The organism is uncultured Pseudomonas sp. (assembly GCF_913774235.1).
Lineage (GTDB): Bacteria > Pseudomonadota > Gammaproteobacteria > Pseudomonadales > Pseudomonadaceae > Chryseomonas.
Window position 1 is genome coordinate 1 of sequence record NZ_CAJYDW010000020.1, and the last position, 114006, is coordinate 114006.

Annotated in this window: 103 protein-coding genes and 1 tRNA gene (1 of these 104 only partly in view); 52 read left to right on the forward strand and 52 right to left on the reverse strand. The window is 65.7% G+C overall.

Annotated elements, in window-relative coordinates:
* Nucleotides 1-483: 483 nt before the first annotated feature.
* The 4 genes from pssA to QZ471_RS23180 all read right to left on the reverse strand — a co-directional run bounded on the left by pssA (nt 484) and on the right by QZ471_RS23180 (nt 4757).
* On the reverse strand, nt 484-1332 hold the full coding sequence (gene pssA / locus QZ471_RS23165; protein ID WP_295468326.1) for a CDP-diacylglycerol--serine O-phosphatidyltransferase: 849 nt from the start codon (nt 1330-1332) through the stop codon (nt 484-486).
* Between the two features lie 163 nt (nt 1333-1495).
* Complete coding sequence (gene ilvC / locus QZ471_RS23170; protein ID WP_007159689.1) at nt 1496-2512, reverse strand: ketol-acid reductoisomerase; 1017 nt, start codon at nt 2510-2512, stop codon at nt 1496-1498.
* 26 nt (nt 2513-2538) lie between these two features.
* A complete protein-coding gene (ilvN, locus tag QZ471_RS23175; RefSeq protein WP_007159690.1) occupies nt 2539-3030 on the reverse strand; it encodes an acetolactate synthase small subunit in 492 nt (163 codons plus the stop codon).
* Between the two features lie 2 nt (nt 3031-3032).
* Nucleotides 3033-4757, reverse strand: a complete 1725-nt coding sequence (locus QZ471_RS23180) for an acetolactate synthase 3 large subunit (RefSeq protein ID WP_295468329.1) — start codon at nt 4755-4757, stop codon at nt 3033-3035.
* Between the two features lie 396 nt (nt 4758-5153).
* On the opposite strand from QZ471_RS23180, the gene QZ471_RS23185 reads away from it, so the two are divergent.
* On the forward strand, nt 5154-5618 hold the full coding sequence (locus QZ471_RS23185) for a DUF4124 domain-containing protein (protein WP_295468331.1): 465 nt from the start codon (nt 5154-5156) through the stop codon (nt 5616-5618).
* A 1-nt stretch (nt 5619) separates the two neighbouring features.
* Here the strand turns inward: QZ471_RS23185 and QZ471_RS23190 are convergent, their stop codons facing one another.
* Genes QZ471_RS23190 through mrcB form a run of 3 tightly spaced genes read right to left on the reverse strand, consistent with a single transcriptional unit; the run spans nt 5620 to nt 9076 of the window.
* Nucleotides 5620-5946: a YqcC family protein gene (locus QZ471_RS23190; RefSeq protein WP_295468333.1), complete on the reverse strand. Its 327-nt coding sequence runs from the start codon at nt 5944-5946 to the stop codon at nt 5620-5622.
* The gene (locus QZ471_RS23195; RefSeq protein WP_295469197.1) at nt 5946-6698 is read right to left on the reverse strand and encodes a tetratricopeptide repeat protein; all 753 of its coding nucleotides are present in this window, start codon (nt 6696-6698) and stop codon (nt 5946-5948) included. The genes QZ471_RS23190 and QZ471_RS23195 overlap by 1 nt, the downstream gene beginning before the upstream one ends.
* 35 nt (nt 6699-6733) lie before the next feature.
* Nucleotides 6734-9076: a penicillin-binding protein 1B gene (gene mrcB, locus QZ471_RS23200; protein ID WP_295468335.1), complete on the reverse strand. Its 2343-nt coding sequence runs from the start codon at nt 9074-9076 to the stop codon at nt 6734-6736.
* Nucleotides 9077-9228: 152 nt separating this feature from the next.
* Here mrcB and QZ471_RS23205 point away from each other — a divergent pair, with 152 nt between their 5' ends.
* Nucleotides 9229-10776: a bifunctional aminoglycoside phosphotransferase/ATP-binding protein gene (locus QZ471_RS23205; protein ID WP_295468337.1), complete on the forward strand. Its 1548-nt coding sequence runs from the start codon at nt 9229-9231 to the stop codon at nt 10774-10776.
* A 130-nt stretch (nt 10777-10906) separates the two neighbouring features.
* Complete coding sequence (locus QZ471_RS23210) at nt 10907-11719, forward strand: cyclic nucleotide-binding domain-containing protein (protein WP_295468339.1); 813 nt, start codon at nt 10907-10909, stop codon at nt 11717-11719.
* A gap of 180 nt (nt 11720-11899) precedes the next feature.
* On the opposite strand, the gene deoA is transcribed toward QZ471_RS23210, so the two are convergent.
* The 6 genes from deoA to QZ471_RS23240 form a co-directional block, all read right to left on the reverse strand.
* Nucleotides 11900-13210 (reverse strand): thymidine phosphorylase, encoded by a 1311-nt coding sequence (gene deoA, locus QZ471_RS23215; protein ID WP_295468341.1) that lies wholly within the window; start codon nt 13208-13210, stop codon nt 11900-11902.
* A gap of 11 nt (nt 13211-13221) precedes the next feature.
* Entirely contained in the window at nt 13222-13635 is a 414-nt protein-coding gene (locus tag QZ471_RS23220; protein WP_295468342.1) for a cytidine deaminase, read from the reverse strand.
* A gap of 13 nt (nt 13636-13648) precedes the next feature.
* The gene (locus QZ471_RS23225; RefSeq protein WP_295468344.1) at nt 13649-14584 is read right to left on the reverse strand and encodes a nucleoside-specific channel-forming protein Tsx; all 936 of its coding nucleotides are present in this window, start codon (nt 14582-14584) and stop codon (nt 13649-13651) included.
* Between the two features lie 152 nt (nt 14585-14736).
* Nucleotides 14737-15999 carry a NupC/NupG family nucleoside CNT transporter gene (locus tag QZ471_RS23230; RefSeq protein WP_295468347.1) on the reverse strand — a complete coding sequence of 421 codons (1263 nt, stop codon included), beginning with the start codon at nt 15997-15999 and terminating at the stop codon, nt 14737-14739.
* A gap of 106 nt (nt 16000-16105) precedes the next feature.
* On the reverse strand, nt 16106-16813 hold the full coding sequence (gene sfsA / locus QZ471_RS23235) for a DNA/RNA nuclease SfsA (RefSeq protein ID WP_295468349.1): 708 nt from the start codon (nt 16811-16813) through the stop codon (nt 16106-16108).
* Nucleotides 16810-17985 carry a pyridoxal phosphate-dependent aminotransferase gene (locus QZ471_RS23240; RefSeq protein ID WP_295468351.1) on the reverse strand — a complete coding sequence of 392 codons (1176 nt, stop codon included), beginning with the start codon at nt 17983-17985 and terminating at the stop codon, nt 16810-16812. The genes sfsA and QZ471_RS23240 overlap by 4 nt, the downstream gene beginning before the upstream one ends.
* Nucleotides 17986-18276: 291 nt before the next feature.
* Here QZ471_RS23240 and dksA point away from each other — a divergent pair, with 291 nt between their 5' ends.
* Both dksA and gluQRS read left to right on the forward strand, forming a co-directional pair.
* A complete protein-coding gene (gene dksA / locus QZ471_RS23245) occupies nt 18277-18720 on the forward strand; it encodes an RNA polymerase-binding protein DksA (RefSeq protein WP_058763290.1) in 444 nt (147 codons plus the stop codon).
* Between the two features lie 68 nt (nt 18721-18788).
* Nucleotides 18789-19682: a tRNA glutamyl-Q(34) synthetase GluQRS gene (gene gluQRS, locus QZ471_RS23250; protein WP_295468354.1), complete on the forward strand. Its 894-nt coding sequence runs from the start codon at nt 18789-18791 to the stop codon at nt 19680-19682.
* On the opposite strand, the gene QZ471_RS23255 is transcribed toward gluQRS, so the two are convergent.
* Nucleotides 19676-20092 carry a VOC family protein gene (locus QZ471_RS23255; protein WP_295468357.1) on the reverse strand — a complete coding sequence of 139 codons (417 nt, stop codon included), beginning with the start codon at nt 20090-20092 and terminating at the stop codon, nt 19676-19678. The two genes, gluQRS and QZ471_RS23255, sit on opposite strands and share 7 nt — an antisense overlap.
* A gap of 103 nt (nt 20093-20195) precedes the next feature.
* On the opposite strand from QZ471_RS23255, the gene QZ471_RS23260 reads away from it, so the two are divergent.
* The 9 genes from QZ471_RS23260 to acs all read left to right on the forward strand — a co-directional run bounded on the left by QZ471_RS23260 (nt 20196) and on the right by acs (nt 33127).
* Nucleotides 20196-20372: a hypothetical protein gene (locus QZ471_RS23260; protein ID WP_007159707.1), complete on the forward strand. Its 177-nt coding sequence runs from the start codon at nt 20196-20198 to the stop codon at nt 20370-20372.
* Nucleotides 20356-23304, forward strand: a complete 2949-nt coding sequence (locus tag QZ471_RS23265) for a sensor histidine kinase (protein WP_295468360.1) — start codon at nt 20356-20358, stop codon at nt 23302-23304. The genes QZ471_RS23260 and QZ471_RS23265 overlap by 17 nt, the downstream gene beginning before the upstream one ends.
* 115 nt (nt 23305-23419) lie before the next feature.
* Nucleotides 23420-24835, forward strand: coding sequence for a sigma-54 dependent transcriptional regulator (locus QZ471_RS23270; protein WP_295468362.1), 1416 nt, complete (start codon nt 23420-23422; stop codon nt 24833-24835).
* Nucleotides 24836-25537: 702 nt separating this feature from the next.
* A complete protein-coding gene (locus tag QZ471_RS23275) occupies nt 25538-26929 on the forward strand; it encodes a polynucleotide adenylyltransferase PcnB (RefSeq protein ID WP_295468364.1) in 1392 nt (463 codons plus the stop codon).
* Nucleotides 26926-27429 (forward strand): 2-amino-4-hydroxy-6-hydroxymethyldihydropteridine diphosphokinase, encoded by a 504-nt coding sequence (gene folK / locus QZ471_RS23280; RefSeq protein ID WP_295468366.1) that lies wholly within the window; start codon nt 26926-26928, stop codon nt 27427-27429. The genes QZ471_RS23275 and folK (QZ471_RS23280) overlap by 4 nt, the downstream gene beginning before the upstream one ends.
* Before the next feature lie 128 nt (nt 27430-27557).
* Entirely contained in the window at nt 27558-28358 is an 801-nt protein-coding gene (gene panB / locus QZ471_RS23285; RefSeq protein ID WP_295468368.1) for a 3-methyl-2-oxobutanoate hydroxymethyltransferase, read from the forward strand.
* Entirely contained in the window at nt 28355-29212 is an 858-nt protein-coding gene (panC, locus tag QZ471_RS23290) for a pantoate--beta-alanine ligase (protein WP_295468370.1), read from the forward strand. The genes panB and panC overlap by 4 nt, the downstream gene beginning before the upstream one ends.
* Nucleotides 29213-29393: 181 nt before the next feature.
* Nucleotides 29394-31058 carry a glucose-6-phosphate isomerase gene (gene pgi, locus QZ471_RS23295; protein WP_295468372.1) on the forward strand — a complete coding sequence of 555 codons (1665 nt, stop codon included), beginning with the start codon at nt 29394-29396 and terminating at the stop codon, nt 31056-31058.
* A gap of 125 nt (nt 31059-31183) precedes the next feature.
* Nucleotides 31184-33127, forward strand: coding sequence for an acetate--CoA ligase (gene acs / locus QZ471_RS23300; protein WP_295468374.1), 1944 nt, complete (start codon nt 31184-31186; stop codon nt 33125-33127).
* Between the two features lie 369 nt (nt 33128-33496).
* Here acs and QZ471_RS23305 read toward each other — a convergent pair whose 3' ends face one another.
* Complete coding sequence (locus tag QZ471_RS23305; protein ID WP_295468376.1) at nt 33497-33949, reverse strand: PA2169 family four-helix-bundle protein; 453 nt, start codon at nt 33947-33949, stop codon at nt 33497-33499.
* A 63-nt stretch (nt 33950-34012) separates the two neighbouring features.
* Nucleotides 34013-34372 (reverse strand): BON domain-containing protein, encoded by a 360-nt coding sequence (locus QZ471_RS23310; protein ID WP_007159717.1) that lies wholly within the window; start codon nt 34370-34372, stop codon nt 34013-34015.
* 369 nt (nt 34373-34741) lie between these two features.
* On the opposite strand from QZ471_RS23310, the gene QZ471_RS23315 reads away from it, so the two are divergent.
* The 3 genes from QZ471_RS23315 (at nt 34742) to QZ471_RS23325 (ending at nt 39981) form a co-directional block, all read left to right on the forward strand.
* The gene (locus tag QZ471_RS23315; RefSeq protein ID WP_295468379.1) at nt 34742-38248 is read left to right on the forward strand and encodes an EAL domain-containing protein; all 3507 of its coding nucleotides are present in this window, start codon (nt 34742-34744) and stop codon (nt 38246-38248) included.
* Between the two features lie 87 nt (nt 38249-38335).
* A complete protein-coding gene (locus tag QZ471_RS23320; RefSeq protein WP_295468381.1) occupies nt 38336-38527 on the forward strand; it encodes a hypothetical protein in 192 nt (63 codons plus the stop codon).
* A gap of 194 nt (nt 38528-38721) precedes the next feature.
* Entirely contained in the window at nt 38722-39981 is a 1260-nt protein-coding gene (locus QZ471_RS23325; RefSeq protein ID WP_295468382.1) for a sodium:proton antiporter, read from the forward strand.
* A gap of 57 nt (nt 39982-40038) precedes the next feature.
* Here QZ471_RS23325 and speD read toward each other — a convergent pair whose 3' ends face one another.
* Together speD and QZ471_RS23335 are read right to left on the reverse strand one after the other, a co-directional pair.
* Nucleotides 40039-40833: an adenosylmethionine decarboxylase gene (gene speD / locus QZ471_RS23330; RefSeq protein ID WP_295468384.1), complete on the reverse strand. Its 795-nt coding sequence runs from the start codon at nt 40831-40833 to the stop codon at nt 40039-40041.
* Between the two features lie 313 nt (nt 40834-41146).
* Nucleotides 41147-41569 carry an OsmC family protein gene (locus tag QZ471_RS23335; RefSeq protein WP_059231974.1) on the reverse strand — a complete coding sequence of 141 codons (423 nt, stop codon included), beginning with the start codon at nt 41567-41569 and terminating at the stop codon, nt 41147-41149.
* Nucleotides 41570-41779: 210 nt separating this feature from the next.
* Between QZ471_RS23335 and crp the strand changes: the two genes are divergently transcribed.
* Entirely contained in the window at nt 41780-42424 is a 645-nt protein-coding gene (gene crp / locus QZ471_RS23340; protein WP_295468387.1) for a cAMP-activated global transcriptional regulator CRP, read from the forward strand.
* A 76-nt stretch (nt 42425-42500) separates the two neighbouring features.
* Here the strand turns inward: crp and trpC are convergent, their stop codons facing one another.
* From trpC to QZ471_RS23360, 4 genes are all read right to left on the reverse strand, one after another.
* On the reverse strand, nt 42501-43325 hold the full coding sequence (gene trpC, locus QZ471_RS23345) for an indole-3-glycerol phosphate synthase TrpC (RefSeq protein ID WP_295468389.1): 825 nt from the start codon (nt 43323-43325) through the stop codon (nt 42501-42503).
* Nucleotides 43322-44371 carry an anthranilate phosphoribosyltransferase gene (trpD, locus tag QZ471_RS23350; protein WP_295468391.1) on the reverse strand — a complete coding sequence of 350 codons (1050 nt, stop codon included), beginning with the start codon at nt 44369-44371 and terminating at the stop codon, nt 43322-43324. The genes trpC and trpD overlap by 4 nt, the downstream gene beginning before the upstream one ends.
* The gene (locus QZ471_RS23355; RefSeq protein ID WP_295468393.1) at nt 44372-44965 is read right to left on the reverse strand and encodes an aminodeoxychorismate/anthranilate synthase component II; all 594 of its coding nucleotides are present in this window, start codon (nt 44963-44965) and stop codon (nt 44372-44374) included.
* Nucleotides 44966-45224: 259 nt separating this feature from the next.
* Nucleotides 45225-45887, reverse strand: a complete 663-nt coding sequence (locus tag QZ471_RS23360) for a GntR family transcriptional regulator (RefSeq protein ID WP_295468395.1) — start codon at nt 45885-45887, stop codon at nt 45225-45227.
* A 254-nt stretch (nt 45888-46141) separates the two neighbouring features.
* Here QZ471_RS23360 and QZ471_RS23365 point away from each other — a divergent pair, with 254 nt between their 5' ends.
* Genes QZ471_RS23365 through QZ471_RS23385 form a run of 5 tightly spaced genes read left to right on the forward strand, consistent with a single transcriptional unit; the run spans nt 46142 to nt 52307 of the window.
* Nucleotides 46142-47383, forward strand: coding sequence for an NRAMP family divalent metal transporter (locus tag QZ471_RS23365; protein WP_295468397.1), 1242 nt, complete (start codon nt 46142-46144; stop codon nt 47381-47383).
* A gap of 15 nt (nt 47384-47398) precedes the next feature.
* A complete protein-coding gene (locus QZ471_RS23370; protein ID WP_295468399.1) occupies nt 47399-48169 on the forward strand; it encodes a 5-oxoprolinase subunit PxpA in 771 nt (256 codons plus the stop codon).
* On the forward strand, nt 48166-48972 hold the full coding sequence (locus QZ471_RS23375; protein ID WP_295468401.1) for a putative hydro-lyase: 807 nt from the start codon (nt 48166-48168) through the stop codon (nt 48970-48972). The genes QZ471_RS23370 and QZ471_RS23375 overlap by 4 nt, the downstream gene beginning before the upstream one ends.
* Before the next feature lie 9 nt (nt 48973-48981).
* A complete protein-coding gene (locus QZ471_RS23380) occupies nt 48982-50586 on the forward strand; it encodes a 5-oxoprolinase/urea amidolyase family protein (RefSeq protein ID WP_295468403.1) in 1605 nt (534 codons plus the stop codon).
* Nucleotides 50583-52307: a biotin carboxylase N-terminal domain-containing protein gene (locus QZ471_RS23385; RefSeq protein WP_295468405.1), complete on the forward strand. Its 1725-nt coding sequence runs from the start codon at nt 50583-50585 to the stop codon at nt 52305-52307. Before QZ471_RS23380 ends, QZ471_RS23385 begins: the two co-directional genes overlap by 4 nt.
* A gap of 138 nt (nt 52308-52445) precedes the next feature.
* Here the strand turns inward: QZ471_RS23385 and trpE are convergent, their stop codons facing one another.
* The 3 genes from trpE to rpe all read right to left on the reverse strand — a co-directional run bounded on the left by trpE (nt 52446) and on the right by rpe (nt 55513).
* Nucleotides 52446-53924 carry an anthranilate synthase component I gene (gene trpE / locus QZ471_RS23390; protein WP_295468406.1) on the reverse strand — a complete coding sequence of 493 codons (1479 nt, stop codon included), beginning with the start codon at nt 53922-53924 and terminating at the stop codon, nt 52446-52448.
* Between the two features lie 234 nt (nt 53925-54158).
* A complete protein-coding gene (locus tag QZ471_RS23395; protein WP_295468408.1) occupies nt 54159-54839 on the reverse strand; it encodes a phosphoglycolate phosphatase in 681 nt (226 codons plus the stop codon).
* On the reverse strand, nt 54836-55513 hold the full coding sequence (rpe, locus tag QZ471_RS23400) for a ribulose-phosphate 3-epimerase (protein WP_007159730.1): 678 nt from the start codon (nt 55511-55513) through the stop codon (nt 54836-54838). The genes QZ471_RS23395 and rpe overlap by 4 nt, the downstream gene beginning before the upstream one ends.
* Before the next feature lie 152 nt (nt 55514-55665).
* On the opposite strand from rpe, the gene QZ471_RS23405 reads away from it, so the two are divergent.
* A complete protein-coding gene (locus QZ471_RS23405; protein ID WP_295468410.1) occupies nt 55666-56694 on the forward strand; it encodes a DUF3530 family protein in 1029 nt (342 codons plus the stop codon).
* Here the strand turns inward: QZ471_RS23405 and QZ471_RS23410 are convergent.
* Genes QZ471_RS23410 through QZ471_RS23420 form a run of 3 tightly spaced genes read right to left on the reverse strand, consistent with a single transcriptional unit; the run spans nt 56669 to nt 59114 of the window.
* Nucleotides 56669-57433, reverse strand: a complete 765-nt coding sequence (locus tag QZ471_RS23410) for a DnaJ domain-containing protein (protein WP_295468412.1) — start codon at nt 57431-57433, stop codon at nt 56669-56671. The genes QZ471_RS23405 and QZ471_RS23410 overlap by 26 nt on opposite strands.
* Complete coding sequence (murU, locus tag QZ471_RS23415; protein ID WP_295468415.1) at nt 57430-58095, reverse strand: N-acetylmuramate alpha-1-phosphate uridylyltransferase MurU; 666 nt, start codon at nt 58093-58095, stop codon at nt 57430-57432. The genes QZ471_RS23410 and murU overlap by 4 nt, the downstream gene beginning before the upstream one ends.
* Nucleotides 58092-59114 carry a phosphotransferase gene (locus tag QZ471_RS23420; protein WP_295468417.1) on the reverse strand — a complete coding sequence of 341 codons (1023 nt, stop codon included), beginning with the start codon at nt 59112-59114 and terminating at the stop codon, nt 58092-58094. Before QZ471_RS23420 ends, murU begins: the two co-directional genes overlap by 4 nt.
* 119 nt (nt 59115-59233) lie before the next feature.
* Here QZ471_RS23420 and QZ471_RS23425 point away from each other — a divergent pair, with 119 nt between their 5' ends.
* From QZ471_RS23425 to QZ471_RS23475, 11 genes are all read left to right on the forward strand, one after another.
* Nucleotides 59234-61963 carry an LPS-assembly protein LptD gene (locus tag QZ471_RS23425; RefSeq protein WP_295468419.1) on the forward strand — a complete coding sequence of 910 codons (2730 nt, stop codon included), beginning with the start codon at nt 59234-59236 and terminating at the stop codon, nt 61961-61963.
* Nucleotides 61944-63239 (forward strand): peptidylprolyl isomerase, encoded by a 1296-nt coding sequence (locus QZ471_RS23430; RefSeq protein WP_059231939.1) that lies wholly within the window; start codon nt 61944-61946, stop codon nt 63237-63239. Before QZ471_RS23425 ends, QZ471_RS23430 begins: the two co-directional genes overlap by 20 nt.
* Nucleotides 63240-63289: 50 nt before the next feature.
* The gene (gene pdxA / locus QZ471_RS23435; protein ID WP_295468421.1) at nt 63290-64285 is read left to right on the forward strand and encodes a 4-hydroxythreonine-4-phosphate dehydrogenase PdxA; all 996 of its coding nucleotides are present in this window, start codon (nt 63290-63292) and stop codon (nt 64283-64285) included.
* Between the two features lie 87 nt (nt 64286-64372).
* Nucleotides 64373-65164 (forward strand): 16S rRNA (adenine(1518)-N(6)/adenine(1519)-N(6))-dimethyltransferase RsmA, encoded by a 792-nt coding sequence (gene rsmA / locus QZ471_RS23440; protein ID WP_295468423.1) that lies wholly within the window; start codon nt 64373-64375, stop codon nt 65162-65164.
* A gap of 28 nt (nt 65165-65192) precedes the next feature.
* Nucleotides 65193-65579, forward strand: coding sequence for a Co2+/Mg2+ efflux protein ApaG (gene apaG, locus QZ471_RS23445; protein WP_295468425.1), 387 nt, complete (start codon nt 65193-65195; stop codon nt 65577-65579).
* 8 nt (nt 65580-65587) lie between these two features.
* Nucleotides 65588-66409 carry a symmetrical bis(5'-nucleosyl)-tetraphosphatase gene (locus QZ471_RS23450; protein ID WP_295468427.1) on the forward strand — a complete coding sequence of 274 codons (822 nt, stop codon included), beginning with the start codon at nt 65588-65590 and terminating at the stop codon, nt 66407-66409.
* On the forward strand, nt 66406-66732 hold the full coding sequence (glpE, locus tag QZ471_RS23455) for a thiosulfate sulfurtransferase GlpE (protein WP_295468429.1): 327 nt from the start codon (nt 66406-66408) through the stop codon (nt 66730-66732). Before QZ471_RS23450 ends, glpE begins: the two co-directional genes overlap by 4 nt.
* Nucleotides 66733-67334: 602 nt before the next feature.
* On the forward strand, nt 67335-69257 hold the full coding sequence (locus tag QZ471_RS23460; RefSeq protein WP_295468431.1) for a PrkA family serine protein kinase: 1923 nt from the start codon (nt 67335-67337) through the stop codon (nt 69255-69257).
* A 76-nt stretch (nt 69258-69333) separates the two neighbouring features.
* On the forward strand, nt 69334-70605 hold the full coding sequence (locus QZ471_RS23465; protein WP_295468433.1) for a YeaH/YhbH family protein: 1272 nt from the start codon (nt 69334-69336) through the stop codon (nt 70603-70605).
* Nucleotides 70602-72143: a SpoVR family protein gene (locus QZ471_RS23470; protein ID WP_295468435.1), complete on the forward strand. Its 1542-nt coding sequence runs from the start codon at nt 70602-70604 to the stop codon at nt 72141-72143. The genes QZ471_RS23465 and QZ471_RS23470 overlap by 4 nt, the downstream gene beginning before the upstream one ends.
* Nucleotides 72144-72194: 51 nt before the next feature.
* Complete coding sequence (locus QZ471_RS23475; protein WP_295468437.1) at nt 72195-73313, forward strand: multifunctional CCA addition/repair protein; 1119 nt, start codon at nt 72195-72197, stop codon at nt 73311-73313.
* Nucleotides 73314-73628: 315 nt separating this feature from the next.
* Here the strand turns inward: QZ471_RS23475 and folK (QZ471_RS23480) are convergent, their stop codons facing one another.
* Together folK (QZ471_RS23480) and folB are read right to left on the reverse strand one after the other, a co-directional pair.
* Nucleotides 73629-74162: a 2-amino-4-hydroxy-6-hydroxymethyldihydropteridine diphosphokinase gene (folK, locus tag QZ471_RS23480; protein WP_295468439.1), complete on the reverse strand. Its 534-nt coding sequence runs from the start codon at nt 74160-74162 to the stop codon at nt 73629-73631.
* On the reverse strand, nt 74159-74512 hold the full coding sequence (folB, locus tag QZ471_RS23485; protein WP_295468441.1) for a dihydroneopterin aldolase: 354 nt from the start codon (nt 74510-74512) through the stop codon (nt 74159-74161). The genes folK (QZ471_RS23480) and folB overlap by 4 nt, the downstream gene beginning before the upstream one ends.
* 109 nt (nt 74513-74621) lie before the next feature.
* On the opposite strand from folB, the gene plsY reads away from it, so the two are divergent.
* Nucleotides 74622-75191, forward strand: a complete 570-nt coding sequence (gene plsY / locus QZ471_RS23490; protein WP_295468443.1) for a glycerol-3-phosphate 1-O-acyltransferase PlsY — start codon at nt 74622-74624, stop codon at nt 75189-75191.
* A 45-nt stretch (nt 75192-75236) separates the two neighbouring features.
* Here plsY and tsaD read toward each other — a convergent pair whose 3' ends face one another.
* Nucleotides 75237-76262, reverse strand: coding sequence for a tRNA (adenosine(37)-N6)-threonylcarbamoyltransferase complex transferase subunit TsaD (gene tsaD, locus QZ471_RS23495; RefSeq protein WP_295468445.1), 1026 nt, complete (start codon nt 76260-76262; stop codon nt 75237-75239).
* 205 nt (nt 76263-76467) lie between these two features.
* On the opposite strand from tsaD, the gene rpsU reads away from it, so the two are divergent.
* The 4 genes from rpsU to QZ471_RS23515 all read left to right on the forward strand — a co-directional run bounded on the left by rpsU (nt 76468) and on the right by QZ471_RS23515 (nt 80853).
* The gene (gene rpsU / locus QZ471_RS23500) at nt 76468-76683 is read left to right on the forward strand and encodes a 30S ribosomal protein S21 (RefSeq protein ID WP_007159750.1); all 216 of its coding nucleotides are present in this window, start codon (nt 76468-76470) and stop codon (nt 76681-76683) included.
* Nucleotides 76684-76833: 150 nt separating this feature from the next.
* Nucleotides 76834-78741, forward strand: a complete 1908-nt coding sequence (gene dnaG / locus QZ471_RS23505; protein ID WP_295468448.1) for a DNA primase — start codon at nt 76834-76836, stop codon at nt 78739-78741.
* Between the two features lie 77 nt (nt 78742-78818).
* Nucleotides 78819-80672 (forward strand): RNA polymerase sigma factor RpoD, encoded by a 1854-nt coding sequence (gene rpoD, locus QZ471_RS23510; RefSeq protein ID WP_150340532.1) that lies wholly within the window; start codon nt 78819-78821, stop codon nt 80670-80672.
* Nucleotides 80673-80776: 104 nt separating this feature from the next.
* A tRNA-Ile gene (locus QZ471_RS23515) sits at nt 80777-80853 on the forward strand.
* Nucleotides 80854-81086: 233 nt separating this feature from the next.
* Here the strand turns inward: QZ471_RS23515 and QZ471_RS23520 are convergent.
* The 13 genes from QZ471_RS23520 to QZ471_RS23580 all read right to left on the reverse strand — a co-directional run bounded on the left by QZ471_RS23520 (nt 81087) and on the right by QZ471_RS23580 (nt 96417).
* On the reverse strand, nt 81087-81338 hold the full coding sequence (locus tag QZ471_RS23520) for a helix-turn-helix domain-containing protein (RefSeq protein ID WP_295468451.1): 252 nt from the start codon (nt 81336-81338) through the stop codon (nt 81087-81089).
* 143 nt (nt 81339-81481) lie between these two features.
* Entirely contained in the window at nt 81482-82063 is a 582-nt protein-coding gene (locus tag QZ471_RS23525; protein ID WP_295468453.1) for a DUF4337 domain-containing protein, read from the reverse strand.
* A 58-nt stretch (nt 82064-82121) separates the two neighbouring features.
* A complete protein-coding gene (locus QZ471_RS23530; protein ID WP_295468454.1) occupies nt 82122-83381 on the reverse strand; it encodes an acyltransferase in 1260 nt (419 codons plus the stop codon).
* A 134-nt stretch (nt 83382-83515) separates the two neighbouring features.
* Entirely contained in the window at nt 83516-84394 is an 879-nt protein-coding gene (locus QZ471_RS23535; protein WP_295468456.1) for an SMP-30/gluconolactonase/LRE family protein, read from the reverse strand.
* A gap of 10 nt (nt 84395-84404) precedes the next feature.
* Nucleotides 84405-85223: an NAD(P)-dependent oxidoreductase gene (locus tag QZ471_RS23540; protein WP_295468457.1), complete on the reverse strand. Its 819-nt coding sequence runs from the start codon at nt 85221-85223 to the stop codon at nt 84405-84407.
* Between the two features lie 95 nt (nt 85224-85318).
* Nucleotides 85319-86515 (reverse strand): hybrid sensor histidine kinase/response regulator, encoded by a 1197-nt coding sequence (locus tag QZ471_RS23545; protein WP_295468459.1) that lies wholly within the window; start codon nt 86513-86515, stop codon nt 85319-85321.
* Nucleotides 86508-87095, reverse strand: a complete 588-nt coding sequence (locus QZ471_RS23550; RefSeq protein WP_295468462.1) for a chemotaxis protein CheB — start codon at nt 87093-87095, stop codon at nt 86508-86510. Before QZ471_RS23550 ends, QZ471_RS23545 begins: the two co-directional genes overlap by 8 nt.
* Nucleotide 87096: 1 nt before the next feature.
* Nucleotides 87097-87915, reverse strand: a complete 819-nt coding sequence (locus QZ471_RS23555) for a protein-glutamate O-methyltransferase CheR (RefSeq protein ID WP_295468464.1) — start codon at nt 87913-87915, stop codon at nt 87097-87099.
* A 3-nt stretch (nt 87916-87918) separates the two neighbouring features.
* A complete protein-coding gene (locus QZ471_RS23560; RefSeq protein WP_295468466.1) occupies nt 87919-91449 on the reverse strand; it encodes a response regulator in 3531 nt (1176 codons plus the stop codon).
* Nucleotides 91450-91710: 261 nt separating this feature from the next.
* Nucleotides 91711-91869 (reverse strand): YqaE/Pmp3 family membrane protein, encoded by a 159-nt coding sequence (locus tag QZ471_RS23565; RefSeq protein WP_007159763.1) that lies wholly within the window; start codon nt 91867-91869, stop codon nt 91711-91713.
* A 359-nt stretch (nt 91870-92228) separates the two neighbouring features.
* Entirely contained in the window at nt 92229-93998 is a 1770-nt protein-coding gene (locus QZ471_RS23570) for an acyl-CoA dehydrogenase C-terminal domain-containing protein (protein WP_295468469.1), read from the reverse strand.
* A gap of 167 nt (nt 93999-94165) precedes the next feature.
* Entirely contained in the window at nt 94166-95971 is a 1806-nt protein-coding gene (locus QZ471_RS23575; protein ID WP_295468471.1) for a phenylacyl-CoA dehydrogenase, read from the reverse strand.
* A 122-nt stretch (nt 95972-96093) separates the two neighbouring features.
* Nucleotides 96094-96417 carry a thioredoxin family protein gene (locus QZ471_RS23580; RefSeq protein ID WP_295468473.1) on the reverse strand — a complete coding sequence of 108 codons (324 nt, stop codon included), beginning with the start codon at nt 96415-96417 and terminating at the stop codon, nt 96094-96096.
* 163 nt (nt 96418-96580) lie between these two features.
* On the opposite strand from QZ471_RS23580, the gene QZ471_RS23585 reads away from it, so the two are divergent.
* Nucleotides 96581-97915, forward strand: coding sequence for an MFS transporter (locus QZ471_RS23585; protein WP_295468475.1), 1335 nt, complete (start codon nt 96581-96583; stop codon nt 97913-97915).
* A gap of 71 nt (nt 97916-97986) precedes the next feature.
* A complete protein-coding gene (locus QZ471_RS23590; protein WP_295468477.1) occupies nt 97987-98409 on the forward strand; it encodes a DUF1810 domain-containing protein in 423 nt (140 codons plus the stop codon).
* Here the strand turns inward: QZ471_RS23590 and QZ471_RS23595 are convergent.
* Nucleotides 98406-98981 (reverse strand): cupin domain-containing protein, encoded by a 576-nt coding sequence (locus QZ471_RS23595; RefSeq protein ID WP_295468479.1) that lies wholly within the window; start codon nt 98979-98981, stop codon nt 98406-98408. The genes QZ471_RS23590 and QZ471_RS23595 overlap by 4 nt on opposite strands.
* Nucleotides 98982-99101: 120 nt before the next feature.
* Between QZ471_RS23595 and QZ471_RS23600 the strand changes: the two genes are divergently transcribed.
* Nucleotides 99102-99935: an isocitrate lyase/phosphoenolpyruvate mutase family protein gene (locus tag QZ471_RS23600; RefSeq protein ID WP_295469201.1), complete on the forward strand. Its 834-nt coding sequence runs from the start codon at nt 99102-99104 to the stop codon at nt 99933-99935.
* Here QZ471_RS23600 and QZ471_RS23605 read toward each other — a convergent pair.
* On the reverse strand, nt 99932-100633 hold the full coding sequence (locus QZ471_RS23605) for an alpha/beta hydrolase (RefSeq protein ID WP_295468481.1): 702 nt from the start codon (nt 100631-100633) through the stop codon (nt 99932-99934). The two genes, QZ471_RS23600 and QZ471_RS23605, sit on opposite strands and share 4 nt — an antisense overlap.
* Before the next feature lie 113 nt (nt 100634-100746).
* Between QZ471_RS23605 and QZ471_RS23610 the strand changes: the two genes are divergently transcribed.
* The 5 genes from QZ471_RS23610 (at nt 100747) to rarD (ending at nt 106051) form a co-directional block, all read left to right on the forward strand.
* Entirely contained in the window at nt 100747-101043 is a 297-nt protein-coding gene (locus QZ471_RS23610; protein ID WP_059228193.1) for a hypothetical protein, read from the forward strand.
* A gap of 59 nt (nt 101044-101102) precedes the next feature.
* The gene (locus QZ471_RS23615) at nt 101103-101840 is read left to right on the forward strand and encodes a ComF family protein (RefSeq protein ID WP_295468484.1); all 738 of its coding nucleotides are present in this window, start codon (nt 101103-101105) and stop codon (nt 101838-101840) included.
* Nucleotides 101841-101905: 65 nt separating this feature from the next.
* Nucleotides 101906-103795, forward strand: coding sequence for a PhoX family phosphatase (locus QZ471_RS23620; protein ID WP_295468486.1), 1890 nt, complete (start codon nt 101906-101908; stop codon nt 103793-103795).
* 110 nt (nt 103796-103905) lie between these two features.
* Nucleotides 103906-104880, forward strand: coding sequence for a serine/threonine protein kinase (locus QZ471_RS23625; protein ID WP_295468488.1), 975 nt, complete (start codon nt 103906-103908; stop codon nt 104878-104880).
* Nucleotides 104881-105163: 283 nt separating this feature from the next.
* Nucleotides 105164-106051, forward strand: coding sequence for an EamA family transporter RarD (gene rarD / locus QZ471_RS23630; RefSeq protein WP_295468490.1), 888 nt, complete (start codon nt 105164-105166; stop codon nt 106049-106051).
* Nucleotides 106052-106095: 44 nt separating this feature from the next.
* On the opposite strand, the gene secB is transcribed toward rarD, so the two are convergent.
* Genes secB through QZ471_RS23645 form a run of 3 tightly spaced genes read right to left on the reverse strand, consistent with a single transcriptional unit; the run spans nt 106096 to nt 107307 of the window.
* Nucleotides 106096-106560, reverse strand: a complete 465-nt coding sequence (gene secB / locus QZ471_RS23635; protein WP_059228201.1) for a protein-export chaperone SecB — start codon at nt 106558-106560, stop codon at nt 106096-106098.
* Nucleotides 106561-106592: 32 nt separating this feature from the next.
* Nucleotides 106593-106847 (reverse strand): glutaredoxin 3, encoded by a 255-nt coding sequence (gene grxC, locus QZ471_RS23640; protein ID WP_295468493.1) that lies wholly within the window; start codon nt 106845-106847, stop codon nt 106593-106595.
* Between the two features lie 40 nt (nt 106848-106887).
* Nucleotides 106888-107307: a rhodanese-like domain-containing protein gene (locus QZ471_RS23645; protein WP_295468495.1), complete on the reverse strand. Its 420-nt coding sequence runs from the start codon at nt 107305-107307 to the stop codon at nt 106888-106890.
* Nucleotides 107308-107487: 180 nt separating this feature from the next.
* On the opposite strand from QZ471_RS23645, the gene QZ471_RS23650 reads away from it, so the two are divergent.
* The 4 genes from QZ471_RS23650 (at nt 107488) to QZ471_RS23665 (ending at nt 111644) form a co-directional block, all read left to right on the forward strand.
* Entirely contained in the window at nt 107488-108099 is a 612-nt protein-coding gene (locus QZ471_RS23650; protein ID WP_295468497.1) for an NAD(P)-dependent oxidoreductase, read from the forward strand.
* 133 nt (nt 108100-108232) lie between these two features.
* The gene (locus QZ471_RS23655; RefSeq protein WP_295468498.1) at nt 108233-109516 is read left to right on the forward strand and encodes a peptidoglycan DD-metalloendopeptidase family protein; all 1284 of its coding nucleotides are present in this window, start codon (nt 108233-108235) and stop codon (nt 109514-109516) included.
* 29 nt (nt 109517-109545) lie between these two features.
* Entirely contained in the window at nt 109546-110889 is a 1344-nt protein-coding gene (locus QZ471_RS23660) for a S41 family peptidase (RefSeq protein WP_295468500.1), read from the forward strand.
* Complete coding sequence (locus QZ471_RS23665) at nt 110886-111644, forward strand: divergent polysaccharide deacetylase family protein (RefSeq protein WP_295468502.1); 759 nt, start codon at nt 110886-110888, stop codon at nt 111642-111644. Before QZ471_RS23660 ends, QZ471_RS23665 begins: the two co-directional genes overlap by 4 nt.
* Nucleotides 111645-111647: 3 nt before the next feature.
* On the opposite strand, the gene QZ471_RS23670 is transcribed toward QZ471_RS23665, so the two are convergent.
* From QZ471_RS23670 to QZ471_RS23680, 3 genes are all read right to left on the reverse strand, one after another.
* On the reverse strand, nt 111648-112409 hold the full coding sequence (locus QZ471_RS23670) for an ABC transporter substrate-binding protein (protein WP_295468504.1): 762 nt from the start codon (nt 112407-112409) through the stop codon (nt 111648-111650).
* Between the two features lie 255 nt (nt 112410-112664).
* On the reverse strand, nt 112665-113426 hold the full coding sequence (locus QZ471_RS23675) for a transporter substrate-binding domain-containing protein (RefSeq protein WP_295468507.1): 762 nt from the start codon (nt 113424-113426) through the stop codon (nt 112665-112667).
* 52 nt (nt 113427-113478) lie between these two features.
* Nucleotides 113479-114006, reverse strand: the 3' portion of a protein-coding gene (locus QZ471_RS23680; protein ID WP_295468509.1) for an ABC transporter substrate-binding protein. Its footprint extends 231 nt past the window's final position; 528 of the gene's 759 nt are visible here — the last part of the coding sequence; its start codon lies beyond the right edge, outside the window — the gene reads right to left on this strand; the stop codon is at nt 113479-113481.

Below are 114006 nucleotides of genomic sequence, written 5' to 3' on the forward strand. Positions count from 1 at the left end.
TGTGTTGCTGATAATCTTGCGACATCAGACTTATCTCACAAGCACCCACACGAATTGCTTGATTCAACTTGTTAAAGAGCAGTTGGTTGCGACCGTAGCCGCTAACCGAGGCGCGCATTCTACGCTAGCCTCACATCCTGTCAAGCGTTGATTTGAACTTTTTCGTTTCAACTCAACCACTTGCGCCTGCCTGACCAGATCAACCGATCGCGGCAGCGGGAGGCGAATCCTACAGCATCCCAAGACGCTGTCAACCCCTCCCCTTCATTTCGTCGCCACCCGAAGGTGAAGGCTCAAATGGCGAGGACTCCGCAGACCCCTCGCCCGACTCAGACCTAAGTGCTTGATTTTCAAGCCGCTTCAGCGTCTGCGCCGGAAGTGGGGCGCATTATAGGGGAGTTTCAGGACAGGTCAACAGGTTATTTTTCAAAAAGGCAAAAAAGAAGGGGCTGCTTGCGCAGCCCCTTCTTTAGAGACCCAGGCTCAACCGGTGCGACGACCGCGCCAAAGCGTCATCACAGGACCGGAGACGGCGTAGGCCAAGAAGCCCAGCAGCAGGACGCGTGGCGGATCGGTGAAGATGACGGCGAAGATGAGTACGGCGATCAGGATGACTACGAAAGGTACCCGCCCTTTCAGCCCCAGGGTTTTGAAGCTCCAATACTTGAAGTTGCTGACCATGAGCATGCCGGCCGCGGCCACCATCAGGGCAACGAGCAAGGACAGCTTGGAGCCGAGGATGCCGAAGTCACTGAAGCACCAGACGGTACCGGCTACCAGAGCGGCAGCCGAAGGACTGGCCAGGCCAATGAAGTAGCGCTTATCCACCGAGCCAATCTGGGTGTTGAAGCGGGCCAGACGCAAGGCGGCGCCGGCCACATAGATGAAGGCGACGGCCCAGCCGACGTTACCCAGGCCGCTAAGCGCCCACTGATAAGCCAGGATCGCCGGGGCGACACCGAAGGCGACCATGTCGGACAGCGAATCGTATTGTTCGCCGAAGGCACTCTGGGTATTGGTCATGCGGGCGACGCGACCATCCAGGCCATCGAGGACCATGGCAATGAAGATCGCCGCGGCCGCAGCCGAGAAGCCGGCGGAGGCGACGTCGTATTGCCCCTGGGTGAAGGCGGTCTGGGCAGCGACGCCCTTGATGATGGAATAGAGGCCGGCGAAGAGCGCCGCGGTGGTGAAAAGGTTGGGCAACAGGTACACGCCACGGCGTCTGATCTTGCGCCCCTGGGCGTCCTGGGTTTCCTCGATGTGCTCATCCACAGGGATGAGGCCGTCGGTGGTGGAAGGGGACGGGGTTTCTTCGGGACGCTCGCTCATGGATTTTCCTTGGGCATTACCTGACGGGTTGGACTGACCCCATGCGGGCAGGGTTCAGCCTAACCTCCCATGCTAAGGCATTGCCGTGGTCGTGGGCAGTGCAATAAAAAACGCGGCCGAGGCCGCGTCTTTACCGTTCGTTACAGGGCAGCGCCCTGCCCGATCAGTTCTTGGTCTTGTCGACGATCTTGTTCGACGCGATCCAGGGCATCATGGCCCGCAGCTTCTCGCCGACCTGCTCGATGGGGTGAGCAGCGTTGTTGCGGCGGTAGGCGGTCATGGAGGCGTAGTTGGACGCACCCTCGGCCACGAACATCTTGGCGTACTCGCCATTCTGGATGCGCTTGAGCGCATTCTTCATGGCGGCGCGGGACTCGGCGTTGATCACCTCGGGGCCGGTCACGTACTCGCCGTACTCGGCGTTGTTGGAGATCGAGTAGTTCATGTTGGCGATGCCGCCTTCGTACATGAGGTCGACGATCAGCTTGAGTTCGTGCAGGCACTCGAAGTAGGCCATTTCCGGCGCGTAGCCAGCTTCGACCAGGGTTTCGAAACCGGCCTTGACCAGCTCGACCGCACCACCGCACAGCACGGCCTGCTCGCCGAACAGGTCGGTTTCGGTCTCGTCCTTGAAGGTGGTTTCGATGATGCCGGTACGGCCGCCGCCGACGCCGCAGGCGTAGGACAGGGCAACGTTCTTGGCATTGCCGGAAGCGTCCTGGTGAACGGCGACCAGGTCAGGGATGCCGCCACCCTTGACGAACTCGGAGCGCACGGTGTGACCCGGAGCCTTGGGAGCGATCATGATGACGTCCAGGTCAGCGCGGGGCACGACCTGGTTATAGTGGATGGCGAAGCCGTGGGCGAAGGCCAGGGTAGCGCCCTGCTTCAGGTTCGGCTCGATCTCGTCCTTGTACAGCTTGGACTGGAATTCGTCGGGGGTCAGGATCATGACCACGTCGGCGGAGGCGACGGCGTCCTTCACCGGCTTGACGGTCAGGCCATGGGCTTCGGCCTTGGCCACGGTGGCGGAGCCGCTACGCAGACCGACGACGACGTCGACGCCGGAGTCTTTCAGGTTGCAGGCGTGGGCGTGGCCCTGGGAGCCGTAGCCGATGATGGCGACCTTCTTGCCCTGGATGATGGAAAGGTCACAGTCTTTGTCGTAGTAAACGCGCATTGCAGGTTCTCCTGGAAAAGGGGGTATCAGATGCTCAGGGCTTTGTCGCCACGGGATATTCCGGTCACGCCGCTACGCACCACCTCGAGGATGGACGCGGCGCCGATCGCCTGGATGAAGCTGTCGATCTTCTCGCTGGTGCCCGCCAGCTGAATGGTATACACGCTGCTGCCGACGTCCACGATCTGGCCGCGGAAGATGTCGGTGGTGCGCTTGACCTCGGCGCGTTGGGCGCCGGTGGCCTTGACCTTGATCAGCAGGAGTTCGCGCTCGATGTGGGCGCTCTCGGACAGATTGACCAGTTTCACCACCTCGATGAGCTTGTTGAGGTTCTTGGTGATCTGCTCGACCGTCTCTTCCTGGCCGATGGTGGTCAGGGTCAGGCGCGACAGGGTCGGGTCCTCGGTCGCGGCGACCGTGAGGCTCTCGATGTTGTAGTTGCGCTGGGAGAACAGGCCGACCACGCGGGACAGGGCGCCGGGCTCGTTTTCCAGCAGCAGGGAGATGATGTGTCTCATGGTCAGGTCCGCTCCGTCTTGCTCAGCCACATGTCGCGCATCGCGCCATCCTTGATCTGCATCGGGTAGACGTGCTCGGTGTTGTCCACGGCGATGTCGAGGAAGACCAGGCGATCCTTCATGGCGAAGGCTTCGGCCATCATCGGCTTGAGGTCTTCCAGACGCTGGATGCGCATGCCGACGTGGCCATAGGCCTCGGCCAGCTTGACGAAGTCCGGCAGGGATTCCATGTAGGAGTGGGAGTAGCGGCTGCTGTACTGCATGTCCTGCCATTGGCGGACCATGCCCAGGGCACCGTTGTTGAGGCAGACGATCTTCACCGGCAGGTCGTACTGCATGCAGGTGGAGAGTTCCTGGATGTTCATCTGCACACTGCCTTCGCCGGTGACGCAGGCGACGTCGGCATCGGGGAAGTTGAGCTTGACGCCCATGGCCGCCGGGAAGCCGAAGCCCATGGTGCCCAGGCCGCCGGAGTTGATCCAGCGATTGGGCTTGTCATAGCGGTAGTACTGGGCAGCGAACATCTGGTGCTGACCCACGTCGGAGGTGATGTAGGCATCGCCCGCGGTGACGTCGTACAGGGTCTCGATGACGGTTTGCGGCTTGATGATGCTGCCGTCGCCCTTGTTGTAGGGGAACATCTCGCGACCGCCACGCCATTCCTCGATCTGCTTCCACCAGGCGGCCTGGCTTTCGGCGTGGGGCTTCTCGCTCAGCTCGCGGACCACGGCGACCATCTCGGCGAGGACGCTGTCCACCGGTCCGACGATGGGCACGTCGGCCTTGATGGTCTTGGAGATGGAGGCCGGGTCGATATCGACGTGGATGATCTTGGCGTTCGGGCAGAAGCGCTTGGCGCCGTTGATGACGCGGTCATCGAAACGGGCACCCACGGCGAGGATGACGTCGCTGTGGTGCATGGCCAGGTTGGCCTGGTAGCTGCCATGCATGCCGAGCATGCCGAGGAACTGGCGATCGCTGCCGGGATAGCTACCCAAACCCATCAGGGTGTTGGTGACCGGCAGGTTGAGCAGGCGGGCCAGCTCGGTGAGGGCACTGGAGGCACCACCGAGGATGACACCACCGCCCGCATAGAGGATCGGCCGCTTGGCCGCGACCAGCATCTCGATGGCCTTGCGGATCTGGCCGGAGTGACCGCGTTGCGCCGGGTTGTAGGAGCGCAGCTTGACCTTCTTCGGATAGACGTATTCGTACTTCTTGGTCGGATCACCCATGTCCTTGGGGATGTCCACCACCACCGGGCCGGGACGGCCGGACTCGGCGAGGTAGAAGGCCTTCTTGAGGACTTCAGGGATCTCGGAAGGATGCTTGATGATGAAGCTGTGCTTCACGATCGGCCGGGAGATGCCGACCATGTCGGTTTCCTGGAAGGCATCGGTGCCGACCATGTTGCTCGGCACCTGGCCGGATAGGACCACCATGGGGATGGAGTCCATGTAGGCGGTGGCGATACCGGTGATGGCATTGGTCGCGCCGGGACCGGAGGTCACCAGGACCACGCCGGCCTTGCCGGTAGCGCGGGCGTAGCCGTCGGCCATGTGGGTGGCGGCTTGTTCGTGACGAACCAGGATGTGGTTGAGCGCCGGTTCCTTGAACAGGGCGTCATAGATGTGCAGCAGGGCACCACCCGGGTACCCGTAGATGTGTTTCACGCCCTCGTCGCGCAAGAAGCGGACGACCATCTCAGCGCCAGTTAATAGCTCCACGTATCACCTCATTCCACGCGTGGCGAACGCCCATCTGGGACGTTCAAGGTTCGGTTGACTGCAAGGCAGAGCACGGGCGACGGTGATCACCGACGATTCAGCTGCCTAGAAAGCCTTGTTGGAAGATTCCGATGAATGCTGGAGCTTCCACCCGACGCGAGGTAACGCGGTGCAGGGTATTTGACTGTGGCGGCGCGGGTAGGCACCTCATGGTCTGCCGAGGAGTCAGCTTTGGGCCGATTCGCTACAGCGAACTTTGGATTGTTCGCATTCGTCCGACGCAAGTCAAGCCGAAAGGTGCGGTTGCCCACAATCGGCGGCCGGTGGTCGGCCCTGGTGAAATGGTCGACGCCAACTCTTATAGTGGGGCCTTGCCCTTCCGCCTATAGGATTCCCATGCGCTCGATCTTCTGGCTTCCTGCCCTGGTTTTCGTCTGCAGCCTGTCCGCCCAGGCCGCCCAGGTCTACAAGTGGACCGACGACAAGGGCGTTACCCACTTCAGTGCCCAGCCGCCCGAGGGCCAGAAGGCCAATGAGGTGGACGTGAAGGTGGCACCCCAGATCAATGGCGGTGGCAGTGCGCCCACCTACAAGCTGCCCAACGGTGCCCAGCAGCCATCGGTCTCCAACGACGCCCAGCAGCAGGAACTCGAGCGCAAGGTGAAGGCGCAGGTGCGCGAGGATCAGGCCAAGGTACAGGCGTACTGCGACCAGTCACGCCAGAATCTGGCCCAGCTGCGCAACAATCCCCGCGTCATGGTGCAGTCGGGTCGGGGCGAAACCCGCCGCCTGACCGAGGAAGAGCGCGAGCAGCGGGCCGCGGAGATCCAGCTGTCGATCGAGCAGAATTGCGGCAAGTGACTCAGGCGCTTTCGATGAGCCGATCGAATTCGGCCAGGGAGGCCAGCAGGGGCAGCACGGGATCGAGGTCGCCCTGGTAGACGACCTCGGCCATCGGCCGGATACCCGAGCGTACCGGTAGCGTGCCGTCGCTCTCGATGATCAGTTTCATCCGTGGCAGGAAAATCCACTGCAGCCACTGGGCGAAGCTCAGGGTGTCGACGCAGAAGGGCTCCTGGCTGGCCAGGGCTTCGGCACTGGGCGCGTGCACCGACCACCAGCCGAGCAGGCGCAATTCACGCTCGATCTGCAGCAACTGATCGGCCAGGGCGGGCAGGCGCTCGTCCATCAGGTGCCCGCCTGGGCTTTCTGCCGTGCCAGGGCGGCGCCGGACGCATCGCCCTGGGCTTCGCGGGCCTGGGCGATCAGTTGCCAGAGACTCGCTTGCAGCGCCGGCCGACCGTTGGCATAGGTAAGGGCACGGCGAGCCAGTTGCTCGCCCTGGGCGGGATCGTTCTGTGCCAGACGCACCTGCGCCAGCCGATAGAGCACCTGGGGCTCCCGTGGCGCGATGCGCATGGCCCGCTCCAGACTCGAGGAGGCACCGTTGAGGTCGCCACCGGTCTGCTGTTGCTGCGCAGTGGTGAGCAGCGCCAGGACCGGCCCGTCCAGCTGTTCGTCGGCGGCCAGACCGCCACCGGTGGCGGCGCCCGCAGACGGAATGCCCGAAGGGGCACTGCTGGCGGCGCCGTAGCCGGTCTGATTGGCCGGCGGATAGACCGGTTGGGAGTAGCTGGGCTGCGCCGGCGCCTGGGCGGCAGGCGCGCTGGGACTGGACGAGGTGATCAGCGGCGCGGACGCGGCCGGGGCGGCATAGGTCTCCAGGGGTGCGGAACTGCCGCTCGGCACCATGACGGTCACCCCGGAGTCGGCCGGCGCACTGGGCGCAGTGGCGACCGGCGCCTGGCGCTGGACCGGCATGGGCCGGTTGTTGCCCTGGCGATAGAGTTCGCCATTGGAGACGGGGCCACCGGAGTCGACCACGGGAATGGCGCCACGCTGCGGCGTGGCGCAACCGGCGAGAAGAACGCCGGCGATCATCACCGGCCAGACTGCTTTCGTCACCTTGGGACCTCTCAATTCAACCAACCCTTGACCCAATCCATGACCGGATTGCCGCCGTTGCCGCTCTGCCCGGCGGCGGGTGCGGCCGGCGCGCCACAGGAGGCACCCGGCGGCGGCTCACTGCCGCGAATATAAGGCATCTGCACGGCATTGGGACACGAGGGGTCGGTGCCGCGACCGGTCGTGGCATCCACCCAGGCCTGGACCACGTTGTCGGGCACCGGCATGTCCAGCGAGACCGGATCGGCGCGGCGCATGAAGTTGCTCCACACCTGCAGGGCGCCGGTCGCGCCGGTCAGGGGGGTTTTGCCGTTGTCGTCGCGACCCAGCCAGACCACCGCGAGCAGGTCCTGGCTGAAGCCGGAGAACCAGCTGTCGCGGGAGTCGTTGGTGGTACCGGTCTTGCCCGCCAGGTTCACGCTGGTGGGAATCTGGTTGTAGACCGAGCGCCCGGTACCTTCGCGCATGACACGCTGCATGGCGTACTGCACCAGGTAGATGGCGCCGGTGTCGAAGCGCTGTTCGATCTGGAAGGGATAGCGCTTGAGCGGCTCGCCATTGGCGTCGAGCACGCTGCGGATGCTGCGCAACGGGGTGTTGAAACCGCCGTTGGCCAGCGTCTGGTACATGGTCGCCACTTCCATGGGCGTCAGGGCGCCAGCACCGAGCAGGGTCGCCGGATAAGGAGGCAGGGCACGGCTCACGCCCAGGCGCTGGACGGTCTTGAGCACCTCGGGCACGCCCAGGTCGAGGCCCAGGCGCGCGGTGGACAGGTTGTAGGAGTGCGCCAGCCCCTGGTAGAGGAAGATGGTGCCGTGGGCCTTGTGCTCGTAGTTCTGCGGCCGCCAGACCTGACCGTCGGCACCCTTGACCGAGAAGGGTTCGTCCTGGATCAGGGTGGTCAGGGTGTACTTGCTGGGCCGCTCCAGGGCAGTGAGGTAGACCGCCGGCTTGATCAGCGAGCCGACCTGACGGACCGCATCGAGGGCGCGGTTGTAGCCGGCGAAGCGCGGATCGCGACCGCCGAGCAGGGCTTGGACCTCACCGGTTTCCGGGTTGGTCACCACCATGGCCGACTCGACGTTTTCCGCGCCCTTGCGGCCATCGATGCGCTTCAAGGCCTCGGCCATGGCGGCCTCGGCCTTGGTCTGCAGGATCGGATCGAAGCTGGTGAAGATGCGCAGGCCTTCCTCGGTAAGGTCTTCGTCGCGGTAATCCTGCTTCAGCTGGCGCTTGACCAGATCGACGAACGCCGGGAAGGAGCTGTTGGTCAGGCTGCCGGCCTTGGTGATACCCAGCGGCCGGGCCTTGGCAGCCTCGGCTTCGGTGGGACTGACCACGCCCTGCTCGGCCATGAGGTCGAGCACCAGATTGCGGCGCGCCATCGCACGCTCGGGATAGCGACGCGGATTGTAGTAGGAGGGTCCCTTCACCAGACCGATCAGCAAGGCCACCTGGTGCAGCTTCAGTTCGCTGAAGGGCTGGCCGAAGAAGTACTGGGCAGCCAGACCGAAACCGTGGATGGCGCGGGAGCCGTCTTGACCGAGGAAAACCTCGTTGAGGTAGGCCTCGAGGATTTCCTGCTTGCTGTAGTGCAGCTCCAGCAGCAGCGCCATGAGCGCTTCGGTGCCCTTGCGGGTGATGCTGCGCTCGTTGGTGAGGTAGAAGTTCTTCACCAGCTGCTGGGTCAGGGTACTGCCGCCCTGGCGAACCTGGCCGCTGGTGGCGTTGACCCAGACGGCGCGGGCGATGGACTTGGGCGAGACGCCGTGGTGATGCCAGAACTCACGGTCTTCGACCGCCACCAGGCCATCGACCAGGTGCGGCGGCGCCTGGTCCAGCTTGATGAGGATGCGGTCTTCATTGTGCGCCGGATAGATGCCGCCGATCATCAGCGGCTCGAGGCGGGCTACGGCGAGGTTGCTGCCATCCAGGGCGCTGACGCCCGACACGGTGCCGCCGGCGAAGCGCACGCGGATCGCCCGGGGCGGCTCGACACCCTCGTAGAACTGGAAGCCGCGGGTATTCAGATCGACCGTGGAGGCACCCACGGCGACGCTGCCGGGACCGTCCACGGTCTTTTCGCGGCGATAGCCGAGGGCATCGAGCTCGGTGAGGAAGTCGTCGCGGCTCAGCTTGACGCCGTTGAACAATTCCAGCGGCCGGGCATAGACCTTGGCCGGGATGGTCCAGCGCTTGCCGGAGAATTTTTCCTGGACCACGGCATCGAGATAGATGCACAGGCCGGCCAGGCCAACCAGCGCGACCAGGCCGAGCTTGATTGCCCAGCCGGAGAGACGGCGCCAGTCGAAGGTCTTGCGCTTGCGGGAACGGGAGGATCGGGGTCGCTTCATGGCGGCGGATTATACGCAGGTTGCCCAGCGCTCGGCACCGGTCGACCAACGCTTCGTCAGCTCTCGTTCATGGCCTCCATGAAGGGCGCGCGGCTTGCGTGGGGAGCTTTGGCAGGGATAATGCCGGCATCCATTTCTATTAAGGATCGCCCGTGAGCCAGCTCCTGATTTCCGCCCTGCAGAACCCGGCGCTCTATCCCCACCCGACGTCGGCGTTTCGGGTCATCGAAACCCACATTTCCTGGGTCGTGCTGACGGGCGAAGTCGCCTACAAGATCAAGAAGCCGGTGAACTTCGGCTTTCTCGACTTCACCGAGCTGGAGGCGCGCGGCCATTTCTGCCGTGAGGAGCTGCGCCTCAACCAGCGCCTGACCCGCGATCTCTATCAAGACGTGGTGGCCATCACTGGCAGCGAAAACGCGCCGCAACTGGGTGGCGACGGTCCCGTGATCGAGTACGCCCTGCGCATGCGGGAATTTCCCCAAAGTCAGTTGCTCAGCGAGGTGCAGCAACGCGGCGAACTGACCGAGGCGCACATCGACGCCCTGGCCGAGCAGATCGCCCGCTTCCATCTGGCGGCGCCACGAGTGGCACCGGAGCATCCGCTGTGCACGCCGAACGCCGCCATGGCGCCGGTACGGCAGAACTTCGAGCAGATCCGTGCCATGCTCGACGAGGCCGCCGATCTCAGGCAACTCGATCAGCTCGAAGCCTGGGCCGAGGCCAGCTACGCCCGCCTGCTACCACTGTTCGAGGCGCGTTGCCGCGAGGGCTACATCCGCGAATGCCACGGCGACATCCACCTGGCCAACGCCACCCTGCTCGATGGCGAGGTGGTGCTGTTCGACTGCATCGAATTCAACGAACCCTTCCGCCTGACCGATACCCTGGGCGACGCCGGCTTCCTGGCCATGGACCTGGAGGACCGCGGCCTTGGGGCGCTGAGCAACAGATTCGTCAATGCCTACTTCGAGGCGACCGGCGATTACCAGGGGCTGGCCCTGCTCGACTTCTACAAGGCCTATCGCGCCATGGTGCGCGCCAAGATCGCCCTGTTCCGCCTAGGCCAGGCCGAGGATGCGGCGCTGCGCGCCGAGATCCTCGCCGCCTATCGCAGCTACACTGCGCTGGCCGAAGGCTACACCCGGGTGCCCCAGCCCTTCGTGGCGGTGATGCATGGCGTGTCGGGCATCGGCAAGAGCACCGTGGCCCTGGCGCTGGTGGAGGCGCTTGGCGCCATTCGCCTAAGATCCGACGTCGAGCGCCAGCGGCTCTATGCCGACAGCGACGAAGCCACGCGCTACAGCGCCGCGGCCGGCGAGGCGACCTATGCTCGGCTGCACGAACTGGGCGCCCAGGTGCTGGCGGCCGGCTATCCGCTGGTACTCGACGCCACCTATCTCAAGCAGAGCCAGCGCGAGGCCGCCCAGACCCTGGCCGAAGCCCAGGCGGCGCCCCTGCTGATCATCGACTGCCAGGCGGACGACGAACTCATCGCCCGCTGGCTGCAGGAGCGCCAGGCCGCGGGGACCGATCCGTCCGAGGCTACCCTTGCCGTGGTGGCGGCGCAGCGCCAGGCGCAGGACAGCCTGACGCCGGCCGAGCAGGATCTCGCCCTGGTGGTGGAATTGGGCCGCACCGGACAGTTGGAGGCCCTGCCCGCTCGCATCAGCCGCCGGCTGGGCCGCATTCAGCCATGAGCGTAACCTCTCGGAGGACAGAACAAGCGTTCCGTCACAGCGCGTAGGGTTGCGGATTTACCGTCGCCGACGAGCGGCTTATCGTGCGATCCACGTCACAACCTCTGCGTAACAAGAAGGAATTGGCACCATGTACCTCATCGGCGATCAGCCTCCCTATGTCGATCAGTTGCGCCAGGCGCTGCAGGCCCTTCCCGCGCAACTGCTCAGTGGCGTGACGCCGAGTCGGCAGCCCCTGTACCTGAGTCCGGCCGAGCTGCTGCAGGACTGGATGCGTGACGACGAGGTCTATCTGATCCAGCAGGGCCCCTTGCGGGTGGTGCTGGATCAGCGGGCACTGTTCCAGCTCGACGAGGGCGACCTGATCGGCCTGGGCCAGACGCTCGACCTGCCCAGCCTCGGCTACGAGAGCGAGGCCGAGGTGCTGATCCAGCCCTATGGCCGCGAAGCCTTCCTGGCGGCGGCGACCGCCACCCCTGCCCAGCGCGACGCCTTGCTGCGCTATCTGCTGGGCCAGCAGGCGCTGCTGGCCCAGGCACTGATCCGCCTCAAGCCACCGATGACCCAGCCGGCCACGGGCTTTCGCCGCTATGCAGCGGGCGACGAGATCATCCGCCAGGGCGATTCCGCCGAGCACGTCTTCGTCATCACCGAGGGCCACGCCGAGGCCTGGGTCGACGGCTGCAAGGTCGGAGAGGTTTGCCAGGATGAGATCGTCGGCGCCCTGGCGGTCTTCACCCATACGCCGCGCACGGCCAGCGTGATCGCCAAGACCGCCTGCACGGTGCTGGTGATCCCCCAGGACCAGTTCGTCGCACTGATGGAGACCACCCCGCGGATCGCCCACAGCCTGATCGAGAACATGGCGCGCCATATCGACTCGCTGAACAAGGAAGTGACCCGCCTGCGGGGCATCCCGGAACGACCTTCCGGAAGCAATTAAGAAATATTCTCGAATACGCTTGACGCTGGAATGAGAATTGTTATTATTCAACTCAGCCGGTCGCGAGACTGGTCGATAACTGAAGGTCCAGCAGTTGGTCTTTCGGGTTATCTCCTCATCAGGCTAATCACGGTTTTGGACCCGGCTCTGCCGGGTCTTTTTTTGTCTGCGATTCCTGAATCAGCGCCGGTCGAATACCGGCGGAGCGAACCCCACCGGCCGGTAGTCGGTGAGCTCATAGGCGGCCCTTAGCTGAGCGTCGGCCTGAGCTGCGGCTGCGTCGTCCCGGGCATGGATGAGGCCCAAGGGTCGTCCCTCGCCCACCCACTCGCCTGGTAGGGCCAGCTCGGCAAGGCCTACGGCGGGATCTATGGCGTCTTCCGGGCGCTGTCGTCCTCCGCCGAGCGTCACCACCAGCAGCCCCAGGGCACGGGTATCGATCCGCCGTACCCACGCCGGACTCGACGGCTGGACGGCGCGCACCACCGGCGCCCGCGACAGGTGCTGCCAGGGAGACGTCGTCAGGCCAGGGGGACCACCCAAGGCCTGGTTCATGGCGGCGAAGCGCTCCAAGGCCGCGCCGCTGTGCCAAGCTGCGAGCAACTGGCGCCTGGCCGCCATGGCATCTGCTGCCAGTCCAGCCAGTTGCAAGGCCTCTTCGGCCAGCGCCAGGACCACCTGCCAGAGGCGCTCGCTGCGGACCTCCCCAGCCAGCAAGGCGATGGCCTCCGCCACCTCCAAGGCATTGCCGGCGCTGCGGGCCAGAGGCTGCTCCATATCGGTGACCAGGGCGCGGGTGCGTACGCCAGCGGCCTCGGCGACCTGGACGATGCTGTCGGCCAGGCGCTGCGCCGCCTCCGTCTCGGCCATGAAGGCGCCGCCGCCGGTCTTGACGTCCATGACCAGTACGTCGAGGCCGGCAGCGAGTTTCTTCGCCAGGATGGAGGCGGTGATGAGGTCGACGGATTCCACCGTGGCCGTGACGTCGCGGATGGCATAGAGCCGACGATCGGCCGGGGCGAGATCGGCGTCGGGGCCGACGATGGCGCACCCCACCTCGGCCACCACCTGGCGAAAGCGCGCCAGCCCGGGGCGAATGCGATAGCCGGGAATGCTCTCCAGCTTGTCCAGGGTGCCACCGGTATGCCCCAGGCCGCGCCCGGATATCATCGGCACATGGCAACCACAGGCGGCGAGCAGGGGCGCCAGCACCAGGCTGGTGAGATCGCCCACGCCGCCGGTGGAATGCTTGTCCACCACCGGACCGGGCAGGTCCCAGCGCAGCACCTGGCCGCTGTCGCGCATGGCCAGGGTCAGGGCGGTACGCTCGGCGGCGGTCATGCCACGCAGCAGGGTGGCCATGGCGAAGGCGGCGATCTGGCCTTCGCTGAGGCTGTCGTCGGCGATGCCTTGCACGAAGCGCTGCAGGTCCGCCGCGGACAGCTCCAGGCCATCACGCTTCTGGCGGATCACCTCTTGGGCGAGCCACATGGGCGGACTCCTTAGAAGTCGTCGAAGGCGCCGGGCAGCAGTTCGGCCAGGGTCCAAGTACGGGTCAGACCCGGCTGGCTGCCGCTGCAGACGATGGTGGCGTCGGGCGCCATCAGCTCCAGCAGCACCTGGCGACAGGCACCGCAGGGACTGATCAGGGGCACACCCGGCGCATGGATGGCCATGGCGGTGAAGCTGCGCGGCGGCAGGCCCTGGCTGATGGCGGCGAACAGGGCGCTGCGTTCGGCGCAGTTGGTCAGGCCGTAGGAGATGTTCTCCACGTTGCAGCCGTGGACGACCCCGCCCTCGGCAGTCAGCAGGGCGGCGCCCACGGGAAACTCGGAGTGCGGGCAATAGGCGCGCGAGGCAGCGGTGACCGCTTCCGGCAGCAGCGCGGCCAGGTGCGCAGGCAAGTTGGTGCTCATGTCAGTCTCCCGATCAGAATTGATAGCCCACCCCCGCATAGTAGCCCCAGCCGTTGGAGCGCCCCTCGAAGGAGCCCTCGCCGAAATTCAGCTCGGTGCCATCCCGCCAGTTGCCGCCATTGTGGAAGTGGCGCGCGGCGAACATGAAGCGCAGGTGGGTGAAGGCATAGAGCAGCACGTTGGTGGACACGGTGGCGTTGGCCGTGCGGCCCGGCTCGTCGCCCAACTTCGAGCCGAAATCGAAGTTGGTGAAGCCGACATAGGTCAGGGAGGCGCCGTTATCGAACTTGGCCAGCGGCCAGATGTACTTGAGCTGCGCCCGATAGCCGTCCCAGGAATCCTCGTTGGCGGCGCCATAGTTTTCCCACTGGCGGCGGCCGTAGAGGTTGGCGGACAGCAGTACCGGGGTATGGGTCTCGATGTCGGTACCGAAGCCGGCGTAGAGGGTGTTCTGCCGACTGGCCTGGCTGCTGCCGTGATCGTAGATCCAGTCGAAGGCCAGGTACCACTCCTTGAACGGTCCGAAGGCCAGCGAGCGACCGGTTAACTGATCGATGGAAATCCGCGGCTCGTGTTCCATGAACAGCGGCGAACCGCGATCCCATACCCCGCTGTCATGGCTGTTGCCGATGCCCAGTACCCTGGGTACGTCGATGTAGCCATAGAGTTCGAAGGGCCCCTTGCGGCCGAAGTACTCGTACTCCAGATAGACGTCGTCCACGGGCTGCGGGCCGAAGCTGATGTCCTTGCTGCCGATCAGGGTCAGATCCTGGTTGTACCAGGACGACAGATAGGGCGAGCGATTGTCCGTCTGTTGCGCGGCGGGACTGGCGGTCTCGCCCTGGGCGCTGTCGGTAGCGACGGCAGGGGCGGCGAATAGCGGAGCACTGCAGCAGAAGAGGAGCGGTAGCGCGCCGAGGTGCGCGCGACGGAGGCGGGAAAACGTCATGCGGAGTTGTTCCTGAGCTAAGACTTTAAGAAGCCGCGGACGGCTCGTGGCGGCGAAGCAGGGGCGCACCACGGTCATCCGCTGTTACGTTTTGGCGCATCCAGGACAGCTGTGCACCATAAAGTGGACCGAATGGTCCAATCGACATCGAGCTAGAGACCGATGAAGAAGCCGGCCAGAGCCGCGCTCATCAGATTGGCCAGGGTGCCGCCAAGCATGGCGCGCAGACCCAGTTGCGCCAGTTCGTGACGGCGCTGAGGCGCGATGCCACCCAGACCGCCGAGCTGGATGGCGATGGAAGAGAAATTGGCGAAGCCACAGAGGGCGAAGGTGACGATGACCTGGGTATGCGCCGACAGCGGCTGGACACCGGCGGCCGCGGACTTGACCGGGTCCAAGTAGGTCGAGAGATCGGCGTAGGCGACGAATTCGTTGAGCACCAGCTTCTGGCCGATGAAGCCGCCGGCCTGCACCGCCTCGCTCCAGGGCACGCCGATGAGGAAGGCCACCGGCGCCAACAGATAGCCCAGCACCAGTTGCATGCTCAGTTGCGGCATGCCGAACCAGCCACCGCACCAGCCAAGGATGCCGTTGAGCAGGGCAATCAGGGCGATGAAGGCCAGCAGCATGGCGCCCACCGCCAGGGCGATGCGCAAGCCGACCTGGGCCCCCTCCGCCGCCGCGTCTATGACGTTGGCCGGACGCTCCTCGCCCTCCCCCAGGGTCTTCATGGTCTGGTCGCGCGGCTGCTCGGTCTCCGGCTCCATCAGCTTGGCCATCAGCAGACCGCCTGGCGCGGCCATGAAGCTGGCGGCGATCAGGTATTTCAGCTCCACCCCCATGCCAGCGTAGCCCAGCAGCACCGAGCCAGCCACCGCGGCGAAGCCCCCGACCATGATGGCGAACAACTCCGAGCGCGTGAGATCGGCGATGAAGGGCCGTACCACCAGGGGCATTTCCGACTGACCGAGGAACAGCGTGGCGGTGACCGTGGTGGACTCCACCCGGCTGGTGCCGAGCAGGGCATGCAGCGCGCCGCCCACCAGGCGAATGATCCAGCCCATGATGCCCAGGTAGTAGAGCACCGCGATCAGGCTGCCGAAGAAGACGATCAGCGGCAGCACCCGTACGGCGAAGACGAAGCCGCCGTTACCGAAGTACTCGAACATCTTGGGTCCGGCGAGACCGCCGAAGAGGAATTCAATGCCCTTGTCGGCATAGAGCTGCAGCGAGGCGACGGCGCCGGAGACACCGCCGAGTACCTCCTGACCCCAGGGGATATAGAGCACGAACAGGCCAAGACCGGCCTGCAAGAGGAAGGCGGCGAGTACGGTACGCACTCGAATGGCGCGGCGCTGACGGGAGAAGAGGATGGCGATCGCCACCAGCAACAGCATGCCCAACACAGAGATCATCGACGGACTCCTCAACAGGATCGCCGATTGCGGCGATCGATGGGCGAAATCCGTAAGCAAGGCGCCTGCCAGATCCTGTCTGGGCGATCAGCTTTTTTGTGACTGGTCAGTCAGCGAGACGCAGCGGTTGTGCCAATTGCAGACCCGCGGGCGAGAGCTGCGCACCATAGGCCAGTACCTGCACGCCCTGCCGGCGCGCCTCGGCCAGGGCCAGGGCATAGGCGGCATCGATTTCCGCCGCCGGGCGCACCGCCTCGATGCCGTCGAGCAGCACGCAATAGAGCAATACCGCACGCTGCCCTGCCGCAGCCAGCGCCGCCAACTCGCGCAGATGGCGGGCACCGCGGGTGGTGACCGCATCGGGGAAGGCGGCGATGGCGCTGTCGGCGAAGCCCAGGGTGACGCTCTTCACCTCCAGGTACAGCGGCCCGGCGGGATACTCCAGGCGAAAGTCGGCACGACTGTTTTCCAGGCCGTAGGCCACTTCCCGCCGTAGGCTGGTGAAGCCGGCCAGCTCGGGGATGGCGCCGGCCAACAGGGCTTCCTCCACCAGGCGATTGGCGCGGGCGGTATTGATGCAGGCCAGGCGCCCGTGATCCGTCTCCACCAATTCCCAGGTGCCCGGCAGCTTGCGCTTCGGCCCGCTGGCCCGGCTGAACCAGACCCGGGCTCTAGCCGGTTGGCAATTGAGCATGGACCCGGTGTTGGGGCAGTGCAGGGTCAGCACCTCGCCGCTGGCGGTCTCGATGTCGGCGAGAAAGCGCTTGTAGCGGCGCAGCAGGCGGCCTTCCTCCAGCGGTGGGTCGAATCTCACCGCGCGCTCCAGCGTTGCAGGCCCTGGGCGATGCGGGCGACGGCCTCTTCCAGGCGCGGCAGCGACTGGGTGTAGGCGAAGCGCACATGGGTGTCGGCGCGATGGCGACCGAAGTCCAGGCCGGGGGTGATGGCCACGTGCTCGGTCTCCAGCAGGAACTGGCAGAAGGCATAGGCATCGCCACCGAAGGCGGAAATGTCGGCATAGAGATAGAAGGCGCCCTGAGGCTCGACGGCGATCTCGAAGCCCAGCCCACGCAGCGCCGGCAGCAGGTAGTCGCGGCGACGGGCGAATTCGGCGCGGCGCTCCTCGAAGATGGCCATGGCCTCCGGGGTGAAACAGGCCAGGGCGGCCTGCTGGGCGACGGTGGAGGCGCTGATGTAGAGATTCTGCGCCAGCTTTTCCAGCTCCGGCACGGCGGCACGCGGCGCCACTAGCCAGCCGAGCCGCCAGCCGGTCATGCCGAAATACTTGGAGAAGCTGTTGAGCACGAAGGCCGAGTCATCCACCTCCAGCACGCTGGGGGCATCCAGGCCATAGGTCAGGCCGTGGTAGATCTCGTCCACCACCAGATGCCCACCACGCGCCTGGAGACTGGCCGACAAGGCGGCGAGTTCCTCGCGATCGAGCAGGGTCCCGGTCGGATTGGCCGGCGAGGCCACCAGGGCACCGACACTGTCCGGCTGCCAATGGCGCTCGACCAGTTCAGGGGTGAGTTGATAGCGGCTATCGGCACCGACCGGGATCAACTGGGCCGCGCCCTCTACCAGCCGCAGGAAGTGGCGATTGCAGGGATAACCGGGATCGGCCAACAGCCAGTGACGACCGGGATCGACCAGCAGGGCACTGGCCAGCAGCAGGGCACCGGAGCCGCCCGGGGTGACCAGCACCCGCTCCGGGTCGAGGTCGACGCCGTAGCGCTCGCCATAGAAGGAGGCGATGGCGCGGCGCAACTCCGGCAGGCCACGGGCCGCGGTGTAGCGGGTCTGGCCCGCGGCCAAGGCGGCCTGACCGGCGGCGACCACCGGCGCGGCGGTGGTGAAGTCGGGTTCGCCGATCTCCAGGTGGATGACGTCGTGCCCGGCGGCCTGGAGCTGGTTGGCACGCTCCAGCAGAGCCATGACGTGGAAGGGCTCGATGGCCTGGCTGCGGGCGCTGTAGGAATTGGACATGGACGAGGTCCGAACTTGTGGCGAAGGCGGGATTCTAACCAAGGCTTCGCAGACCGGCATCCGCCGCGTCAGCACGGAGCGGGAGGCCGGTAGTAGCGCCCCCTGGAAGCTTCTGGTAAGTTCGCCGGCTTGCATCCGCAGGGCGACTGGCCAGTCGAGAACATATTCAGCCTGGCGTCGGCAATGCGCGGAACGCCGCTGGCATCCCCAGCCCCCGGGCGTTCCATCATGGAGAGGCCTGGAAACGCATCCAGCCTGTGGACAGGATCAGCGAAAGTGAGAGGGTCAATCATGCCCAGCGAAGCAAATCAGCAGAACAATCATCTGGCCCGTGGCTACGAACCCTATGAGCCCACCAAGGGCGAGGAATACATGAGTGAGCGTATGCGCGCCCACTTCACCGCCATCCTGAACAAGTGGAAGCAGGAACTGCGCGAGGAAGTCGACCGCACCGTGCACCATATGAAGGAAGAAGCGGCCAACTTCGCCGATCCGGCCGATCGCGCTACCCAGGAAGAGGAATTCAGCCTGGAACTGCGCGCCCGCGACCGCGAGCGCAAGCTGATCAAGAAGATCGACGAAACCCTGCAGCTGATCGAAGACAACGAGTACGGCTGGTGCGATTCCTGCGGCGTGGAAATCGGTATCCGCCGCCTGGAAGCCCGTCCCACCGCCAGCCTGTGCATCGATTGCAAGACGCTGGCGGAAATCCGCGAGAAGCAGACCGGGACCTGAGTCCTGCTGCCTCACCGACGAGGGCGCTACGGCGCCCTTTGTTCTATCCGGCATTCACAGGATGAGCTATGTCCAGGCGCCCCTATGTCGGTCGTTTCGCCCCTACCCCCAGTGGCTACCTGCATTTCGGCTCGCTGGTGGCGGCCCTTGCCTCCTACCTGGATGCCCGCGCCGCCGGTGGTCGTTGGCTGGTGCGCATGGAAGACCTGGACCCACCCCGCGAGATGCCCGGTGCCCAGGCCGCCATCCTCCAGACCCTGGAAGCCTACGGTTTCGAGTGGGATGGCCCGGTGCTGCGCCAGAGCGAACGCCTGGACGCCTATCGCGCGGTCATCCAGCAGTGGCTGGCCAGCGGCCTGGCTTACGCCTGCGACTGCTCGCGCAAGCAACTCGAAGGCAGCGGCGGCCTCTATCCCGGCTACTGCCGTAACCGCGGCCTGCCCAGCGCAGAGGCCGCCATCCGCATCCGTGTACCGGAACTGGAGTATCGCTTCGTCGACCGGGTGCAGGGCGAATTCCGCCAGCATCTGGGCAGCGAGGTGGGCGACTTCGTCATCCAGCGCCGCGACGGCCTGATCGCCTATCAGTTGGCGGTGGTCATGGACGACGCCCTGCAGGGCATGACCGACGTGGTACGCGGCGCCGACCTGCTCGACTCCACGCCGCGCCAGCTCTACCTGCAGGAACTGCTCGGCCATCCGGCGCCGCGCTATCTGCATGTGCCGCTGCTGATCCAGCCCGACGGCCATAAGCTGGGCAAGCGCTATCGCTCACCGCCGCTGCCCCCGGAACAGGCCGGGGCCCTATTGGTACGCGCCCTGCGCACCCTGGGCCAGCCCGTCGCGACTGACCTGGCCGAGGAAACGCCCGCCCGGGTGCTGGCCTGGGGCGTCGCCCATTGGGATGCCGAGCGGATCCCGCGAGTGCGTCATCTGGCCGAGGCCCAGCTGCCGGCTCAGTAATTGGGCCAGAGCCCGGGCGTGGCAAGCTCCAGCAGATGCCCATCCGGGTCGCGGAAATACAGACTGATGGCGCCGCGCGGCCACGGGGTGCGTTCCTCGGTGGCTACCCCGGCGGCCTCCAGGTGGACCACCCAGGCGTCCAGCTCGGCGGCGGTGATCGCCAAGGCAAGGTGCTGGCAACCCTGGGCGCCATGGGGCGGAATGCGCCCGCAGGGCAGCTCCACCGCCTGCTCGGTGCTGCCCTGCTGAAACAGCAGCAGCACGCTGGCACCTATTGCGTAGGCGGCCAGACGTTCGTCGGCGAACGTGGGCGTGAGCCCCAGCACCTCTTCATAGAAGCGCCGGGCCCTGGGCAGATCGGCGACATAGAGCGCGGTTTCCAGAACGGCCTGAAGCCGAGGGGCGGTCATCGAAGATCTCCAACGGCAAAGAAGCCCTTACGGTAGAACCGTCGCCCTCCGGGGTACAGCGCTTTTGCTTTACCATGGCGCCATCGCCGTTCGGGAAGCGCGCATGTACATCTATCGGCTGGTCCTGCTCCTCGTGGTAGGCATCTATCTGTTCTCCCCCGCCATCATGGATTGGTGGATCGCCCCCAGCGGCGCCTGGTATCGCCCCTACCTGCTGTGGCTCATCCTCATCGTGGTGACCTTCATCCTGCAGAGCCAGCGCGATGCCGACGAGCTTTAGTCTGTCCCAGCTGGTGCTGATCAGCGCCGGCTACCTGCTGATCTTCTTCGGCGTCGCCTGGATGACCGAGAAGGGCTGGGTGCCGCGCCGGCTGGTGCGCCATCCGCTGATCTACACCCTGTCGCTCGGGGTCTACGCCAGCGCCTGGGCCTTCTATGGCACCGTGGGCCTGGCCTACGACTACGGCTACGGCTTTCTCGCCTATTACCTGGGCCTGTGCGGCGCCTTCCTGCTGGCGCCGGTGTTGCTCTATCCCATCCTGCGGCTGACCCGCGCCTACCAGCTGGCGTCCCTGGCCGATCTCTTCGCCTTCCGCTTCCGCAGCACCTGGGCCGGCGCCCTGACCAGCCTGGGCATGCTGATCGCCGTGCTGCCGCTGCTGGCATTGCAGATCCAGGCGGTGGCCACCAGCACCGGCATCCTGGTGCAGGCCCGCGCCCAGGACGCTCCGGCGCTGGGCTTCTGCCTGCTGATCACCCTGTTCGCCATGCTCTTCGGCGCGCGCCAGATCAACTCCAAGGAACGCCACGAAGGCCTGGTGGTGGCCATCGCCTTCGAATCCCTGGTCAAGCTGCTGGCTCTGGGCATCGTCGGCGGCGTCACCCTCTATACGGTGTTCGGCGGTCCCAACGGCCTGGAGACCTGGCTGCAGCAGAACCAGAGCGCCCTCTCCACCCTGCACACCCCGCTACAGGAAGGCCCCTGGCGAATCCTGCTGCTGGTGTTCTTCGCCGCGGCCATCGTCACACCGCACATGTACCACATGGCCTTCACCGAGAACCTCAGCCCCCAGGCGCTGGTCAGCGCCAGCTGGGGCCTGCCGCTGTTCCTGCTGCTGATCAGCCTGGCGGTGCCGCCGATTCTCTGGGGTGGGCTGGCGCTGGGTTCACCGACGCCACCGGAGTACTTCACCCTGGGCGTGGGCCTGGCGCTGGACAACCCGCTGCTGGCGCTGGTGGCCTTCGTCGGCGGGCTGTCGGCGGCCAGCGGCCTGATCATCGTGGTGACCATGGCGCTGTCCGGCATGCTGCTCAACCACATCGTGCTGCCGCTCTATCAGCCGCCCACCGACGGCAACATCTATCGCTGGCTGCGCATGACCCGACGCATGCTGATCGCCGCCATCATCCTCGGCAGCTACGGCTTCTATCGCCTGCTGCAGGGCCACGGCGATCTCTCCAGCCTGGGCATCGTCTCCTTCGTCGCCACCGTGCAATTCCTGCCTGGCGCGCTGTCGGTGCTCTATTGGCAGACGGCCAACCGCAAGGGCTTCATCGCCGGCCTGCTGTGTGGCCTGGGCCTCTGGTTCCTGAGTATGCTCATGCCGCTGGTGGCCGACATCAATCCGCTGCAGATCGGCGCCTTCGGCTATCGCATCAGCGCCAGCAACTGGCACCTGGCGGCGGTCGCCTCCCTGACCGTCAACGTCCTGGTGTTCGCCCTGGTCTCGCTGTTCACAGAGGCTAGCGAGGAGGAGAAGAGCGCCGCCGAGGCCTGCGCGGTGGACAACGTCCGCCGCCCGCAACGCCGTGAACTGGCTGCCGGCTCGCCCCAGGACTTCGCCGCCCAGTTGGCCAAGCCGCTCGGCGCCAAGACCGCGCAGAAGGAGGTCGAACGCGCCCTGGCCGACCTGTTGTTGCCCTACGACGAGCGCCGCCCCTATGCGCTGCGCCGGCTCCGCGACCGCATCGAAGCCAACCTCTCCGGCCTGATGGGCCCGCGGGTGGCCCAGGACATCGTCGAGACCTTCCTGCCGTTCAAGGCGGAGAGCGAGGCCTATGCCACCGAGGACATCCACTTCATCGAGAACCGCCTGGAAGACTACCAGTCACGCCTGACCGGTCTTGCCGCCGAGCTGGACGCCCTGCGCCGCTATCACCGCCAGACCCTGCAGGAACTGCCCATGGGCGTCTGCTCCCTGGCGCGGGATCGCGAGATCCTCATGTGGAACCGCGCCATGGAAGAACTCACCGGCATCGATGGCGCCCGGGTGGTGGGCTCACGGCTCAACGCCCTGCCCGATCCCTGGCAGGACCTGTTCGAGCGCTTTCTCGCCGAACCGGCCCAGCAACACCTCTATAAACAACGACTGCCCCAGGAACACGAGCAGCGCTGGCTCAACCTACACAAGGCGACCATCGACGAACCCCTGGCGGTGGGCAGCAACGGCACGGTGCTGGTGGTGGAAGACATCAGCGAGACCCAACTGCTGGAAGACCGCCTGATCCACTCCGAGCGCCTGGCCTCCATCGGCCGGCTGGCGGCGGGCGTGGCCCATGAGATCGGCAATCCCGTCACCGGTATCGCCTGCCTGGCGCAGAATCTGCGCGAGGAGCGCGAGGCGGACGAGGAGATCGACGAGATCAGCAGCCAGATCATCGAGCAGACCCGCCGCATCACCCGCATCGTCCAGTCGCTAATGAGCTTCGCCCATGCCGGCGGCCGCCAGCAGGCCCACGAGCCGGTCTGCGTGGCCGAGGCGGCCCAGGAGGCCATCGCCCTGCTCTCGCTGAATCGCCAGAGCGTGGACGTCGACTTCTTCAATCTCTGCGACCCCGATCACTTCGTGCAGGGCGATCCCCAGCGGCTGGTGCAGGTGATGATCAACCTGCTGTCCAACGCCCGCGACGCCTCGCCGCCCGGCGCGCCGATCCGCGTGCGCAGCGAGGCCCAGGCGCAGACAGTGACCCTGAGCGTCGAGGACGAGGGCAGCGGCATCCCCAAGGCCATCGTCAGCCGGCTGTTCGAACCCTTCTTCACCACCAAGGACCCGGGCAAGGGGACAGGGCTCGGCTTGGCTCTGGTCTATTCCATCGTAGAAGAGCATTATGGTCAGATAATGATCGATAGCCCTACCGACCCCGTGACCGGCCAGGGCACCCGCATTCGGGTGCTGCTGCCGCGTTATCTCGGGTTGCCGGAGGCGCCGTGACGGACCCATCCGCCTGCTGGATGGCTCTGCTAAAGCATTCGGAAGTCCAGACCACCGCGACACGACACGCTGCCTGGCGTGGGTCGGCCTGCCTTCCCGTAAGAGAGCGCACTTGATGGCCCATATTCTGATTGTCGAAGACGAGAAGATCATCCGCTCGGCGCTACGCCGGCTGCTCGAACGCAACCAGTTCCGCGTCAGCGAGGCCGGCTCCGTCCAGGAGGCCCAGGATCTCTACGACGTCGCGAGCTTCGACCTCGTCATCAGCGATCTCCGCCTGCCCGGTGCGCCCGGCACCGAGATGATCGATCTCGCTAAGGGCAAGCCGGTGCTGATCATGACCAGCTACGCCAGCCTGAGATCGGCGGTCGACTCCATGAAGCAGGGCGCGGTGGACTACATCGCCAAGCCCTTCGACCACGACGAGATGCTGCAGGCTGTGGCGCGCATCCTGGTGGAGCGCGAACAGCGGACGCCGAGCGCCGTCGAGGAAAGCCCTGCCCCGGCACCTGCCACCGGCGAGATCGGCATCATCGGCAACTGCGCGCCGATGCAGGACCTGTTCGGCAAGATCCGCAAGGTCGCGCCCACCGACTCCACCGTGCTCATCCAGGGGGAATCGGGCACCGGCAAGGAGCTGGTAGCACGGGCGCTGCACAACCTCTCGCGCCGGGCCAAGGCGCCGCTGATCTCGGTCAACTGCGCGGCCATCCCCGAGACGCTGATCGAATCCGAACTCTTCGGTCATGAGAAGGGCGCCTTCACCGGTGCCAGTGCCAGCCGCACCGGCCTGGTGGAAGCGGCAGACGGTGGCACCCTGTTCCTCGACGAAATCGGCGAATTGCCCCTGGAAGCCCAGGCACGCCTCTTGCGCGTGCTGCAGGAAGGCGAGATCCGTCGGGTCGGCTCGGTGCAGTCGCAGAAGGTCGACGTGCGCCTGATCGCCGCCACCCACCGCGATCTCAAGGGCCTGTCCAAGGTCGGCCAATTCCGCGAAGACCTCTTCTATCGCCTCAATGTCATCTCCCTGCGCCTGCCCGCCCTGCGCGAGCGCGGTGGCGACGTGATGGAGATCGCCCGGGTGTTCCTCGCCCGGCAGTCGGCACGCATGAGTCGTCCGGGACTGAAGTTCGGCGCCGAAGCCGAAGCCGCCATTCGGCACTACAGCTGGCCGGGTAACGTCCGCGAACTGGAGAACGCCATCGAGCGCTCGGTCATCCTCAGCGAAGGCCAGGAGATCAATGCCGACCAACTGGGCATCGACGTCGAGCTGGGCGAACTGGACCTGGCCGACAGCTACCTCGATCCGCTGCCCGCCACCGGCCTGGGTAACGGCAACGGCGCCCACGAGCCCACCGAGGACCTGTCCCTGGAGGACTACTTCCAGCACTTCGTCCTCGAACATCAGGATCACATGACCGAGACCGAGCTCGCCCGCAAGCTCGGCGTCAGCCGCAAGTGCCTCTGGGAGCGGCGTCAGCGCCTGGGCATCCCCCGCCGCAAGGCCAGTGCCAGCAGCGACGCCTCCTGAGGTTTTTACCGGAGCGCGGGAACCTCCTGGCGCTCCTGCGGTAACACCCCTCTCCCACCCGCCCCGTCCTTTGCAATGTGTTACCGCCGTAACAGGAAGCGGGTCCAGCGGTAACGAAAAATTGCCTGTAGCCTCCCTGGCAAAAGACTACATTTCTCATAAGTCATTGAAAAATGAGGGTTTTAAAAAACTGGCACGGCATCTGCTTTATGTTCTGGCACAAGAACAATAAAAACGTACCCACTCCATAACAAAAACAAGACGTAGCGACTCCAGCACAATAAGAACAAGCAGGCGGAGGCGTAGCTAACTGATCATTTTGGAGAAGAGTCGTCTTGCGGGATGGTCCGCGCGATGTCAGGACAGAGAACAACAAAACTGCCCCGAGGCAGCACCCGTACCAGGCAGAGCAGGCATGATCCTGACGGCATCAGCTTCCAAAGTAATCCGTTTGCTCTTGGCTCTAGACTTCAGAGCCTTTCCGGCGGCCGGTAACCGCACGGGACAGACCACACAAGAAAAACAAGAGGTCTGGATACACAATAAAAACAAAGCACGTACCACTTTGGGGGGGAGCTTCGGCTCCCCCAGTGCCTTTGACAGCCTTCCCTCCCTCGTTCAAGATCCCCTCCTTATCTATTGCGCAATGGTCCCTCCCAAGGTCCAGCTTGCGTATAGCCGTCTCTCCGAACAGAAACTCGCATGCTGAAGAAGCTGATCCAGACCCTGCGTTCGCCCCTGCGGCGCACTCCGCCCGCGCCTGCCCTGCCCATCGAACTGCCCCGCAGTCAGCATGCTCTGGAACGAGAGCGCATCAGCCGTCACGCCCTGAGCGTCGTCGACCGGCTGGAAAAGGCTGGCTATCAGGCCTATCTGGTGGGCGGTTGCGTACGGGACCTGCTGCTGGGCTTCACGCCCAAGGACTTCGACGTGGCCACCAGCGCCACCCCCGAACAGGTCCGCGCCGAATTCCGCAACGCCCGGGTCATCGGCCGCCGCTTCAAGCTGGTCCATGTGCACTTCGGCCGCGAGATCATCGAAGTGGCCACCTTCCGCGCCAACCATCCCACCGGCGATGCCGAGGACGAGACCCAAGGGTCGCGTCATGAGAGCGGCCGGATTCTGCGCGACAACATCTACGGCAACCAGGAACAGGATGCCCAGCGCCGCGACTTCACCATCAATGCGCTCTACTACGATGCCAGCGGCGAACGCATCCTCGACTACGCCAACGGTGCCCAGGACATCCGCCTGCGGCAGATTCGCCTGATCGGCGATCCCGAACAGCGCTACCAGGAAGATCCGGTACGGATGCTGCGCGCTGTGCGCTTCGCCGCCAAGCTGGACTTCGAGATCGAGACGGCCACCGCCGAGCCCATTGCCCGTCTGGCCCCGCTACTGCGCGATATCCCGGCGCCGCGGCTATTCGACGAGGTGATCAAGCTGCTGCTCGGCGGCAAGGCCGAGCGGACCTTCGAGCTGCTCTGCCAGTACGGTCTGTTCGCCCCGCTGTTCCCCGCCAGCGGCGAAGCCCTGGAGCGCGATCCCGAGTATGCCGGCAACCTGATCCGCCAGGCCCTGGCCAATACCGATGCGCGCATCCGCGAAGGCAAGCCGGTCACCCCGGCCTTCCTCTTCGCCGCCCTGCTCTGGCCCGCGCTGCCCGAGCGTGTCCGCCATCACCAGGCGCTTGGTCTGCCGCCCATTCCGGCCATGCAGGAAGCCGCCCACGACCTCACCCTGCAGCAATGCCAGCGCACCGCCGTGCCCAAGCGTTTCACCATGCCCATGCGCGAGATCTGGGACATGCAGGAGCGTCTGCCGCGGCGCCAGGGCAAGCGCGCCGACCTGCTGCTGGAGAATCCGCGCTTCCGTGCCGGCTATGACTTCCTGCTGCTGCGCGAGAGCGCCGGCGAGGAAACCGGTGGCCTGGGCGAATGGTGGACCCGTTACCAGGAAGTCGGTGACAGCCAGCGGCGCGAGATGATCAAGAACCTCAGCCGCGAAGAAGGCGCACCGGCCAAGCGTCGGCGCCGTGGCGGCAGCAATCGCAAGCGGCGCAGCGCCGACACCCCGTCGTCCGGCGAAGAATGATGGAGCGGGTCTACCTCGGCCTCGGCAGCAACCTGGCCGAACCACGGCGCCAACTGGAGGCAGCCCTGGCCGCCCTGGCCGCCCTGCCCGCCAGCCACCTGGTCGCGGTGTCGGCCTTCTACGCCAGCGATCCCCTGGGGCCACCCGACCAGCCGCGCTACGTCAACGCCGTGGCCGCCCTGGATACCAACCTCGCGCCTCTGGCGCTGCTCGACGCCACCCAGGCGATCGAGCAACAGCAGGGCCGTGTGCGCAAGGACGAGCGCTGGGGACCGCGCACCCTGGACATCGACATCCTGCTGTTCGGCGAACGGCTGATCGACGAGCCGCGCCTACAGGTGCCGCACTACCATCTGCACGCCCGGGCCTTCGTGCTCTATCCCCTGGCCGATCTCGCGCCCGCGCTGCAGCTGCCCGATGGCCGCCGGTTGCCGGACCTGCTGTCCGCCTGTCCTTTCGAAGGCCTGGAGCGACTGCTACCGTCGTCGTCAGTGCGGTAACACAGCCGTAACACCGAGCATTGACTTGTACCGAGCGCGCCGGGACTATAGCAGCCGTTTTCGCGCGGTCACTCCGCGCCCGCGGCGCCAGACAATAACCATAGCGCCGTCCCACGAGGACCCTTTGCATGCCTGATATCAGCCTCACGACCCTCCAGGGACTCAAGCAACGTGGCGAGAAGATCGCCATGCTGACCGCCTACGATGCCACCTTCGCCCAGGCCGCCAGCCAAGCCGGCGTCGAGATGCTGCTCGTCGGTGACTCCCTCGGCATGGTGCTGCAGGGCCACGACAGCACCCTGCCGGTCACCCTCGACGACATGGTCTACCACACCGCCTGCGTCAAGCGCGGCCAGGCCGGGGCCTTCCTCGTCGCCGACCTGTCGTTCATGACCTACGCCACCCTGGAGCAGACCCTGACCAGCGCCGGCCGCCTGATGCAGGCCGGCGCCCAGATGGTCAAGCTGGAAGGCGATGGCTGGCTGGCCGAGCCCATTCGTCGCCTGGCGGCCAATGGCGTGCCGGTCTGCGCGCACCTGGGCCTCACCCCCCAATCGGTCAACGTCTTCGGCGGCTTCAAGGTGCAGGGGCGCGATCCGCTGCGCGCCCAGCAACTGCGTGATGCGGCCAAGGAACTGGAGGAGGCAGGCGCCGCCATGCTGTTGCTCGAGTGTGTCCCCTCGGCCCTGGCCGAAGAGATCACCCGCGCCGCCCAGGTGCCGGTGATCGGCATCGGCGCCGGAGCCGCCACCGACGGCCAGGTACTGGTGCTGCACGACATGCTCGGTCTGGCGCTACGCGGCCGTACGCCCAAGTTCGTGCGTAACTTCATGGCTGGTCAGGACAGCATCCAGGCTGCCCTGGCGGCCTACGTCGCCGCCGTCAAGGACGGCAGCTTTCCCGCTCCCGAACACGGATTTTCCGCATGAAGACGGTCCATAGCGTCCGCGAACTGCGCGCCGCGGTCGCCGCCGCGCGCCGCCAGGGCCTGCGCATCGGCCTGGTCCCCACCATGGGCAACCTGCACGCCGGGCACATCGCCCTGGTGGAAACCGCCCGGCGCCACGCCGATTTCGTGGTGACCAGCATCTTCGTCAACCCGCTGCAATTCGGCCCGAGCGAGGATCTGGACAAGTACCCGCGCACCCTGGCGGAAGACAGTCGCCAGCTGAACGAGGCTCATTGCGACCTGCTGTTCGCGCCGGCGGTGAGCGAGATGTATCCCAATGGCATGGACGGCCTGACTCGGGTGAACGTCCCCGGCGTCTCCGAAGGCCTCTGCGGTGCGCGCCGCCCCGGGCATTTCGAAGGCGTGGCGACGGTGGTCACCAAGCTGTTCCAGATGGCGCAACCGGACGTGGCGGTCTTCGGCGAAAAGGACTATCAGCAGCTGGCGGTGATCCGCAAGCTGGTCCAGGACCTGGACATGCCCATCGACATCGTCGCCCAACCCACGGTAAGAGCCATCGACGGTCTGGCGCTGTCGTCGCGCAACGGCTATCTCGATGACCACCAGCGCGCCAGTGCGCCCTGCCTGTACAGCCTGCTCAGGCGTCTGGCCGATCAGCTCGCAGCCGGTGCGGCGGTCGAGCCGACGCTGGCCGCCGGTGTCGCCGAATTGCAAGCTCAGGGGCTTAAGGTCGACTATCTGGAATTGCGTGAGCAGCTGAGCTTGCAACCGGCCGGTCCGGACAGCGCCGCGCTGGTCCTGCTGGTAGCGGCCTACCTCGGCCGAACCCGCCTGATCGACAATCTGAGCTTTCGCCGCAGGGCCCGAGTGTGACGCAACCGAAGGTTAGCTCACCCGAACCTGCCTGAACCCTGGAAGCCCGGAACATACCGGGCTTTTTCATGCTCGAAGCGCGACGCCACGACCGGCGTCTCGCGGTCACCGACTTTCTCTTGCAAGCCAGCGGCTTGTGGGGCACAACAGCAAACAAGAGCCACCAAGGAAAAGCCTAGCCATGGAGTACTATCAACACCCCCTCGACGTGACCCAGCTCGCCTCCTGGAAAGCCCTGCAGGAACACCGCAAGGCCATGCAGAATTTCCGCATGCGCGATGCCTTCGCGGCCGACCCGCAGCGCTTCAAGCACTTTTCCCTGAGCAGCAGTGGTCTGTTCCTCGACTACTCCAAGAACCTCATCACCGAGCAGACCCGTGAGCTGCTGGTGAACCTGGCCCGTGAAGCGGGTCTCGAAGGGGCCATCCGTACCCTGTTCGACGGCGCCTACGTCAACTCGTCCGAGCATCGCCCGGCCCTGCATACCGCCCTGCGCCGCCCGGTGGGCGACAGTGTCCGGATCGATGGCCAGGACATCATGCCCGAGGTGCACCGGGTCCTGAACCAGATGACCCAGCTGGTCACCCGCATCCACAACGGCCTCTGGCGCGGCTACACCGAGAAGCCGATCACCGACGTGGTCAACATCGGTATCGGTGGCTCCTTCCTCGGCCCGCAGCTGGTCTCCGAGGCGCTGGTGCCCTTCACCCAGCGCGGCGTGCGTTGCCACTACCTGGCCAACATCGACGGCAGCGAATTCCGCGAGGTGACCTCCAAGCTCGCCGCCGATACCACCCTGTTCATCGTCTCCTCCAAGTCCTTCGGCACCCTGGAGACCCTGAAGAACGCCCAGGCCGCCCGTGCCTGGTGCCTGGCCCAGGGCTGCCCGGAGCCGGAACTGCACAAGCACTTCATCGCCGTCTCCAGCAACGTCAAGGTAGCGGTGGAATTCGGTATCGCCGAAGAGAACATCTTCCCCATGTGGGATTGGGTCGGTGGGCGCTATTCGCTGTGGTCGGCCATCGGCTTGCCCATCGCCCTGGCCATCGGCATGTCCAACTTCAAGGACCTGCTGGCCGGCGCCTACGCCATGGACCAGCACTTCACCAGCGCCCCCTTCGAAGAGAACATGCCGGTGCTGCTGGGCCTGCTCGGGGTCTGGTACGGCAACTTCTGGGGCGCCACCAGCCATGCCATCCTGCCCTACGACCACCATCTGCGTAACTTCGTGAAGCACCTGCAGCAGCTGGACATGGAGTCCAACGGCAAGAGCGTGCGCCAGGACGGCTCGCCGGTGAGCCTGGAGACCGGTCCGGTGATCTGGGGTGGCGTCGGCTGCAACGGTCAGCACGCCTACCACCAGTTGCTGCACCAGGGCACCCAACTGATCCCCGGCGACTTCATCGTGCCGGTGGTGAGCCACAACCCGGTGGCCGATCACCAGCAGTGGCTCTATGCCAACTGTCTGTCGCAGAGCCAGGCGCTGATGCTGGGCAAGACCCGCGAAGAAGCCGAGGCCGAGCTGCGCGAGAAGGGCCTGGGCGAAGCCGAGATCGCCAAGCTGGCGCCGCACAAGGTGATCCCGGGCAACCGCCCGAGCAATACCCTGGTACTGGAGCGCATCTCGCCGCGGCGCCTGGGCGCGCTAGTGGCGCTGTACGAGCACAAGGTGTTCGTGCAGAGCGTCATCTGGGGCATCAACTGCTTCGACCAGTGGGGCGTGGAGCTGGGCAAGGAACTGGGCAAGGACGTCTACCAGCACATCATCGGCCGCGCCGAAGGCAAGGCCGACGATGGTTCGACCCAGGGTCTGATTGATTACTTCCGCGGTCGTCATCGCGGCTGATCGTCTCCGGTCCGTTCCGAAAGGCGCCGCTCTGCGGCGCTTTTTCGTTTTGTCGCCTCGCTGAACCCCGGCAGGGCATCCGCGGCCTAAACTAGGAGCACAACAACACCAAGAAGGAGCCGGCCATGAGCCAACGCTACCCCGTGCCCGACAGCCTGGGCGCCCGCGCCCATCTCGACGAAGCCCGTTATCGCGAACTCTACCAGCGCTCGGTGGAGCAGCCGGAACGCTTCTGGAGCGAGCAGGCCAATGCCCTGCTCGACTGGTTCCGCACCTGGGACGAGGTGCACAGCGGTGACCTGCGCAAGGGACAGACCCGCTGGTTCAGCGGCGGCCAGCTCAACGTCGCCTACAACTGCATCGACCGCCACCTGGGCGCCCGCGGCGACCAGACCGCCATCCTCTGGGAAGGCGACGACCCCGCCGACAGCCAGGCCATTTCCTATCGCCAACTGCACGAACGCGTTTGCCGCCTGGCCAATGTGCTCAAGGATCGCGGGGTCAAGAAGGGCGATCGGGTCTGCCTCTATATGCCGATGATCCCCGAAGCCGCCTACGCCATGCTGGCCTGCGCGCGCATCGGTGCGGTGCATTCGGTGGTATTCGGCGGCTTCTCGCCCGAGGCGTTGCGCGACCGCATCCTCGATTCCGATTGCCGGGTGGTGATCACCGCCGACGAGGGCGTACGCGGCGGCAAGCATATCTCGCTCAAGGCCAACGTCGACAAGGCCCTGGCCAAGTGCCCGGACGTCCACACGGTAATCATGGTCGAGCGAACCGGCGCCGCCGTGGCCCGCCAGGAGGGGCGCGACCTGCCCTACGCCCAGGCGGTCTCCGCAGCCTCGGCCGAGTGTCCGGCGGAGCCCATGGACGCCGAGGACCCGTTGTTCATCCTCTACACCTCCGGCTCCACCGGCAAACCCAAGGGCGTGCTGCACACCACCGGCGGCTATCTGCTCGGTGCCACCCTGAGCTTCAAGTACCTGTTCGACTACCACGAGGGGCAGGTCTTCTGGTGCACCGCCGACGTCGGCTGGGTCACTGGGCACAGTTACATCGTCTACGGCCCTCTGGCCAACGGCGCCACCACCCTGATGTTCGAGGGGGTACCGAGCTATCCCGATGCCAGTCGCCTCTGGCAGGTGGTGGACAAGCATCAGGTCAACATCTTCTACACCGCGCCCACCGCCCTGCGCGCCCTGATGCGCGAAGGCGACGCCCCGGTACAGCGCACCTCGCGCCAGAGCCTGCAACTGCTGGGCAGCGTCGGCGAGCCGATCAATCCCGAGGCCTGGGAGTGGTATCACCGGGTGGTAGGCGAAGGGCGTTGCCCCATCGTCGACACCTGGTGGCAGACCGAGACCGGCAGCATCCTCATCGCTCCGCCACCCGGCGCCCTGGCGCTGAAACCGGGCTCGGCCACCCTGCCCTTCTTCGGTGTCCAGCCAGTGCTGCTGGACGAGCAGGGCAAGGAAATCGACGGGCCCGGCAGTGGTGTCCTGGCGATCAAGGCCAGTTGGCCGAGCCAGATCCGCACGGTGTATGGCGATCACCAGCGGCTGATCGACACCTATTTCAGTGCCTATCCTGGTTACTACTTCACCGGCGACGGTGCGCGGCGTGACGAAGACGGCTACTACTGGATCACCGGACGTGTCGACGACGTGCTTAACGTCTCCGGCCATCGCATCGGTACCGCCGAGGTGGAGAGCGTACTCACCGAGCATCCGGACGTCGCCGAGGCCGCGGTGGTGGGCTGCCCCCACGAGGTGAAGGGCCAGGCGGTTTACGCCTTCGTCACCACCAAGGGCGGGGTAACGCCAAGCGACGAACTCAAGGCCCGGCTGCGCCAGCAGGTGGCCGACGAGATCGGCAGCTTCGCCAAGCCGGAATTCCTGCAGTGGGCCCCCGCGCTGCCCAAGACGCGCTCGGGCAAGATCATGAGACGCATCCTGCGCAAGATCGCCTGTGATGAGCTGGACAGCCTGGGCGATACCTCGACCCTCGCCGATCCGTCGGTGGTCGACAGCCTGATCGAGGCGCGACTCAACCGCGCCGACCAGGGCTGAACGGCACCCAATGAAGAGCCCCGCATCAGGGAAGATAGGCTGGGTGCCCACGGCTGAGGCTTGGATCGAGCTTGAATGACACCATCGCGGCCATGGGCCGCTCCTACAGCGGACCCTATCTGTAGGAGCGGCCCATGGCCGCGATCGAAACGTCCGCAGCGGCTAACCGTTGTGGCTGCGCTAAAGCGGCTGCGGTAGAGGTCCCGGTGGTTGCCCGTGCAAGAGACCCAATGCCGATCACTCAAAGCAGAACACCGCGTTCTTTTCGAAGAAACGCGGTGTTCTCTGTGCTCACCAAGGTAGCTGAAAGCGCAGGGCGAATTGCGCCACAGCTACCACAGGCGAAGCTTTTTTTTACGAGGCTGCTCGTTAGTGGGCGGCCTGCATCCGGTGCTTGAGGTCACGCATGCGATCATGGGTCGCACGGGCCTTTTCCAGCTGGCTGCGCAGGTTGGCCTGGGCATCCGGCGTGGCATGTTCGTTCACGGCGCGTTCCAGGGCGTGCAGCAGGCGGTCTTCCTGCTCTTCCAGTTCGCTGACGTAGGTGACTTCTTCCTTCTCCTTGCTGGCGAAGGAAGTTTTGACGTCGGTGTAGTACTTGCGGAAGCTGCCGGCGAAGGTGCCTTGCTCGGCGGGCTTCTCGCCAGCGGCCGAGACCTGGCTGCTCAGGGCGCTGATGATCTCGGTCTTGCTATGGGCGATCTCGGTGAACAGCGCCTTGAGCTCGGGATTCTTCACTTCGGTGAGGGCATGCTCGTAGAAATTCTTGCCATCACGGGCGATCTCGATCAGATCGTTGAGGGTTTCGGTCGTGCTGGTCATGACGCTTCTCCAGGGTGATGGGCAACGGCAACCCGTCGAGCGGGCTGCCGTCGGTGTCAGGCGTTACTGCGCGGCTTTGAGCGCATCGGCCGAAACGGCCTTGACACCCTTGATGGCCTTGGCTTCTTTGATCGCCAGGTCGCGCTGGGCTTCGGTAGCCACGGTGCCGGACAGGGAAACGACGCCCTTGTTGGTCTCGACCTTGATGGCAGTACCCTTGATGTGTTCGTCAGCCAGGAAGGACGCCTTGACCTTGCTGGTGATCCAGGTGTCGGAGGCGGCTTCTTCGGTCTTGTCCACGGTGTTGTTGGCGGCCAGGGTCATGTTCTGGCTGGTGGCAGCAAAGGCACCGCCGGCCAGCGGCAGGCTCAGTACGGAAGCGGTGACGGCAGCGAGGGCAAAGGTACCGAAAGTCTTTTTCATGAGGTGACTCCTGTTTTCCTTGGTTGTACTGCGCCCGGTCCTGGCAGCAGCGACTTCCATGTAGAGCGCAACGGTTTCGCCGAATTCCAAAGAGTTTAAAAGACTAATAAAATCAATTATTTAAGTAAAAACTCCGTTGGCAAGGAGCGGGCAAAATGCAATCCGTCGATAAAATCGCCAGGCAAATTGCACGGTGACGGCCAGCAGCAACCCCGGGCTCTGGCGAGCGTCTTCCGCCAGACCAAGGACCGGGGACAGGGCGTCGTGATTCGGTATTTTTCTGCCCGGTGAAACCAGAACTGCCGCACGTTTTACAGGTCAATGCTCAATTGAACCCGACCCCCATGATCGGGCCTTAGAGGATCCGGGATGCGGCTTCCTTCTCCTGCACGCATTGCCCTGACGTATCTGGTGCTGAGCACCCTTTGGGTAGTCGGCAGCGATGCCCTGTTGCAGGCGCTGATCGGCGAGGAGGCCAGCCACTATCCCTGGCAGACCTTCAAGGGACTGGGCTTCGTCACTCTGGTGGCACTGGTGCTCTATGGCCTGATGCAGCGACAGTTCCGCCAGCGCGAGGGCGTCATCTTGGCGCTGGAGGCGCAACGCGCCACCCAGGACTTCATCCAGCGGCTGACCAATACCGGCGACTGGCAGCTGCTGCCCGATGGCCGCCTGCTCTGTTCCGAACGCACCCTGGTGATGCTGCATCAGCCCAAGGGCAGCGACCCCTTGGATTTCGCCACCATCGTCGCCTGCGCACGCGCCGATGATCGTGATCACGTGCGCAGCATGCTCGAACGCCTGCTGCACATGCAGGGCCCGCTGAACTTCTCCGCGCATTTCGACGACGGTGCGGGCAGTTGGCGCTGGCTCAACTGGCAGAGCGACTTCGACGAGGCCGGCGTCACCCGCGGCGCCCTGGTCGACATCACCAGCCACAAGCTGGCCGAGCAGGCCCTGCAGGACAGCCAGCGGCGCTATCGTGAGCTGGTCCAGCACCTGCCGCTGGTGGTGTTCGCCAGCGATCATCGCGGCCGCTGGCAATTCCTCAACCCGGCCTGGGAGGCGCTCACCGGCCAGGGCCCGACCCAGCAGCTCAACCAGCCCCTGGACCAGGCCTTCCATCCGCAGGATGGCGCCCGCCTGCGTCAGCTGGTTGCCGAGTTCGCCGGCGGCCAGCGCCTGCACTGGAGTGGCGTGGTGCGGTTGCGCCTGTCGGTGGAAAGTCACCGCTGGATGCAGATGGAACTGCGCGCCGGCCTGGACGGCGAGATCCAGGGCACCCTGACCGACATCCATCACGACTACCAGGCCCAGCAGCTGCAGCAGGCCCGTAGCGATGTTCTCGACGACCTGTTGACCGGTCTGCCGCTGGCGGAAATCCAGCAGGGGATCGCCCTGCGCCTGGAGCGCATCTATCCGGAGATGCGCGTCGCCCTGCTGCTGGATGACCAGGGCGAACATTTGCGCGTGGCCGCGGCGCCCAGTCTGCCGCCCGCCTTTCGGGCGGCCCTGGAAAGCGTTCCGCGGCAACGCCACGACCAGGGCTGCTGTAGTGCCGTCGCCAGCAACGCCCCGGTCTTCACCATCGACATCGAACTGGACCCGGCCTGGCAGCCGCTGTTGCCGGCCGCCCTGGCCGCCGGTATTCGCGGTGCCTGGGCCTTGCCCTTGCAGGACGAGCAGCAGCGGGCGGTTGGCGCCCTGGGCATCTACTACGGCGAACCGCGGCTGCCGGAGCCGGAAACCCAGGCGCTGATCACCGAATTCACCCGCCTGGCGGTGCTGGCGATCCGTCAGCAGCGAGTCGTCCAGGCCCAACGCGCCAGCGAGGCGCGCTATCGCGGCATCTTCGAGCAGGCCTACACCGGCATCATGCTCAGCGACCTGCATGGCCGCTGGCTGAGCGTCAACCACCACTTCTGCCAGATGCTCGGCTATTCGCAGCCGGAACTCCTGCAGCGCGATGCCGCCTCGGTCACCCACCCCGACGAACGGCCGCTGGGCGCTGCGCTCCGGCAGCAGTTGGTCGATACCGGCCAGGATCGCTACACCCTGGAGAAGCGCTACCTGCACCGCAACGGCCAGCCGGTCTGGGCCAACGTCACCACCCGGCTGATCCGCGACGACCAGGGCGTTCCCCAGTACTTCATCAGCACCGCCCAGGACATCACCCTGCGCAAGCAACAGGAGGAAAGCCTGCGCCAGGCTGCAGCCATGTTCGAGAACAGCCGCGACGGCCTGCTGCTGCTGGACGAGCGCCGCTGGATCCTGGCGGTGAATCCGGCCTTCGCCCGCCTGCTGGGCACCCAGGAAGGCACCCTGCTCGGCCAGCGCCTCGGCCTGCCCAGCGGCGGCCGCCAGGACCAGCGTTTCTACCGCGACCTCTGGCGCACGGTGCGCCGCGAGGGACGCTGGGAAGGCGAACTGCTCTGGCCACGACTCGACGGTAGTACCTTCCCGGCCTGGACCGCCATCGACACCCTCTACCCACGGGAAAGACGCCAGTACACCGTCACCGTCAGCGATACCTCTCGCCTGCACGAAAGCGAGGCGCGCCTGAGCCATCTGGCCCACCACGACCCCCTTACCGACCTGCCCAATCGCCTGCTGGCCCGTACCCGGCTGGAACATGCCCTGGCCCTGGCCGAGCCCCAGGAATACCTGGTCGCGGTGCTGGTCCTGGATTTCGATCATTTCCGCACGGTCAACGAAAGCCACGGCCATGCCCTGGGCGACGAACTGCTGGTGGAGTTCGCCGCGCGGCTGCGGGCCCTGCTCAGCGAAGACATCACCCTGGCGCGGCTCGGCGGCGATGAGTACCTGGTCATCATCGAGCGCCTCGACCGCCCCGAATTCGCCGCCCAGATCGCCCAGGCGATGCTCGCCAAGCTGGAGCAGCCCTTCCACCTCGGCGACCACGACATCTATCTGAACGCCAGCATCGGCATCAGCCTCTTTCCCGACGACGGCGCCACCGCCGACGATCTCATGCGCAATGCCGATGCGGCGATGCACCAGGCCAAGGACCAGGGTCGCGATACCTTCCGCTTCTATACCCAGGCCCTCACCGAACAGTCGCGGCGCCGTCTCAACCTGGAATCGCGGCTGCGCACGGCGCTCAAGCGTGGTGACTTCGTCCTGCACTACCAGCCGCTGATGAGCGTGAGCACGGCGCAGACCATCGGCGTGGAAGCCTTGGTCCGCTGGCAGGACCCGGAGCTGGGGCTGATCCCGCCGGCGGAATTCATTCCCCTGGCCGAAGAGACCGGGCTCATCGTGCCCCTGGGCGATTGGATCATCGAGGCGGCCTGCCAGCAGATGCACGATTGGCTGGAGCGCGGTCTGGAACTGCACACCTTGGCCATCAACATCTCGCCTCGCCAATTCGCCAAGCGCGACCTGGCCAGCACCATCTCCCGGGCCCTGGCGCGCAGCCGCCTGCCGGCGGAGCACCTGGAGCTGGAGATCACCGAAGGCACCCTGATGGACAACGTCGAGGAAGCGCTGCTCTCGCTCGCGACCCTCAAGACGCTGGGCGTGCGCATCGCGGTGGACGACTTCGGCACCGGCTATTCCTCGCTGGCCTACCTGCGCCGCTTCCCGCTGGACAAGCTCAAGATCGACCAGAGCTTCATGCACGAGCTGCGTAGCGACAGCGGCGCCCACAGCAGCCAGGCCATCGCCGCGGCCATCATCGCCTTGGGCCAGGGCCTGGACCTGGACGTACTGGCCGAGGGGGTGGAAACCACCGAGCAGTGGGACATCCTGCGCAAGCTGGGCTGCCAACAGTGCCAGGGCTTTCTGTTCAGCCAGCCGCTGCCACCCCGGGAGTTCGAGGTCTGGTACACCGAGCGCCAGCGGACTCGCGCCTGAAATTAAGCGACGAACTGTCACTGTCCTGCAAACGAAACCGCTCTAGACTCGACGTTCCACCTTTCGTCTGTTCCCGAGGGCATCAGCATGAAGATCGTGGTCCGTCCGTTGCGCAAGTCCAGCACCAGTGCCTGGCAGGTCTGTCTCGACAAGCAAGCCATCACCTTTCTCAGCGAAGCCGACGCCCGTAGTTACGTCGCCACCCTGGAAGCGCGCATCGCCGCGCCCCATCCGCTACCCCTGCGCGAGGCGGCACCAGCCGCGAGCGTACCGCTCTAGCGGCCTCCACTACTCATACTGAAAGTCATCCCGGTGGCCACGATTCAAACGGCCACCGGGTATGACTCCATGCCCGCTCCAATGGCCTTTTCGATAGCCGGCTATTAATTATGTAACTTTTGCGCTGTCCACCCCATCCTACTTCCAGGCCTCGCGTTCGCGAGGTCTCGCTGTCTGATGGATCTGGAACGCCCATGCTCGAACTCGCTGCTGCCTTCATCTGCTTCACCTCCCTGCTGACCTACCTCAACTACCGCTTCGTCGGTCTGCCACCCACCATCGGTGTCATGGTCATCGCGCTGATCTTCTCGGTCGGCCTGCAGAGTCTGACCTGGCTGGGCTTTCCCGGCCTGGAACATCGTATCGGCGAACTGCTCGGACAGATCGACTTCAACGACCTGCTGATGAACTGGATGCTCGGCTTCCTGCTGTTCGCCGGTGCGCTGCACGTCAATCTCAAGGATCTGCGCGACTACAAGTGGGCCATCGGTGGCCTGGCTACCCTCGGCGTGGTGATCTCCACGGTGCTGATCGGCTACCTGACCTTCTGGATCTTCGGTTGGCTCGGCTGGCACGTCGACCTGCTCTACTGCCTGATCTTCGGCGCCCTGATCTCGCCCACCGACCCCATCGCCGTGCTCGGCATCCTGCGCTCGGCAGGCGCCCCCAAGTCGCTGGAGACCACCATCGTCGGCGAGGCCCTGTTCAACGACGGCGTAGCCGTGGTGGTCTATTCGGTGCTGCTGGGGGTGATCCAGCTGGGCGAGACGCCTACCGTGCATGCCGCGCTCTGGCTGTTCCTCGAAGAAGCCGGTGGCGGCATCCTCTTCGGCCTGGTGATCGGCTTCCTCTGCTACTGGCTGATGCTGAGCATCGAGCAGCACCAGATCGAGGTGATGCTGTCCCTGGCGCTGGTGATCGGCGGCTCGACCCTGGCCAGCCACCTGCACGTCTCCGGTCCCATCGCCATGGTGGTGGCAGGCCTGATCATCGGCAACCTGGGCCGTACCAAGGCCATGAACGACTTCACCCGCCGCTACCTGGATGGCTTCTGGGAGCTGATCGACGAGATCCTCAACGCCCTGCTGTTCGCCCTGATCGGCATGGAACTGCTGGTGCTGCCGTTCAGCTGGACGCACCTGGGCGCCGCGCTGCTGGTGACCCTGGCGATCCTCTTCGCTCGCTGGATCAGCGTGGCGCCGGTGGTGCTGCTCAGTCCGCACTGGCGCAACATGACCCGCGGCACGGCGCGCATTCTCACCTGGGGTGCGCTGCGCGGCGGTGTCTCGGTGGCCCTGGCGCTGAGTCTGCCGGCCGGTCCCGAGCGGGATCTGATCCTGGCGCTGACCTATATCGTGGTGCTGGTGTCCATCCTCGGCCAGGGCCTGACCATCGGCCGGGTGGTCAAGGGTGTCACCGGTCAGGCGCCGGTCGCCCGCGACGAACACCACTGAGGCCCGGAAAGGAAAGAACCCCGCCGAGGCGGGGTTCTCTGTGACAGGGCGCGGCGCTCAGCGCGGCAGGTTGCGCCCGGAGAAGATCTCGCGCATCTCGTGCTTGAGACGCTGGGTGATCTGCTGGCGCTGCTCGGCCGAGAGACTGCGGGAGGCGTCGCCGAACAGGTAGTTGTCCAGTTCGAATTCCTTGAGCAGCATCTTGGTGTGGAACAGGTTGTCCTGGTACACGTTCACGTCGGTCATCTGATAGGCCGCACGGGTGTCTTCGGACAGGTAGTTCTGGATCGAATTGATCTCGTGGTCGATGAAGTGCTTGCGCCCTTCGATGTCGCGGGTGAAGCCGCGCACCCGGTAGTCCACGGTGACGATGTCCGAGTCGAACTGATGGATCAGGTAGTTCAGGGCCTTGAGCGGGGAGATCACGCCACAGGTGGAGACGTCGATGTCGACGCGGAAGGTGGCGATGCCGTCGTCCGGATGGATCTCCGGATAGGTGTGCACCGTGATGTGGCTCTTGTCCAGGTGACCGAGGATGGTCTCGCGCAGCGGACCGGGCGACTCCTCGATCTGGCTCTCGGTCGGCTCGACCGGTTGCTCGGAGATCAGGATGGTCACGCTGGCGCCCTGGGGATCGTAATCCTGACGCGCGATGTTGAGGATGTTGGCCCCGATGATGTCGACTACGTCGGTCAGGATCTGGGTCAGACGCTCGGCGTCGTATTCCTCGTCGATGTACTGAACATAGGCCTGTTGATCTTCCGACGTCTCGGCGTAGCAGATGTCGTAGATGTTGAAGCTCAAGGTCTTGGTCAGGTTATTGAACCCATGGAGCCTGAGTTTGCTTTTCACGGTGGTAAAGCTCCCGTCGTGCGGTCTCTGACCGCGGTCCTGAATGCCCGTCAGTTGCGGATTGCGCAAGCTGCGTAGGGCGGCGAACACCTCTTCGCGATGGCGATTGGCTGTACTTGTCGGGGCCGGGACCCCTTAAGAGCGGCGCATTATGCAGATCGGCAGCGGCTGGGGCCAGAGTCTGCCGAGGGCAGGTGATGAATTGATGTCGGCCCAGGGCGAGAAGCCGCCATCAAGGCGCTGGCGGACAGCCCGGGCCGGCAGGCGACGCTCGTCGTAGCGACGCCCGACCGGGCGTCGCGCGCGGGGTGACTCAGGCGAGTTCGACGAGCTCGTAGCTGTGACTGATCTCGACGCCGGCCCGGCCGAGCATGATGGAGGCCGAGCAATACTTTTCCGCTGACAATTCGATGGCCCGCTTGACCTGGGCTTCCTTGAGGCCGCGGCCCTTGACCACGAACTTCAGGTGGATACGGGTAAACACCTTGGGCTCGGTGTCGGCGCGGTCGGCCTCGAGAAAGGCCTCGCAGCTTTCCACCGGCTGGCGCGCCTTGCGCAGGATGCTGACCACGTCGTAGCTGGCGCAGCCACCCAGACCGATCAGCACTGTTTCCATCGGCCGCACGCCGAGGTTACGCCCGCCGCTTTCCGGCGGACCGTCCATGACCACCACGTGACCACTGCCGGATTCGCCGAGGAACATGGCCTCGCCGGCCCACTGAATGCGTGCCTTCATCGCTTTCGTCCTACTTTTATATGCAAATGGTGATCAGCTTAACATGTTGAATGTCGTAAACTGCCTGGTGGTGCTGGGTTATTCAGCTCGCATTTACACTGCGCATGTTCTTATTTCGGTCTTTGAATCGGAACCGGCGCAGCTTATGCATGCACCGGTTCGGACATCGGTGCCCCCGACTCAGGTTAGTTTTCAACCTCAGGAATCAGCATGGCCGCTATCATCCCTCCCGCGAAGTTACAGCACATCGACAAGTTGCTCGCGCATTGCTCGCGTCGTCGCTACACGGCGAAAACCACCATCATCTACGCTGGCGACAACAGCGAAAGCCTGTTCTTCATTCTCAAGGGGTCGGTCACCATCCTCATCGAGGACGACGAAGGCCGCGAAATGATCATCGCCTATCTCAACGCCGGGGATTTCTTCGGTGAGATGGGTCTGTTCGCCAAGGAGGGCAGCGAGCCCGAGCGCAGCGCCTGGGTGCGCGCCCGTACCGAATGCGAAGTCGCCGAGATCAGCTACAGCCAGTTCCGCGAACTGAGCCAGCAGGACCCGGACATGCTCTTCTCCCTCGGTCGCCAGATGGCCGAGCGCCTGCGCCAGACCACCCGCAAGGTGGGCGACCTGGCCTTCCTCGACGTCACCGGTCGCGTGGCCCGCACCCTGCTCGACCTGTGCAAGCAGCCCGACGCCATGACCCACCCGGATGGCATGCAGATCAAGATCACCCGCCAGGAAATCGGCCGTATCGTCGGCTGCTCCCGCGAGATGGTCGGCCGCGTGCTGAAGTCCCTCGAAGAGCAGGGACTGGTCCACGTCAAGGGCAAGACGATGGTGGTGTTCGGCACCCGCTGAACCTACCGTCTTCCCCATGGCGAACGAAAAGGCCCCGGTGTCATCCACCGGGGCCTTTTGCTTTGCGGCCTGGGGATCAGGCGTCGAGGGGGAAGCCCCGCTCCGGGAAGAACAGCCGCTGCAACTCCTGCCCGGGCTCGTCGGCGCGCATGAAGGCTTCGCCGACCAGGAAGGCCCGCACCTCGTTGGTTTCCATCAGTTCCACGTCGGCGCGATTGAGGATGCCGCTCTCGGTGATCACCAGACGATCCTGGGGAATGCGCGGCAGCAATTCCAGGGTGTGGTCCAGCGTGACCTCGAAGGTGTGCAGGTTGCGGTTGTTGATACCCACCAGCGGAGTGTCCAGCACGGTCAGCGCGCGCTCCAGCTCGTCACCATCATGCACCTCGACCAGCACGTCCAGGCCGACGCTCTTCGCGGTAGCAGCCAGTTCGGCCATCTGGCCATCGTCCAGCGCCGCGACGATCAGCAGGATGCAGTCGGCGCCGATGGCGCGGGCTTCCACCACCTGGATGGGATCGACGAGGAAATCCTTGCGGATCACCGGCAGCTGGCAGGCGGCGCGGGCCTGCTGCAGATAGGCGTTGCCGCCCTGGAAGAAATCCACGTCGGTGAGCACGCTCAGGCAGGTAGCACCGCCCAGGGCGTAACTGTGGGCGATCTCCGCCGGGACGAAGTGTTCACGGATCACGCCCTTGCTCGGCGAGGCCTTCTTCACCTCGGCGATGACCGCCGCCTGCTTGCGCGCCACCTGGGCCTGCAGGGCGCGGGCGAAGCCGCGCGGGGCATCGGCGGCGCGGGCCTGGGCCTCGAGTTCGGCCAGGCTGGTACGAGCCTTGAGCTGGGCGATTTCCTCGGCCTTGCGGGCCAGGATCTTCTGCAACACGGTGGGCACGGTCACGTGCGATTCTCCTCTCGATAGACGGACGTGAAATGGGCCAATTCCTCGAGTTTTTCCCGAGCCAGCCCACTGTAGAGCGCATCGTGGGCGAGCAGAACCCCCTCGTGCAGGCTATGGGCGAGATCCGCAGCGTAGAGCGCCGCGCCGGCATTGAGCACGATCATGTCGGCGGCCTTCTGGCCGGCTTCGGTCTTGCGCCGACCGAGGGCATCGCGGATCAGCGCCAGGGAGGCCTCGGGGCCGTCCACGGTGAGGCCGACCAGGGTCTGGCTCTTGATGCCCAGGTCCTCGGGCAGCACCTCGTACTCACTGATGCTGCCGTCCTTGAGTTCGGCGACCTGGGTCGCCGCGGCCAGGCTGAATTCGTCCAGCCCATCGCGGGAGTGCACCACCAACACGTGGTGGCTGCCCAGGCGCTGCAGGACCTCGGCCAGCGGCCGACAGAGGGCGGCGCTGAACACCCCGACCACCTGGTGGCGCACGCCGGCCGGATTGGTCAGGGGGCCGAGCATGTTGAACAGGGTGCGCAACCCCAGGGAGCGACGCGGGCCGGCGGCATGGCGCATGGCGCTGTGGTGCGCCTGGGCGAACATGAAGCCGACGCCCACCTGCTCGACGCAGCGAGCGATCTGCGCGGGCGTCAACTCCAGGTAGATGCCGGCGGCCTCCAGCAGGTCGGCGCTGCCGCTCTTGCCGGACACGGCGCGATTGCCGTGCTTGGCCACCTTGCCGCCCGCCGCCGCGACCACGAACACCGAGGCCGAGGAGACGTTGAAGATGTTGGCGCCATCGCCACCGGTGCCTACCACGTCGACCACGTGGTCGAGCGTCGGCAGCACCACCGGGGTGGCCAGCTCGCGCATCACGCTGACCGCGCCGCAGATCTCGTCGATGGTCTCGCTCTTGATGCGCATGCCCATGAGGAAGGCACCGATCTGCGCTTCGTCGGCGCCGCCGGTCATGATCTGGCGCATCACCGCCTGCATCTCGGCCACATTGAGGTCGAGTTGTCCGCTGATGCGATTCAGGGCCTGCTTGATGTCCATCTAGCGGCGCCCTCCCTGCTGCTTGAGGAAGTTGGCCAGCAGATCGTGACCGTGCTCGGTGAGGATTGACTCGGGGTGGAACTGCACCCCCTCGATCATGAACTCACGGTGCCGCAGCCCCATGATCTCATCGATGCTGCCGTCCGGATGCTGGGTCCAGGCGGTGATCTCCAGGCAGTCGGGCAGGGTTTCGCGCTTGACCACCAGCGAGTGGTAGCGGGTCACGGTGAAGGGATTGGGCAGGCCGGCGAAGACGCCCTCGCCGTTGTGGTAGACCGGGCTGGTCTTGCCATGCATCGGCTCGCGCGCCCGCACCACCTCGCCACCGAAGGCCTGGCCCAGGCTCTGGTGACCCAGGCAGACACCCAGCACCGGCAGCTTGCCGGCGAAGCGCTCCAGGGTGGCCAGGGAGATGCCGGCCTCGTTGGGCGTGCAAGGGCCGGGGGAGACGACGATGCGCTCCGGTGCCAGTTCTTCGAGTGCCTCGACCGGCACTTCGTCGTTGCGCACCACCTTGACCTCGGCGCCCAGCTCGCCCAGGTACTGCACCAGGTTGTAGGTAAAGGAATCGTAGTTATCGAGCATCAGCAGCATGGCGGATCACCCTTGGAATCGATTGCAGCTGTGGAAATGGACTCAGCTTCGCCACGGCGCCGGAAGTGGCTGGCCGGGGGCTGGAACGACAAGGCGGGCCGGACGCACCGGCAGGGGGATGTCAGGCGCGCCAGCGCCAACGGGCGTGGGCCTTGAAGAGAGGCATCGAGAGGGCGGCGCTGCAGGTCACGGGATGGATTCCGACGTGGTTCTCTCCGCACAGTAGCCCAGCCGGCGGCCCGGTGCAACCGCTGGCGGTTCAGCTCCCGAGTCGACCATAGGCCGCCAGCACGGTCCGCTCGGACTGCACCAGGTAGCTTTCCAGCGCCGCCGTGGCCTCGATGGGTTTACCCGCCTCCAGCAACTCGATGATGGCGACGTTCATCTCCAGGTAGGGAGCGTGGAGGAATTCCGGATCCTTGAGCAGGCCGAAGGCCAGCCGCAACTCGGCGGAGAGTTGGTCATAGAAGGCCGACAGTCGCGGGCTGTCGGCCAGTTCGACGATGGCGGCGTGAAAGGCCATGTTGGCGGTACCCACCGCGACCCAGTCCTGGGCCGCCCGCGCCTGCTGGGCCGCCGTGACCGCCTCGCGCATGCGCAGCGCGCCGGGATGGCGTGGATAGGCTTGAGCCAGCGCCTGGCACTCGATGAAGCGGCGTACCCGGTAGATGTCGATGATCGAGGCCATGTCGGGTACGCAGACGAACACCCCGCGATTGGGTTCGTGCTTGAGCAAGCCCTCCTGGGTCAGCACCCGGAAGGCCTCGCGCAGGGTATTGCGGGAGATCTCCAGGCGTTCCGCCAGCGCCGCTTCGGACAGGCGTTGGCCAGGCTTGAGCTCGCCTTCCACCAGTTGGCGGCGGATCTCGGCGGTCACGGACTCGCCGAGGGTACGGGCATTGTCGGGCACAGGGGTCTTCATGGATGTTCCGGGGCAGGCAGTCGCGGTGCGATGGTGTCCGAGGGCGAAGGCTAAGGCAAGAAAACCTGGTACCTGCGCACCAGGAGGTAGCATTTTTGAGTAATCGAGTAACAACTTGGTGCACATGAAAGAACTATGACAATATTTTTGTTGAACAATAAATCCATGTAAAACCTACAAATATCGTTTTTTGTCCTTGGGTGGCACAGAGGTTGCGTTGGCCGGAGCACGACCTCTCGTCAAGGAACGCCCCCGTGACCCAGACCGCCACCACTGCCAATGCCTTTGCCAAGGACCGCCGAGCCTCACTGATCGCCGCCATCTTCCTGATGGCCACCTCGGCCATCGGCCCCGGTTTCCTCACCCAGACCGCCACCTTCACCGCCAAGCTGGGCGCCGCCTTCGCCTTCGGCATCCTTGCCTCCATCCTCATCGACTTCGTGGTCCAGCTGAACGTCTGGCGCATCGTCGCCCTGACCCGCATGCGCGCCTCGGATATCGCCAATGCGGCCATTCCCGGCAGCGGCTATCTGTTGGCGGTACTGGTGATCTCCGGCGGCCTGGTGTTCAGCCTGGGCAACATCGCCGGCGCCGGCCTCGGCCTGAATGCGCTGCTCGGCCTCGACCCGGCCTGGGGTGGCGCCCTCAGTGCGCTGGTGGCGATCGGCATCTTCCTGTCGCACCGCGCCGGGGTTGCCATGGATCGCATCATGGTGGTGCTGGGGGTGTTCAAGGTGGCGCTGATCGTGCTCGCCTGTTTCGCCTCCCATCCGCCCGTGGGCGAGGCCCTGCGCCAGACGATCTTCCCGGACGTGCTGGACTTCGCCTCCATCACCACCATCGTCGGCGGTACCGTAGGCGGCTACATCACCTACGCCGGCGCTCACCGCCTGCTGGACCGCGGCACCGTCGGCGTGGAAAACCTCGAGGCGGTCTCCAAGGCTGCGCTCAGCGGCATCCTGGTCACCGGCATCGCCCGCTACGTGCTGTTCCTGGCCATCTTCGGGGTGGTCGCCAGCGGTGTGGTGATCGACGTCTCCGGCCAGGCCGCCAACCCGGCCGCCCAGGCCTTCGACGCCAGTCTCGGCGAATACGGTCTGCGCGTGTTCGGCCTGATCCTCTGGGCCGCCGGCATCAGCAGCATCATCGGCGCCTCCTACACCTCGATGACCTTCATCACCGTGTTCTCGAAGAACATCACCGAGCGGGCGCGCAATCTCTGCACCGTGGTCTTCGTGCTGATCGCCCTGGCCATCTACCTGCTGATCGGCAAACCGCCGGCCGCCCTGCTGGTGTTCGCCGGTGGCTTCAACGGCCTGATCCTGCCGCTCGGCTTGACGCTGTTCATGTACGTCGGCTGGCGCCGCTCCGACCTCATGGAGGGCTACCACTACCCCCGCTGGCTGCTGGTGCTCGGTGCCCTCACCTGCCTGCTGTCGTGGTACATGGCGGTCAAGTCCGCCGGTCCCATCTTCGCCCTGCTCAACGCCGCCTGATCCCGGGAGATCCCTATGCCGACCATCGATCTGAACAGCGACCTGGGCGAAAGCTTCGGTCAGTGGCAGATGGGCGACGATGCCGCCATGCTCGACATCGTCACCAGCGCCAACGTCGCCTGCGGCTTCCACGCCGGCGATCCCGCCGGCATCCTGCGCACCCTGCAGGCAGCCGCCGCCAAGGGCGTGGCGGTGGGTGCCCACGTCGCCTATCCCGACCTGGTGGGTTTCGGCCGGCGCAATCTGGACATCGCCAGCGACGAGCTGACCGCCGACGTGCTCTACCAGATTGGCGCCCTGCAGGCCCTGGCACGCGCCGCCGGGACGCGGGTGAGCTACGTCAAGCCGCACGGCGCCCTGTACAACACCATCGCCCAGGACGAACGCCAGGCGCAGGCGGTGATCGCCGCCCTGCGCCAGCTGGACCAAGGCCTGGTGCTGGTCTGCCTGGCCGGCTCGCCGCTGCTCGGCTGGGCGCGGGACGCCGGCCTGACCTGCGTCGCTGAGGCCTTCGCCGACCGCGCCTATACGCCGGAAGGCACCCTGGTCTCGCGACGCCTGCCCGGCGCGGTGCTGCACGATGCCGAACTCGTCGCCCAACGCATGCTGCGCCTGGTGCAGGACGGCGTGGTGGAGGCCATCGACGGCAGCCTGACACCCATCGAGGCCGAGTCCATCTGCGTCCATGGCGACAGCCCCGGCGCGGTGGACATGGCCCGCGCCCTGCGTCGCCATCTCGAACTCGCCGGGGTCATCCCCCGCGCCTTCACGGAGGTCCAACCATGAATCCGCTCAAAGCCGCCCAGGACGCCGCCATCGCCGCCGCCCGCGAGGCCCGCGCCCGCTATCGCGACGGCCTGGTCGCCCCCAGTGCCGGCGTCGCCCCCGGCATGACCCAGGCCAATCTCATCGCCCTGCCGCGCGACTGGGCCTACGACTTCCTGCTCTATGCCCAGCGCAATCCCCAGGCCTGCCCGGTGCTGGACGTCACCGATGCCGGTAGCTACCGCACGCCGCTGGCCGAGGGCGCCGACCTGCGCACCGACCTGCCGCTGTATCGCGTCTGGCGCGACGGCGTACTGGTGGAGGAAGTGGCCGACGGCCGCGCCGCCTGGGCCGAGCATGGGGACCTGGTGACCTTCCTGATCGGCTGCAGCTTCACCTTCGAGACCGGCCTGCTGGAAGCCGGCATCGAGATCCGCCACATCACCGATGGCTGCAACGTGCCCATGTACCGCACCAACCGCGCCTGCCGCCCGGCGGGCCGCCTGCATGGCGAGATGGTGGTGTCCATGCGCCCCATCCCGGCCGAGCGGGTCGCCGAGGCGGCCACCATCACCGGCCGCTATCCGGCGGTGCATGGTGCCCCGGTGCACATCGGCGAACCGGCGCGGCTGGGCATCGCCGACCTGGCGCGGCCGGACTTCGGCGATGCCGTGCGCATCGAGCCGGGTGAGATCCCGGTGTTCTGGGGCTGCGGCGTCACCCCCCAGGCAGCGGTCATGGCCTCCAAGGTGCCCTTCGCCATTACCCATGCGCCCGGCCACATGTTCATCACCGACGTGCCCGATCGCACCTACCACGTCTAGGAGAAGCCCTTGCGTTTTCTGCCCGTCAACCTGGATGCACTGCTGGTGGAGCTGGCCGATCTCGACGAGACCCTAGCCCTGTTCGACGCCCTGCAGACCCGGCCGCTGCCCGGGATCGAGGAGATCGTCCCGGCAGCCCGCACCCTGCTGGTCCAGTTCCGTCCCAGCGCCCTGAAAGCGGCCGACCTGGTGGACCATATCGCCGCCCTGCCCCTCGACGGTGGTGGCCGCGAGGCCGGCAAGCTCGTCGAGATCCCGGTGCACTACAACGGTGAGGACCTGGACGAAGTGGCCCGGCTGCTCGGCCTGAGCTTGGCCGAGGTGATCCGCCGCCATACCGGCAGCGACTACCAGGTGGCCTTCTGCGGCTTCGCCCCGGGCTTCGGCTATCTCAGCGGCGGCCCAGGCTTCCAGGTGCCGCGGCGCGCTTCACCGCGTACCCGGGTGCCGGCCGGCTCGGTGGCTATCGCCGGAGGGTTCGCCGCCGTCTACCCCCAGGCCAGTCCTGGTGGCTGGCAACTGCTGGGGGTGACACCCCTGCACCTCTGGGACCTGTCGCGCCCCGAGCCGGCGCTGCTGCGTCCCGGCTACCGGGTGCGCTTCCATGACGCCGGCCCGCTGCCCACCGGCGGCCTGCCCGAAGCACCGGTCGCAGCCCCCGCCGCGCCGGTCACCGCGGACTATCTGGAAATCCTCACCCCCGGCCTACGCACCCTGCTGCAGGACCTTGGCCGCCCGGGCCAGACCGGCCAGGGCGTCTCCGCCTCCGGCGCCCTGGATCGCGGCGCCCTGCGCGCGGCCAATCGCGCGGTGGGCAACGAACCGAGCAGCGGCTGCCTGGAAATCCTGCTGGGCGGCTTCAGTTGCGTCTGCCACGGCCAGGCCCTGGTCGCCGTCACCGGCGCCCCGGCGCCGCTGGAGGTGCTGACCCGCAGCGGTCGCCGGTTGCAGCCCGCGCCCTACCAACCTTTCCTCTTGGAAGACGGCGACCGCCTGAGCCTGGGCAGTCCGCCCACCGGGCTACGCAGCTACCTGGCACTGCGCGGCGGCTTCGCCGTGGCCCCGGTACTGGGCAGCCTGGCATTCGATACCCTGGCCAACGTCGGCCCGGCGCCCCTGGCCGCCGGCGACCACCTGGGCTTCCATCCCCTGGTCGGTGGCACTGCCGTGTCCTGCAACGAAACCGCTCCCCTGGCGCTGCCCAGCGCCGACCAGGAAGTGATGCTCGACGTGGTCCTCGGCCCACGCAGCGACTGGTTCACCGCCACCGCCCTGGAGACCCTGGCCGGGCAGAGCTGGCGCGTCACGCCCCAGTCCGACCGGGTCGGCATCCGCCTGGCCGGCGAGACGCCCCTGGAACGCCAGGTGGCCGGCGAGCTGCCCAGCGAAGGCACCGCCCTGGGCGCCATCCAGGTACCGCCCAACGGCCAGCCGGTGCTGTTCCTCGCCGACCATCCGCTCACCGGCGGCTATCCGGTGATCGGTGCCGTCGCCAGCCACCACCTGGACCTGGCCGGGCAGATCCCGGTCGGCGCCCGTATCCGCTTCAATCCGCTGGGCCCCTTTGCTGAACTGCGCCCCAGCGCTTCCCCTGCTGCCGAGAACACCCGATGAAAAAAGTCCTGATCGCCAACCGCGGCGAGATCGCCGTCCGCATCGTCCGCGCCTGCCGTGACTACGGTGTGGCCTCGGTAGCCGTCTATGCCGACGCCGACTTCGACGCCCTGCACGTGCACCTGGCCGACGAGGCCTATGGCCTGAACGGCCAGCGTCCGGCCGAGACCTACCTGGACATCGCCAAGCTGCTGGACGTGGCTCGCCGCGCCGGCGCCGATGCCGTCCACCCCGGCTACGGCTTCCTCTCCGAGCGCGCCGACTTCGCCCGCGCGGTGCAGGCAGCCGGCCTGACCTGGATCGGTCCGAATCCGGACACCATCGACGCCCTGGGCGACAAGGTGCAGGCCCGGCGCATCGCCCTGGGCGTCGGTGCGCCGCTGGTGGCCGGCACCGAAGACCCGGTGAGCGGCGCCGCCGAGGTGCTGGCCTTCGCCGAGGAGCACGGCCTGCCCATCGCCATCAAGGCGGCCTTTGGCGGCGGTGGACGTGGCCTCAAGGTGGCCTGGCGCCTGGACGAGGTGGCCGAGCTGTACGAATCGGCGGTCCGCGAGGCCACTGCCGCCTTCGGCCGCGGCGAATGCTTCGTCGAGCGCTTCCTCGACCGTCCGCGGCACATCGAAGCCCAGGTCCTGGCCGACCGCCATGGCCGGGTCGAGGTGGTGGGTACCCGCGACTGCTCGCTGCAGCGGCGCAACCAGAAACTGGTGGAAGAGGCGCCCGCGCCCTTCCTCGACGACGCCCTGCGCCAGCGCATCCACGCCTCCGCCCGCGACATCTGCGCCGCCGCCGGCTACGTCGGCGCCGGCACCGTGGAATTCCTGCTCAGCCAGGACGGCACCCTGTCCTTCCTGGAGGTCAACACCCGCCTGCAGGTGGAGCACCCGGTCACCGAGGAAACCAGCGGTCTGGACCTGGTGGTCGAGCAACTGCGCATCGCCGACGGCCTGCCGCTGTCCTTCAACGAGGTGCCGGCACCCCGCGGACACAGCTTCGAATTCCGCATCAATGCCGAAGACCCGGGTCGCGGCTTCCTGCCGACTCCGGGCCCCATCACCGCCTTCCGCGCTCCCAGCGGTCCCGGCATCCGCCTGGACAGCGGCGTGGCGGCCGGCTCCCAGGTAGCGCCCAACTTCGACTCCATGGTCGCCAAGCTGATCGTCACCGGCGCCACCCGCGAGCAGGCCATCGCCCGCGCCCGTCGCGCCCTGGCCGAATTCAGCGTGGAAGGCGTGGCCACGGTACTGCCCTTCCACCAGGCGGTGATGGCCCACGCCGACTTCACCGGCGCGGCCTTCGCCGTGCACACCCGCTGGATCGAGACGGTATTCGCCGAGCAGATCGCCCTGGCGCCACGCAGCGAGCCGGCGGACGACGGCGTGCTGCGCACCTTCGTCGAGATCGACGGCCGCCGCCATGCCCTGGGCCTACCCAGCGCTCTGCTACGCGGCCTGGCGGTCAATGCCCCAGCGGCCGAAGCGGTCGCGGCCGCACCGGCCGCAGACGCCAATGCCCTCACCACCCCGGTGGCCGGCAACCTGCACGCCTGGACGGTGGAGGACGGCGCCGCGGTCGCAGCCGGTCAGGTGGTAGCGGTGATGGAAGCGATGAAGATGGAAACCCAGGTCCTCGCCCCCCGCGCCGGGCGCCTGGCGATCACCCAGGCGGCCGGAGACTACCTGGCGGCTGGCGCCGTCCTGGGACGGATCGAGGACGTTTAGGTGGAGTGCCTTATCGCGGCCATGGCGGTCCGCCGATGCGGCCGCTCCTACGGGCACTGAGCTAACCTGTAGGAGCGGCCCATGGCCGCGATCAGCAAAACGCCGGAATCTTCCAGGAGCGGCCGCGTTGGCTAAGCCCTAAACCTTCCCTTCCGCCAACTTCACCGCGCGGAACATGGCGCGACGCTTGTTGAGGGTCTCTTCCCACTCCGCCGCCGGCTGGGAGTCGGCGACGATGCCGCCGCCCGCCTGCACATGCAGCTCGCCGTCCTTGATCACCGCGGTGCGGATGGCGATGGCGGTGTCCATGTTGCCGTTCCAGGCCAGATAGCCCACGGCGCCGCCGTAGATGCCACGCTTGACCGGCTCCAGTTCGTCGATGATCTCCATGGCGCGGATCTTCGGCGCCCCAGACAGGGTGCCGGCCGGCAGGATGGCACGCAGGGCGTCCATGGCGGAGAGCTCGGGCTTGAGCCGCCCGGTGACGTTGCTGACGATGTGCATCACGTTGGAATAGCGCTCGATGACCATCTTCTCGGTCAGGGTCACGCTGCCGGTGGCGGAGACCCGGCCCACGTCGTTGCGGCCCAGGTCGATCAGCATCAGGTGCTCGGCCAGTTCCTTGGCGTCGGCCAGCAGGTCGCGCTCCAGCGCCAGGTCGGCCTCTTCGGTAGCCCCGCGCGGGCGGGTACCGGCGATGGGGCGCACGGTGATCTCGCCGTCCTCCACCCGCACCAGCACCTCGGGCGAACTGCCGACCACATGGAAGTCGCCGAAGTTGAAGAAGTACATGTAGGGCGTGGGGTTGAAGCAGCGCAGCGCTCGATAGAGATCGATGGGCGCGGCCTTAAAATCGATGGTCATGCGCTGCGACGGCACCACCTGCATGCAGTCGCCGGCCAGGATGTAATCCTTGATCCGCGCCACCGCATTCTCGTAGTCGTCACGGCTGTAGCTGGAGCGGAAAGCCGGCTCGCCAGGCACCTGCATGGCAGTGAAGTCCAGACCCAGACGCGGTGCGATAGGCTGGCGGATGCGCTCGCGCAACGCGGCCAGACGCGCCTGGCCCTGCTCGTAGGCCTCCGGCTGGGCCGGGTCCACCAGCACGATGCAGTGCAGCTTGCCGGCGAGGTTGTCGAAGACCACCACCTCGTCCGACACCATCAGCAGGATGTCCGGCGTGCCCAGCGGATCGGGATTGGGCGAGGCACCCAGGCGTTTTTCCACGTAACGCACGCAGTCATAGCCGAAGTAACCCACCAGACCGCCATCGAATTTCGGCAGATTGGGCACCACCGGCACACGATAGCGGCTCTTGAAGGCCTCGACGAAGGCCAGCGGATCCTCGACGGTAGAGGCTTCGAGTTGCTGCTCGCCCTCGTGCACCGTCACCTGGTAGCCGTGCACCCGTAGCAGCGTCCGGCACGGCAGGCCGATGATCGAGTAGCGCCCCCACTTCTCGCCGCCCTGCACCGACTCCAGCAGATAGGAATTCGGCGCATCGGCCAGCTTCAAGTAAAGAGAGAGGGGGGTGTCGAAGTCGGCCAGGGTTTCGAAGGCCAGGGGAATGCGGTTATAGCCTTGAGCGGCCAGGCGCAGGAAGTCGTCGCGGGTCATGATCAGCCTCGTGGCGAGGAAAACGAAAGGTCAGGTGCACAGCGCGCCGGTCTACTACCGGCCAAGACGAAGTCAGGCGCGCCAGCGCCAGCGGGCCAGGGCCTTGATGACTTTCATCCATGCTCGCGAGGAGCCTGTGCGGGTGACCACCACGATGCGATCTCGTGCTCTTGGGGTGAAGAGCCACGTTAGCCTAGCCGGCGCGGCATGGCAACCGGCCGGCCATGCCTGAGGCTAGATGAACAGCTCGCGCAGATCGTCGACCACCAGATCGGGTTGCTCGTTGGCGATGGGCTCGCCATGGTTGTAGCCGTAGCTCAGGGCCACGCAGCGTACCCCGGCAGCGCGGGCGGCGCGGATGTCGTTGCGCGAGTCGCCGATGAACAGGGCGTGGTCGGCAGACACACCAGCCTTATTCATCACCAACAGCAGCCCGGCTGGATCGGGCTTCTGCTGCGGCAGGGTATCGCCGCCGACGATCCAGTCGAATTCGCCCAGCCCCATGTAGGCCAGCAACGGTGCGACGAAGCGCTCCGGCTTGTTGGTGATCACCGCCAGGCGCACGCCCAGGGTGCGCAGCAGTGCCAGACTGTCCAACACGCCGGGATAGACGCGAGTCAGGGCATGACTGCCGCCATAGAGTTCCATGAACAGCGCCAGGGCCTCGTCGGCGGCGGCGTCGTCCACCGCGGCATGCGCCATGTCGTCGGCCAGGGCGCGACGCACCAGCACCCGGGCGCCGTTACCGATCCACAGCCGCACCTTGGCCAGACCGGCCGGGGCGCGGCCCAGGCGTGCGAGCATGGCATCCACCGCCGCAGCCAGGTCCGGCGCGGAATCCAGCAGGGTGCCATCGAGGTCGAACATCACCAGCTCGGGCGGATGCCCGCTGCCGAGCCGCACCAGGGCGCTCATACCGATTGGGCCTTGGCCAGCTCGGCTCGCATCGCCTGGATCACCGCGGCATAGTCCGGCTGACCGAAGATGGCCGAGCCGGCGACGAAGGTGTCGGCCCCGGCGCGGGCGATCTCGCCGATGTTCTTGACGTTGACCCCACCATCGATCTCCAGGCGGATCGGCCGACCCGAGGCGTCGATCAGGGCGCGGGCCTCGCGCAGCTTGTCGAGGGTGCCGGGGATGAATTTCTGGCCGCCGAAGCCGGGGTTGACGCTCATCAGCAGCACCATGTCGATCTTGTCCATGACGTACTTCAGGGCATCCAGGGAGGTGGCCGGATTGAACACCAGGCCGGCCCGGCAACCGCCATCCTTGATCAGTTGCAGCGAGCGGTCGATGTGCTCGGAGGCCTCGGGGTGGAAGGTGATGTCGGTGGCGCCGGCTTCGATGAAGTCGCCGATGATGCGATCCACCGGCTTGACCATCAGGTGCACGTCGATGGGCGCGGTCACCCCATAGTTGCGCAGCGCCTTGCAGACCATGGGGCCAATGGTGAGGTTGGGCACATAGTGGTTGTCCATCACGTCGAAATGGACCATGTCGGCACCGGCGGCGAGGACCTTGTCGACTTCCTCGCCGAGACGGGCGAAATCGGCGGACAGGATCGAGGGAGCGATGGCGAAGGGTTGCATGGGATAGCCTCGGCTAAGGTGAGTGGCAGCATTGTAACGAAGATCCGCAGGAGGCCGCCGCGTTCCCGCTGCCCAGCCGGCCTGAACGGCGGTAGGCTCGTCGGGGTCCATCGCTGACCCCTGCCGTCCATCCGTTCGAGGAAGTCCATTCGATGTCATCGTCATCCCTGTGGCTGCGTGCCGGATCGCTGCTCTTGCTGGCCCTGGCCGCAGCCGTACAGGCCGAAGAGGCACCACCGGCAGCGGCAGCCGCCCCGCCCACCCCGGTGGCCGCCCTTGCCCCTGCCCCGACCCGCAGCGCCGAGCAACAAGAGGCGCTGAAACGGGGACTACCGGCCGAGCAGCAGAAGCAGCTGCAGGCCGGTGACGAAAGCTTTCTGGCGCTGTTGCGCCCATCGATCCCGGCCAAGGCCCGCGGCATCCTGATCCTGGTGCCGGGCGATGGTGAATCCGCCGACTGGCCCAACGTGGTGGCGCCACTGCGCAACGATCTGCCCAGCTATGGCTGGGACACCCTCAGCCTAAGCCTGCCCGATCCCTACGATCCCCTAGCCGCGCTACGCCGCAGCACAGCCCCGGCGGACAGCGACGCCCAGGCTACTGCCGAGCAGACGCCTCCGCCGGTGACCGGCGGCAGCGGTACGGCGACGGCGCCCCAGACTCAGGCCGAAGCCGGTTCCGGCGAACCGGCCCAGGCGGCCACCGCGCCGGTCGACCCGGAGGCGCTGGCCAACGCCCACGCTGAACGGGTCCTGGCCCACCTCGCTGCCGGCATCGACCTCGCCCTGCAGCAGGGCACCAAGCCCATCATCCTGGTCGGCCACGGTACCGGTGCCTACTGGGCCGCGCGCTACCTGGCGGAAAAGGAACCTAGTGAGATCCACCAACTGGTCCTCATCGACGGCAGCGAGCCGCGCGATATGCCGCCCCGCCTGGTCGCCACCATGGGCAAAAGCGATCTGCAGATCGCCGACCTGGTGCGCCAGCCGAATTCAGCAGCCGCCGTGAGTCGCAAGGACCGCGCCTCGCAGAAGGGCAACAAGAACTACCGGCAGATCGAGCTGCCGGTACATTTCGGTGATCGCGCCGACGAGCAGCAGCAGATCATGCGCCGCCTGCGTGGCTGGCTCGACCACCTGGCTCCCGCCCCGGCCGCTAGCGGAAGCCCCGCCGCGTCTTGATCAGTTGGTAGGCGGCATGCAGTTCGGCGGTGCGCTGGGCAGCGGCATAGACCGCCGACTGGGCCGCGCCGGCGCCCGCCTTCTTGTCCGGATGATGGCGGCTGAGCAGGCGTCGATAGGCCTGTTTGACGGTGGCGGCATCGGCGTCCTCGGTGACGCCGAGCAGGCGCAGAGCCTGGCGGTACTTCTCGTCAGGGGTGGGCTGCCGCGGTGCCGCCTGCACCGGCGGCTGCAAGGCCAGCACCTGGGCTTCGGCCAGGCCCATCGCCTGCCCCCAACCGAGGATTTCGTCACGATCGCCAGGACGCACGCTGCCGCTGATCCAGACCATGCGCCAACAGGCGCGCAGGATGGGTTCGGCGCGCTCGCTGAGGCCTTGCAATTCAGGGGTCGACGGCAAGGTTCCGCCCTTGCCCTCTTCGAAAGCGGCGATGGCGCGGCGACGATCTTCAGCGCTCAGGGCCAACCGCTCGATCTCGCCTTCGGCCTGGCGGATGTGGGCGGTGAGCACGCGGCCACCGCGCTTAGCCAGGCGCCCGAGCATCTGAAATTGCGCCCGATGCTCGAAACGACCGGGTCGCCCTCGCCAACGGGCCTGCCAACCCGCCACGGAGGTCAGCCCCAGTTGGCGCTCCCCCGCATGGGCGAGCAACGCCACCAGCAAGGCGCCCGGGATGCTGGCCACGGCCCAGCCGGCCAGGAAGCCCAGCAGCGTCAGCGGCCAGAACCAGAGCTTCAAGAGGCGGTCCCGAATAGCGACTCCGCTTCTGCCAGACGCTCCAGTGTGCCCACGTCAACCCAGCGCCCCGGCCAGCGCTCGCCGGAAACGCGCCCTGCCGCGATGGCCGGGCGCAGGACGTCCACCAGCTTGAAGGCCCCGGCCGTGCAGCCGGCGAACAGCTGCGGATGCAGCACGGCGATACCGCTGTAGGTGAGCATTTCTGGGACATCCAAGCTGATCCGCCCATCCACCAGGGCGAAATCGCCGCTCGGGTGATGGACGGGGTTATCGACCAGCACCAGGTGTGCCAGGCAGTCCGCCGGCAGTGCCAGGGCGCCGAAGTCGAAATCGGTGCGGATATCGCCATTGACCAGCACGAAGGGCGCGCTGCCCAACAGTGGCAAGGCGCGGAAGATACCGCCGCCGGTCTCCAGCGGCTCACCCTCGGCGGAGAAGCGGATGGCAACGCCCAACCGGCGGCCATCGCCGAGCGCGGCCTCCAGCTGATCGCCCAGCCAAGCGTGGTTGATCACAAGCTCGGTAATACCAGCCGCGGCCAGGGCCCGTATATGGTGCTCGATCAGCGGCCGACCGTTCGCCTCGATCAGCGGCTTAGGCCGGGTCAGCGTCAGCGGCCGCATCCGCTCGCCCTTGCCGGCCGCCAGGATCATGGCCTTCATGCCTCGCCCCGCTCGGCGTGCAACTCGTCCAGCAGCGTGCCCAGGTCGGCCAGCTCAGGCCGCCGCGCCACCACGGTGCGGATGTAGGCGAGAAAGCGCGGGGTATCGGCGACATAGCGAGGCTTGCCGTCGCGATGCCAGATACGGGCGAAGATGCCCAGCACCTTGAGATGACGCTGCACGCCCATGAGGTCCGAGGCGCGCTGGAAGTCGGCGAACTCGGCCTGCACCGGTACCCCGGCGGCGCGTGCCTGCTCCCAATAGCCCAGCAGCCAACGCTGCACCAGCGGCTCCGGCCAACTGAGGAAGGCATCCTTGAACAGACTGGTGATGTCGTAGGTGACCGGGCCGATGACCGCATCCTGGAAATCCAGCACGCCCGGATTGGGGGTACTGAGCATCAGATTGCGCGGCATGAAGTCCCGATGGACCAGTACCTGGGGCTGTGCCAGGGCGCTGTCGATCAGCAGGCGGCAGACCGCCTGCCAGCGCGCGCGTTGCGTCTCGCTGAAGCTCCTATCCAGCTCGCGGCCGACGTACCACTCGGGAAACAGCGCCAATTCCCGCGCCAGCAGAGCCTCATCGTAGAGCGGCAGACTGCCGTTCGTCGGCTGCTTGAGCTGCAAGGCCAGGAGCGCTTCGATGGCGGCCGCGAAATAATCGTCGGCGTTCGCCGCGTTGATCACCTCCAGGTAGGTGAGCTGGCCGAGGTCGCTCAACAGCAGGAAACCGCGCTCCAGATCCTGGGCCAGGATGCGCGGTACGTGCACCCCGGCAGCGGCCAGCAGCGCAGCCACCCGCACGAAGGGACGGCAGTCCTCTTGCGGCGGCGGGGCATCCATCACGATCAGGCTGCGCCCCTCGCCCGCCCAGCGAAAATAACGGCGGAAACTGGCATCGCTGCTGGCCGCGGTCAGGCTGCCGGACGGCACCTCGCCCCAGGCCTGCTCCCGGAAAATTTCCGGCAAAACGGTAGCCAGCCAGTCTTCTATCTGGTTTAAGCGAACATCTTCAGTCATTTACAGCGGATCCCCCGGCCCTAGCCGATGCGCAGGTCATGTTTTATTATCCGCTATCTTTTTGAGCCCATCGAGAGGCCGCGGCCCCTTAATGGCTGGCGTGCAGGACGACTTTAAGGATGGCCGTGAAAACCCCCGCGTTTCGCAGAAAATTTCCCCTCTTGGTAACCGGCAGCCTGCTCGCCATGCAGCCCGTCACCGCCCTGATCGCCGCGCCCGCCGAGCAGTTCAACTGTAGTGCCGGTGCTGGCGGTGGCTGGTCCTGCAACACCCAGGCCCCGGCAGCGGCGCTGCCGCCGCGTCCGAGCAAGGGCGAGACCGCGGGTGTCGCGGCGCAGCCCGCCGCGCGCAAGGGCGACGACGCTGTGCTGGTGACCGAGAGCAAGGGCCGCGCCCTGAAGTCCCGCAGCGCCGACTACAGTCACCTGGACTGGGTCCCGCGCGATCGACTCACCCCGGCCCAGTTGGCCGAGACCGCGCCTTATTGCAGCGGCGCCTACGTCGAGCCGGTGCGTCCGGGCATGTACGACGACACCCCGACCGCCAAGGCTCCCACCTACATCTCCGCCAAGGCCTCGCGCTACGAGCAGGAGCAGCAGGTGGCCACCCTCGCCGGTGACGTGGTTCTGCGTCAGGGCGGCATGCAGGTGGAGTCCCAGGAAGCCAACCTGCACCAACTGGAGAATCGCGGCGAGCTCAAGGGCAACGTCAAATTCCGCGACAACGGCCTGCTGATGGTCGGCGACAAGGCCGATCTGCAGCTGGACAACGGCCAGGTCCAGGTCGACAACGCCGAATTCGTCATGCACCAGAGCCATGCCCGCGGCAGCGCGCTCTACGCCAAGCGCGGCGACGACGCCATCATCCGCTTGAAGGACGGCACCTACACCACCTGCGAACCAGGCAGCAACGCCTGGCAGGTCAAGGGCAACACCGTCACCCTGAACCCGGCGACCGGCCTGGGCTACGCGACCAACGCCACCCTGAGGGTGAAGGACATCCCGGTCCTCTACACACCGTTCATCTATTTCCCGATCGACGACCGTCGGCAGTCCGGCTTCCTGGCGCCCTCGATCAGCACCTCCAGCGACACCGGCTTCGCGATCACCACGCCCTACTACTTCAACCTGGCGCCCAACTACGACGCCACCCTCTATCCGCGCTTCATGGCCAAGCACGGCCTGCAGACCGAGGGTGAGTTCCGCTACCTGACCCACAGCAGCGAAGGCCAGGTCTACGGCTCCTACCTCAAGGACAGCGATCCCGAGCACGCCGGCGAGCCGGAAGCCACCGACAACCGCTGGCTGTACGGTTGGAAGAACCGCAGCGGCCTGGATTCGCGCCTGATGGCCGAGGTGGACTACACCCGCATCAGCGATCCCTACTACTTCCAGGACCTGGACACCGACCTCGGCATCAACAAGCCGACCTATGTCAACCAGCAGGGGCGCCTGACCTACCGCGGCGACACCTTCACCGCCGCACTCAACGCCCAGGCCTACCAGCTGGCGACCGTTTCCGACGTGACGCCCTACAACCGCCTGCCGCAGCTGACCGTCAACGGTGCCCTGCCCTACCATCCGGGCGGCCTGGACTTCACCTACGACACCGAGGCGGTACGCTTCGAGCGCAGCTTCGACGACAACGTCTACTTCGATCTGGATGACAACGGCAACCGGACCAACATCCGTACCCGCCCCGACGTCAATATCTTTGGCCTGGCTCGTGCCAACGGCAATCGCTACAACCTGGCGCCCGGTATCGCCCTGCCCATGACCCAGAGCTGGGGCTTCCTGACCCCCGCGGTACGTTACTACTACACCCAGTACGACCTGGATCTGGACACCCAGGGCCAGAACCAGATCGCGCAGTCCGGTGGCAATTACGACAGCAATCCCAGTCGTAGCGTCCCCCTGTTCAGCCTGGACAGCGGCCTCTATTTCGACCGCAGTTCCAACCTGTTCGGCGAAGGTGGCAAACAGACCCTGGAACCCCGCGCCAAGTACCTCTATGTACCCTACCGCGACCAGAGCAACATTCCGGTCTTCGATACCGGCGAGTACACCTTCAGCTACAGCTCGTTGTGGCGCGACAACCGCTTTACCGGTGCCGACCGCATGGGCGATGCCAATCAGGTCGCCCTGGGCGCCACCAGCCGCTTCATCGAGCCCAATGGCTTCGAGCGCGCCAACGTAAGCTTTGGCGAGCTGTTCTATTTCCGCGACCGCGACGTCCAACTGCCCGGCCTGGAAAACGACCTGCCAGCCGATGCCACCACCTCGCGCTCGCCCTATGCCCTGGCCGGCATGTATCGCTTCAACCGTGACTGGCGCGTGAATGGTGAATACAACTGGGACCCGGTGCTGCACCACACCGACTCCGGCAGCGTCATGTTCCACTACCAGCCGGAAGCCCAGCCGGGCAAGGTCCTGAACCTTGGCTATCGCTACCGCGACAACGTCCGGGTCTACGATCCCAACCTCGGCCGCTTCACCTACAACAGCGACGACTACAAGATCGACCAGCACGACATCTCCTTCATCTGGCCCATCGTGCCGCAGTGGTCGGCCATCGCCCGCTGGCAGTTCGACTACAACAAGAGCCGTACCCTGGAAGCCTTCGGTGGCTTCGAATACGACAATTGCTGCTGGAAGCTACGTCTGATCAGCCGCTACTGGCTCAAGAGCGAAGACGACGTCTACTACACATCGCAAAGCTCCCAAGCCGACCGCGGGGTATTCCTGCAGATCGTGCTCAAAGGGCTCGGCAACGTCTTCGGCGGCAAGACCGAAGGCTTCCTGGACAGAGGCATTCAAGGCTATCGTGAACGTGAAGACCAAGCTATGTAACGCCCTGCGCCCGCTCGCCCTGGGCGCGGCGCTCGCTCTTACCCCTCTGGCTCAGGCTGCTGTGGTACCGCTGGACAAGGTCGTGGCCATCGTCGACAACGACGTGGTCATGCAGAGCCAGCTCGATCAGCGTCTCAACGAGGTCAAGCAGAACATCACCCGCCGCGGCGCGGCGGCACCGCCGGAAAGCGAGCTGCGTCAGCAGGTACTCGAACGCCTGATCCTGGAAGACATCCAGCTGCAGCTGGCCGGGCGCATGGGCGTGAAGATTTCCGACGACGAACTCAACCAGGCCGTCGCCACCATCGCCCAGCGCAATGGCCTGAGCGTGGCCGAGTTCCGCCAGGCCCTGGCCCGCGATGGTCTCTCCTATGACGCGGCCCGCGAACAGGTCCGGCGCGAGATGATGATCAGCCGGGTGCGTCAGCGCCAGGTCGGCCAGCGCGTTCAGGTCACCCAGCAGGAAGTGCAGAACTTCCTCGCCTCGGACCTGGGCAAGCTGCAGCTCTCCGAAGAGTATCGGCTGGCCAACATCCTGATCCCGGTCGCGGACAACGCCGGTACCGCGGGCCTCGACGCCGCCGCGCGCCAGGCCCAGGACACCTACAACCAGCTGCGCCAGGGCGCCGACTTCAACCAGTTGGCCATCGCCCGCTCGGCCGGCGACAACGCCCTGGATGGTGGCGAGATCGGTTGGCGCAAGGCCGCCCAGCTGCCCCCGCCCTTCGACCGCCTGATCGGCAGCGTCGGCGTCGGTGGCATCACCCAGCCGGTGCGTGTACCCGGTGGCTTCGTGATCCTGAAAGTGGAAGAGAAGCGCGGTGGCGAGGCGAGCATCGTCGACGAAGTCCATGTCCGCCACATCCTGCTCAAGCCCAACGCGGTGCGCAGCGATGCCGAGACCCAGCGCCTGGCCGCTCGGCTGCGCGAGCGCATCCAGAACGGCGAGGATTTCGCCACCCTGGCCAAGAGTTTCTCGGAAGATCCGGGTTCGGCGCTCAACGGCGGCGACCTGGGCTGGATCAACCCGGAGTCCCTGGTCCCAGAATTCCGCGAGGTCATGAACAACTCGCCGGTCAACCAGCTGTCGCAGCCGTTCCGTACCTCCTTCGGCTGGCACATCCTGGAAGTCCTGGGCCGTCGGGCCACCGACAACACCCAGCAGGCCCGCGAACAGCAGGCGCTGAATCTCCTGCGTAACCGCAAGTACGACCAGGAGCTACAGACCTGGCTGAGACAGATCCGCGACGAAGCCTACGTCGAGATCAAGCAGTAACCCCCAGGCCGCAGGCATCCCCTGCGGCCTGTCTGTTTCAGGAGCTGTGCATGGTCCTGCGCTTCGCCCTCACCCCCGGTGAACCTGCCGGTATCGGCCCCGATCTCTGCCTGCTGCTCGCCCGTGAGGCCCAGCCGCATGCCCTGATCGCCATCGCCAGCCGCGACCTGCTGGCCGCGCGCGCCGCCCAACTGAGCCTCGCCATCGACCTGATCGAGGTATCGCCGGCCGCCTGGCCCGACCGCCCCGCACCGGCAGGTGCGCTCCACGTCTGGGATACCCCGCTGGGTGCACCCGTGGTCACGGGCCAGCTCGATACCGCCAATGCTGCCTACGTCCTGGAAACCCTGACTCGCGCCGGCCAAGGCTGCCTGGACGGCACCTTCGCCGGCATGATCACCGCCCCGGTGCACAAGGGCGTGATCAACGACGGCGGCGTGGCCTTCTCCGGCCATACCGAATTTCTCGCCGAACTCACTGCGACGCCTCAGGTGGTGATGCTGCTGGCGACCGCGGGCCTGAGAGTCGCGCTGGTTACCACCCATCTGCCACTGCGCGAGGTGGCAGATGTCATCGACCGCCAGACCCTGCTGGACGTGACCCGCATCCTCGACGGCGACCTGCGTCGCTATTTCGGCATCGCCCGGCCGCGCATCCTGGTCTGCGGCCTCAACCCCCATGCCGGCGAAGGCGGGCACCTGGGCCGCGAGGAGATCGAGATCATCGAACCGGCCCTGGCCACCCTGCGCGCCGAAGGCCTCGACCTCGTCGGTCCGCTGCCCGCCGATACCCTCTTCACTCCTAAGCACCTAGAGCACTGTGACGCGGTCCTGGCCATGTATCACGACCAGGGCCTGCCGGTGCTCAAGCACAAGGGCTTCGGCGCCGCGGTCAACGTGACCCTGGGCCTGCCGATCATCCGCACCTCGGTCGACCACGGCACCGCCCTGGACCTGGCCGGCAGCGGCCGGATCGACACCGGCAGTCTAAAGGTGGCCCTCGACACCGCCTACGCCATGGCGGCCCATCGCCGTTCGGTGACCTGAGCGCTCCGGTGGGGGTAAAGGGTCTGCTAAACTGGTGGGTCTTTGCCGTCTTGAATCGCAGGCTCGGCGCCTGCGCCGGAGCACCTGATGACCGAGCTCTACCAACACCGCGCCCGCAAGAGGTTCGGCCAGAATTTCCTGCACGACGCGGGCGTGATCCATCGCATCCTGCGCGCCATCCATGGGCGGCCCGGCGAGCGGCTGCTGGAGATCGGTCCAGGCCAGGGTGCCCTGACCGAGGGCTTGCTGAACAGTGGCGCGCACCTCGACGTCATCGAGCTGGACCAAGACCTGATCCCGCTGCTCAAACTCAAGTTCGGCCTCAACCCCCTGTTCACCCTGCACCAGGGTGACGCCATGAAGTACGACCTCGCCAGCATCGCCAATGGCGAGCGGCTGCGGGTGGTGGGCAACCTGCCCTACAACATCTCCACCCCGCTGATCTTCCACCTGCTCAGCTTCGCCGACGTCATCGCCGACATGCACTTCATGCTGCAGAAGGAAGTGGTGGAGCGCCTGGCCGCCGTGCCTGGCAATGGTGACTGGGGGCGACTGTCGATCATGGTGCAGTACCACTGCCGCGTGGAGCACCTGTTCAACGTCGGGCCCGGCGCCTTCAATCCGCCGCCCAAGGTGGATTCGGCCATCGTGCGCCTGGTGCCCCACAGCGAGCGACCGCACACCGCTAAGGACCCAGCCCTGCTGGAACGCGTGGTGCGCGAGGCCTTCGGCCAGCGCCGCAAGACCCTCAGAAACACCCTAAAGGGCACCCTGGACAGCGCTGCCATCGAGGCCGCCGACGTCGACCCCGGCCTGCGGCCCGAACAACTGGACCTGGCCGCCTACGTGCGCCTGGCCAATCAGCTGGCGGCCCACTGAGTCCCTCCCCTTCGTAGAGAACATTCACGTGACCGAGTCCGATCCGCGCTACCTCATCACCGTGCAGGTCACCACCCGCTACCTGCCCGAGCAATCCAGCGCCAGCCAGGAACGCTACGCCTTCGCCTACGACGTGCGCATTCGCAATGATGGTCGCCTACCGGCGCAGTTGCTCAGCCGCCACTGGATCATCACCGACGGCAATGGCGAGGTGCAGGAAGTCCGCGGCCCGGGCGTGGTTGGCGAGCAGCCGCTGATCGCGCCAGGCGAGACCCACAGCTACTCTAGCGGCACCCTGCTGCCCACCCAGGTGGGCAGCATGAGCGGCAGCTACCAGATGGTCGCCAGCGATGGTCATACCTTCGAGGCTGCCATTCCCACCTTCCGCCTGGCCGTACCGGGCTCGCTACACTAGGACTGCCGATGACGCTGTACGCCGTGGGCGACCTCCAGGGTTGCCTCGACCCGCTCAAATGCCTCCTCGACGAGGTCCGCTTCGATCCCGCGCAGGACCGCCTCTGGCTGGTGGGTGATCTGGTCAACCGCGGACCTCAGTCGCTGGAAACCTTGAGATACCTTTACGCCCTGCGCGACTCGGTAGTGAGCGTGCTGGGCAATCACGACCTGCATCTGTTGGCGGTGGCCTTGGGCGGCGCCAAGCTGAAGAAGCAGGACACCCTGAGCGACATCCTCGCCGCACCGGATCGCGACGAACTGCTGCACTGGCTGCGCCACCTGCCGCTGATCCAGCACGATGCCGAACGCAACTGCGTGCTGGTCCATGCCGGTCTGCCACCCCAGTGGACGTTAGCCCAGGCGCTGAGCCTAGCCGGCGAAGTGGAAGCCGTGCTGCGCGACGACCAGGCCCATGTGCCTTTTCTCGAGCAGATGTATGGCAATGAACCGGCGCTCTGGCATGATGAGCTGCAGGGCCAAGAGCGTCTGCGTCTGATCACCAACTACCTGACGCGCATGAGATTCTGTAGCCCGGAAGGCCAGTTGGAGTTCAAGAGCAAGGAAGGCCTGGACAGCGCGCCGGCCGGCTTCGCCCCCTGGTTCAGCCACGAGCACCGGCTGACCCGCGACGTGCGCATCCTCTTCGGTCACTGGGCCGCGCTAAAGGGTCGCTGCGCAGCGCCCAATGTCGAGCCGCTCGACAGCGGCTGCGTCTGGGGTGGCGACATGACCCTGCTCGACGTCGACGGCCAGCGCCGTTATCTGTGCAGTTGCAAGGAGAAGAAATGAGCGAATTCACCTGTATCTCCCCCGAACGCGCCCTCGAACTGCGCGACCAGGGCGCCCGCATCGTCGACATCCGCGATCCGCACAGCTACGCCAGCCTCCACGTGGCCGGGGCGCTGCGGGTCGACAACCAGAACATCCACGACTTCATCGCCGCCGCCGATCTCGACGCGCCGCTGCTGGTGTTCTGCTACCACGGCCACTCCAGCCAGAGCGCGGCGGCCTTCTTCGCCGGCCAGGGTTTCAGCCAGGTCTACAGCGTCGACGGCGGCTTCGAGCACTGGCGCACCCGCTATCCCGACCAGACCGAGAGCGGTCAGGCCTGAGCCTATCCAAAGGCTGCTGCGCATCGGCCAAACTGCATTGAAAAGAGCCTGGGTCGCCAGACCGGCCTGGGCAGCCCCGCCGCAATACTCATTCAGCACTCGTAAACCCGTTCGTGAGCCCGGTCGAGCGCGAGTCCGATCCGCTTCGCGAGGTGTTTTCGCGAGACCGCCTAGGCGTGACTTGGCCTTAGCTCATGAGCCTTTGAGCAGGCTCTGAACGCGCAAGCAGTCCGCATAACACAGACGATTGACGCTGTGGTTACAAGAATAAACCGAATTGGCTCTTCCACATCTCGCAGATAGGACTATTCTGGAATCAGGCTCGGCGGAAACGTCGGGCTCGATAACCGGCTTTGGACCATCGGTGTAACCACTGGAGATTCGGGGGAATTCCAGGGGGACCGTCTCCATCGGTCTCCTTCGTGCGTCTCTCGAAACCCAACCCTACTCTGCAGGCGATAAGGATCGATCAGGCAAGACGACAGCGAAGGTAGTTCAGACGTTATCGTTCGTCGCCCGGCGTGACCGCTCCCCACCGGCAGCAAGGCAAGGCTCCAGGCATCGATTCCAAGCTGGTCCAGGGTATCCAGCGAGGAGACGTCATGAGCATTTTCAGTCACTTCCAGGAGCGTTTCGAAGCGACTCGTCAGGAAGAGTATTCCCTTCAGGAATACCTTGAGATCTGCAAGAAGGATCGTACCGCCTTTGCCAGTGCCGCCGAGCGCATGCTCATGGCCATCGGCGAACCCGAGCTGGTGGATACCACCAGCGACTCACGTCTATCCCGCATCTTTTCCAACAAGGTCATTCGTCGCTATCCCGCCTTTGCCGACTTCCATGGCATGGAAGACTGCATCGAGCAGATCGTGTCCTACTTCCGCCACGCGGCGCAGGGCCTGGAAGAGAAGAAGCAGATTCTCTATCTGCTCGGCCCGGTGGGTGGCGGCAAGTCGTCCCTCGCAGAGAAACTCAAGCACCTGATCGAGAAGGTCCCCTTCTACGCCATCAAGGGCTCGCCGGTGTTCGAATCGCCCCTGGGGCTGTTCAATCCCGACGAAGACGGCCAGATCCTCGAAGAGGACTACGGCATTCCCCGTCACTACCTGCGCAGCATCATGTCGCCCTGGGCGGCCAAGCGGCTACAGGAATTCGGCGGTGACATCAGCAAGTTCAAGGTGGTCAAGCTCTACCCCTCCATTCTCAACCAGGTCGCCATCGCCAAGACCGAACCGGGCGACGAAAACAACCAGGACATCTCCGCCCTGGTGGGCAAGGTGGACATCCGCAAGCTGGAGGAATACCCGCAGAACGATGCGGATGCCTACAGCTATTCCGGCGCCCTGTGCCGGGCGAACCAGGGCCTGATGGAATTCGTGGAGATGTTCAAGGCCCCGATCAAGGTCCTGCACCCGCTGCTGACCGCGACCCAGGAAGGCAACTACAACAGCACCGAGGGCCTCGGCGCCCTGCCCTACAGCGGCATCATCCTGGCCCACTCCAACGAATCCGAGTGGCACACCTTCCGCAACAACAAGAACAACGAGGCCTTCATCGACCGGATCTACATCGTCAAGGTGCCCTATTGCCTGCGCGTCTCTGACGAGATCCACATCTACGACAAGCTGTTGGTCAACAGCTCCCTGGCCAAGGCGCATTGCGCGCCGGACACCCTCAAGATGCTGGCGCAGTTCTCGGTGCTCTCGCGTCTGAAGGAGCCGGAGAACTCCAACATCTACTCGAAGATGCGCGTCTACGACGGCGAGAACCTCAAGGACACCGATCCCAAGGCCAAGTCGATCCAGGAATACCGCGACAGCGCCGGGGTCGACGAGGGCATGAACGGCCTTTCCACCCGCTTCGCCTTCAAGATCCTCTCGCGAGTCTTCAACTTCGACGCCAATGAAGTAGCAGCCAACCCGGTACACCTGCTCTATGTGCTGGAACAGCAGATCGAGGCCGAGCAGTTCCCGGCCGAGACCCGCGAGCGCTACATGAGATTCATCAAGGAATACCTGGCGCCGCGCTACGTGGAGTTCATCGGCAAGGAGATCCAGACCGCCTACCTCGAGTCCTACAGCGAATACGGCCAGAACATCTTCGACCGCTATGTGCTTTATGCGGACTTCTGGATTCAGGATCAGGAATACCGCGACCCGGAAACTGGCGAGATCCTCAATCGCGCCTCCCTCAACGAGGAATTGGAAAAGATCGAGAAGCCGGCCGGCATCAGCAATCCGAAGGATTTCCGCAACGAAATCGTCAACTTCGTGTTGCGCGCCCGTGCCAACAATAACGGCAAGAACCCGAGCTGGCTGTCCTACGAGAAGCTGCGTGCGGTGATCGAGAAGAAGATGTTCTCCAACACCGAGGAGCTCTTGCCGGTCATCAGCTTCAACGCCAAGGCCAGCAAGGAAGATCAGCAGAAGCACAGCGACTTCGTCACCCGCATGGTCCAGCGCGGGTACACCGAGAAGCAGGTACGACTGTTGTCCGAGTGGTATTCACGGGTACGCAAGTCGCAGTAAGGCAGCCTGAGGCTGAACCCGCGACGGCGCGCCAGACGCGTCGTCGCGGCGTCCTGCAATAGCCCGGAGGGCCTGTATGAGTTATGTCATCGACCGGCGTCTAAACGGCAAGAACAAGAGCACTGTGAACCGCACGCGGTTTCTGCGGCGTTATCGCGAGCACATCAAGAAGGCGGTCGAGGAAGCCGTGAGCCGGCGCTCCATCACCGACATGGAGCATGGCGAGCAGATCAGCATCCCTGCCCGCGACATTGACGAACCCGCCCTCTATCAGGGCAAGGGCGGACGCCAGACCATCGTCCATCCCGGCAACAAGGAATTCGTCAGCGGTGAACGCATCCCGCGCCCCCAGGGTGGCGGCGGCGGGCAAGGCCAGGGCAAAGCCAGCAACAGCGGCGAAGGCATGGACGAATTCGCCTTCCAGATCACCCAGGACGAATTCCTCGACTTCATGTTCGAGGACCTGGAATTGCCCAACCTGGTCAAGAAGCAACTGACCGGTACCGACACCTTCAAGACGGTCCGCGCCGGTATCAGCAACGAGGGCAATCCCGCCCGCATCAACATCATCCGCACCCTGCGCGCCTCCCATGCCCGGCGTATCGCCCTGTCCGGCGGTAGTCGCAACAAGCTGCGCGAAGCCAAGGCCGAATTGGCACGGCTGCGGGTGGAGGAGCCGGATAACCTGGGCGACATCCAGACCCTGGAAGCCGAGATCGAGCGGCTGCGGGCGCGCATCGACAAGGTGCCCTTCCTCGACACCTTCGACCTCAAGTACAACCTGCTCTCCAAGCAACCCAGCCCCAGCTCCAAGGCGGTGATGTTCTGCCTGATGGACGTGTCCGGCTCCATGACCCAGGCCACCAAGGACATCGCCAAGCGCTTCTACATCCTGCTCTACCTGTTCCTCAAGCGAAACTACGAGCGCATCGAGGTGGTGTTCATCCGTCACCACACCAGCGCCAAGGAAGTGGACGAGGAAGAGTTCTTCTATTCCCGAGAAACCGGCGGCACCATCGTCTCCAGCGCCCTCAAGCTGATGCAGGAAGTCATGGCCGAGCGCTATCCGGTCAACGAGTGGAATCTCTATGCCGCCCAGGCCTCCGACGGCGACAACTGGAACGACGATTCCCCCATCTGCCGGGAGATCCTGACCAAGCAGATCCTGCCGTTCATGCAGTACTACACCTACGTAGAGATCACCCCGCGCGAACACCAGGCGCTGTGGTATGAGTACGAGAACGTCCGTGGCAGCTTCCCGGATACCTTCTCGCAGCAGCAGATCGTCTCGGCGGGCGATATCTACCCCGTGTTCCGCGAACTGTTCCAGCGGAGACTCGTGTCATGAAACGTGAACCCATTTCCACCGGCTCGGAATGGACCTTCGAGCTGATCCAGACCTACGACCGGGAGATTGCCCGGATCGCCAAGCGTTATGCCCTGGATACCTATCCCAACCAGATCGAGGTGATCACCGCCGAGCAGATGATGGACGCCTACGCCTCCGTCGGCATGCCCATCGGCTACAATCACTGGTCCTACGGCAAGCACTTCCTGCGCACCGAGAAGCACTACAGCCGCGGCCAGATGGGGTTGGCCTACGAGATCGTGATCAACTCCGATCCCTGCATCGCCTACCTCATGGAAGAGAACACCATGACCATGCAGGCGCTGGTGATCGCCCACGCCTGCTATGGCCACAACAGCTTCTTCAAGGGCAACTACCTGTTCCGTACCTGGACCGATGCCAGCTCCATCATCGACTACCTGGTGTTCGCCAAGCAGTACATCACCCAGTGCGAGGAACGCCATGGCATCGATGCCGTGGAAGAGCTGCTGGATTCCTGCCATGCCTTGATGAACTATGGCGTGGACCGTTACAAGCGGCCCTACCCCATTTCCGCCGCCGAGGAACGCCAGCGGCAGAAGGAGCGCGAGGAGCAGCTGCAGCGCCAGGTCAACGACCTTTGGCGGACCATTCCCAAGCTGGCTGGCAAGGAGCTGCATGACGAGGGCGCGCGCTTCCCCGCCGAACCCCAGGAAAACATCCTCTATTTCCTGGAAAAGCATGCGCCGCTACTGGAGCCCTGGCAGCGCGAGGTGATCCGCATCGTGCGCAAGATCGCCCAGTACTTCTATCCCCAGCGCCAGACCCAGGTGATGAACGAGGGCTGGGCCACCTTCTGGCACTACACCCTGCTCAACGACCTCTACGACGAAGGCCTGGTCACCGACGGCTTCATGTTCGAATTCCTGCAATCCCATGCCGGGGTCATCTACCAGCCGGGCTTCGACAGTCCCTACTACAGCGGCATCAACCCCTACACCCTGGGCTTCGCCATGTTCCGCGACATCCGCCGGATCTGCGAGAACCCCACGGACGAGGACCGTCGCTGGTTCCCCGATATCGCTGGCAGCGACTGGCTGGCCACCGTCACCTTCGCCATGAAGAGCTTCAAGGACGAAAGCTTCATCCTCCAGTTCCTCTCGCCCAAGGTGATCCGCGACCTCAAGCTGTTCAGCATCCTCGATGACGACCAGCGCGACGAACTGGAAGTGGCGGCTATCCACGACGACGGCGGCTATCGCCTGATCCGCGAACAACTCGCTGCCCAGTACAACCTGGGCAACCGCGAGCCCAACGTGCAGATCTGGAACGTCGACCGTCGCGGCGATAGATCCCTCACCCTGAGGCACTTCCAGCACGACCGCAAACCCCTGGGCAATTCCACGGACGAGGTGCTCAAGCACCTGCATCGACTGTGGGGCTTCGACATCCGCCTGGAGAGCATGAGGGGCGAGGAAATCGCCCAGAGCTTCCACGTCCCACCGCGTCACGAGAGCCGCGACCATGATCGGCGCCTGGACCTGGCCTCGCCGATCTGAGCCCCGAGCCTCTTTCCGCTATCCTAGACCTCCGCAAGGAGGTCTTTTTCTATGCAAATCTTCAAGGTGGGCGGCGCCGTCCGCGATCGCCTGCTCGGCCGGCCGGTCACCGAGGTCGACTGGGTCGTGGTGGGTGCCGATGCCGAAACCCTGGCCGCCCAGGGCTATCGCCCGGTGGGCGCCGACTTCCCGGTGTTCCTGCATCCCGAAACCGGCGAGGAGTACGCACTGGCCCGCACCGAACGCAAGAGCGGGCGCGGCTACGGCGGCTTCACCTTCCATGCTGCACCGGACGTCACCCTCGAACAGGACCTGATCCGCCGCGACCTCACCATCAACGCCATGGCCGAGGACGATCACGGCAACGTCATAGATCCCTACGGGGGTCGCGCCGATCTCGACGCGCGCCTGCTGCGCCACGTCTCCCCGGCCTTCGCTGAAGATCCCTTGCGCGTGCTGCGCGTTGCCCGCTTCGCCGCCCGCTATAGCGCCCTGGGTTTCGAAGTGGCGCCGGAGACGCTGCGACTGATGCAGGAGATGGTCGCCAGCGGCGAACTCGACGCCCTGACCGCCGAGCGAATGTGGAAGGAAATCTCCCGCGCCCTGCTCGAAGACCGCCCGGACGTCTTCATTCGCATGCTGCACGACTGCGGCGCCTTGGCCGTGCTCTTGCCCGAACTGGTAGCCCGCTCTGCGCCCGGATCAACCGATCAACTCTATGCCACCCTGCGCCGGACCGCCGAGGTGCAGGCCCCATTGAACGTGCGCTGGGCCTGCCTGCTGCTGGACGTGCCCGAGGAACAACACGCTACGATCAACGCCCGTCTCAAGGTGCCGCGCGACCCCGCAGAACTGGCGCTCTTGCTGGCCCGCCATTGGCCTACCGCGCTGCAAGCAGAACGCCTGACGCCAGAAGCCTGGTTCGAGCTGCTGCAAGGTTTCGATGTGCTGCGGCGACCGGCGCGCTTCGATGAATTCCTGCAAGCCTGCGCCTGTGCGGCAGCGGTCAGGACAGACGAAGGGCAGCCGCCCCTGGCGTTGCTGCGCCAGGCCGCCGAGGCAGTGCGCGGAGTGGACGTCCAGCCTCTGGTCGCCCAGGGCTTCAAGGGAGCGGCCCTAGGTGAGGCGCTCAAGCAGGCGCGTATCGACGCCCTGGCACAACTCTCTTAGGTGGGGTTGAGCACAGCGAAGCCCAACGCTGCCAGACCGAACCCGATGCTGGGCTTCGACGCAGGAACCCGCGTATATCACGGCCATGCCTATGCGCCTTAGCGACCCGCCCTTACTAGAGATCGATGCTTCTGTAGGAAGGAACAACTGTTCTTATCGCACTTTATCGCGGCCATGGCGGTCCGCCGATGCGGCCGCTCCTACAGTGGGTGAGGCTTTTGTAGGAGCGGCCCATGGCCGCGATGCTCCCGAAAGCCGAAGGTGACCCTCACAAGATAATCTTGGGCCCGCTGTACTCAGCCAAACATAAAGGCGCTACGCCAGGTCGACGCCAAGCAATGTCGGCGGGGTGAGATCCATCCCCTGCCAACTGAAGGACACCGGGCGCAACACCTGGGTCGTCTGGCCACGCATCTCCTGCCACAACTCGTCGAAGCGACGGCCATCGCCCGGATGCCGTCGTTCGCCGGCCAGCAGCGCCAGGGGCCAGAGCACGAAGGCATTGCGCAGGATCTCGGCCCGCGGCAGGGTCAGGCCGGCGACCTCGCCGGTCAGCTCGCCGAAGAGCAGGATGTCGATGTCCAGCGGCAGGCCCTGGCGATCCGGCGCATAGCGCCCGCTGCGGGTCTCGATGGCCTTGAGCTGCTGGCTCAGGACCGCGGGATCGAGGTCGGTATCGCCCGCGACCACCAGATTGAAGAAGGGCGCACTGCGGATACCCACCGCCTCGCTCTCGAAGACCGGCGAGCACCGCAGGTCGACCAACAGCGTCGCCAGTTCGTCCAAGGCCATGCCTAGATGTCGCTCGCGCTGGATGTTGCTGCCCAGCCCCAGGTAGACCCGGATCACACCTGGCCCCGCTCGATCTCCACGCCCACGCCGCGGGCGGTCGGCACCGCGCCGGGTTTGGTGATGCGCAGGCGCAGCCAGGGCAGGCCGAACTCCGCCTGCAGCAAGGCAGCCAGCCGCTCGGCGAAGGTCTCGACCAGTTCGAAGGATGTTTCGTGGGCGAAGGTGGTGATGCGCTCGGCCACAGCCGCGTAGTTCAGGGTGTGCTCGAGTTCGTCGTGCTCGGCGGCAGGACGGATGTCCCAGCCCATGGTGAGATCGATGCGTAGGCACTGGCGGATGTCACGCTCCCAGTCGTACACCCCTATCACGGTGTCGACCTCCAGCCCCTCGATGAAAACCTTGTCCACTGCCTTCGCCTCGCACCTTTGCCGTGCTCTGTTGATCGTCGCCGCCGGCCTATCGTCAGGCGGCGGGCTGTCGGTAGAATCGAACCATATTCTGGCGCGGAACCCTACCATGTTCTGGCTGCTGCTCCTGCTGGCCTATCTGCTGGGCTCGCTGTCCTTCGCCGTGCTGCTCAGTCACCTGTTCGGCACCCGCGACCCGCGTCACGACGGCTCCGGCAATCCCGGGGCCAGCAACATGTTGCGCCTGGCCGGGCGCAAGCTGGCGCTGCTGACCCTGGCCGGCGACCTGGCCAAGAGCCTCGTTCCGGTGCTCATCGCCCAGCAGCTGGGACTCTCCCCACTGCAACAGGCCTGGATCGGCCTCGCCGCCGTGATCGGCCACCTCTATCCACTGTACTTTCACTTCAGGGGTGGCAAGGGCGTGGCCACGGCCGCCGGTCTGCTGCTGGGGCTCTATCCACCGGCTGCCCTGCTGGGCCTGGTCCTCTGGGCTGCGGTGTTCGCCAGCCTGAGGATCGCCTCCCTGGCATCGCTGATCGCCATGCTCGGCATCCTGCCGCTGTTCGCCTGGCAGCGCCCGGATCTGCTGGCGCCAATGCTGTTGCTCGCCGTGCTTATCCTGATTCGCCATAGACACAATCTGCGCGCCCTGCGCCAGGGGACCGAGCGTCATTTTTGACCCCGGTGCCGCTTGGGGATTGCCCCGCTACGTCCTCCACCCGTCTCAGAGCGCCGCCAGTTGCTCCATGGGCCAGCGCGCCTTGACGGCAATGGCCGGGCCTTCCTGCTGGCCAGCCAGCAGCCGCTGGCAACCGGCATAGGCGATCATGGCGCCGTTGTCGGTGCAGAAGCGCGGGCGGGCATAGAAGACGTGCCCACCCAGCTCACCGAGCATCTGCTCCAGGTTCTCGCGCAGCGCACGGTTGGCACTGACGCCACCGGCGATCACCAGCGACTTCAGCCCAGCCTGCTTCAGGGCGCGCTTGCACTTGATCGCCAGGGTCTCGACCACCGCCGTCTGGAAAGCCAGGGCGATGTCGCAGCGGGTCTGCTCGCTGTCGTCTCCAGCCGCCTGGCAGCGCTGCCAAGTGGTGAGGGTGAAGGTCTTCAGACCACTGAAGCTGAATTCCAGCCCCGGCCGATCGGTCATGGGCCGCGGGAAGACGAAGCGACCCGGCACGCCACGCTCGGCCAGCCGGGCGATTTCCGGTCCACCGGGATAGCTCAGGCCCAGCAGCTTGGCGGTCTTGTCGAAGGCCTCGCCGGCAGCGTCGTCCAGGGACTCGCCCAGCACGGTGTAGCGACCTATGCCATCGACCTGCACCAGCTGGGTGTGGCCGCCGGACACCAGCAGGGCGACGAAGGGAAACTGCGGCGGCGTCTCTTCGAGCATGGGCGCCAGCAGATGACCTTCCATATGGTGCACGCCCAGGGCCGGTACGCCCCAGGCCAGCGCCAGCGCCTGGGCGCAGGCCGCGCCCACCAGCAGGGCACCGACCAGGCCGGGGCCGGCGGTATAGGCGATGGCGTCCACTTCGTCCGGGCGGCTGCCCGCGGCGTCCAGCACTTCGCGGATCAGCGGCAGCATGCGTTTGACGTGGTCGCGCGAGGCCAGCTCCGGCACCACGCCACCGTAGACGCGGTGCAGATCTATCTGGCTGAACAGCGCATCGGACAGCAGGCCCCGTTCGCTGTCGTAGAGCGCGACGCCGGTTTCATCGCAGGACGTTTCCAGTCCCAGAACACGCATGGAGATAAGCCTTCGAGGGTATAGAATGTCAGGCTGCGCATGATAAGCGCCGCTTCCAGCACCGGCCAGCGCTTTTCGTCCGCCGGGGCTTGGCAGCGGGGCGGTTGAGGCGTTACTATCCGCAACCCTTAAAAACCGACGCTTCCCGTGCCCTTTTGCCGCTAGCGTTGGATTAAACCTCGGTAAATTTGAAGGTACGACCTGGATGCCCAACGTCAAAGTCAAAGAAAACGAACCCTTCGACGTAGCGCTGCGTCGTTTCAAGCGTTCCTGCGAGAAGGCCGGTGTACTGGCCGAAGTTCGTAGCCGCGAGTTCTACGAAAAGCCCACCGCCGAGCGCAAGCGTAAAGCTGCCGCCGCGGTCAAGCGCCACGCCAAGAAAGTACAGCGCGAGCAGCGCCGTCGCGAGCGCCTGTACTGAGTTACAGCGTTCTCCTGGCGTTATCAAACAACCCGACCCCTGGTCGGGTTGTTCGTTTCTATCACCCCGCTTCGCCCTGGCGCACTCTGGCGCTAGACTGCTCTCCTCGCTTCATCCGCCGATCTTCGCCCCTCCATCCAGACGCTGACCATGGCCGGACTCATCCCGCAAGGCTTCATCGACGACCTGCTCAACCGCACCGACATCGTCGAGGTGGTGGGCGCGCGGGTGAAGCTCAAGAAGGCCGGCAAGAACTGGATGGCCTGCTGTCCCTTCCATAACGAGAAGACGCCCTCCTTCAGCGTCAGCCCGGACAAGCAGTTCTACTACTGCTTCGGCTGCGGCGCCGGCGGCAACGCCCTTGGCTTCATCATGGACCACGACAACCTCGAATTCCCCGAGGCGGTCGAGGAACTGGCCAAAAAGGCCGGCGTGGACGTACCGCGGGAAGAGAGCGGCGGCCGGCGCAAACCACGGCAACCCACGGATTCCCCGCTCTACCCCCTGCTGGCCGCCGCCGCGGAATACTACCGCCTGGCGCTGCGCAACCACCCCAAGCGCCAGGCCGCGGTGGACTACCTGAAGAAGCGCGGCCTTACCGGCGAGATCGCCCGTGATTTCGGCCTGGGCTTCGCCCCGCCCGGCTGGGACAACCTGGGCAAGCACCTGGGTGGCGACGACCTGCAGCAGAAGGCCATGTTCGACGCCGGCCTGTTGGTGGAGAACGCCGAGAGCGGCAAGAGGTACGACCGCTTCCGCGACCGGGTGATCTTCCCGATCCGCGACAGCCGTGGCCGGGTCATCGCCTTCGGCGGCCGGGTGCTGGGCGACGACAAGCCCAAGTACCTCAACTCGCCGGAGACCCCGGTATTCCACAAAGGCCAGGAACTCTACGGCCTGTTCGAGGCGCGCAAGCACAACCGCGACCTGGACGAGATCCTCGTCGTGGAAGGCTACATGGACGTCATCGCCCTGGCCCAGCAAGGCATCCGCAATGCCGTCGCGACCCTGGGTACCGCCACCAGTGAGGAGCACATCAAGCGCCTGTTCCGCATCGTGCCGAGCATCCTGTTCTGCTTCGACGGCGACCAGGCCGGCCGCAGTGCCGCCTGGCGCGCCCTGGAGTCGGCGCTACCGGTGCTCAAGGACGGCTTCCGCGTGCGCTTCCTGTTCCTGCCCGAAGGCGAGGACCCGGACAGCCTGGTACGCGCCGAGGGTGCGGACGCCTTCCAGGCCCGCTTCGTCCAGCAGGCCCAGCCATTGGCCGAATACTTCTTCCAGCAACTGATGATCGAGGCGGACCCGGCCACCCTGGAGGGCAAGGCGCACCTGGCCACCCTGGCCGCCCCGCTGATCGAGAAGATTCCGGGTAACAACCTGCGCCTGCTGATGCGCCAGCGCCTGAGCGAACTCACCGGCCTCGGCAACGATGCCCTGAACCAGCTGGCACCGGCCGCCCCGCCGCAGGACGCCCCGCCGTCGGACTATGGCGACTATGCCTACGCCCATGCCGAGGAAGCGCCGACCCAGCAGCAATGGACGCCACGCCGTGAGGGCAAGGGCGGGCGCGACGGCAAGGGCTGGAAAAAGGACTTCAATGGCAAGGGCAGCGGTGAACGCATTCCGCGCCAGCCGCCGGTCAAGGTGGAAACCCCCGTACTGGCCGCGCTGCGCAGCCTGCTGCACCACCCGACCCTGGCCCAGGCGGTGCAGGATGCCCGCAACCTGGCCGAGGAAAGCGATCAGTACGCCCAGCTATTGGTCGCCCTGGTCGAGGCACTGCAGAAGAAACCAGGGCAGAGCACCCTGCAACTCATCGCTCGCTGGCACGGCACCGAACAGGGACGGCTCTTGCGCGCCCTGGCGGAAAAAGAATGGCTGATCGCCGGCGATAACCTTGAACAACAGTTTTTCGACACCATAACGAGGTTAGCCGCCAGCCAGCGTGATCGCTCGCTGGAGCAACTCCTACGCAAGGCGCGACAGAGCGAGCTGAGCTCCGAAGACAAGGACCGCCTACGCGAACTCCTTAGCCGTCCAGCGGGCACCGTGACCTAACTAGCACGGACACCGTCTAACCGGCTATAATGTTCAGCTTATTTTTGCCCGCCTAAGCCTTCAGTGGAAGGGTACCTATGTCCGGAAAAGCGCAACAGCAATCCCGTCTGAAAGAATTGATCGCCCGTGGGCGTGAGCAGGGCTACCTGACTTACGCGGAGGTCAATGACCACCTACCGGAGGATATTTCAGATCCGGAACAGGTGGAAGACATCATCCGCATGATCAATGACATGGGGATCAACGTATTCGAGACCGCGCCGGACGCCGATGCCCTGCTGCTGGCGGAGACCGATACCGACGAAGCCGCCGCCGAAGAAGCCGCCGCCGCCCTGGCCGCGGTGGAGAGCGATGTCGGCCGCACCACCGACCCGGTGCGCATGTACATGCGTGAAATGGGTACCGTGGAACTGCTGACCCGCGAAGGCGAGATCGAGATCGCCAAGCGCATCGAGGAAGGCATCCGCGAAGTCATGGGCGCCATCGCCCAGTTTCCGGGCACCGTCGACTACATCCTCAGCGAATACACCCGCGTCACCACCGAAGGCGGTCGCCTGTCCGACGTCCTCGCCGGCTACATCGATCCCGATGACGGCAGCCTGCCGAACGAGAGCGAAGAGCTGCCCGTCCCGAACAAGGCCACCGATGCCAAGGCCGTGGACGACGAGAAGGACGACGAGGAAGAGAGCGACGACGCCGACGAGGAAGAAGGCGACGGCGGTCCGGATCCGGAAGAAGCCCGCCTGCGTTTCGGCGCGGTCGCCGAGCAGCTGGACAAGACCCAGAAGGTGATGAAGAAACATGGCCGCGACGATGATCGCACCGTGGAAGAATTCGTCGCCCTGGCCGTGCTGTTCTCGCCGATCAAGCTGGTGCCCAAGCAGTACGAAGCCCTGGTGACCCGCGTTCGCGAGGCACTGGAGCGGGTGCGTGGCCTCGAGCGCGCCATCATGCAACTGGCCGTGCGCGATGCGCGCATGCCGCGTGCCGACTTCCTGCGCCACTTCCCGGGCAACGAGACCAACACCGACTGGACCGCCGGCCTGCTCAAGGGCAAGCCCAAGTACGCCGAAGGTCTCGAGCGCTTCCAGGCCGACATCCAGGCCAAGCAGACCCAGCTGGCCGAGCTGGAGCGTGACTACGAGCTGAAAGTCGCCCAGATCAAGGACATCAACCGCGCCATGTCCATCGGCGAGGCCAAGGCCCGCCGCGCCAAGAAGGAAATGGTCGAGGCCAACCTGCGTCTGGTGATCTCCATCGCCAAGAAGTACACCAACCGCGGCCTGCAATTCCTCGATCTGATCCAAGAAGGCAACATCGGCCTGATGAAGGCGGTGGACAAGTTCGAATACCGCCGTGGCTACAAGTTCTCCACCTACGCCACCTGGTGGATTCGCCAGGCCATCACCCGCTCCATCGCCGACCAGGCGCGTACCATCCGGATTCCGGTGCACATGATCGAGACGATCAACAAGCTGAACCGGATCTCCCGCCAGATGCTGCAGGAGATGGGTCGCGAGCCGACCCCGGAAGAGCTGGGCGAGCGCATGGAGATGCCCGAGGACAAGATCCGCAAGGTGCTCAAGATCGCCAAGGAACCGATCTCCATGGAGACGCCCATCGGCGACGACGAGGATTCGCACCTGGGCGACTTCATCGAGGACAGCACCATGCAGTCCCCGATCGAAGTGGCCACCAGCGAAAGCCTCAAGGAAGCCACCCGCGACGTGCTCTCCGGCCTCACCGCCCGTGAAGCCAAGGTGCTGCGCATGCGCTTCGGCATCGACATGAACACCGACCACACCCTCGAGGAAGTGGGCAAGCAGTTCGACGTCACCCGCGAGCGTATCCGCCAGATCGAAGCCAAGGCGCTGCGCAAGCTGCGCCACCCGTCCCGCAGCGAACACCTGCGCTCCTTCCTCGACGAGTAAGGCGCAGCCGCTGTACGAAAAACCGGAGCCCAGGCTCCGGTTTTTTTATGCCCGACAAGGGTTTGGCGATCCTCCCCCACCCCGGTATACTCCACCGCGCTATAGGGCCTATAGCTCAGTTGGTTAGAGCAGAGGACTCATAATCCTTTGGTCCACGGTTCGAGTCCGTGTGGGCCCACCAGCTTTCAGGAGCCGCGCGTTGCGCGGCTTTTTCATGCCTGGGATTTGGGCTTTTGCCCTGTCTTTCCTGAGCCCTACTGCTTCAGCCGAACGTCTGCACGAAGGGCGCAGCGCAGTGCCGGATGGCAGCCCGTGTCGAAGCACTGTCTTGGTAACGGAACAGGCAGTCGCCATCCTGAGCCACGAGAGTTCCGCTTTCACCTGCAGGCATGGCGACTCGCATCCGGGTCTTCATCAGTCGAATATCCCTTGGATCTCGTCCAGTGTCGGCAAGGCAGCGGGGACTACCGCCAGTTCACAATCCAAGGCTGCAAGTGCGCGCGCATAGGCTGCCATACCGACCCGCGGATCTCCTCGCTCCACGGCGATGACCTTCTGACGGGTCAACCCCGCCAGCTCGGCAAGATCCGCCTGGGTCAAGCCTCGATTGACACGACGCTGGCGGAGTTGGGCGCCGAGACGCTGGCTGATCAGCTCGCTATCCATGTTCCGTATACATAACAAATTCTATGATTTGTAACGTATACGGAACTCAAGAGACCAGTAAAGCTAATTCTATCGCCCGCAGCAGGCTATCCCAGCTGGAGCCACCGAAGGATCACACACTCTCTTAGGCAAAGCCTTGATAGCTAGACATGCAGTAGCGCCAACGTCCCAACCACCACCCCTGCTCCCGCCACCCCATACACCGCCGCCTGCAGCCAACGCCGCCTGGTCAGCAGGGTGATGGCGGCCAGGGAGATGGCGACCTGCATCAGCATGGTGGCCTGGGCCCAGCGGTGATGGCGGTGGAGTTGGGTTTCGCTCAGGGCCTCGTTGGCTTGCACCTTCACTTCCAGGGCTTCGGCCTTGGTGCGGATCTCCACCTTTTGCTTGGCGTAGCGTTGGCTGTCTTCGGTGAAGCGCTGGGCAGTGTCGGGGTTGGTCGCGAGGGCAGCGCCCAAGTCGGCGAGGTTCTGTTTTTCGCCCTTGGCCTGGTAGTAGCCCCACTGGTTGGCGGCTTCGGTCTTGGCGATGGCTTCTTCGTTCTTATAGTAGAGCGCCAGGCTTTCAGCATTGCCGCCCTGGTAGGCGCAGAGGGCGCCTAGCGTCGCCAGGATGGCGGTGGTGACGGCGATGCGGCCGGTGAGGCTATCGCGGCGATGGGCGCCGTGGGCGGCGTGCTCCACTTCGTGGTCGTGGGGGCCGTGGACTTCGTATTCGCTGGACAAGGCTCAGCTCCGCTGCGGATTCCTGCGGCGAGGCTAGCCGGGCTGGCTTAAGGCCTTCTTAAGAGTTGAGCAGGCGCGCCTGCAACCAGCGGCGCAGCGGACCGGCCACCCAGCGCTGCATGGCCAGGCCGAGCAGCACGATCAGCACCAGGTGCAGCGGCAGCATCCAGCCGGGAATGGGGATGGGCAGTGCCAGCGCCTCGCCGACGTCTTCGGCCAGGTCTTCCAGGCTGTCGCCGGCCAGATGCATCCAGCCCAGCAATGTACGGGTCCAGGGTTCGAGCACGCCGATCAGGGGCGTATGGACGGCGAAGATGCACAGGGAGGCTTCGCCAAGGCGCTGAGCCAGACGGCGTACACCGGCGCGACCGGGTTCGCCGAAGGTGGCGCAGGCCAACAGCACCGCGGCCTGGAAGGGTGTCAGCAGGCCGTTGTGGACCAGGTAGAACCAGCGGCGGCCATCGCCTTCCAGCAGCAGGGCGCCGAGCCAGAGGCCGGTCAGGCCGAACAGCAGCAGCGGCACGCGCAGGCGCTGGGTCGTCGCGGCCACCCAGGGCTCCTGCACGGCGCGATAGAGCAGGATGCCGAGCAGGAATTCCGGCAGGCGGATCAGCGGATTGCGGTGGATGACGCCGACGGTGACGGTATCGAAGGCCTGGGCCCAGGTGGCCAGCAGCGGACCAAGCAGATAGAGCCCCCAGAGGACGACGGTGGCCAGGGCCCAGCGGCGCAGGCGCATCAATCGCGGGCCGAGCAACGGGAACAGCAGGTAGAAGAACAGCAGCGCCGAGATAGACCAGGCGGCACCATTGAGCCAGAGGAAGCGCGGCTCCCAGGATTGCAGCAGGAGCAGTTGCAGGAGTACGTGGGTGGTGGCGGCCAGCCAGGACAGCGGCAACATCTCCTCCAGCTCGTTGCCTTCCTCCAGGTGCAGGTAGGGATGCTGGTTGTAGTAGACCGGCACCCCGTGCTCCAGCCAGGAGTCCTGGGACAGCCAATAGGCCAGCCCCAGCGCGACCAGCAGGGTGAGCAGGTGGATGGGGTAGAGGTTGCACAGGCGCCGCAGCACGAAGCCACGGGAGCTGCCCTTGAGTGCGCCCTGGCGATCCAGGCTGACGTGGGCCAGCAGGAAGCCAGAAAGCAGGAAGAAGGTGCTGGTAGCGAAGAAGCCCATGCCGGCCAGGCGGCGGAAGGCGTCCGGCAGATCGCTGTAGAGCCCGCCCAGATGGTAGACGACCATGTACAGCGCCATGAGGAATCTCAGCCATTCCAGGCCGTAGTAACGGACGGTGGGGCGCAGGGCAGCGGGAGTCGTCATGGCGGGCAGTACGGCGGTAAAACCTGATTATAAGCCGCCCAGACGCCGAACCCGGCACAGAAGATGACAAAACCATGACAACCGGTGTCCCGAGGTTACGGGCCACCGATCAGGACGCGGCTTCGCCCTTCCCGCTAACCCGCGAAAGCCGGCTCCGCCAGACCCTGTACCCCAGGGTTCAAGGCGAACAGGCCACCCGCCAAAGGCTGGTCGCTCAGGTCGCCACCTGGGCGAATGGAGGTGACGAACAGAACGTCCAGGTTACGACCGCCGAAGGCGCACATGGCGGGTTTCTTCACCGGCACGGCCAGGGAGCGATCCAGGCGACCATCCGGGGTGAAGCGGTGGATCAGGCCGGCGTCGTTGCCGCAGATCCAGTAGCAGCCGTCGACGTCCACCGCGGCGCCGTCGGGTCGGCCGGGATGGGCGTTCATGTCGACGAACAGCCGCCGGTTACTGGGCGTGCCGGTATCCGGGTCGTAGTCGAAGGCCCAAATCAACTGGCGGCTGGGATGGGAGTCGGACAGGTAGAGGGTGCGACCATCGGGACTCAGGGCCAGCCCGTTGGGCACGATGAGGTCGTCCAGCAGCAGCCGGGCGCCCTCGCCTGCCGTGTGGCTGTAGAGACGACCGGCCGGGATGCCCTGGGCCATGTCCTGCACCATGGTGCCGACCAGGAAGCGGCCCTGGCGATCGCAGCGACCGTCGTTGCATCTCATGGCCGGCTGGGCGTGGTCGAGGGTGACCAGGCATTCGCCACTCAGCTCGCCGGAGGCTTCGGGCTGCAAGGCGAAGAGGCCGCTTTCCAGGCCGGCGAGCCAGCCACTGCCCTGGCGAGCGGCGATGCAGGCGAGCATTTCCGGTGCGCTCCAGCTGTCCAGAGTGCCGTCTGAGCTCCAGCGGTGCAGGCGCTTGGCGGGGATGTCGACCCAGTAGAGCGCCTGTTCGGCGACCTGCCAGACCGGGCACTCGCCGGTGGCGTTGCGGGCATCGACCAGCAGTTCGGCAGTCATCGCAGGCCCCTCAGTCGTCGAAGGGGCCGGTAGCGACGAAGGCACCGCCTTGGTAGACCCGCGAAGGATCATCGGCCGCCGGCAGCGGCTGGGCCTCGACCTTGGCGCGGAATTGCTCGGAGCTATCCTTGGGCTGGAAGCCCAGGTGCGCGGCCAAGCGGTTGTCCCACCAGCTGTCGCGATTGTTGGAAGCGCCGTAGACGATGGTGTGGCCGACGTCGGGAGTGGTCAGGCTGCGCAGGATGAGGTCGGTGAGGTCTTCGTAGCTCAGCCAGGTGGCGAGCATGCGGCGATTCTGCGCCTCGGGAAAGGAGGAGCCGATGCGGATGCTCACCGTCTCGATGCCATGGCGGTCGAAATAGAAGCTGGCCAGGTCCTCGCCGAAGGCCTTGGACAGACCGTAGTAGCTGTCCGGTCGCTGGGGCACGCTGGCGTCGATGCGCTGGTCCTGGCGATAGAAGCCGATGACGTGGTTGGAGCTGGCGAAGACGATGCGCTTCACGCCATGGCGGCGCGCGGCCTCATAAAGATTGAAGGTGCCACGGATGTTGGCTTCGAGGATGGGTTCGAAGGCGTGCTCGGTGGAGATGCCGCCGAAGTGCAGGATGGCGTCGACTCCTTCCACCAGGGCATGGACGCCGGCCTTATCGGCGAGGTCGCAGGTCACCACCTCTTCCGCCGGGCCCTGGGCGGCGTCCATCGGCGCGATGTCGGACAGGCGCAGGATCTGAGCATGGGGCTTGAGCCGCTGGCGCAGCTCCTTGCCCAGACCACCGGCGGCGCCGGTTAGCAGCAGGCGATGGAAGGGTGACGATTGGACTTCGGACATGACGGGCGCCTTCTTATGGAGTTATCTGGCAAGAGGTACGACATCCCACCTCTTTTCAAGATTCTCGCGGGCGCCTGGGGCCCTGTCAATGCCAACTAGGCCGGCAGGCAGGGCAGCCGCAGCCTGAAGGTCGCGCCCTGGCCGGCGATACTTTCCACGTGCAGGCTGCCGCGGTGCGCCTTGACGATCTGGTCGGCGATATAGAGGCCGAGGCCCAGGCCAGCGATGTTCTCGGTGCCGCTGGCGCGCTCGAACTGGCGGAAGATCAGCGACTGGTGTTCCACCGGGATGCCGATGCCGTGGTCCTTGACGCTCAGTTCCACCTCGACGCCATCGCTGCGCAAGGCGATCTCCACCGGACGCCCGGCGCCATAACGCATGGCGTTGGTCAGCAGGTTGGTGATCACCTGTTCGATGCGGAATTCGTCCCAGAATCCCGGTGCCGGACCTTCCGCATGCAGCTCGACCGGGCAACCGGCGGCGGCGAATTGCGAGGCGAAGCTGTCGACCACGGTGTTGACCAGGGCGGCCAGATCGCATTGCGAAGGGCGGATGGAGAGCTTACCGGTGCGGATGCGCGAGATGTCGAGCATGTCGTCGATCAGGTGCACCAGGCGCTGGATCTGGCGCTCGTCGCGCTCGGCCATGCTGGCCAGCTTGTCGGGAGTGAAGGCCTCCAGCTTGCCCTTATCCAGGTACATGCGGCGCAGCTGGGCTTCGAGCATCAGGGTGTTGAGCGGCGTCTTAAGTTCATGGGAGACCATGGACATGAAGTCGTCCCGGGTGCGCACCGCCTGCTGCAGTTCCACCTGGGTCTGGCGCAACTCGGCGAGCAGTACCTCCTGCTCCTGGCGGCTCTGCTCCAGGGCCACCAGTTGCTCGGCCAGACGCTTGCGGTGCCAGTAGAGGTCGACGAACACCCGGGTCTTGCTCTTCACCGCGTGGACATCGAGGGGCTTGTGCAGGAAGTCCACCGCACCGCTCTCGTAGCCCTTGAAGGCATAGTTCAGGTCGCGGCCGGCGGCGCTGACGAAGACAATGGGGATGTGCCGGGTCTTTTCCAGGCCCCGCATCATTTCCGCCAGTTCGAAGCCGTTCATGCCCGGCATCTGCACATCGAGGATCGCCAGGGCGAATTCGTGCATCAGCAGCAATTCCAGCGCCGCCTCGGCGGAGGTGGCCTGGAAGATCTCCAGCGCCTCGCTACGCAGCAAGGCTTCCAGTGCCAGGAGATTCTCCGGCAGGTCGTCTACGAGCAGGAGCTTCGCCTGTTCGACGGGTACATCAGCCATGGTCGCGTTCCAGCTCGATGAGCAATAGATGGATGCCCGGAACATCCAGCACGAAATCCGGGTGGAATCTCTTCAGCGCCGCCTCGGGCATGGTCGGCACCTCGGCCGATTGCGGCGATTGGACCACCGTCACGCCACCGGCCTTGGCCAGGGCGTGCAGGCCGCTGGCGCCATCGTGGTTGGCGCCGGTCAGCAGGATGCCGCAGACCTGCTCGCCCAGGGCATCGGCCGCGCTGTCGAACAGCACGTCGATGGAGGGCCGGGAAAACTGCACCGGCTCATCGCGGGATAGCGAGAGGGTCAGGTCGTCCTCCACCAGCAGGTGATAGCCCGGCGGCGCGAAATACAGGGTGCCCGGCAGTATAGCCTCCTTGTCCTCGGCTTCCCGGACGCGCAAGGCAAGGCGGGCCTGGAATAGCTCGGCCAGCCGCGAGGCGCGGTCGTCGGGCAGGTGCAGCACCACGGCGATGGGCAGGCGATAGCTGGCCGGCAGGCCGCCGAACAGACGCAACAGCGCCTGCAGCCCACCAGCGGAGGCACCGATGACGATCAGGCGCAATGGCTTCGGAGGCGGAAACACGCTAGAGCCTGCGGAACAGTCGTTCCTGCTTCACCACCGGCTCGAAGTGGCTGGCATAGGCGGAGAAGTCTAGCGACTCCTTGCTGCCCAGGCCGAGAAAGCCGCGGTGACTCAGGGACTCGTGGAACAAACCGAGCGCCCGATTCTGCAGATTCTTGTTGAAGTAGATGAGCACGTTGCGGCAGGACACCAGCTGCGTCTCGGAGAAGACGCTGTCGGTGGCCAGGCTGTGGTCGGCGAAGGTCACGTTGGCGATCAGCGACTTGTCGAACAGAGCGCCGTCATAGGCCGCGGTGTAATAGTCGGAAAAGGCCCGCGTGCCACCAGCGCGCTGATAGCTGGCGGTGTAGGCCCGCATCTTCTCCAGCGGAAAGATGCCCTGCCGGGCCTTTTCCAGGGAGCGGGGATTGATGTCGGTGGCGTAGAACAGGGTGCGGTCGAGCAGGCCCTCTTCCTGGAACAGGATGGCCATGGAGAAGACTTCTTCGCCGGTGCTGCAGCCGGCGATCCACACCTTGAGCGAGGGATAGGTGCGCAGCACCGGTACCACCTGCTCGCGCAGGGCAAGGAAGTAGCCCGGGTCACGGAACATCTCGCTCACCGGGATGGTGATGAACTGCAGCAGCTCGGCGAACAGCGCCGGATCGCGCAGCACCCGCTCCTGCAGCGCCGAGATGCTCGGGCAGTCGAAGCGCGTCAGCGCCTGCAGCACCCGGCGCTTGAGCGAGGCCTTGGAGTAGTTGCGGAAGTCGTGGCTGTACCTCAGGAAGATGCCTTCCAGCAGCAACCTCAGCTCGATGTCCTGCAGCCGCTCGCTCATGACCTAGAGGCGCTCCAGCGACGGCATCCAGACGCGGATCAGCGAGAACAGCCGATCCAGGTCGATGGGCTTGGCCAGGTAGTCGCTGGCGCCCGCGGCAAGGCAGCGCTCCTGGTCATCCTTCATGGCCTTGGCGGTGATGGCGATGATCGGCAGCTTCTTCATGTGCGGCCGCTTGCGGATCTCGCGCATGGCTTCGTAGCCGTCCATCATCGGCATCATGATGTCCATCAGCACCAGGTCGATGGTGTCGCTGTTGTCGAGCTTCTCCAGCGCCTCCAGGCCGTTGCGGGCGATCTCCACCTTGGCGCCCTTCTGTTCCAAGGCGCTGGTGAGGGCGAAGATGTTACGCACGTCGTCGTCCACCAGCAGCAGGGTGCGGCCATCGAAGGCCTTCTCGCGGCTGCGGGCGCTTTCCAGCATGCGCTGGCGATCCAGCGGCATATCGGCCTCGATCTTGTGCAGGAACAGCGTCACCTCGTCGAGCAGCCGCTCCGGCGAACGGGCGCCCTTGATGATGATGGAGCGGGAATACTTGAGCAGCGCGGCTTCTTCGTCGCGCGAGAGGCTGCGCCCGGTGTAGACGATCACCGGCGGGAAGGAGCAGATGTCCTCGCTGGCCATCCGTTCGAGCAACTCACCGCCCTCCATGTCGGGCAGCTTGAGGTCGATGACCATGCAGTCGTAGACCTCGTCGCGCAGCAGTTCCAGGGCCTGGCTGCCCAGCTCCACCGCGGTGATCTCCACGTCCACGTCGCCGATCAGCTTGGCGATGCTGTCGCGCTGCAGGGCGTCGTCCTCGACCAGCAACACCCGCTTGAGGCCGGCGGCGAACTTGGCTTCCAGGCGATTGAAGGCTTCCTTGAGCTCGTCGCGGGTGGTGGGCTTGATGGCATAGCCGACCGCGCCCATGTGCATGGCGGTCTCGATGCGATCCGAGGCCGAGACCACGTGCACCGGGATGTGGCGGGTCAGCGGATTTTCCTTGAGTCGCTCCAGCACCGTGAGACCGGAATGATCCGGCAGGCCCATGTCCAGCAGAATGGCGTCGGGGCGGTACTCCAAGGCGGCGGCGAAGCCTTCCTCGGCGCGATGGGCCACCAGGCAGCTGTACTTCAGCTCGTGGGCGAGATCGAAGAGGATCTGTGCGAAGGGCTGCTCGTCCTCGATCACCAGCACCCGGCGATCCGGATAGGGCCAGCTGTCACGGTCGTCGGCGAAGACCGTGCCGACCGGCGCGGCCGCCTCGGTGACCGGAGGAGCCGCCGGCGGACGGGGCGGGACCGCGGCCACTGGGGCCGGCGTCGGTGCAGATGCAGTCGCGGCTGCCGACGCAACGACCGGCGTCAGCGGCAGATCCGGCGCGGCGCCCTCCTGGTATTCCAGTGGCAGGCGCAGGGTGAAGGTACTGCCCTCGCCCGGTTGGCTGGTGACGCTCAAGGTGCCGCCCAGCAACAATGCCAGGTCACGGGAGATCGACAGCCCCAAACCGGTACCGCCATAACGCCGGGTGATGGCGCCGTCGGCCTGGCGGAAGGCCTCGAAGATCAGCTCCTGCTGCTCGGCGGCGATACCGATACCGGTATCGCTGACCGCGAAGCTGGGCTGGCCGTCTTCCAGGGACAGGCGCAGGCTGACCTGGCCGTGCTCGGTGAACTTGAAGGCATTGGAGAGCAGGTTCTTGAGAATCTGCTCGACCCGCTGGCGATCGCTGAAGAACGCCGGCGGCATCCGCGCATCCAGCTCTACCACGAAGGCGACGCCCTTGTTCTGGGCCACCGGCTCGAAGGCGGTCTTCAGGCTCTCCACCAGGCGACGCAGGGAGACCTGCTCCGGGCGGATCTCCAGCATGCCGGCCTCGACCTTGGAGATGTCGAGGATGTCGTTGATCAGGGTCAGCAGGTCGTTGCCCGCCGAATAGATGGACTCGGCGTAGCGCACCTGCTCGTCGCTCAGGTTGCCGGCGGGATTGTCCGCCAGCAGCTTGGACAGGATCAGCGAGCTGTTCAGCGGCGTGCGCAACTCGTGGGACATGTTCGCCAGGAACTCGGACTTGTACTGGCTGGCGCGCTCCAGCTCGCGGGCGCGCTCTTCGAGCATTTCCTGGGCTTCGTTGAGCCGGTTGTTGCGGTCATCCAGTACGTCGCGCTGCTGCAGCAGTTCCTGGGCCTGCTCCGACAGCTGCTCGTTGGTCTGCTCCAGCTCCGCCTGCTGCTGCTCCAGATGGACCTGGGACTCCTTGAGCGCCTGGGATTGTTCTTCCAGCTCCTCGTTGGCGGTGCGCAGTTCTTCCTGCTGCACCTGCAATTCCTCGTTGAGCTGCTGGGTTTCCGCCAGCACCTGTTGCAGCCGCTCGCGATAGCGCGCGGCCTCCACCGAAGAACCGATGGAGTCGGCGATCAGCGTCAGCAGCTCTTCGTCCTGCGGCCGCAGGGCGCGCAGGAAGCCCAGCTCGATCACGCCATTGACCCGCCCATCGTTCTCGATGGGCACGATGAGCGCGGCGCTGGCGTCGCGGTCGCCCAGTGCCGAGTTGACCTTGAGATAGTCGGCCGGCAACTGGTCCAGCGCCACGCTGCGCCCCTCCAGCACCGCCTGCCCGGCTAGCCCTTCACCCGGCGCCAGGCGCTGGCGACGCCGCCGGCCCTCGTCGTCCAGAGCGTAGTCGGCCACCCGTTCGAGACTGCCGTCGTCGAGGCGCACATAGAGCGCCCCCGCCGCGGCGCCCAGGTAGCGCGCCAGGAATTGCAGGATGCTCTGTCCCAGGGCCCCCAGCGCGGCCTGGCCGATGACGGCCTCCGACAGCTGATTCTGGCCCGAACGGAACCAGCTCTGCCGCTCCAGATTCTCGGTGTGCTCGGCCTGCTGGTCGAGCAGGCGGTTGTAGGTCGCGGACAGCCCCAGCAGTTCGCGCCGGCCGAAGAAGGCCATGACCGCCGAGAGCAGCAGGCTGACCACCAGGAAGGCGACGACGAAGACCACCGTCATGCGGCTGGCGGTCTCGGTGCGCTCGGCGCGCATCTGCTCCTCGTAGGCGATGAAATCGGTGTAGTCGCGGCGGATGCTGTCGATGCGGTTCTTGCCCTGGCCATCGTTCAACGAGGTCTGGAAATCGCCCCCGGTGCGTCGCGCGTCTATGACCTGGGCGGCGTACTGCTGCCAGTCGCGGTGGGTGGCCTGGATGCGCTCCAGGCGCCGCACCTGCACCGCGCTGTCGCTGACCAGCTCCTTGAGCTCATCCAGTTGAGGCTCGACCTGGGGCAGGGCCCGCTCGTAGGGCTGCAGGAAGCTCGTATTACCACTGAGCAGGTAGCCGCGCATGCCGGTTTCCAGATCGACCACCAGGCGGAAATTGGCATTGGCCTGGCTGATGACGCGGTCCGTATGCTCGACCCACTGGGTCACCCGCAGCAGATAGAGGATGATGGCGATGAAGAAGATCGCGCTGAAGACGCCGATACCCAGGGGCAGGGTCAGATTGCGTTTGAGTATCTTGCTGAAGTGCGTCTGATCGAGAAGCGACTCGCGATTCATGGGGTCTGAAAGCCTTGTACAGGACGAAACGAGCGGCGACGGCAGAGCCTCCACCTGCGGGAGAGTGCCGTCACCGATCGGAGCGCGATCCAAAGCTGCGCAGCAGTCCTGCGCGGCAGGATCGACTCGTGACGAACGAACTCAGGCGCCTCGCTGTAGCAGTGACAGCGCTGGCAACCGTCGGCGCCGTCATCGCGCTTGGCTCCGACTCGCGGGCCCAGCGGCAGGCTTCAGGCGGGACGAGGGCCTTGGCGCCTCGTATCAGCGACGGGCAATCACCCAGACCGCGTGGATGATACCCGGAATGTAGCCCAGCAGCGTCAGCAGGATATTCAGCCAGAAGGCGCCACCGAAGCCGACCTGGAGGAAGACGCCCACGGGCGGCAGGATGATGGCGAAAATGAGGCGGATGAGGTCCATTCCAGACTCCAGTACAGGGCAGACAAGAAGATGCCTCTAAGACTGGTACGGCCTGAATCAGGTTCCGACAGGCAATAAAAAACCCCGCCGAAGCGGGGTTTCGCAGACTTAACCCGACATCCATGTCGGGCCGCCAATCCTTGGCCATCTATCCCTGAGAGTCTCTGCCCGACATCCTTGCCGGGGGGCCATCCTGGCCACATTTCCTTGAAGTCATCTGGAGCGCTGGGTACATCCTGTACCGCGATCCGATGGGTGTAGATTACGCAGCCTCCCACGCCTGGGCGATGGCTTATCGCGGCGGCGTGATGTAAGCCATGGCTTACACGGCCACGCTTTTTAGCTTGTCAGTCAACAGCTTAGAAAGCCTCCTCAGCCAGGGCGTAGAGTGGCTGCGCGCCACTGCGCACGGCGGCCGCCAGGCTCAAGGTACGCGGCAACAGCCGGGCGAAATAGAAGCGGGCGGTAGCCAGCTTGGCGGCGGCGAAGGACGCCTCTTCCCCCTTGGCCGCCGCGGCGGCCCGCGCCCAGAGATAGCCATAGGCGACGTAGCCGAACAGATGCAGGTAATCCACCGAGGCAGCACCCAGCTGCTGGGCATCGGCAGCCCCGGCCTGCAGCAGCCATTCGGTCACACCGTCCAGCTGATCCAGCGCCTGGCGCAGGGGCGCGGCGAATTCATCGTCCGCCGGCAGACCGGCGAGATACTGGTGTACCTCTTCGCTGAAGGGACGATAGAGGGCACCGCGGCTACCCGCCAGCTTGCGCCCCACCAGGTCGAGTGCCTGGATGCCGTTGGTACCTTCGTAGATCTGGGTGATACGTACGTCGCGCACCAGTTGCTCCTGACCCCATTCGCGGATGTAGCCGTGGCCGCCGAACACCTGCTGTCCAGCCACGCAGAGTTCCAGGCCGAGATCGGTGAGAAAGCCCTTGGCCACCGGGGTGAGCAGCGCCACCAGGGCGTCGGCGCGCTCGCGCTCGGCCGGCTCGGGGCTGTACTTGGCGGTGTCGAGTTGCAGCGCGACATAGCTGGAGAACAGGCGGCCGCCTTCGTTGAGCGCCTTCATGGTCAGCAGCATGCGACGCACGTCGGGATGGACGATGATCGGGTCGGCGCTCTTGGCCGGTTGCTGGACACCGGCGGGCGAACGGCTCTGCAAGCGCTCGCGGGCATAGGCCAGGGCATTCTGGTAGGAACGCTCGCTCGACCCCAGGCCCTGGATGCCGACGCCCAGGCGCTCGTAGTTCATCATGGTGAACATGGCGGCCAGGCCCTTGTTGACCTCGCCCACCAGGTAGCCGACGGCGCCATCGAAATTCATCACGCAGGTGGCGGCACCCTTGATGCCCATCTTGTGTTCCAGGGAGCCGCAGGCCACGGCGTTGCGCTCACCGAGGTTGCCCGCCTCGTCCACCAAAATCTTGGGCACCAGGAACAGCGAGATGCCCTTGGAGCCGGCCGGCGCATCGGGCAGCTTGGCCAGTACCAGGTGGATGATGTTCTCGGTCAGGTCGTGCTCGCCGGCGGTGATGAAGATCTTAGTGCCGGTCACGCGGTAGCTGCCGTCGGCCTGGGGCTCGGCGCGGGTACGGATCAGGCCCAGGTCGGTACCGGCGTGGGGCTCGGTCAGGCACATGGAGCCAGACCACTGGCCGCTGTAGAGATTGGGCAGATAGGCCTGCTTCAGGTCTTCGCTGCCATGGGCGTGCAAGGCCAGGCAGGCGCCGGCGCTGAGCATCGGATAGAGACCGAAGGCCAGGCAGCTGGCGTGCATCATTTCCTCGACCTGGGCGGTGAGCACCTTGGGCATGCCCATGCCGCCGTACTCGGGGTCGCCACCGACGCCGACCCAGCCGCCCTCGGCGAAAGCCTGATAGGCCGCGCGAAAGCCCTGAGGCGTGGTCACCTCGCCGTCTTGCCAGTGGCAGCCTTCTTCGTCGGAATTGCGATTGAGCGGCGCCAGCTCCTGGGCGCACAGCTTGCCGGCTTCCTCGAGAATGGCGTCGGCGGTCTCGCCATCGACCACCTCGGCCAGCGCGGGCCATTGGCTCCAGCGCTCCTTGACCTTGAGGACGGCATCCAGCACGAAACGGATGTCGCGAAGCGGCGGGGTGTAGTCAGCCATGTCGAGTCTCCTCGGAAGGTGTTCTTGTCGGTATGACTTGAGTGTAAGACCGAACCGGAAGGGAGACATAGGTTCATGATCTGACCACATGGTCAGCCGATCGGAGGTCGCCCCTGAAAGACGAAAACCCCGCCGTGGCGGGGTTTTCGCGGGTGTAACGCCGTGGATCAGTAGCCCAGACCGAAGTCCTCTTCGGCCAGGGCCATCAGGCTGCCGGCGCCGGCCAGCAGCGCCTCGGCATGGGCGCGGGTACGGGGCAGCAGGCGCTGGTAGTAGAAGCGTGCGGTGGCCAGCTTGGCCTGGTAGAAGGCGGCTTCGTCGGTACCGGCGGCCAGCTTCTCGGCGGCGACCCGCGCCATGTCGGCCCAGAAGTAGGCCAGGCAGCAATAGCCGGAGTACATCAGGTAGTCGACGGCGGCGGCGCCCACTTCCTCACGATCCTTCATGGCGGCCATGCCGACCTTGAGGGTGATCTCGCCCCACTCCTTGTTCAGCTTGGCCAGCGGCTCGACGAAGGCCTTGAGCTCGGCGTTCTCGGCCTGGGCCTGGCAGAACTTGTGCACCACCTTGGTGAAGGCCTTGAGCGACTCACCCTGGGTCATCAGCACCTTGCGACCCAACAGGTCGATGGCCTGGATGCCGGTGGTGCCCTCGTAGAGCATGGCGATACGGGCATCGCGCAGATTCTGCTCCATGCCCCACTCGGCGATGTAGCCGTGGCCACCGTAGATCTGCACGCCGTGGCTGGCGGCCTCGAAGCCGACCTCGGTCATGAAGGCCTTGGCGATGGGAGTGAGGAAGGCCAGCTGGGTCTCGACCTGCTGCTTCTGCTCCTCGTCCTGGCTGTACTTGAGGATGTCCACCAGCTTGGCGGTGTAGTAGATCATCGCCCGGCTGCCTTCGGCGAAGGCCTTCATGGTCAGCAGCATGCGGCGCACATCGGGGTGCACGATGATGGGGTCGGCGGGTTTCTCGGGCGCCTTGGGACCGGTTAGGGATCTCATCTGCAGCCGCTCGCGGGCGTACTTCAGGCCGCCCTGGAAGGCCACCTCGGCATGGGCCAGGCCCTGCAGGGCGGTGCCGATACGGGCGAAGTTCATAAAGGTGAACATGCAGTTCAGGCCGCGGTTGGGCGGGCCGATCAGGAAACCGGTGGCGCCATCGAAGTTCATCACGCAGGTGGCGTTGCCATGGATGCCCATCTTGTGTTCGAGGGAACCGCAGTGCACGGCATTGCGCTCGCCGGCCGCGCCGCTGGCATCCGGCAGGCGCTTGGGCACGATGAACAGCGAGATGCCCTTGGTGCCGGCGGGGGCGTCGGGCAAGCGGGCCAGCACGATGTGGACGATGTTCTCGGCCATGTCGTGCTCACCAGCGGAGATGAAGATCTTGGTGCCGGTGATGGCATAGCTACCGTCCGCACGCGGCTCGGCCTTGGTGCGCAGCATGCCCAGGTCGGAACCGCAGTGGGGCTCGGTCAGGCACATGGTGCCGGTCCATTCGCCAGTGACCAGCTTTTCCAGGTAGGTGTGCTTCTGCTCGTCGGTGCCGTGCTGCTCCAGGGTGTTCATGGCGCCGTGGGACAGGCCGGGGTACATGCCCCAGGACCAGTTGGCCTGGCCGACCATTTCCGACAGGGAAATGCCGAGGGATTCGGGCAGGCCCTGGCCACCGTGGGCCGGATTGTGCGCCAGACTCGGCCAGCCGCCTTCGACGAACTGGGCATAGGCTTCCTTGAAGCCATCGGGGGTCTTCACGCCCTCCTCGCTCCAGGTACAGCCCTGCTGGTCGCCGATGCGATTCAGCGGGGCCAGCACCTGCTCGCAGAACTTGGCGCCTTCTTCGAGGATGGCGGACACCATGTCGGGGGTGGCGTCGCCGCAGCCGGGCAGGCTCTGGTAGTGCGCGTCATAACCCAGCAGTTCGTCGCGAACGAAGCGGATGTCCCGCAGGGGAGCCTTGTAATCGGGCATGACTGTTACCTCTTGCTAATGCTTGTTGTCGAGGAAGGCGGGCCGCTGCCCGCGAGCGTTTAAACAGTTGTTTGAAACTTATGTTCTAGCCCTGTCCTTGTCAAGCGGCGACAGGCGACCGGTCAGTCGGCCAAGGCCAGCATTTCGTCCAGCGCCTGGGCGTCGCGCGGACGCACCAACCGCGCCAATTCCTGGCCGTCCCGCAGCAGGACCAGGGTCGGCCAGAGCTTGATGCGGAAACTGCGCCCCAGAGGCCGCCCGGAGCCGTCCTCGATCTTGAGATGACGCACGGCCGGACGCTCCGCCAGGACGGTGGCGAGCGGTGGCTGAACGGCGCGGCAATGACCGCACCAGGGCGCGCCGAACTCCAACAGAGTCACCCCGGGCAGGGCATCGACCTCGGTCCGCATGGGCTCCTGGGCGGCATAGGCGGTGGTCATGGACATGGGCAGCTCCTGAAGTCGGTTCCAACGGTGGAAAAGTCGCTGCGGGGACTACTCTCAGGCGTGAAAAGGACTAGCGTCGATCCTGCGGTACGCCCCGCTTCCACCACCATAACCAAGGCGCCCCCGTTCTGCCTCCGTATCCTTCTTTTCCCTGAGGCCCGCCATGAGTCAGACAGCGACGTCCGTTTCTCCCGCCACCCTGCGCAAGGTCATCTCCGCCGCGTCCATCGGCAACTTCGTCGAGTGGTTCGATTTCGCCCTCTACGGCTTTCTCGCCACCCTGCTCGCCGCCCACTTCTTTCCCAGTGGCGATGCCACCGCCGGGCTACTCAAGACCTTCGCCGTGTTCGCCGTGGCCTTCGCCTTCCGGCCGCTGGGCGGCATCGTGTTCGGACTGCTCGGCGACCGCATCGGCCGCAAGCGCACCCTGGCGCTGACCATCCTGATCATGGCCGGTGCCACCGCGCTGATCGGCATCCTGCCCAGCTACGCCACCATCGGCATCTGGGCGCCGATCCTGCTGACGGTGATCCGCTGCGCCCAGGGCTTTTCCGCGGGCGGCGAATACGCCGGGGCCTGTGCCTACGTGATGGAACATTCGCCCCATGATCGCCGCGGCCGCTACGGCAGCTTCGTGCCGGTCTCCACCTTCCTCGCCTTCGCCAGCGCGGCCCTCACCGCCTGGGGTCTGGAACGCTTGTTGGGCGCTACGGCCATGGCCGACTGGGGCTGGCGCATCCCCTTCCTGGCCGCTGCGCCACTGGGTCTGATCGGTCTCTACCTGCGGCTCAAGCTCGACGAGACCCCGGCCTTCCAGGCGCTGGAAGCCGGCCACGAGGTCAGCCACTCACCGCTAGGCGAGACGCTGCGCCTGCAGGGCCGCTCCATCCTGCGCCTGGGCGCCTTCATCTCGCTGACGGCGCTGTCCTTCTATATGTTCACCACCTATTTCTCCACCTACCTGCAACTGGCCGGCGGCTTCGACCGGGCCGCGGCCCTGGCCATCAGCCTGATCACCCTGTTCGCCGCCGCGGCCGCCTGCCCGCTGCTGGGGCGGGTCACCGACCGGATCGGCCGCCGCCTGACCACGGTGCTGGCCAGTCTGGTATTGGCCGTCGGCGTCTATCCGGCGCTGCTGCTGGCCAGCAGCGGCCAGTTCGGCAGTGCCCTGCTGGGTTCCCTATTGCTGGGTGCCGGCGCGGTGCTGTGCAACGTGGTGACGGCGCCGCTGCTCAGCGAGGTCTTCCCGACCCGCACCCGCTACACCGCCGGGGCCATCACCTACAACCTGGCCTACACCATCTTCGGCGGCACCGCACCGCTGATGGCGACCTGGCTGATCGGCGCCACCGGCAGTAATCTCTCGCCGGCGCTGTATCTGATCCTGATCGCCCTGCTCGGCCTGGTCGGTGGCCTGAGCCTGCCCGAGACCTCGCGGATCGACCTGGACGAAATTCCCGACAGCAGCGAGCCCGGCTATCGCGCGGTACGCGGCTGACCGCTCGTCCCATAGTTGGCACTTCCTCCGGGCCGCCCTGCCGATAGGCAGAAGGCCCCGGAGTTTCCACCATGCCCGCCACCCACGATCTGCAACGCTTCATCGACGCCCAGGCCAGCACCTACGCGACCGCCCTGGCGGAGATCCGCGCCGGTCGCAAGCGCAGCCACTGGATGTGGTTCGTCTTCCCGCAGATCCAGGGACTCGGTCGCAGCGACACGGCGCAGCGCTACGCTATCGCCTCCCGCGAAGAGGCCAGCGCCTATCTGGCGCATCCCCTGCTGGGACCACGGCTGCGGGAGATCACCGCGGCAGCGCTGGCGCATCCCGAGCAATCCGCCACGGCGCTGTTCGGGCAACCGGACGACCTCAAGTTCCACTCCAGCCTGACCCTCTTCGCCGCCGTGGCCGAAGATCCCGAGCCCTTTCGCCAGGCCCTGAAGACCTTCTTCGCCGGCCAGCCGGACGAGGCGACCCTGGAGCGGCTCTGCTAACGCCAGAGTCCCTCGCGGCCAGTCACGGGATCGGTCGCCGGCAAGGGCACCTGGACGATCAGCTCCAGTGATCGGGCATGGGCCGCCGGATCGGCGCGCTGGGTGATGAAATCTTCCTGGCCAGGCGGATAGGCCCCTACCACCAGAAAATCCGCGCTGGATTCCAGACTGCGATGGCCGGTCCCCGCCGGCAGCACCAGCACATCGCCCGCTGCCACACTCACGTCCTGCCCCTGCTCGCCCCCCAGGCGCAGGGTCGCCTCGCCCCGGGCCACACCGAGGACTTCATGGGCGTTGGGGTGGTAGTGGTGGTAGCTGTAGACACCGTAGCGCCACTGCGGCGGCCAGTCATGGGCGGCAAATAGCCGTTCCAGCGCCGTTGCTTGGTCGTCACCCGACAGAGGAACCTGGCGATAGAGCAGCACCGGCAAGCGGCTGTTGGGGATGATGCCGTCGTCGGCGAAGTACAGGCGCTCGGGCTCGTCGGCGGCGACTGGAGCGGCCAGGGCCAGGACAGTGGGCGCCAGGCCCAGCACCAGGGACAGGATGGACAGGGAGCGTTGGCGAGGCATGGTGCTTTTCTCCAGGGCTTTGCCAATGGAGGCCGCCCTGGCGTCGGGGTTCCTGATACTGGACGGGGCGTAACTTTCCCTGGCTATAGTTTCCTGCCGTCTACATAAGGAGCGCCCATGATGGACCGACGAGAGAAGTACGCTCGCTTCCAGCACCTGCATGCCAGGGAAGATGCCTTCGTCATCCCCAACCCTTGGGATGCCGGCTCCGCACGACTGCTGACCAGTCTAGGCTTCGAGGCCCTGGCCACCAGCAGCGCCGGCTACGCCTTCGCCAAGGGCAAGCGCGACTCCAGCGCTACGCTCAGCCGTGAAGAACTGCTGGCCAATGCCGCGGAAATCGTCGCCGCTACCCACCTACCGGTATCGGCTGACCTGGAGGCGGGGTTCGGTATGGCGCCGGAAACCTGTGCCGAGACCCTGCGCCTGGCCTGTGACGTGGGCCTGGTCGGCGGCTCCATCGAGGACGCGAGCGGTGATCCCACCAGACCGCTCTATGACTTTTCCCTGGCGGTGGAGCGTATCCAGGCCGCTGCGGAGGCCGTGCGGAACCGCTCCTTCCTGTTAACGGCGCGTGCCGAGAATTACCTGTGCGGGCGCCCGGATCTGGATGACACCATCAGACGCCTGCAGGCCTTCTCAGCGGCGGGAGCGGACGTCCTCTATGCACCGGGCTTGCCGGACCTGGAATCGATCAGGATGGTCTGCGCGGCGGTCGACAAGCCGGTGAACGTGGTCATGGGACTGGCCGGTCCGACGTTTTCCGTCGCGGAACTCACTGCCGTAGGGGTGCGCAGGATCAGCGTGGGCGGCTCCTTCGCCCGCGCCGCCTTCGGGGCCTTGCTCAGAGCGGCCCAGGAGGTGCGTACCCAAGGCACCTTCAGCTATGCCAAGGAGGCCATTCCAGGCGCTACGCTGGCCGCCCTGCTCGCACCGGAGGGCTCGCAGGACTAGCCCAGCCACTCCCGCAGCAGCGCCGTGGTGCGCTCCGGCAATTCCAGCGGTGGCAGATGACCGCAGTCATCCAGCACCACCAGCCGCGAACCCTGGATGCCGCGATGCATCAGCTCGGCTTCGGCGGGTGGGGTGAGTTGGTCCTGGGCGCCGACCACGACCAGGGTCGACACCTGGATGGTGGCCAGGGTCGGGCGCGAATCGGGCCGCTCGATGATCGCCTGTTGCTGGCGCAGGAAGGCCGCCTTGCCCACCGCCTTGCCCATGGCCACCACGGTATCGGCGACCGGGGTGCCCAGGCGCGAGGCATGGATCAGTCGCGGCAGCAGTTGCGGGCTGATGCCGAGGAAACGGCCACGCTCGGCCAGTTCGAGCATGGCCCGGCGCTGGGCGGCGCGCGCCTCGCCATCCGGACTGGCCATGGTGTCGAACAGGGCCAGCCGCGCCACGCGCTCCGGCGCCTGGCGCAGGATCTCGAAGGCCACGTAGCCGCCCATGGACAGCGCCCCCAGGGCGAAGCGTGGCGGCGCCTCGGCCAGTACTCGCTGGGCCATGCCGGCGATGCTGGCGTCGCGGGTGAGATCGGGGATGTGCACGGCACAGGTAGCGGCCAGGTCGGCCGCTTGAGTGGTCCAGAGACGCTCGTCACAGAGCAGGCCGGGGAGCAGGACCAGGGGCAAGGCAGGGGTGGTTGTCATTTCGCAGGGACTTGAAGGGTGCGGCGGAAAACGCGCAGTGTAGCGCGGATCGCTGGCGAACCCGGCGGGCTTTGCGGGTTCCAAGGGACATTGCCAAGGATTCGGAAACATCCATGCGTACTGAAGGCTTCTTCGACTGGCTCGGCGCCGCGCTCGGCCAGGTCATCCGCTTCATCATCGACCTCTTCGGCTCGGTCCTCGGCGGCATCGCCGACGCCGTGCACGACTTTCTCCATGGCATGGCGCGCTCCATCGGCATGGACGACTCCTACATCAGCTTCGTCGTCCTCGCCATCGGCCTGCTGCTGCTCTACGCCGCGGTGCGCGCCTTCATGGCCCGCTCGATCGTCGGCGGCGTTATCTGGCTGATCCTCGGCCTGATGGTGATGAGCTGGCTGATCCGCGGCTGACTGGTGAGCAGGTCCTCGGCCTGGCACAGTAGCGGCTCGTTCTCGGCACGGATGCCGATATGCTCAAGCCCGTTCAACACTACCTGAAGCGCCACTGGCAGCGTCTACGGCCTGGAACCTCCTGCGCCCTCTGTGCCAGTTGGCTACCGCCCGGCCTGGCCCTGTGCGAAGGCTGCGAGACCGAGCTGCCCTGGCTCGGCGCCCACTGCCAACGCTGCGCCTTGCCACTCTCGGTGGACGGTCTCATCTGCGGCGGCTGCCTCGCCGACTCGCCGGCCTTCGACCAGGTGCTGGCGCCCTGGCGCTATGCCTTTCCGGTCGACAGCCTGATCAACGCCTTCAAGCACCGCGACCAGGGCAGCCTCGGACGGCTGGCCGGGGCACTGCTGGCCCGTCATCTGCAGCACCTGTTCGACGAAGGCCAGCCGCGGCCGGAACTGTTATTGCCGGTACCGCTGTCACCGCAGCGGCTGCGTCAGCGCGGCTTCAACCAGGCCGCGCTGCTGGCCGACTGGCTCGGCAAGCCGCTGGGACTGCCGGTGAACGCCAAGCTCTTGCAACGGGTACAGGAACAGCACAGCCAGCAGGGCCTTACCGCCAGCGAGCGGCGACGCAATCTCAAGCAGGCCTTCGCCCTGGTGAGTGAGGCCGAGCTGACCGGTCGCCATCTGGCCCTGGTGGACGACGTGCTCACCACCGGCGCCACTGCGGATAGTCTGGCACGCCTGCTCAAGCGTGCCGGGGTTCGGCGGGTCGATGTCTATTGCCTGGCCCGGACACCGCCACCCGGGGAATAGCGATGTCACCAAAACGTCATCCAGTCTGACTAGCCTCGCCTGCACACCGTAAGGAAACCTTAAGCATGCACAGCGAACAGACCGATCTCGAACGCCTCGTCCATCTCAGCCGGCGCCGCTTCATCGGCGCCGGGGCCCTGGCCGGCGCCGCCCTGTTCCTGGGTGGCGGCCTGCTCGGCCGTAGCGCCCTCGCCGACGCGGTAAGTGCAGCCAACGGCGATCCGCTGATCGGCTTCGCCAACATCCCGGCCTCCACCGCCGATACCCTGGTGGTACCGCCTGGCTATCGCGCCAGCGTGCTCATCAGCTGGGGCCAGCCGCTGCACACCGATGGCCCGGCCTTCCGCCCCGACGGCAGCCCCAGCGCCGCCGACCAGGCCGTGCAATTCGGCGACAACAACGACGGCATGGCCTTCTTCCCCTTCCCGGACGATCCGGATCGGGCGCTGATGGCGATCAACAACGAATACACCAACTATCGCTACCTGCTCAGCCACGGCACGCCGCCCAAGTCCCTGGAAGACACCCGCAAGGCCCAGGCTGCCGAGGGCGTCTCGGTGATCGAGGTGAAGCGCGTGGACGGCCAGTGGCACTTCGTCCAGGGTTCGCCCTACAACAGACGCATCCACGGCAACACGCCCATCGCCATCAGCGGTCCGGCCGCTGGCCATGACCTGCTCAAGACCGCCGCCGATCCGGCGGGACGCGAGGTGCTGGGCACCTTCCAGAACTGCTCCAGTGGCGCCACACCCTGGCATACCTACCTGACCTGCGAAGAGAACTTCACCGACGTCTTCGGCAGCCGCAACGCCGAGCTGAAGTTCGATGCCGCCCAGAAGAGATACAGCGTCAAGCACGCCAGCGTGGAGAATGACTGGCACCTGCACGACGATCGCTTCGACCTGGCGCAGAATCCCAACGAGCTCAACCGCCATGGCTGGATCACCGAGATCGACCCCTTCGATCCCCAGGCCAAGCCGGTCAAGCGCACCGCCCTGGGCCGCTTCAAGCACGAGAACGCCGCCCTTACCCGCACCCGCGACGGCCGCGTGGTGGTCTACATGGGCGACGACGAACGCGGCGAATTCATCTACAAGTTCGTCAGCCGCGACCGCCTGCAGGACGACCCCAAGGCCAATCGCGACCTGCTCGACCACGGCACCCTCTACGTCGCCCGCTTCGACGAGGGTGACCATGATCCGAACCGCCCCAAGGGCCGCGGCCAGTGGTTGCCGCTGGTGCATGGCGAGAACGGCCTGACCGCCGCCAATGGCTTCCCCAGCCAGGCCGTGGTACTGATCCACGCCCGCCAGGCCGGCACCCAGGTCGGCGCCACGCGCATGGACCGTCCCGAGTGGATCGCCGTCAGCCCCAAGGACGGCCAGGTCTATTGCACCCTGACCAACAACACCAAGCGCGGCGAGGACGGCATGCCAGTGGGCGGCCCCAACCCCCGCGCCAACAACCTCTATGGTCAGATCGTGCGTTGGCGCGAAGACGGTGACGATGCCGCCGCCCTGACCTTCAACTGGGACCTGTTCGTCATCGCCGGCAATCCCAAGGTGCATCCGGGCAAGCCGGAAGCCGGCTCGTCGCAGATCAATGCGGAGAACATGTTCAACAGCCCCGACGGCCTGGGCTTCGACGCCGCCGGCCGGCTGTGGGTGCTCACCGACGGCAAGTACAGCAACAAGGGCGACTACGAGGGCATGGGCAACAACCAGATGCTCTGCGCCGATCCCCGTAGCGGCGAGCTGCGCCGCTTCCTGGTCGGACCCGTGGGTTGCGAGGTCACCGGCCTGGCCTTCTCGCCGGACTACCGGACGATGTTCGTCGGCATCCAGCACCCAGGCGAGGAAGGCGGCTCCCAGTTCCCGGAACAACAGCCGAACGGCCAGCCACGCTCCTCGGTGATGGTCATCACCCGGGAAGACGGCGGCGTGATCGGCGCCTGACCGGCGGGCGGATAGCACCCGAGCCTTGGCCACGAGGCTCGGGCATGCGCTAGCATCTCCCGGATGCAGGGTGGCAATCGCCATCGTCCCCCGTGACCGAGGAGCGCGCCATGTCCCATCCGTTCGACAATTTGAGTCCCGACCTGGTCATCGACGCCATCGAAAGCCTGGGTTATCTCAGCGATGCCCGCGTCCTGGCCCTCAACAGCTACGAGAACCGCGTCTATCAGATCGGCATCGAGGGCGAGACCCCGCTGATCGCCAAGTTCTATCGCCCGGACCGCTGGACGGACGCGGCCATTCTCGAAGAACACGCCTTTTCCGCGGAGCTGGAAGAACGCGAGGTGCCCGTGGTGGCACCGCTGCAGCGCGAGGGCCGCACGCTGTTCGAGCATGCCGGTTTCCGCTTCGCCCTCTTCCCCCGCCGCGGCGGCCGGGCGCCGGAGCCAGGCGATCTCAACCAGTTGCATCGCCTGGGCCAGTTGCTCGGCCGGCTGCACGCGGTAGGCGCCAGCCGCCCCTTCCAGCACCGCGAGACGCTGGACGTCCAGAGCTATGGCCATGCCTCCCTGGATACCCTGCTGACCGGCAACTTCATTCCCAAGAGCCTGCTGCCCGCCTACGAGTCGGTGGCCCGTGATCTGCTGCTGCGTCTCGACGAACTCTTCGAGGGCGTCAGCTACGACGTCATCCGCCTGCACGGCGATTGCCATCCGGGCAACCTGCTCTGCCGCGACGACGCCTACCACATCGTCGATCTCGACGACTGCCGTCACGGCCCGGCCATGCAGGACCTCTGGATGCTGCTGGCCGGTGATCGCCAGGAGCGGCTGACGCAGCTCTCCGAACTGATGGACGGCTACGAGGAGTTCCACGACTTCCAACCGCGCGAGCTGGCGCTGATCGAAGGCCTGCGCAGTCTGCGGCTGATGCACTACAGCGCCTGGCTGGCGCGCCGCTGGGACGACCCGGCCTTTCCCAAGAGCTTTCCCTGGTTCGGCAGCGAACGCTATTGGGGCGACCAGATCCTCACCTTGCGCGAACAACGCGCGGCCCTGGACGAGGCGCCCTTGCGACTGTTCTAGCCTGGGCGCTCGAATACCCCCTCTCTCTCTGGGAGAGGGCCGGGGTGAGGGTAGGCCTCGTGAAGACTTCTCCGGTGGAAAAGACTGCGTCGTTTTCCAGGCTACAACACTGATCGCGGCCATGGGCCGCTCCTACAAAAGCATCACCCTCTGTAGGAGCGGCCCATGGCCGCGATCGACCGTCTCGACAGTCACACCACAAGCGCACCTCCTCACCCCAACATCCCACCGCCCCTTGCGCTATCCTGCCCGGACAAGAACGTTGCCTGCCTAAGGACCTTCCATGTCTGCCTTGCGCCAGGGTTATGCCCTGGGCCTCACCGCCTACGGGCTGTGGGGCTTGTTTCCGTTGTTCTTCAAGCTGCTGGCGGCGCTGCCGTCCATCGAGATCCTGTTCCAGCGCATCCTCTGGTCCGCCCTGTTCAGCGCCCTGCTGCTGATGGTCTGGCGGCACCGCGGCTGGTGGGCAGAGCTGCGCGCCCATCCGCGGCGGCTGGCCTGGCTGGCGTTGTCCGGCGCCCTGGTGGCCTGCAACTGGCTGGTCTACATCTGGGCGGTGAACAATGCTCACGTGGTGGAGGCCAGCCTGGGTTACTACATCAACCCGCTGGTCAACATCCTGCTCGCCCTGGTGATCCTGCGCGAGCGGCTGCGCCCCCTGCAATGGCTCGCCGTGGGCCTGGCGGTACTGGGCGTGGCGCAACAGCTGTGGACGCTGGGCCAGTTGCCCTGGGTCTCCCTGGCGCTGGCGCTGACCTTCGCCTTCTACGGCCTGGTGCGCAGGCAGACACCGGTAGCCGCCCTACCCGGCATGGTGGTGGAGAGCTGGATGCTGGTGCCGGTCGCGCTGATCGCCTTGCCGCTACTGACCCAGGGCGTGAGTCTGCAGGCGTCGACCTGGCAGTCGTCGCTGGGCCTGCTGGTGGTGCTCTGCGGACCCATCACCCTGATTCCGCTGCTGTGCTTCAACGCCGCGGCGCGCAAGCTGCCGTATTCCACCCTGGGCTTCCTGCAGTACATCGCCCCGACCCTGGTACTGATCCAAGCGGTCTGGCTCTATGGCGAGCCCTTCCCACGCGAGCGGCTGTTCGCCTTCCTCTGCATCTGGACCGGGCTGGCGGTGTTCAGCTTCGATCTCTGGCGTGCCAGCCGCAAGCTGAAGGCCAGATAGCAGAACGCCCCTGGCAAGGGGCGTTCGATACCGCGGTGAGCCGATCAGGCTTCGCCGGCGGTCTGCATGCGCGCCAGTTCCTGGGCGTACAGGGCGTCGAAGTTCACCGGCTGCAGCATCAGCGCCGGGAAGGAGCCGCGCACCACCATGTTGTCCAGCGCCTCACGGGCGTAGGGGAACAGGATGTTGGGGCAGAAGGCGCCCAGAGCGTGAGCCATGGAGGCGGCGTCCAGGCCCTTGATCAGGAAGATGCCACCCTGCTGCACTTCGGCGATGAAGGCGGTCTCTTCCTTGTTCTTGACGGTCACGGTCAGGGTCAGCACCACTTCGTGGAAGTCGTCGCCCAGGGTCTTCTGGCGGGTGGCCAGGTCCAGGTTGACGTTGGGCTGCCAGTCCTGGCGAAAGATCTCGGGGCTCTTGGGCGCCTCGAAGGACAGGTCGCGGATGTAGATGCGCTGGAGGGAGAACTGGGCGCCGTCTTCCTGGGCGCCGTTGGCTTGATCGGTCATGGTAGGGCCTTGAGTGATGACGTGAGTGTTGGTCAGGCGAACAGCAGCGGATCGAGGCGTCCGCTTCGGTCTAGGGCATAGAGATCGTCGCAACCGCCGACATGGGTGCTGCCGATCCAGATCTGCGGCACGCTGGTGCGGCCGGCCTTGCGGGCCATCTCGCTACGCAGGGCCGGTTGGCCGTCGACGGAGATTTCCCGGTAGGCCACGTTCTTGCGATCGAGCAGGTGCTTGGCACGATGGCAATAGGGGCACCAGGCACTGGTATAGATGACGACGTCGGTCATACGCGGTCTCCAGTGGCCGAGGCTGCGGCCACGCAAGGGTTCACTTCACCAGGGGCAGATTCTCTGCGCGCCAGGTGGCGATACCGCCGTTCAGACGCGCGGCGGTGAAGCCGGCCTTCTGCAGGTCGCCGCACACGGCACCGGCCTGCTGGCCGGCACTGTCCACCACGATCAGGGTCTTGGCCTTGTGCTTCTCCAGTAGAGACAGGCTGCTGGCGACTTTCTCCTGAGCGATGTTCAGCGCGCCGACGATATGCCCGGCGGCGAAGTCCTTGCTCGGACGGATGTCGAGCACCACGCCCTCTTCGCGATTGAGCAGGGTGGTGAGCTCGCTGGTGGACAGGCTACGACCGCCCCGGCGGGTCTCGTTGAACAGCATCAGGGCGACGATGGCGAGGAAGGCGGCGACGAGCAGCGGATGATGGGTGGCGAATTCGACCACCCGACCGAGAAATTCCATGATGAAGGAGCTATCCAAGAAGGGCTAAAAATGCCGGCCAGTATACACAGCCCCCCGGTGGCGCCATACCCTGGCCGCCAGAGGGTTATCGCCAGGTAACCAGCACACCGCGAACTGCCTGCTTGGCCGGTCGCAGCGCTCTGGCTAGGCTGGGATTCCCTTCATCACCAGGATCCCGCCATGACCTCCATCGCTCTGCTCGGCGCCACCGGCAATGTCGGCAGCCGCCTGCTCGCCGAAGCCCTTTCCCGCGGTCACCAGGTCACCGCCCTGGTCCGCGACCCTGCCCGCCTGGCTCCCCGGCCTGGCCTGACCGTCGCTGCCGGCGATGTCGCCAACCCGGAAACCGCCCGCGCCCTGGCCGGTTGCGAGGTGCTGATCAGCAGCCTGAGATTCGCCGACGTGCCCCCGGCCACCCTGGTCGCCTTCGCCCGCGCCTCCGGCATTCCGCGCCTGCTAGTGGTCGGCGGCGCGGCCAGCCTGAACCTGCCGGACGGCTCGCGGCTGTTCGACGCCCCCGCCTTCCCCGCCGAGTACCGCACCGAGGCCGGCGCCGGCATCGCCACCCTGGAGGCGCTGCGCGACGTCCAGGATCTGGATTGGGCCTTCGTCAGCCCGCAGATGGTCTTCGCCGCCGGTGAGCGCACCGGCCAGTTCCGCCTGGGCCGCGACGCCTTGCTGTTCGATGCCGCCGGCAACAGCCATATTTCCTACGAGGACTACGCCATGGCCCTGCTGGATGAGGTCGAACGGCCCGCTCATCACCGCACCCGCTTCACGATCGGCTACTAGAATAGAAATGCTCCCCCGTTCGCAGCCTGGCCGCCAGGTCGGGCCGTGAACGCTGAACGGCGCGCCTTGCCGTTTTTTTTGCCGGATGTGACGGGCATACTAGGGGCTTCGCCCTCGCAATGTACGACCTCGCATGCGCCGTGTTCTCGCCTTTCTCCTGTTAGCCAGCGTCCTCGCCCCTGCCCTGGCCGACGATCGCGCCGAAACCCAGCGGCAGATCGAGCAGACTCGCCGGGAAATCCAGGAAATGCAGAAGGTGCTCAAGCAGGTGCAGGCCGAGAAGTCCAGCGTGCAGAAGCAGCTGCAGGGCACCGAAACCCAGCTGGGCGAGCTGGAAAAGCAGGTGGACTCGCTGCAGAAGCAGCTGGAGAACGGCGAAAAAAAGCTGCAAGAGCTGGACGGGCGCAAGAAGAAGCTCGACCAGTCCCGCGCTGAACAACAGCAACTGATCGCCGTGCAGATCCGCGCCGCCTACCAGAGCGGGCGCCAGGAATACCTGAAGCTCTTGCTCAACCAGGAGCATCCCGAAAAGGTCAGTCGTACCCTCACCTACTACAACTACCTGAACCGCACCCGGCTGGATCAGCTCGCCACCTTCAACGACACCCTGCGCGAACTGCGCGAGGTGGAACAGGGTATCCAGCAGGAACAGGGCGAACTGGTCGCCCGCCGCGAGGACCTGGAGAAGCGCCAGGCGGAACTGGCCGAGGTGCGCAAGGAACGCCAGGCGGCGCTGGCCAAGATCAACGACGACTACCGCGACAAGAGTCGCGAGATCCAGGCCCGCGAGCAGGATCAGGCGGCGCTGAACAAGGTGCTCAAGACCATCGAGGAAACCCTTGCCCGCCAGGCCCGCGAGGCCGAGGAAGCTCGCCAGCGCCAGTTGGCCGAAGCCCGGGCGCTGGCCGCTCGGGACGCTGCGCGGCGCCAGGCGGAAAGCGACACGAAAGCCCCGCGCAGCTCGAACGCCCCGGAGATAGCGGTGTCTAGTGCAGCACCTGCGTTTGGCGGTGCCTTCGCCAATGCCCGGGGCAAGTTGCCCTGGCCGGTCGACGGTCGCCTGGTGGCGCGCTTCGGCAGCCCCCGCGGCGACGATCCCCGGGCGAAATGGGACGGCGTGCTGATCGCCGCCGGCGCGGGTACCCGGGTCAAGGCGGTGCACGACGGTCGGGTGGTGTTCGCCGACTGGCTAAGAGGCGCCGGCCAACTGGTTATCATCGATCATGGGAATGGCTATCTCAGCCTGTATGGACATAATCAGAGCCTGCTGAAGTCTGCGGGTGACGTGGTCAAGGCTGGAGATGCCATCGCGACCGTCGGTGCCAGCGGCGGTCAGGAAGCCTCCGCCTTGTATTTCGCCATTCGCCAACAGGGTCGCCCGACGGACCCGGTCATCTGGTGTCGTGCTCAGGGATAGCGCGACACACCCCGGTTTAGGAGCTGCACATGCCGCATCGCTTTCGTCCCACCGTCCTGGTCCTCGCCCTGTTGTTCGGTGGCGTCGGAGTCGTCCAGGCGCAATCGCCGCAGAGTACGCCGGCGGCCGTGACCCCGGTCGCCCCGGGCACCGCCAGCGATGCCCCGGCCAGCGCTCCGCTGCCCCTGGACGAGCTGCGCACCTTCGCCGAGGTGTTCGATCGCATCAAGGCCGCCTACGTGGAGCCGGTCTCGGACAAGGTCCTGCTGGAGAACGCCATCAAGGGCATGCTCAGCAACCTGGACCCGCACTCGGCCTACCTCGAACCCAAGGACTTCGCCGAACTGCAGGAAACCACCAGTGGTGAATTCGGCGGCCTGGGCCTGGAAGTCGGCCAGGAAAACGGCTTCATCAAGGTGGTCTCGCCCATCGACGACACCCCGGCGGCCAAGGCGCGCCTGCAGCCGGGCGACCTGATCGTCAAGATCGATGGCCAGCCCACCAAGGGCCTGGCCATCAACGAGGCCGTCGACAAGATGCGCGGCAAGCCCGGCAGCCCCATCGTGCTGACCATCGTCCGCGGGGGCGGCCAGCCGTTCGACGTCAAGCTGGCGCGGGCGGTGATCAAGGTCAACAGCGTCAAGAGCCAGTTGCTCGAGCCGGGCTACGGCCTGCTGCGCATCTCGCAGTTCCAGGTCAACACCGGCGAGGAAACGGTCAAGGCGCTGAACAAGCTGCGCCAGGAGAACAAGGGCAAGCTCAAGGGGCTGGTGCTCGACCTGAGAAACAACCCGGGTGGCGTCCTGCAGGCGGCGGTCGAGGTTGCCGACGCCTTCATGACCCATGGCCTGATCGTCTACACCAAGGGCCGCCTGCCCAATTCCGAACTGCGCTTCTCGGCGGATGCCGCCGACCCCAGCGAGAAGGTACCCCTGGTGGTGCTGATCAACGGCGGCAGCGCCTCGGCGGCGGAGATCGTCGCCGGCGCCCTGCAGGACTCCAAGCGTGGCATCCTCATGGGCACCGACAGTTTCGGCAAGGGCTCGGTGCAGACGGTGCTGCCGCTCAACAACGACCGCGCCCTCAAGCTCACCACGGCGCTTTACTACACGCCGAGCGGCCGCTCCATCCAGGCCCAGGGCATCACCCCGGACATCGCCGTGGCGCCGGCCAAGGTCACGCCCCAGAGCGGTGGCGACGAGTACTTCCGCGAAGCGGACCTCGCCGGCCACCTGGGCAATGGCAATGGCGGCGCCGATCGGCCCACCGGCAGCAAGGCCCCCAACCAGAGTCCGCGGCCGCAGGATGACGACTTCCAGCTGTCCCAGGCGTTGTCGCTGCTCAAGGGACTGAACGTCACCCATACGCCGTGAGGCTGCGCGCCTGGCTACTGGCCGTGGTCCTCGCGGCCAGTAGCTTCGCCCACGCCGACCCCGCCCGCCTGACCATCGTCATCGACGATCTCGGCCAGAATCTGGCGCGGGATCGCCAGGTGCTGGCCCTTCCGGCGCCGGTGGTGCTGGCGATCATTCCCGAGACCCAGCACGCCGCGGAGCTGGCCGCCGAGGCCCATCGCGCCGGTCGCACGGTGCTGCTGCACCTGCCCATGGACCCGGCCGGCGGACCCTATGCCTGGCATCCGGAAATGGCGTCGGCCGAGCGCCTGCAACGCCTGGATCGCGCCCTGGAGCGGGTACCCGAGGCGGATGGGGTGAACAATCACGAGGGCAGCCGCATGACCGCCGACCGGCCGGCCATGGCAGAGCTGATGCAGGTCCTGCAGGAGCGCCACCTGCTGTTTCTCGACAGTCGCACCAGCGCCGCTACGGTCGCCGCGGCGGAAGCCCAGAAGATCGGCCTGGCCAGCGCCTCGCGCGATGTCTTCCTGGATAACGAAGCGACGCCGGCGGCGGTTGCCGCGCAGCTGGCCGAAGGGGTGCGTCTGGCAAGACGCCAGGGCAGCGCCGTACTGATCGGCCATCCGCATCCGGCGACCCTGGCCGTGCTCGCCCAGCAGTTGCCTGGCCTCAAGGCCCAGGGCGTGGAAATCATCGACCTGCCGCAGATGATCGCCCTGCGTGCCAATCGCGCCATGGCCGGCCACGGGCGCGACGGGCTCTATCGCTAGCGATCAGAGGTAGTTCCTGGTGATGCGCTCGACCACGCCTTCCTGGCGCATGGCATCCAGCGCCTGCTGCAGGCGATTCACCACCTCGTCGGGGGTGTCCTTGTTCAACGCCAGGTACAGCGTCGCCTCCCGCAGGCGCAGCACGATCTTGAGATTGCTGACGCCGGCCTGCTTGGCCAGGTAGCGGCCGACCGGATCGGTGGTGGCCCAGAGGTCCAGCTGTCCCGACTGCAGCTTGGCCACATTCTCCTGGTCGCGCAGGGCATTGATCGGCATGAGGCCCTGGCCCTCAAGGAAGAGACTGACGGCATCGTTCTTGTAGGCGCCGACGCGGTACTTGCCCAGGTCCTTGACGTCGCTGACGGTGATGTTGCTGTTCTGCGGCGCCATCACCACCCAGGAACTGGTCGCCAGGGGACCCACCCACTTGAACAGACCCTCGCGTTCGGGCGTGCGGGTGGTGGAGAAGATGCCGTAGTTGGCGTTTTCCAGCGTGAGGTTGTAGATGCGATCCCAGGGAAAACGCAGTGACAGGTTGTAATCGATCTTGGCGCGCTTGAACATCTCACGCACCAGGTCAGTGCTGATGCCATTGATGGCCTCGTCCCGTGCGAAGTTCTTCCCGTCCACCGCCATGTTGAACGGCGGGAAGTTCTCGGTGAAGAGCACCACCCGATAGCCTTCCGGCAGTTCGGCGTGGACCTGGGTCGTGCCCAGGACGCAACCCAGCAGTACAGCGGCCAGACGCAACACGCTCGTTCGCATCGCTACTCCCTAATCGCCTCGAAGGTCGATTTTTCGCCGCGCGCCACCCCCAGGACCGCTACCTCCGTCCCGCTGCTGCCACTGCGATGGTTGCCTATCCCGCTCGATCCGGCGACCGAGCCCTCTGCGAGCCCCTTGTCAGGCCCCGCTCGGGCCAGGTAGCAAGCCAGGTGCCATCATTAGCATGGTCATGCTGCCTGGGCCGACTCCGAACGACTTGCTGCCGCCCTGGCGCGACCGATGGTCGCCGCTGGCTCAGAGGTAGTTGTTGGTAACGCTGTCGACCACGCCTTCCTGGCGCATGGCGTCGAGGGCCTGCTGCAGGCGGGTCACCACCTCGTCGGGGGTATCCTTGTTCAGCGCCAGGTAGAGGTCGGACTCCTGAAAGCTCAGCAGCGTCTGCAGATTGCTCACGCCCTGCTGCTTGGCCAGGTAGCGAGCAACCACGTCGGTGGTGGCCCAGACGTCGATCTCGCCCTTCTGCAGCTTGGCGATGTTCTCCTGATCACGCAGGGCGTCGATGGGGACGATGCCCTTCTCCTGGATCATCAGGCTCACCGCGGAGTTCTTGTAGGCGCCCACGCGCAGCTTGGCCGCAGCGGCCATGTCGGGCACCTTGACGGTGCTGCCCGGCAGCGCCATGAACACCTTGCGCGTCTTGCCCAGGGGGCCTACCCACTTGAACAGCGGTATCCGCGCCTCGGTACGGGAAACGGAGAAAAGGCCGTAGTTGGGGCTGTCCATCGTCAGGTTGTAGATACGATCCCAGGGAAAGCGCAGCGACAGGTTGTAATCGATCTTGGCGCGCTTGAACATCTCGCGCACCAGGTCGGTGCTGATCCCGTCGATGGCCTCGTCCCGCGCGAAATTCTTGTCATCCACCGCCATGTTGAACGGTGGGAAGTTCTCGGTCAGCAGAACGACGCGATACCCCGGCGGCAACTCCGCCCGCGCCGTACCCAGTGCCAGGGTGCAACTCAGCAGAGCACCCGCGATACTCAACCACGACTTGCGCATTTCCCTCTCCTTGAGCGACCGCTCGATCCCAGGCCGGCCCGGCCGGACGACCTTACAGGTAACGATTGAAGATGTTCTGCACTTCGCCCGTCTGGCGCATTTCGTCGAGCGCCTTCTGCAGTTTTTGCACCACTTCGTCGGGGGTCTGCTTGTTCAGGGCGAGGAACAGCTCGCCACTGTTGAAGCGCAGCAAGGTCTTGAGTCCGCTGACGTCTTCCTGGCGGGCCAGGTAGCGACCCGCGGGATCGCCCGTGGCCCAGACATCGATCTCCCCCTTGAGCAGGCGCTGCACGTTTTCCTGGTCGCGCAGCGCCAGTTCCGGCGTGAAGCCTTGCTGCACTAGGCTGTCGGCGATGGCGTCGCCCCTGTAGGCGCCAATCTTGAGTTGCTGCTTGCGGGCATCATCCAGGCTGCGGACCTGCAGACGGCTATCGGGACGGCCGAACAGCACCCAGTCGTCCGGCCCGATGGGGCCGACCCATTTGAACAGGGCCTCGCGCTCGGGCAGGCGGGCGGTGACGAAGACGCCATGGTCGACCTGGTTCAGTGCCGTGCCGTAGATGCGCTCCCAGGGAAATCT

Coding starts and splice junctions, on each gene's coding strand:
- QZ471_RS23335 (WP_059231974.1), bottom strand. CDS start 41,569: ATGAAGGCACGCATTCAGTGGGCCGGCGAGGCCATGTTCCTCGGCGAA.
- QZ471_RS23595 (WP_295468479.1), bottom strand. CDS start 98,981: ATGCCTCGCCAACGCTCCCTGTCCATCCTGTCCCTGGTGCTGGGCCTG.
- ilvN (WP_007159690.1), bottom strand. CDS start 3,030: ATGAGACACATCATCTCCCTGCTGCTGGAAAACGAGCCCGGCGCCCTG.
- mrcB (WP_295468335.1), bottom strand. CDS start 9,076: ATGAAGCGACCCCGATCCTCCCGTTCCCGCAAGCGCAAGACCTTCGAC.
- QZ471_RS23460 (WP_295468431.1), top strand. CDS start 67,335: ATGAGCATTTTCAGTCACTTCCAGGAGCGTTTCGAAGCGACTCGTCAG.
- QZ471_RS23405 (WP_295468410.1), top strand. CDS start 55,666: ATGTCATCGTCATCCCTGTGGCTGCGTGCCGGATCGCTGCTCTTGCTG.
- gluQRS (WP_295468354.1), top strand. CDS start 18,789: ATGTCCAGGCGCCCCTATGTCGGTCGTTTCGCCCCTACCCCCAGTGGC.
- QZ471_RS23620 (WP_295468486.1), top strand. CDS start 101,906: ATGCACAGCGAACAGACCGATCTCGAACGCCTCGTCCATCTCAGCCGG.
- QZ471_RS23560 (WP_295468466.1), bottom strand. CDS start 91,449: ATGAATCGCGAGTCGCTTCTCGATCAGACGCACTTCAGCAAGATACTC.
- QZ471_RS23240 (WP_295468351.1), bottom strand. CDS start 17,985: ATGTCCAATTCCTACAGCGCCCGCAGCCAGGCCATCGAGCCCTTCCAC.
- QZ471_RS23475 (WP_295468437.1), top strand. CDS start 72,195: ATGCAAATCTTCAAGGTGGGCGGCGCCGTCCGCGATCGCCTGCTCGGC.
- QZ471_RS23315 (WP_295468379.1), top strand. CDS start 34,742: ATGCGGCTTCCTTCTCCTGCACGCATTGCCCTGACGTATCTGGTGCTG.
- QZ471_RS23625 (WP_295468488.1), top strand. CDS start 103,906: ATGTCCCATCCGTTCGACAATTTGAGTCCCGACCTGGTCATCGACGCC.
- QZ471_RS23520 (WP_295468451.1), bottom strand. CDS start 81,338: ATGGATAGCGAGCTGATCAGCCAGCGTCTCGGCGCCCAACTCCGCCAG.
- QZ471_RS23575 (WP_295468471.1), bottom strand. CDS start 95,971: ATGCCCGATTACAAGGCTCCCCTGCGGGACATCCGCTTCGTTCGCGAC.
- ilvC (WP_007159689.1), bottom strand. CDS start 2,512: ATGCGCGTTTACTACGACAAAGACTGTGACCTTTCCATCATCCAGGGC.
- rarD (WP_295468490.1), top strand. CDS start 105,164: ATGTCTGCCTTGCGCCAGGGTTATGCCCTGGGCCTCACCGCCTACGGG.
- QZ471_RS23270 (WP_295468362.1), top strand. CDS start 23,420: ATGGCCCATATTCTGATTGTCGAAGACGAGAAGATCATCCGCTCGGCG.
- QZ471_RS23310 (WP_007159717.1), bottom strand. CDS start 34,372: ATGAAAAAGACTTTCGGTACCTTTGCCCTCGCTGCCGTCACCGCTTCC.
- QZ471_RS23675 (WP_295468507.1), bottom strand. CDS start 113,426: ATGCGCAAGTCGTGGTTGAGTATCGCGGGTGCTCTGCTGAGTTGCACC.
- pdxA (WP_295468421.1), top strand. CDS start 63,290: ATGGTCCTGCGCTTCGCCCTCACCCCCGGTGAACCTGCCGGTATCGGC.
- QZ471_RS23540 (WP_295468457.1), bottom strand. CDS start 85,223: ATGTCCGAAGTCCAATCGTCACCCTTCCATCGCCTGCTGCTAACCGGC.
- QZ471_RS23210 (WP_295468339.1), top strand. CDS start 10,907: ATGTACCTCATCGGCGATCAGCCTCCCTATGTCGATCAGTTGCGCCAG.
- QZ471_RS23610 (WP_059228193.1), top strand. CDS start 100,747: ATGCGTACTGAAGGCTTCTTCGACTGGCTCGGCGCCGCGCTCGGCCAG.
- QZ471_RS23325 (WP_295468382.1), top strand. CDS start 38,722: ATGCTCGAACTCGCTGCTGCCTTCATCTGCTTCACCTCCCTGCTGACC.
- QZ471_RS23535 (WP_295468456.1), bottom strand. CDS start 84,394: ATGACTGCCGAACTGCTGGTCGATGCCCGCAACGCCACCGGCGAGTGC.
- QZ471_RS23320 (WP_295468381.1), top strand. CDS start 38,336: ATGAAGATCGTGGTCCGTCCGTTGCGCAAGTCCAGCACCAGTGCCTGG.
- dksA (WP_058763290.1), top strand. CDS start 18,277: ATGCCCAGCGAAGCAAATCAGCAGAACAATCATCTGGCCCGTGGCTAC.
- rpsU (WP_007159750.1), top strand. CDS start 76,468: ATGCCCAACGTCAAAGTCAAAGAAAACGAACCCTTCGACGTAGCGCTG.
- QZ471_RS23230 (WP_295468347.1), bottom strand. CDS start 15,999: ATGATCTCTGTGTTGGGCATGCTGTTGCTGGTGGCGATCGCCATCCTC.
- secB (WP_059228201.1), bottom strand. CDS start 106,560: ATGACCGATCAAGCCAACGGCGCCCAGGAAGACGGCGCCCAGTTCTCC.
- trpE (WP_295468406.1), bottom strand. CDS start 53,924: ATGACCCGCGACGACTTCCTGCGCCTGGCCGCTCAAGGCTATAACCGC.
- rpoD (WP_150340532.1), top strand. CDS start 78,819: ATGTCCGGAAAAGCGCAACAGCAATCCCGTCTGAAAGAATTGATCGCC.
- rpe (WP_007159730.1), bottom strand. CDS start 55,513: ATGCAACCCTTCGCCATCGCTCCCTCGATCCTGTCCGCCGATTTCGCC.
- QZ471_RS23355 (WP_295468393.1), bottom strand. CDS start 44,965: ATGCTGCTGATGCTCGATAACTACGATTCCTTTACCTACAACCTGGTG.
- glpE (WP_295468429.1), top strand. CDS start 66,406: ATGAGCGAATTCACCTGTATCTCCCCCGAACGCGCCCTCGAACTGCGC.
- QZ471_RS23255 (WP_295468357.1), bottom strand. CDS start 20,092: ATGACCGCCCCTCGGCTTCAGGCCGTTCTGGAAACCGCGCTCTATGTC.
- panB (WP_295468368.1), top strand. CDS start 27,558: ATGCCTGATATCAGCCTCACGACCCTCCAGGGACTCAAGCAACGTGGC.
- QZ471_RS23305 (WP_295468376.1), bottom strand. CDS start 33,949: ATGACCAGCACGACCGAAACCCTCAACGATCTGATCGAGATCGCCCGT.
- QZ471_RS23565 (WP_007159763.1), bottom strand. CDS start 91,869: ATGGACCTCATCCGCCTCATTTTCGCCATCATCCTGCCGCCCGTGGGC.
- QZ471_RS23660 (WP_295468500.1), top strand. CDS start 109,546: ATGCCGCATCGCTTTCGTCCCACCGTCCTGGTCCTCGCCCTGTTGTTC.
- QZ471_RS23420 (WP_295468417.1), bottom strand. CDS start 59,114: ATGACTGAAGATGTTCGCTTAAACCAGATAGAAGACTGGCTGGCTACC.
- QZ471_RS23570 (WP_295468469.1), bottom strand. CDS start 93,998: ATGGCTGACTACACCCCGCCGCTTCGCGACATCCGTTTCGTGCTGGAT.
- grxC (WP_295468493.1), bottom strand. CDS start 106,847: ATGACCGACGTCGTCATCTATACCAGTGCCTGGTGCCCCTATTGCCAT.
- QZ471_RS23265 (WP_295468360.1), top strand. CDS start 20,356: ATGCCGACGAGCTTTAGTCTGTCCCAGCTGGTGCTGATCAGCGCCGGC.
- QZ471_RS23275 (WP_295468364.1), top strand. CDS start 25,538: ATGCTGAAGAAGCTGATCCAGACCCTGCGTTCGCCCCTGCGGCGCACT.
- folK (WP_295468366.1), top strand. CDS start 26,926: ATGATGGAGCGGGTCTACCTCGGCCTCGGCAGCAACCTGGCCGAACCA.
- rsmA (WP_295468423.1), top strand. CDS start 64,373: ATGACCGAGCTCTACCAACACCGCGCCCGCAAGAGGTTCGGCCAGAAT.
- QZ471_RS23195 (WP_295469197.1), bottom strand. CDS start 6,698: ATGATCGCCGGCGTTCTTCTCGCCGGTTGCGCCACGCCGCAGCGTGGC.
- dnaG (WP_295468448.1), top strand. CDS start 76,834: ATGGCCGGACTCATCCCGCAAGGCTTCATCGACGACCTGCTCAACCGC.
- pgi (WP_295468372.1), top strand. CDS start 29,394: ATGGAGTACTATCAACACCCCCTCGACGTGACCCAGCTCGCCTCCTGG.
- QZ471_RS23425 (WP_295468419.1), top strand. CDS start 59,234: ATGGCCGTGAAAACCCCCGCGTTTCGCAGAAAATTTCCCCTCTTGGTA.
- QZ471_RS23220 (WP_295468342.1), bottom strand. CDS start 13,635: ATGAGCACCAACTTGCCTGCGCACCTGGCCGCGCTGCTGCCGGAAGCG.
- tsaD (WP_295468445.1), bottom strand. CDS start 76,262: ATGCGTGTTCTGGGACTGGAAACGTCCTGCGATGAAACCGGCGTCGCG.
- QZ471_RS23470 (WP_295468435.1), top strand. CDS start 70,602: ATGAAACGTGAACCCATTTCCACCGGCTCGGAATGGACCTTCGAGCTG.
- QZ471_RS23555 (WP_295468464.1), bottom strand. CDS start 87,915: ATGAGCGAGCGGCTGCAGGACATCGAGCTGAGGTTGCTGCTGGAAGGC.
- QZ471_RS23395 (WP_295468408.1), bottom strand. CDS start 54,839: ATGAGCGCCCTGGTGCGGCTCGGCAGCGGGCATCCGCCCGAGCTGGTG.
- QZ471_RS23615 (WP_295468484.1), top strand. CDS start 101,103: ATGCTCAAGCCCGTTCAACACTACCTGAAGCGCCACTGGCAGCGTCTA.
- QZ471_RS23185 (WP_295468331.1), top strand. CDS start 5,154: ATGCGCTCGATCTTCTGGCTTCCTGCCCTGGTTTTCGTCTGCAGCCTG.
- QZ471_RS23670 (WP_295468504.1), bottom strand. CDS start 112,409: ATGCGAACGAGCGTGTTGCGTCTGGCCGCTGTACTGCTGGGTTGCGTC.
- deoA (WP_295468341.1), bottom strand. CDS start 13,210: ATGTGGCTCGCCCAAGAGGTGATCCGCCAGAAGCGTGATGGCCTGGAG.
- plsY (WP_295468443.1), top strand. CDS start 74,622: ATGTTCTGGCTGCTGCTCCTGCTGGCCTATCTGCTGGGCTCGCTGTCC.
- QZ471_RS23385 (WP_295468405.1), top strand. CDS start 50,583: ATGAAAAAAGTCCTGATCGCCAACCGCGGCGAGATCGCCGTCCGCATC.
- QZ471_RS23650 (WP_295468497.1), top strand. CDS start 107,488: ATGACCTCCATCGCTCTGCTCGGCGCCACCGGCAATGTCGGCAGCCGC.
- QZ471_RS23585 (WP_295468475.1), top strand. CDS start 96,581: ATGAGTCAGACAGCGACGTCCGTTTCTCCCGCCACCCTGCGCAAGGTC.
- QZ471_RS23655 (WP_295468498.1), top strand. CDS start 108,233: ATGCGCCGTGTTCTCGCCTTTCTCCTGTTAGCCAGCGTCCTCGCCCCT.
- crp (WP_295468387.1), top strand. CDS start 41,780: ATGGCCGCTATCATCCCTCCCGCGAAGTTACAGCACATCGACAAGTTG.
- murU (WP_295468415.1), bottom strand. CDS start 58,095: ATGAAGGCCATGATCCTGGCGGCCGGCAAGGGCGAGCGGATGCGGCCG.
- QZ471_RS23645 (WP_295468495.1), bottom strand. CDS start 107,307: ATGGAATTTCTCGGTCGGGTGGTCGAATTCGCCACCCATCATCCGCTG.
- QZ471_RS23545 (WP_295468459.1), bottom strand. CDS start 86,515: ATGGCTGATGTACCCGTCGAACAGGCGAAGCTCCTGCTCGTAGACGAC.
- pssA (WP_295468326.1), bottom strand. CDS start 1,332: ATGAGCGAGCGTCCCGAAGAAACCCCGTCCCCTTCCACCACCGACGGC.
- QZ471_RS23605 (WP_295468481.1), bottom strand. CDS start 100,633: ATGACAACCACCCCTGCCTTGCCCCTGGTCCTGCTCCCCGGCCTGCTC.
- QZ471_RS23225 (WP_295468344.1), bottom strand. CDS start 14,584: ATGACGTTTTCCCGCCTCCGTCGCGCGCACCTCGGCGCGCTACCGCTC.
- QZ471_RS23465 (WP_295468433.1), top strand. CDS start 69,334: ATGAGTTATGTCATCGACCGGCGTCTAAACGGCAAGAACAAGAGCACT.
- panC (WP_295468370.1), top strand. CDS start 28,355: ATGAAGACGGTCCATAGCGTCCGCGAACTGCGCGCCGCGGTCGCCGCC.
- acs (WP_295468374.1), top strand. CDS start 31,184: ATGAGCCAACGCTACCCCGTGCCCGACAGCCTGGGCGCCCGCGCCCAT.
- QZ471_RS23360 (WP_295468395.1), bottom strand. CDS start 45,887: ATGAAGACCCCTGTGCCCGACAATGCCCGTACCCTCGGCGAGTCCGTG.
- QZ471_RS23375 (WP_295468401.1), top strand. CDS start 48,166: ATGAATCCGCTCAAAGCCGCCCAGGACGCCGCCATCGCCGCCGCCCGC.
- QZ471_RS23370 (WP_295468399.1), top strand. CDS start 47,399: ATGCCGACCATCGATCTGAACAGCGACCTGGGCGAAAGCTTCGGTCAG.
- QZ471_RS23600 (WP_295469201.1), top strand. CDS start 99,102: ATGGACCGACGAGAGAAGTACGCTCGCTTCCAGCACCTGCATGCCAGG.
- QZ471_RS23450 (WP_295468427.1), top strand. CDS start 65,588: ATGACGCTGTACGCCGTGGGCGACCTCCAGGGTTGCCTCGACCCGCTC.
- QZ471_RS23260 (WP_007159707.1), top strand. CDS start 20,196: ATGTACATCTATCGGCTGGTCCTGCTCCTCGTGGTAGGCATCTATCTG.
- QZ471_RS23530 (WP_295468454.1), bottom strand. CDS start 83,381: ATGACGACTCCCGCTGCCCTGCGCCCCACCGTCCGTTACTACGGCCTG.
- QZ471_RS23590 (WP_295468477.1), top strand. CDS start 97,987: ATGCCCGCCACCCACGATCTGCAACGCTTCATCGACGCCCAGGCCAGC.
- QZ471_RS23580 (WP_295468473.1), bottom strand. CDS start 96,417: ATGTCCATGACCACCGCCTATGCCGCCCAGGAGCCCATGCGGACCGAG.
- trpD (WP_295468391.1), bottom strand. CDS start 44,371: ATGGACATCAAGCAGGCCCTGAATCGCATCAGCGGACAACTCGACCTC.
- QZ471_RS23190 (WP_295468333.1), bottom strand. CDS start 5,946: ATGGACGAGCGCCTGCCCGCCCTGGCCGATCAGTTGCTGCAGATCGAG.